Raw genomic sequence first — 114,528 nt, forward strand, 5'->3', positions numbered from 1 at the left:
TTTCACGCGGATTGCGCGTCGCTTACGCAGCAAAGGCCCCGGCATGATTCGATACAGCTTCATCCTGCTCAGTTTTTGCACAGCGCTGATTGCTTGCGCAGGCGCTTCAGCGCAGGAACGTCGCCCCATCGCGTGGGATGGTCTTGGCAAGGATCCGAACCGTCCTCACGTCGCGAAGCGGCGCGTGGCAAATCCCGTGCCCCCGGCACCGGATCCCAATCAGGAGCGGGAACGCGTGCTCGGCACCTTGCAGCCCTATTCCCAGGCGTGGTGGGTGGTCCATGACGAAATACAGGCGGAGAACGACAGACGGCTCGGCACCAAGCTCCTGATCTGCCCTCGCTGCGTGGAGTCGTCGCCGCCGAGCGAGAACGTCACCGGATCAATCCGGTGAGAGAACAAGCGGCCGATTGGTGCGTGACGTAAGGAATCCATGCGTGTCCCCTCTCCCGCAGCATTGGAGAGAGGGGATCGCAACTCAACGGATCGTAGGCGCGATCGCGCCCGTCACATCCCCTCCGCCGGGCAGTTCACCATCCAGGGAATGCCGAACTTGTCGACGCACATGCCAAAGCCCTTGGCCCAGAACGTCTTGCTGAAGGGCATGGTGACCGAGCCGCCGTCGGCGAGCGCGTTGAACTTGCGCTCGCCGTCTGCGGGATCCTTGACTGTGAGCGAGATCGAAAAGCCCTGTGGCTTGTGAAAGTGCTCGGCCGGCGCGTCGGAGGCCATCAGCACGCTGCCGTCGGGCAGCGACATCCGTGCATGCATGATCATCTTCTCACGGCCGGGAGCGGCCGGCACGTCCGGCGGCGCGTCCAATGACCGCATCATCGCATCGATCTTGCCGCCGAGAACCTTGGCGTAATAGTTGAACGCCGCTTCGCAAGTGTCCTGATAGAACAGATAGGGATTAAGCATCGTTTCGCTCCTCTTCGCTTGCAGTGAGGTCTATTGCTTCTCGGTGAGTTTCTTCAGGCCGGCGAGACCTGCCTCGAAATCCTTGCCGATCATGTTGTCCATGTTGACGAACACTTGCATGACCTTGGACAGGAACGGGGCCGGACCGTACATCGCCCACGTGACCAGAGTGGCATCGCCTTGCGGCACAAAGGTGAATTCGGCGGTGTTATGCCCTTCGAACGGCCGCTCGAAATCGAGCTTGATGCGGAGCTTGGAGGGCCCGTTCGCCTCCAGGATCTCCATGTGGCCCGCACCGACATTGTTGTTGCCGTCCCAGGCGTAGGTCGCCCCCTCTCCCGCCGCGGTTCCGCCGAACGTGCGCTTCATGGCGGGATCGCGCTCCTCATAGGGCGACCAGGCGGTCCAGCGATGGAAATCAGCAACCAGCGGATAGATCGCGTCGGCCGGAGCTTTCACGGAGAGACTGCGCTCGACGCGGAACGTGTCGGGCTTGGTGACGGCGAAGACGAGCACGGCCGCAATTCCGGCCGCGAGGACGATGGCGATGACGGCAATGGCTTTCAGCATGAATGACTCTCCGGGATTCGGAGCCTAGGACGTACGGGGAAGGCCTCGGCCGACAATGGAACAGAAATTCTTTGGCGCATTGCCCACCCCACGTCATGGCCGGGCCTGTCCCGGCCATCCACGTTCTTGGCGCGGAGGGAAAGACCGTGGGTACCCGGGACAAGCCCGGGCATGACGACGTGGAAGCAGACGGGCCTACTTCGCCTTCGCGCCCTGCCTGGCGCCGCCATTGGCCTTCTTCGGCTGGCTGTCCCGGATCAGGCGATCGAGATGCATGCGGATGTGGGCGGCTTCGGCCGAGGTGTTGGCGAGCGCGATGGCGCGGTCGAAGGCGACGCGGGCCTCGTCGTTGCGGCCGAGCTGCATCAGGAAGGCGCCGCGCACGCCGTAGAAATGGAAATAGTTGGAAAGCTTCGGCGCCAGCGGTTCGATAAGATCGAGCGCAGCCTGCGGCCCGCGCACCTTTGAAACCGCGACCGCGCGATTGAGCGTCACCACCGGTGACGGCTGCACCACTTCCAGAGCGCCATAGAGCAGATCGATCTGCGTCCAATCGGTCTCCTCCGGGGTCGCTGCGCGCGCATGCAGCGCGGCGATTGCGGCCTGGATCTGATAAGGACCGCTGCGGTGGTGGCGCATCGCCTTGTCGATCAGCGCGAGGCCTTCCGCGATCATGGTGCCGTTCCACAGCGAACGATCCTGATCGTCCAGCAGGATCAGCGATCCGTCCTCGGCAAAGCGCGCGGCGCTGCGGGCGTGCTGCAACAGGATCAGCGCCGTCAAGCCCATAATCTCGGGCTCGCTCGGAAACAGCCGCAGCAGCAGCCGCGCCAGCCGGATCGCCTCCTCGCACAGCGGCTTCCTGATCTCCGCAGTGTCTCCACTCGCCGAATAGCCTTCGTTGAAGATCAGGTAGATCATGGCAGCAACGCCGGCGAGCCGCTCGGAACGCTCGACCGCGCCGGGCGCCTCGAAGGGCACGCCCGCGTCGGCGACCTTTGCCTTGGCCCGTGTGATGCGCTGCTCCATCGCGGCTTCCGAGACCAGGAAGGCGCGTGCGATCTGCTTCACGGTGAGGCCTGAGACGATGCGCAACGCCAGCGCGATCTGCTGCGTCGCCGGCAGCTGAGGATGGCAGCAGATGAACATCAGCCGCAGGATGTCGTCGCGATAGTGCGACCCGTCGAGCCGCTCGGCCACCGCCCCCTCGGCATCATCGAGATCGGAGATGGCCTGGTCGTCATCCGGCAGCGGCTGCTGCTTGCGGGCGCGGCGCACCTCGTCGATCGCGACGTTGCGGCCGACCATGATCAGCCAGGCTGCGGGATCGCGCGGCGGCCCGTTCTGCGGCCATGACTTGAGCGCGCGCAGGCAGGCATTCTGAAAGGCCTCCTCTGCGGTGTCGAGATCGCGGAAATAGCGCAGCAGCGCGCCCACCGCCTGGGGTCGCGCCGAGGTCAGCGCAGTCTCGATCCAGGCGGTGTCGGCCTCGCTCACGTCAGATTTCCTCCGGGCCGGAACACACCCACGGGACGCACCTCGTAGGCGCCGCCGGGATTGGCAGAGCCCAGCTCGCGCGCGACGTCGAGCGCATCGTCGAGGTTCTTGCAGTCGACGATGTAGAAGCCGAGCAGCTGCTCCTTGGTCTCGGCATAGGGACCGTCGAGCACCAGAGGCGGGTCCTCCTTGCGCAGGGTCGCCGCCGCGGTCGTCGGCAACAGCCGCGCCACCGGTCCGAGCCGGCCCTGCCTGGTGAGCTTCTCCTGCACCACGGCGAGCTTCTTCATCACGGCCTCGTCCTGCTCCTTGGTCCAGGAGCCGACGAAATCCTCGTCGTGATAGCAAAGAATGGCGTAAAGCATGGGCGACACTTTCCTCGTCTGTTTCAAAGACGCGCCAATATGCCCCGCGCCGACATGGCTGCGGAAAAAATTTGCAAGAAAAATCCGGCAGATCGTGCCAAGGAGGGCCTTCTCAAACGGAACCGACGAGGCACTTCGAATGACCCTGGGTACACTGGCCGTCCTGATCAACAGCACGCAGCAGAACTGGCTGCCGGAGCGCTGGAAGGCCCGGTTCGAAGCGGTCTGCGGGGACCGTCGCGTGGTGCTGCTGCCGGACGCCGGGCTCGACCCGGCGGAGGTGCACTATGCCGCCGTGTGGAAGCCGGTGCCGGGCGATCTCGGCGCGTTTCCCAATCTCCGCGCGATCTTCAATCTCGGCGCCGGCGTCGACGCGCTGATGGCGGACAAGAGCCTGCCCGACGTGCCGCTGGTGCGCGTCGCCGTGCCCGATCTCACCAATCGCATGACCGAATATGTCGTGCTGCACGTGCTGATGCACCACCGCCAGGAGCTTTACCTCAGGCAATCGCAGCGCGAGAAACGCTGGGAGCCGAAATATCAATGGCCGGCGAGCGCGATCACCGTCGGCGTCATGGGATTGGGCACGCTGGGGGCCGATGCAGCCGATGTGCTGCTGCGGCTCGGCTTCCGCGTCGCCGGCTGGAGCCGCAGCCCGCGGACGATCGACGGCGTCGCGTGCTTCCACGGCACTGCGCAGATCGATGCCTTCCTGCGCACGACCGACATCCTGGTCTGCCTGCTGCCGCTGACGCCTGACACAAACGGCATCCTCAACCGCGACGTCTTCACAAAGCTCAACCGCAACAGCCCGCTCGGCGCGCCCGTGCTGATCAATGCCGGCCGCGGCGGCCTTCAGAACGAAGCCGATATCCTGGCCTGCCTCGACGACGGTACGCTGGGCGCCGCCTCGCTCGACGTCTTCGTGCAGGAGCCGCAGCCGGCGGACAGCCGCTTCTGGACCCACCCCAAGGTGGTGTTGACGCCGCACAATGCCGCCGACACCGACGCGGACGCGATCTCGGCCTATGTCGCCGAGCAGATCGGACGGTTCGAGGCCGGCGGAGCGCTGGAGAATGTGGTGGATCGGGCAAGGGGCTACTAAGCCCCTGGATTTCGCCAGCGCTGGCGCTTCAGGCTCGGTGTCTCCGCCTGCCTGCGGAGGCAGCCTACGCTTTCGCGCCGACCATCATATCGATCGCGCCCTTCACGATCGCCTCCAGCTCCTTGCGCGGAACGCGGGCGCGCGAACGGACGGCGATGGAGTGCACGGCAGCTGATGCGAGCTGCGCCAGCACGGCCGGATCGGCGCTCTCCGGCAACTCACCCTTCTCCTTGGCTCGGCGGAAGCAACCGGCAAAAGCCTTGTCGAGTTCGGTGAGTCCGTCGAGCACCATGGCGCGGATCTCGGGATCGCTCACCGCCTCGGACGCCGCCGTCACCACCGTGAAACAGCCACGCGGGCCGGCTTCGCCGGAGAGATAGATGTTCAGCGCGGAGGCGAAGATTCGCTCCAGGCGTTGGCGCAGCGGCATTTCCTCGCGAAAGATCGCGGCCATGGAGGCCCGCGCTTCCTCACGGTAGCGCTGGTAGCTCTTGATGTAGAGCTCGCGCTTGTCGCCGAAGGCGCCGTAGAGGCTCGGGCGATTCATGCCGGTGGCCTCGCTGAGATCGTCGAGCGAGGTCGCGGCAAAGCCCTGCCTTCGGAACAGGTCGAGCGCCTTGCCGAGCGCGACATCGGGCTCGTAGGCGCGCGGACGGCCGCGGCGCTTGGGCTGACCGGCAGCAGTTGGCAGCTTCGATTTTTGTACCATTCCGCAAATTAATCCTTGACCGTGGACATATTATGCAAGACAGTACAAAAATCAATCTGGCCAGGTTGAGCGAAACTTCCAGAGAATTGCCCAAGGAGGCTACAGATGGATGTCTATTTCTCACCGCTCGCCTGCTCCATGGCGACACGCGTTGCGCTCTATGAAGCCGGCGCCGAGGCGAACTATCTCGAAGTCGATCCGCCGACCAAGACCGTGCTGAGCGACGGCTCCGACTTCCGCGCCATCAATCCGATCGGCCTGGTGCCGACGCTACGTACCGACGAGGGCGTGGTGCTGACCGAGAACGCCGCGATCCTGCAATATGTCGCGGACCGTTTCCAGCAATCCGGCCTCGGCGCCGCGCAGGGCATCGACCGCACGCGCTTGCATCAATGGCTGTGCTTCATCGGCACCGAGCTGCACAAGGGTCTCTTCCTCCCCTTGCTCGACCGCAAGGCGCCGCAGGAGACGAAGGCCTATGCGCTGGAGAAGAACTTGTCGCGGCTCGACTATCTCGACAATTATCTAAAGGGACGCGAGTTCCTGCTCGACCATTTCAGCGTGGCCGACGCCTATCTCGCCACGGTCATCAACTGGACCATGGCGACGCCGCCGATCGAGCTTGCGAAATGGCCGAACGTGAAGGCCTATTACGAGCGCCTGCGGCAGCGCCCGTCGATCGCCAGGGCGATCGCGGAGGAGTTCGAGTTGTACAAGGCCGAGCTCGCGCGGAAGAAGGCCGCGGCGTAAAGCACGATGACATGAGGCTTGATCGCTGCAACGACGGAGGTGCGCTCCCTCTCCCGCTTGCGGGAGAGGTGAACAAGCCGCTGCAATCGATTCAACGAAAGCCGTTCCGGAGTGCAGCTCGACTATTTCGGCGCCTGCAGCACGATGCCATAGCGGCGGTAGATCCGGTCGATCGTGCCGTCGCTCCGCAGCCGTTCCAGGGCCCGGTCGATGGCCTCGCGCAACGCATCGTCCGGGCGGATCATGCCGACGGCGACGTTCCAGTTGAGATCGGCCACGCTCTCATCACGATCCAGGATCCGGAGTGGATTGTCCGGATGCGTCAGATTGAAATAGCCGGCCGCAGTAGGCGTCACCGCGGCGGCGTCGATCTCGCGGTTCGACACGGCCTCCAGGCTGTCGCTCTCGAAGCCGAACGTCGACAGGGGCACGCGCCGTTGGCCGATGATCATGGCGGCGATCGATCCGACCTGCACTCCCACCTTGGTCTTTTCGTTGAGACTCTTGAACGAGGTGAGCGGGCTGGATGACGGCACCGCGAGCGCGACGCCCGTGCGATAATATGGGTTCGAAATCCTCAAACGTGTTTCGCCCTGCGCCTCGCGGTCGGCGATGACGTCCAGAAGAATGTCACAGCCGGCGCTGCGCATCTGGTACTGCGTGATGATCCAGTCGAGCCTCAGCGCCACACCGAGCTCGCGGGCCATCACCTGTCCCAGCTCGACCTGAAAGCCGGGCGGCTCGCCGCTCTTGCGGGCAAAGGGAAGCGAGTTGGGATGCGCGCACAGCCCGATCACGCCGCTCGCACGGATGGCGTCCAGGGTTCGCGCCTGCGCCGGTCCCGGCAGCCCGATGGCGGCAGCGATAATGACCAGCACGATCGCCTTCATTGCACACCCTCATCTGGACGCATCGCGCGTCTGGTTCAGCCTTCGCGTGGTTTCAAGGCGCGGATGTATTTGACGATCAGGTCGATCTGCGCGTCGGTGAAAGCGCCATCGAACGCCGGCATCGCGCCCTGCTTGCCGAGCTTGATGCGATTGCGAAGGAAGTCGTCGTCGCGCGGCGAATTCATCAGTTGCGGCCCCTTGCCGGCGGCCCGGCCGCCGTCGGAGTGACAAAACCCGCAAGTCCCCGCGAACACCTGCTCGACCTCGAACGGCGCATTCTCGGGCGCAGGCGCCGCGGGTTGTGCTTGAGCAATTGCAGCGCACAGCAGCGAGGCGCCCACCGGAACTGTTCTCAAATGCAGCTTCAACACGTCCACTCCATTCCTGAAGCAGGTGGCCGTTGCGATCGGCAAGGAGCGGGCTTGCACCCGCTCCCCCAGATCGTTTGCGGCAACTATTTCAGGCTGAAGACGACGAGCGCGCCGTCGTCACGCGGCATGCTCTTGTAGACGCCGCCGAAGTTCGGCGCATACTCGTCAGCCAGCATGCCGCCGAAGCCCGCGGTCACGGCGATATATTGCTTGCCGCCGACGGAGTAGCTGACGATGCCGCCCTGGTGACCGGTGCCGTTGTTGTGCTTCCACAGCTCGGCTCCGGTTTCGGCATCATAGGCGTGAAGGACACCGCGGGAATCCGGCACAAAGACCAGATTGCCCGCCGTCGACAGCACGCTTCCAAGCGGTGGCTCGGGATAGCGGACCTCCCATTTCTTCGCTCCCGTTATGGGATCACGCGCGTCGAGATGGCCATAGATCTCGCCGCCGGGAGGAGGTGTCATCTTGAAATCGGCGCCGATATTGAGCTGGACCTGCGGCGTCGTGACCGGTGTCGTCTTCTGGATGTCCAGCGTCATGCACCATTCCTGGCCGATCTTGTAGTAGAGGCCGGTCTTCGGGCTATACGAGCCGGCGTTCCAGCTGATGCCGCCGCCGATGAACGGACACAGAGGCGGTTCAGTGACTTTCCCGACCGAGAAATCGCGGCGGCCGATCAGCGCGCCGGTCTTGGGGTCGATATCCTTGACGAAGTTGATGTTCTCGACCAGCCGCCAGACGTTCTTCACCTTCAGATTGCGGTCGTAGACGAAGACGAAGCCGCCCTTGTTCGGATGAACCACGTATTTCTGACCGTCGCGCTCAAGCATCACGAACTCGCCGACGGAGCTGTCAAAGTCCCAGGCGTCGTGCGGCAGTTCCTGATGATAGAATTTCAGCTTGCCGGTATCGATATCGAGGCCGATCACCGAAGTCGTATAAAGATTGTCGCCGGGGCGCGCACCTTGCGTCTTGTAGTCGGCGCCCGACCAATCGTAGAGCGGCGCAGGGTTCGCGGTGCCCCACAGGATGGTGTTGGTCTCGGAATCGTAGGTGCCCGGCATCCAGCCGCCGCCGCCGCCGGTGCGCCAGGACTCGTTGCCCCAGGTCTTCATGGCCTCTTCGGTGCCCGCGACCGTCAGGAATTCCCACTTCTTCTTTCCCGTCGTGGCATCGAGAGAGAAGATCGGGCCGCGGCCCGGCCATTCGCCACCTTGCGCGCCGATGATCACGCTTCCCTTCGCGTAGAGCGGCGCGCCGGTAAAGCCGACCGTGAGCTTCTGCGAGTCGATCAGCTTGGTCTCCCAGAGGACCTTTCCCGTCTTCGCATCCAGCCCGAAGACACGCCCATCCATCGTGCCGACGAAGACCTTGCCTTCGCCGAGAGCTACGCCGCGGTTGTAGGGAGAGTGGGTTTGCCGGCTGATGAGCGCCTCGTCCAGCTCCGGAAAGAACGACCAGATGACCTCGCCGCTCGCGCCGTTCAGCGCAAAGACGCGGCTGTAAGAGCCCGAATAATAAAGCACCCCGTCAGCCACGAGTGGCATGGACTGCAGACCGCGCGTCGATCGCCCGGGGATATGCATCCAGGCCACGCCGAGATTGGCGACGTTGTTCGTGTTGATCTGCGCGATCGGGCTGTAGTGGTGGGACTTGTACGAGCCGTGATAGGTGAGCCAGTCGTTCTGGCCGCCGGCCTCGATGCGGGCCGTATCCACGGCCTGGGCCGACGCCGCCGATGCTGCAAGAGTCGCAACGACGACGGCAGGCAAGGCCAAGCTGAGCCACTGCTTTCTCATTTGCACTTCCTCCCGCTCTAGCGTTTGTTGATTGCGTTTCGTGAGCGCGGCCGCGAGGGGGCATTTGCAGTTCAGTACGCGTCGATCGTCCTCCATCGGACCGAGTCGCCAACAGACATCCCCTCTCTCGGCGGATAGCGCCGAAGGAGCCACGTTCACCGGTGTGATTGCTGTTGTACTTCTGCTTGCCGCTGCAGCTTACGACGGATCACAGGGCGTGCAAACACGGAACGCGCGCAGGAGACGACTTTGACGCACGGAGCGAATTGAAACGGCAGCGGCACTGACCGTTTCGACCTCGATCTGCCAATCCCGGAGCGACGTGGCTTATCCGTAAAGCACTTTCGGCAGTATCGTGACGATGCCGGGCCACAGCGTCAGCAGCAGCACGAAGCCGATCATGATCATGAGGTACGGCATCGTCACGCGGGCGATGTAGCCGAGACCGTCGTCGGTCAGCCCCTGGATCACGAACAGGTTGAAGCCGACGGGCGGCGTGATCTGCGCCATCTCGACGGCGAGCACGAGGAAGACGCCGAACCAGACCTCGTCGAAGCCGGCGCCCTTGACGATCGGCAGCACGATCGGCAGCGTCATCACGATCATCGAGAAGCCGTCGAGAAAGCAGCCGAGAACGAGATAGAAGACGATCAGCGTCACAATCAGCATGAACGGCGACAGGCCGAGCCCCTTGACGAAGGCGGCCACCGCCTGCGGGATGCCGAGGAAGGCTGCGGCATTGCCGAGGATCGAAGCGCCGAGCACGATCAGCGCGATCATCGAGCAGGTGACGACCGAGCCGATCAGCACGTCGCGCACCACCTGCTGCGACATCGCCCCTTGCGCCCACGCCACGAGCGCCGCGCCGAGCACGCCGACGGCGGCAGCTTCCGACGGCGTCGCGAGGCCGCCATACATCGAGCCGAGCACGCAGGCGATCAGGAACAGCGCCGGGGCGAGGTCCTTCAGAGCGGCGAAGCGTTCGCTCCATGGCACCTGCGAGAGCTTGGCTTCCGTCTCAGGTACCATCGCGGGCCTGAGGCTCGTGTGCAGCATCACCCAGGCCATGAAGGTAGCAGCCAGCAAAAATCCCGGCAGCACGCCGGCCGTGAACAGCTTCAGGATCGAGACGTCGCCGAGCACGCCGTAGATAATCATGATGTTGGACGGCGGAATCAGGAAGCCGAGCGTGCCGGCGCCGGCGAGCGAGCCGATGGCGATGTCGCGGGAATAGCCGCGGCGCAGGAGCTCGTTGAGCGACATGCGGCCGATCACCTGCGTGGTCGCGGCCGACGAGCCCGAGATCGCCGCGAAGATAGTGCAGCCGATCACGTTGACATGCAGCAGGCGGCCGGGCAGCAGCCCGGCCCAGGGCGCCAGTCCCTGGAACAGCGAGCGCGACAGGCGGGTGCGAAACAAGAGCTCGCCCATCAGGATGAACAGCGGCAGCGCGAGCAGCTCCTGCGTGGTCAGGATGTTCCAGGCATATTGAGGCAGCAGCTTGTCGAGCGGGATCGAGCGGAACATCGCGAGCAGCAGCGTCGCAGTGAGCGCAAGCGTCAGGCCGATCCAGACGCCGCAGGCCAGCAGCGCAAACAAGATCGCGAACAGGGCGACGACTTCGATGGTCATGCGATCTTGGATCCGTGAGCGAGCAAAGCGATCATTCGACGGGCGAGGCCTTCATGCGATGATCCTCCAGCGGCAGGCCGAGCGCGGCCTGGACCGCGCGTGCGAGAAACTGGAGCGTGAGCAGCAGCATGCCGAAAGTGACGACGGCTTCCGGAAGCCACAGCGGGGTGTCGCTCGAGGTGGAGACCTGGCCGCGCACGAACGCGGCCCAGGCGAATTTCGCCATGGCCGAGGTCAGAAACGCCATGAAGGCGAAGCCGGCCGCCGCCGAGAAAATCTCGAGCGCGCGCTGCACCGGCACGGGTGCGTTCTTCAGGAGCAGCACGACGCGGATATGGCCGCCGACACGTAGCGTCATGGCGGCGCCGAAAGTGAAGGACGCCGCCATCAGATAGGAAGAGTATTCCCACGCGATCGAGATGCTGGGCGGAAAGAACGGCAGGAAGTTCGACAGGAAGCGGGTTGCGACCTCGCACAGCATCAGCAGCGTCAACATCAAGAGACAGAAGCCGCCGATCCAGCCGTCGAGCCGGCCGAGGCGATCGATTCCGTCGAGCAGGATGCGCAGCGGCGCCGGCGCCGCTGCATTCAGGCTCTGCGGAGCTTCGGGCGAGATGCTCACCACGACATCATCCTCAGCTACGCTTCATTTCAGCGAGATAGGCCCGCACCGGCTTGTCGGCCGCCGGCACGCGCTTGAGGAAGGCATCGAGCTGTGGCGCAGTCTTGGCCCGGATGTCCGTCATCATGGCTTGTGAAACCGGCACCACCTCCATGCCGCCTTCCTTCAGGCGGTTGAGGCTGTCGACGTCGGCCTTGAGCGAGTTGGCCCAGAAGCCCGGCTCCATCTTCGCCGCGATATCCGCAACCAGCTTCTGTTGATCGCCGGAGAGAGCCTTCCAGGAATCGAGATTGACGGTGAGCATCTGCGACGACCAGACGTGGTTGGTCGGGTAGACGTATTTCAGGAATTCCCAGAACTTGCCATCGACGCCCGACACCGACGAGGTGGAGACGCCGGCCACGGCGCCGGAAGCGAGCGCGGGAATCGTCTCGCCCCAGGGGATCATCACCGCCGCCATGCCGATCGCATTGAGCATCTCGACGGCGTTCTTGTCGGGCACGCGGATCTTGATGTTCTTCAGGCCCTCGACGTCGGCGACCTTCGCCTTCAGATGCAGATACTGCGTCGGCCACGGCACGATGTAGAGGATCTTCTGGTTGTTGCGCGCGGCGATCTTCTCATATTCGGGCCGCACATATTTGTGCAGCACCTTGAGCTCGTCCACCGAGCCGCAGAGGAAGGGAATGCTCTCGACGCCCATGAACGGCTCGTCGCCGACCTGCTGGATGTTGAGGACGTCGGCGAGCGGAACCAGGCCGTCGCGCACGGCGCGCAAGTGCTCGGGGCCCTTGAAGCCGAGCTGACCACCCGCCTTCACGGTGATGTTGACCGAGCCGCCGCTCTGCTTCTTCACCTCCTCGGCGAAGGCAAAGGCGTTCTGGGTGTGGAAATTGCCGTCAGGCCACACCGTCGACATGTCCCAGCTTACCGTCGCCGCCCGCGCGCGGGTGGAGATGTGGCCGGCGGCGAGCAGCGTCGCTGCGCCCGCGGTGAAGTTCCGTCGCGTGATCATTGCACCCCTCCGTTTGCTACGCGCATGACGCCTGAGGCGTCACCGCGAGTACCCGTAAACTGCGACCGCCTTGTCGGCGGACACGAGTCCGCTTTCGACGTCGTCATTGATCGCCGTGCGCTCGCGCTTGGCGGGATCGCCGATGCCCGCGCCGCCCGGTGTCAGCACCACCAACCGGTCTTCCGGCGGCACCTGTTGAAAGCCCTTCCCCCGCAGCTTCTTTCCGGACTTGAGACCGACATAGCCGGCCTCGCCGTCCCGGCCGCCATCACGGCCGCGCGGCGGATGATCGATGCGGTCGAACGCAGCGAGAATGTCGAACGGCGCATCGACGCCGCTGCCGACTTCGATGATCTGGCCGAGGCCGCCGCGGGTGCGCCCTGCCCCGCCGGAATCCGGACGCAGCTCCTTGCGCCAGAAGATCAGAGGCGTCTGCGTCTCCGCAATCTCGACGGGGGTGCCGCGCACGCCGCTTGGGTAAGCGGTCGCCGACAGGCCGTCCTTGCCGAAGCGCGCGCCTGTGCCGCCATTGGACGTCACCGCCATGGAGAACCCGTAATTGCCGCCGACGCCGCTTCGCGTCTGCCCGCGGACGTTGAGATTCCACAGGCACGAGGTGCCTTCCGCAGGCACGCGTTCGGGAATGATCTGGCGCAGGCAGCCGAACACGACGTCGGGCAGCATCTGGCCGATGATGTGGCGCGAGGCGACCGGCGCCGGCTTCGGCGCATTGAGAATCGCGCCAGGGGGAGCCGACACCGTCAACGGCGAAAGCGAGCCGGCATTGTTCGGGATCTGCGAGGCGACGACGCAGCCGAGACCGAACACGGTGTAGGCGGTGGTGTAGGACAAGGGCACGTTGATGCCGAACTTCGAGGCGGCGGAGGTGCCGTCGAAATCGACGTGTATGCCTTGGTCCGAGATAGTGAGGGTCGCAGCCAGCGTCACCGGCGCGTCATAGCCGTCGACCACCATGGTATTGCGCCAGCTGCCCTTCGGCAGCTTGGCGATCTCGGCGAGCACGGCCTCGCGCGAGCGGTCGCAGATGTAATCGCCGAGCTCGTTCAGCGTGTCGATGCCGAACTCGGTCATCATCTCGACCAGGCGCTCGCAGCCGACGTCGTTGCAGCCGGCGAGCGAATAGGTGTCGCCCTCGGTATCGATCGGCAGCCGCGTATTGGTGCGGATCATCGCCATCAGCGTCTCGTTGACGACGCCCTGGTCGATCAGCTTCAGCATAGGGATGTAGAGCCCCTCCATGAACACGTCGGTGGCGTCGGGCCCGAAGCCGATGCCGCCGATATCCATGAGGTGGCTGGTGCAGGAGAACAGCGCCACCGGCTTGCCATCCTTGAAGCACGGCGTGGTGACGACGAAGTCGTTGAGATGGCCGGTGCCCATCCAGGGATCGTTGGTGATGTAGGCGTCGCCTTCCTTCATCGTCTCGATCGGGAAGTGAGCGATGAAATGCTTGACCGATTCCGCCATCGAGTTGACGTGGCCGGGCGTGCCCGTCACCGCCTGCGCCAGCATGCGCCCCTCGAGGTCGAACACGCCGGCCGAGAGGTCGCCGCATTCGCGCACGATCGGGCTGAACGCGGTGCGGAGCAGCACCTGCGCCTGCTCCTCGACCACGGCGATCAGCCGGTGCCACATGATCTGAAGGTCGATCAGGCTCGCGCCATTTGCCTTGCTCATGATCAGGCCGCCTTCCGTTCCATGACGATGCTGCCGGCACCGTCGATATGGGCATCAAAACTGTTGGAGACGAAGGTCGAGGTTTCGTCCTCCGCGATCACGGCGGGACCCGCAATCGTCGCGCCCGGCGCCATGTCCTCGCGGCGATAGAGCGGGATCTCGATTACTTCGCCCGCGCGGCCGTCGAAGAACTTGCGGCTGCCGGACGCCTTGGCCGCAGGCATGCGTGCGACGGAAGCGACGGTGGGCGGATTGCGCGCCTCGGTGGTGGCGAGCACCGACCAGCTCAACACCTCGATGGCAGCCCCCGGGATCGGCCGTTCGAACATCGCGGAATAATCCGCCTCGAACTTCTGGCGCAGACCGGCGAGATCGGCGGTCGCCAGCCGCCGGTTCGGCAGCTCGACCGATATCTCGTGGCCCTGGCCGACATAGCGCATGAAGGCGGCGCGGCGCTCCCGCACCGGCGCACCGGCTGCACCGGGCTCCACCAGCGCACGCGCTTCGGTCACCATCTCCTGCAAGAGGTCAGAGACGGCCTCGGTGTCGAAGTCATCGAGCCGGACATGACGGCTGCGCACCAGTTCATAGGCAATGGGCGCCGCCAGGAAGCCGACGGCAGAGCCGACACCGGCATTCGACGGCACGATCACGCGCGAGACGCCGATCTTCTCGGCGACGCGGGCCGCATGCAGCGGCGCGGCACCGCCGAAAGCGATCAGCGTGTGCTGGCCGATAATCTCCCCGCGCTCGACGGCATGCACGCGCGCCGCGCTCGCCATGTTCTCGCAGACGACTTCGTGGACAGCATAGGCCGCGGTTTCCGCGGACAGGCCAAGCGGCTCGCCGACGTCCCGCAGCAGCGCCTGCTTCGAAAGCTCCGGGTCGAGCTTGATCGTGCCGGCCGCAAACGCATCTGGATCGATCATGCCGAGTGCGACGTCCGCATCCGTCACGGCCGGGCGCTGACCGCCGCGGCCATAGCAGGCGGGCCCCGGCTCCGAGGAGGCGCTCTCGGGACCGACCGTGACGCGCTTCATCGCGTCGACATGCGCGATCGAACCGCCGCCGGCGCCGATCTCGACCATCTCGATGACGGGAATGCGCACCGGCAGGCCGGAGCCCTTGAGGAATCGCGCGGCGCGATCGACCTCGAACACGCGCGAGGTCTCGGGCTGATACTTTTCGATCAGGCAGATTTTCGCGGTGGTGCCGCCCATGTCGAAGGAGAGCACCTTGCTCTCGCCGAGACGCGCCGCGATCTGGGCCGCGAAGATCGCGCCGCCGGCGGGACCGGATTCGACGAGGCGCACCGGAAAGCGTCGCGCCGTCTCGATCGAGGTCACGCCTCCGCCGGAGGTCACGAGATAAATGGCGCCGCGAAACTGCTCGACCTGCAAGGCATCGGCCATGCGGGCAAGATAGCCATCGATCAGCGGCTGCACGTAGGCGTTGGCGACCGCAGTGGATGTGCGCTCATATTCCCGGATCTCGGGACACACTGCCGACGACACAGTCACGGAAATGCCGGGCATTTCATCACTGATGATCGCGGCCGCGCGGCGCTCATGCTCGGAATTGGCATAAGAGTGCAGGAACGCGATTGCGACGCTCTCGACCTTCAGCTCACGCAATCTCTGCGCGAGTGCGCGCACCGAAGCTTCGTCGAGCGGGAGACGAACGGCACCGTGGGCGTCGATGCGCTCGGGCACCGTGAAGCGCAGGCTGCGCGGCGCCAGCGGCTTCGGCTTGTCGATGCCGAGGTCATATTGGTCGTAACGGCTTTCGGTGCCGATATCGAGCACGTCGCGGAAGCCCTCGGTCGCGATCAACGCGGTCTTGGCCCCGCGGCGCTCGATGATGGCATTGGTCGCGAGCGTCGTGCCATGAATGAAGACGTCGATGTCGCTGATATGCGCACGTGCATCGGCAAGAATGAGGCGCATGCCGTCCAGCACGGCCTGCTCGGGGCGCTGCGGAGTGGTCAGCACCTTGCGGGTTTTGCGATCCTGCCCCACGTCCAGCACGATGTCGGTGAACGTGCCACCGATATCAACGGCAAGCCGCACCTCGGCTCCCTCAAGCATTCCAAATTCTCCGTGCTGGTCGTCAGGACTGGGGACAAAAGCGCAGCAATTTCCATGCCATGGACGACGAGATGCATGCCGCGCCCGGCTATTCTGCTTGGCACCTATGCAATAGGCAAGGCGTGTGCGCCGCCTGCATGATCAGAGCAGGAATGCAAGCGCCGTCTCGCAGCGCTCCTCGACCTTGAGCGTCAGGAGATCGTCGGCGCGGGTGCGGCCGAGGTTGACCGCCGCGATCGGAATATTGCGGCGCGCCGCAGCCTGGACGAAGCGGAAGCCGGAATAGACCATGAGCGAGGAGCCGACGATCAGCATGGCGTCGGCTTGCGCCAGATGATCCTGCGCGGTGGCGACGATGTCACGCGGGACGTTCTCACCGAAGAACACGACGTCGGGCTTGAGGATGCCGCCGCAGGCTTCGCATGGCGGCACTTCGAAGGAGGAAAAATCCTCGTGCTCCAGATCGGCGTCGCCGTCGGGTGCATCCGCGGCATCGAGCGTCAGCCACGCCGCATTGGCGCGGCCAAGATCGTGCTGAAACTCGTCGCGCGGCGTCTTGCGGCCGCAGCCCATGCAGCGGACCAGATCGAGCCGGCCGTGCAGGTCGATGACCTGACGGTGGCCGGCCGACTGATGCAGCCGATCGACGTTCTGGGTCAGCAGCATCCCGCACCTGCCGTTCGCCTCGAGCCGGGCCAGCGCATGATGCGCATCGTTCGGCCTCGCCAGGCCGAACCGCCGCCAGCCGATCAGGCTGCGCGCCCAATAGCGCCGGCGCGTCTGCTCGTCCGACATGAAGGCCTGGAAGTTGACCGGCTGGGTCCGCTTCCAGTTGCCCAGGCTGTCGCGGTAATCGGGAATGCCTGAATTGGTGCTGCAGCCGGCGCCGGTCAGCACGAACAGACGTTCGTGCCGGCCGACGAAATCCTGGAGCGGAGAGTTTGACATGGCACCAGATGTAGGTCGCGAGACCGGCCTTTTCCAGATCACTGTCGGCGGGACGGACGCCCTGCGATGGACGATGGGTGAGATTTGTCCTGGTCTGCCGTGTGGGCAGCTTGCTGCAGCGTCCGCCGAAACTCATCGCGCTTTTCGTGCACCGAGGCTATCGCATGTCCGACCGCGACCCCGAGGCCGACCAGCGCGGCTTCTGAAAGCTGCAGGCTTGCCTCGATGGTTTCCGGCACCGCGTCGGTTGCGCCGATTGCATAGAGGTGACGGGCGTGATCAGCGTCGCGCGCACGTGAGACGATCAACACATCCGGCCGCACCGCACGGGTCCGCCCGACGACGGCATCGATCGCCGTTCGCGACTGAATCGTGATGATCACACCGGTCGTCTGCATCAGGCCGCAAGCTTCGAGAAAGCCCGGTTCTGTCGCGTCGCCAAAGAAGACCTTATGGCCGTCGCGGCGGTCGCGCGCCACGCCGATCGGATCGTGATCAACCGCGATGTAGTCTACGCCATGGGAGGTAAGCAGCGAGCAGACCACTTTTCCAACACGGCCATAGCCGACCACGATGGCCTGTGTTCGGTCACTTGGCGGCTGAACCGTCAGTTCGGGATCGAGGATGCGCTCGTCAGCCAGCTTGGCGGCCAGTCGTCGTCCGAGCGCGCCCAAGAGCGGCGTCAGCGCCATCGTCACGGCGGTGATGGCGACGACGAAGCTCGACACGCGAGGCTCGATCAGGCCGGCGGCCGCCGCCATGCCGATGCTGACGAATGCGAACTCGCCCACGGGCCCCAGCAGGAAGCCGATCTCGATCGCCGCCGGCCATGAGAGCCTGAAGAGGCGGCCCAGAATGATCAGCACGATCGCCTTGCCGGCGAGAATGCCGATAACGGCAGCCAACAGCCAACCGGGCTCGCGCATGAACACGCGGAAGTCGATGGCCATGCCGACGGTGAAGAAGAAGATGCCAAGAAGCAGGCCCTTGAACGGCTCGACGGTGGCCTCGATGGCTTTTCCATACTCCGTTTCCGCCAGCATCAGTCCTGCAACGAATGCCCCGAGCGCCATCGACAGGCCGGCTTGGTGTGCGGCAAGCCCTGCGCCGACGATGACGAACAGGGTCGCCGCAACAAACAACTCGGTCGAATGGGTTCCCGCAACCATCTGGAACAGCGGACGCATCAGCAGCCGTCCGATCAGAATGAGAAAAGCGACCGCCACGACCGCCTTCAGGATCGCAGTGGAGATGTGCGTCACGACCGAGCCACCGCCGCCTGCACCGAGTACCGAGACGAACACGAGAATGGGGACCACGGCGAGGTCCTGGGCCAGCAAGACCGAGAAGCTGGCGCGCCCGGCTGTGGTCGCAAGTCGCCTCTCGGCGGAGAGAAGCTCGAGCACGATGGCCGTCGAGGACAGCGCAAGGCTCGCGCCAATGATGACGGAAGTATCGGAGCTCTGCCCACAGAGGAGCGCCGCGCCAAATATCATGGCGGACGTCGCCAGCACTTGCAGGCCGCCAAGCCCGAACACCAGCCGCCGCATCGTGACGAGCCGCCGGAAAGACAGCTCGAGCCCGATCAGGAATAGCAGAAACACGATGCCGAGATTGGCGATGCCCGCGACATTCTGCGCGTCCGTCACCGTGAACCAGTACAGGAACGGGAGATTCTGAACGAGCGAACCAAGCCCGAGCGGACCGAGAATGGCGCCGGCGCCGAGATAGCCCAGCACGGGGTTGATGCCCCAGCGGCGCACGATCGGCACCACCACGCCGGCGGTGCCGAGAACCACGAGCGCGTCGCTATAGGCATTGATGTTGATGGTTGTGGTCACGAGCCCGTCTTGTGTCGGCGCTTGCCAATAACGGCCGCGTCGTCCACGGTCGATAGCACACGGCGCCGCAGCCCCCAACCCATCCTGATTCTTCCGCGGGCACTGGCGGCCGCCGATGCGCGCGGTCCAAGGCTGACGTTCAGCTTGCCCAGTTCTCACGGAATTCGGGGAATAGCGTCAGGCCCCCGCAGGCATAGATCGTCTGCCCCGTGATGTAGCTCGCATCCTCCGAGGCGAGGAAGGCGAACACGGCGGCGATCTCTTCCGGCGTGCCGACGCGGCCCAGCGGAATATGGCTGGTGACGACGCCGCGCTTTTCGGGATCGCCGGTCCAGGCCGCATTGATCGGCGTGTCGATCGCGCCCGGCCCCACCGCGTTGACGCGGATGCCCCGGCCGGCAAATTCCAGCGCCAGCGTGCGCGTCAGATTGGCCATGCCTCCCTTGCTGATCGAATAAGCGAGATAGCCTGGCTTTGGAATGATCTGGTGGACGCTCGAACAATTGATGATGCTGCCGCCTCCGCCGCGTGCGACGAAGTGAGCGAGCGCCTTCTGCGCGCAGAGCACCGCGCCATTGAGATTGACGTCGATGATGCGCCGATAGGTTTCGATGTCGAGCGCCTCGCTCGGCGATTCCTTCTGGAAGCCGGCGTTGTTGACAAGACAATCGAGACGTTTCCAGCGAGAAAGGATCGTCTCGAACATCGCAGCAATGTCCTGCTCATCGCCGACATTGGCCTTGACGATGCAATGATCGGGCTCGCCGTGGCCGCGCGAGCGCGAAGCTGCCCGTGCGAGTGCGAGCGTCTCCTCCGCCCGCTCCACGTTCTCGAAATAGTTGATGGCGACGGTTGCGCCTTCCTGGGCGAGCCGGACGGCGACGGCGCGGCCGATGCCTTGCGATGCACCGGTCACCAGGGCGTACTGACCGACGAGGCGCGAAGGAAATGAGGTCGAACGTTCGGTTTGCGGCATGTGTTCTCTCCAGATGCGTCATCATGGATGGAACCGGCGTTTTGTTCCACCCGGTTGTGCATACGCCGCACGCATCCCTGGACACGGCGTGGCCGGCAGTTGGGTGGAATCGATCGGCATGCCGAGGCGAGGCCGTTCACCAGGCACCCGAGACATCCGCCGATCGCACCGAGGATGACCGGCAGGCGGCGCTGCATGCCTGGGCTGCGGCAAGCACTCCGATCATCGGAACGGTCGCGAGCCCGCCTCATCGAGAGCCTGCCGCCGTCGGCCGTCACCGGCGCCGTGGTGGCTGCGATCGACAACAAGCGCGCTTGTGGCTCCGCGATTGATCTTCGTGCAAACAGACAAAAATGTGATTGTCGCTTCGGCGGCGGCCATCACATGATGCAAGTCATGCATGATTCAGATCATGCATGATCAATGCGTTCCGGGGCACACTCCATGACACAAATCGCGATCCAGCCAGCCATTCACCGCCGGCACCAGCCCTGGTACAAGATCCTCTACGTCCAGGTGCTGATCGCGATCGCGCTCGGCGTGCTCATCGGCTATTTCTATCCTGATCTCGGCAAGGCCCTGAAGCCGCTCGGCGACGGCTTCATCGCGCTGATCAAGATGATGATCGCGCCGGTGATCTTCTGCACCGTGGTGCACGGCATCTCCTCGATGGGCGATCTCAAGCGCGTCGGCCGGGTCGGGCTGAAGTCGCTGATCTATTTCGAGACGGTCTCGACCGTCGCGCTCGCGGTCGGACTGCTGGTTGGGGAGATTCTCCAGCCCGGGCATGGCTTCAACATCGATCCCGCAACGATCGACCCGAAATCGGTCGCGACCTACGTCACCAAGGCCAAGGAAGAGGGCATCGTCGCCCATCTGATGGCGATCATCCCCGACAGCTATCTGGGCGCGATCGCGCGCGGCGACCTCCTGCAGGTGCTGCTGATCTCGATCCTCTCCGGCTTCGCCATCGCCTTCCTCGGCAAGGCCGGCGAGCCCATTGCGGACGCGATCGACAAGGCCGCGAAGATGTTCTTCGGCATCATCCGCATCATCGTGCGCGTCGCGCCGATCGGCGCCTTCGGCGCGATGGCGTTCACCGTCGGCGCCTACGGCCTCGGCTCGCTGCTCAACCTCGCGGCGCTGATCGGGACGTTCTATCTCACCAGCATCCTGTTCGTGCTGGTCGTGCTAGGTGCGATCGCTCGCCTCGCCGGCTTCTCGATCCTGCGCTTCATCGCCTACATCAAGGACGAGCTGCTGATCGTGCTCGGCACGTCCTCCTCCGAGACGGTGCTGCCGCAGATGATCCAGAAGATGGAGCATCTCGGCGCCTCGCGCTCGGTGGTCGGCCTCGTCATTCCGACGGGGTACAGCTTCAATCTCGACGGCACCAACATCTACATGACGCTGGCGACGTTGTTCCTGGCGCAGGCAACCAACACGCATCTGACCATCTGGCAGGAGCTCGGCATTCTGGGCATCGCCATGATCACCTCGAAGGGCGCCTCGGGCGTCACCGGTGCCGGCTTCATCACGCTCGCGGCAACGCTCTCGATCGTACCCGACATTCCGATCCAGTCGATCGCGATCCTGGTCGGCATCGACAAGTTCATGAGCGAGTGCCGCGCGCTGACCAATCTGATCGGCAATGGCGTCGCCTGCGTCGTCATCAGCATCTCCGAAGGCGAGCTCGACCGTGACGCCCTGCACGAGACCATGGCCCATCCGCTGGAGATGGGCGAGGCGCTGGAGCCGGGCGGAGGCGGGTAGATCGAAGTCAGGCGAAGTTCAATTTCTGACGCGGCAGTTTCCCGGAGTGGAAAACCGGGGGATAAGCGTCACAACAGCGGCACTGCGATCACGGTTACTCATTTTTCCACCCGACGCGCTGGGGGCAGGGCGTCGAGTATTTTGTTACTCGAACGATGAGCCTGTGGACTCACGTCCGCCGGCAAGATCGAGCTGCCGCGTGATCCCGACTGCCTGCAGGAATGCCTCGTCATGACAGACGACAAGCAGCGCGCCGTCATAGGCCCTCAGGCCGGCCTCGACGGCTTCGATGGACTCGACATCCAGATGGTTGGTCGGCTCGTCGAGAATGAGCAGGGACGGTGGGGTCAGCCCGCCAAGCACACAGGCAAGGCCTGCACGAAACAACTGCCCGCCGCTCAGGCTTCCGACGATCTGCAAGGCAGCATCGGCGCGAAACATGAACCGCGCCAGCGCGGCATGGCATTCATTCGCTCCCGCCTTCGGATTGAGACGCCCAAAATTGTCCAGGATGGAGGTCGCGGGATCGAGCAGGCTGACCTTCTGATCAAACAGCGCGAAGTCCGGCCTGACCCGCACGGTGCCGGAGAGCGGGCGCAGCTCGCCCGCGATCAATTTCAGCAGCGTCGTCTTGCCGGAGCCGTTCGGTCCGACCAGCGCGACGCGCTCCGGTCCGACGATCGTGAGCGATAGATCGCGGAAGACCGGCCGCTCCGGCCGATAGCCTGCACTGACGCCGTCGAGCCAGAGCACCTCCCTGCCCGCCGGCAGGCCGGTCGCGGGCAACCCGACCGACAATGGCTGAACAATCTCGATACGCCGGCGCGCCGTATCCGCAGCATCGATGGCCTCTGCGCGCCGCCGCTCGGCGATTTGCGCGTTCTTGCCGCCGCTGTCCTCGCTGCGATCCTTGCGTGCTCCGGCCAGGATGCGCGGCATGTCGCCCTTGGCGCGCTTCTTCCTGCCGCCGCTGTCCCTGCGCGCTTTTCTTTCCGCGGCCTCTTGCGTCTTGCCGTCAATCTCGAACAGGCGCCTTTCGGCATGGGCGAGATCATGCCTGACAGCGGCGAGTTCAACGGCCTTCTGCTCGCGATACCGACTCCAATTGCCACCGTATCGCATGGCTCCCAACGACGTCAGCTCGACGATCGCATCCATGGTCTCCAGCAAGCCCCGGTCGTGGCTGACGACGATCGCCCCGCCACGCCAGGTGGCGAGCAGATCAGTCACCGCCTTGCGTCCGTCCCGGTCGAGATTGTTGGTGGGCTCGTCCAGGAGCAGGAAGTCGGGCGCGGCGAAGATCAGTGCGGCGAGTCGAAGCCGCGTGATCTGGCCGCCGGACAGGCGAGACAGCTCCGTGTCGGGAGACGGATCGAACCCGAGGCGGGCCAGCGCGGCCTCGAGCCGCGTCTCGAGCGTCCAGTCAATCGCAGCGATCTCATCGGCTGAGGCATCGCCTCGCTCTGCAAGGCGAAGCAGCTCCAGCGCCTGCCGCACGCCGAACAGGTCGGCGACGGTCCCGCCGGCAAGCACCTGCACATCCTGGCGCAACAAGCCGATGGTGCCGCTGATCAGAACGCGCCCTGATTGGGGCACATGTTCCCCCAGGATCGACGCAAGCAGCGTCGTCTTCCCGACGCCGTTGCGGCCGACCAGACCGGTACGCTCGGCCGCGAATGTCAGATCGATGTTGGAGAGAAGAGAGCGGCCGTCAGGCGTGGACAGCGACAGGTTCGACAGAATGATCGAGGCAGGCATGGAATTCCCCGTGAGCAAGGCAGGTGGGCTTTGCGGTCGGGGTCATATCCATGGCGGCACGTATCCTGATTGAGGAGTTTTCCAAGTAGTCCCATCGAAGGGCAAGATCAAGGCGGGGCGCGCGGAGGACGACAGCGCGGGAGGCGCCGTCGTCCTCCGTCGTCGTGCGCCATCAACCCTTCAAAGCGGTCACCACCACCTCGATCAGCGCGCCGCCGCCGAGATCGGCGACGCCGACGGTAGCGCGGGTCGGGAGATTGTCGCCGAAGAACTCGGTCCAGGCCGCATCCATCTCGTTCTTCTTGGAGAGATCGGTGACGAAGATCGAGGCGCTGACGACACGAGACTTGTCGGTGCCGGCCTCCTTCAGATAGCCCGCGATCTTGCCCAGGATGTTGCGGGTCTGCTCGCCCATCGAGACCGAGGTGTCATCGGCAATGGTGCCACCGAGGAAGACGAAGCCATTGGCCTCGACGGCGCGGTGCATGATGGGCGTGCGAATGCTGCGGTTGATGCTCATGATGTCCTCTTTTTCTAGAGCGTTGAAGGATGGAAGCGGTCGATGCCGAGATCGCTGACGCGGGTCTGGCTGCCGCCATTGACGATCAGCTCCGCCATCACGGCGCCGGCGCCGGGGCCGAGCTGAAAGCCGTGCAGCGAGAAGCCGAACTGGTGATAGAGACCCTTGTGTCGGCTACTCGGGCCGAACACGGGCAGATCGTCTTTCATCTTCGCCTCGATGCCGGCCCACGCGCGGACGATGGTGGCGCTGCGCATCACCGGGAACAGCTCGAACACGGTCTGTGCGCTGGTCGCGAGGCTCTTCCAGTCCAGCACCGTCTCGTTGCGGTCCTGGTCCGGCGTCGCCAGATGACCGCCGCCGATCAGCACGGTGCCGTTCTTGAATTGCTTGAAAGAGAGTTTGCGCCCGCGCAGGATCACGACGGGATCGATGAAGTGCGGCACGCGCGAGGTGATCATCAGCATCGGCGCGACCGTCTCGACCGGAACCGGCTCACCGAGCGCGGCGGCGATCCTGCCGGCCCAGGCGCCCGCGGCGTTGACGAGCACCGGCGCAGCATAGGTGTCCGTGCCGACGTCGACGTGCCAGAGCCCGTCGTTGTAGCGGATGTTGCCGGCGGCCACGCCCTCGCGCACGGTCGCGCCGAGCTGCTCCGCCTTGCGGCGGAATGCCGTCGTCGCCTGCGCCGGATTGGCGGCTCCGTCCCGGCGCGAGACCACGCCGCCGGGACAGGTCTCGGCGACGGCCGGCACGAGGCGCCGCAGTTCAGTCGCGTCGATCAGCTCTTCATGGGTAAAGCCGAGCGCGTTGAGCTCGGCGACACGCGCGCGGCAGATCGCGAGCTCCTCCTCGTCTTCCGCGACCAATACCTGGCCGTGGCTCTCGAAGCTGCAATCGTCGTCGAGGAGACCTGAAATCTTCTCCCAGATCCCCATCGAGCGGATCGAGAGCGGGATTTCGGGGACATGCCGTGCGAGCTGACGGACTCCGCCGGCATTGACACCCGAGGCATGGCGGCCGGCGTAGTCCTTCTCGATCAGCACCGGCTTCAAGCCGGCGAGGCACAGATGCAGCGCGGTCGAACATCCGTGGATGCCGCCGCCGACGACGATTGCATCCACGTTCTTGGTCATCCGCGCACCACGGCCTTGATGTCGGCTTCGCTCTTGGGAACGGCGGCGAGCTCGGCGAGCGTGATCGGCTTCACCGGCGCACGCAGCCGGTAATAGCCGATCTCCTGCGGGGACTTGCCGCGCGCCTGCGCCATCAGCTCGGTGACCGTGAGGCCGCAAAGCCGGCCCTGGCACGGACCCATGCCGGTGCGGCGATAGGACTTGAGCTGGTTCGGGCCGGTCGCGCCGATTGCGACGGAATCGAGAACGTCCTTGGCCGTCACCTCTTCGCAGCGGCAGACGATGGTATCGCCCGAGGGAATACGGAACTGCCGCGCGGGACGAAACAGCGTGTCGAGGAAGACGCGGCCGCGCTCGGCCCTGGCGAGATCGGAACGGAGCGTTGCCATTGCGGGAAGCTTCGCAGCGGCCGCGGGCGCCAGTGCTTCCACTGCCGCGCGCGCCGCGATGCGGCCGCGGACCACGGCTGCATTCGCACCGCCGATGCCGGCGCCATCGCCCGCGATTGCAATTCCGGCCACCGACGAATTGCCGCTCGCATCGAGCACCGGCGACCAACACAATTGCAGATCGTCCCAGCGATGCTCGATTCCTGCTGCCATCGCCAGATTGACGTTGGGCACGACGCCCTGATGCAACAGCAACAGATCCGCCGGGATGGTCTCGCGCTTGCCGCCCGCGACATAGCTCACGCTCGCTAGCTGGCCATCACCGGAGGCCGCAAGCTCGGTGACACCCGAGACGACCTGCACCTTCGCCTTGACCTCGCGCATCATCGACAGGCCCTTGGCAAAATAGGGCGAAGTCAGGAAGGCAAAGGCATGAGGCAGCGCCGCGAAATAATTGCCGCGCTTGGTGGTGTCGAGAATGCGGTCGATACGGCCGCCGAGGCGGAGAATCTGCGCGGCGAGCAGCCAGAGCAGCGGCCCCTGCCCCGCGATCACCGTGCGTCCATCAGGCACCAGCGCCGATGATTTCAGCATGGTCTGCGCCGCACCCGCGGTCATCACGCCCGGCAGCGTCCAGCCGGGAATCGGGAACGGCCGCTCCAGCGCGCCAGTTGCGAGGATCACGCGCTTCGCCTTGACGAAGGCGGATGCGCCGCCGATCGAGACGGCAATCTCGAGATTGCGGTCGAGGCTCCAGACCGTCGCACGATGGATGATTTCGGCGCCGCTCGCATGCAGCGCCTGCACGAGATCGGCACCGACCCAATAATCGGCGCCGAGCTGATTGCGCTCGGTGACCGGCGTCGAGGAAATCGCGCGGAACACCTGGCCGCCGGGACCGACATTCTCGTCGAGCAGCAGCGTCGACAGGCCAGCCTCGGCGGCTGTCGCGGCAGCAGCCAGACCCGCAGGCCCGGCGCCGATCACCACCACGTCATAGGCTTCGCGCTTGGGAGCCACAGTCATTTTCCGATCTCCCGCTTGCCCTTCTGGATTTCGACCTGCATGCCCTCCGCGACAGGCACCAGGCAACCCTGCCGGTTGCCGACGCCATCGATGGTGACGAGGCAGTCGAAGCACACGCCCATCATGCAATAAGGCAGACGCGGCGCGCCGCTCACTGCGGTGGAACGCCGTGCGTCAACGCCGGAGGCCAAGAGCGCGGCAGAGACGGTGTCACCCTGGCGCGCTGCGACGGCGACGCCGTCGACGAAGATCTGCACTTGCGGACGCTTGTCCTGTTCGGATCGCCTGAACATAGGGATGCCCCTTGGCTCCTTCCTGAAATCTCTAATAGCCGCTGTTGTTGGCTGCGCCCGCGTCACCAAAGCGGCTGGCCGAGAACGCGCCGACCAGCTCCGGCTCGAGCGCGCCTTGCGCCACCATGCGCGCGATCTCGAAGGCATGGTTGGAGGCGAGCGTCACGCCGGAATGGCAGCAGGCCACGAACGCGCCGGGATGCGTCTCCGACTGGTCGTAGATCGGAAAGCCGTCCTGCGGCATGACGCGGATGCCGGCCCAGCTTCTGACCACGTTGAGCCGCGACAGATGCGGAAACATCCGCTGTGCGCGGTCCGTCATCACGGCGCTGATCGAATGCTTGAGCGCGCGATCGTCGAGCTCGTCCTCCTTGCTGTCGCCGATCATCACCGTACCCTCGTCGGTCTGGCGGATCGTCGTCAGCGGATGCGGCAGGAATGGCATGGTGCGCTCGGTCACCACGATCTGGCCGCGGGTCGGGCCCATCGGCGCGTAGAGGCCGACCATTGGCGCCAGCGTCTGGTTGGCATTGCCGGCGGCCAGCACGATCTTGGCGGCGCGCAGCTCGCCCTTCGGCGTCGTCAGGCGAAACTCGCCGCCGCTTTTGCTGATCGACGAGACCGGCCGCTCCGGAAAATAATCGATGCCGAATGCCCTGAAGCCGGTGTGAAACGCGCGGAAGGTGCGCAGCGAGTTGACGTGGCCGTCGAGCGGACAATAGCTGCCGCCGGAGACTTCGGGGCCAATCAGCGGCAGCGACTTCTTCACCTCGGATGCGGGAAGCATCTCCATCTTGTAGTCGGCCGCGCCAGCCTGGTTGTGCATGCGCTTGACGAGCTCGGTACGCTGGCCGAATTCGTCCTCGCCGAGCGTGAGATGAAAGCCACCGTTCTGCTGCAGGGCGACGTCGAGGCCGGTCTGTTGCTTCAGTTCGGACGCAAGCCGGCCCCAAGCCTGCGACGCCTGCACGGTCCACACCGTATAGGCCGGCATGCCGAGCCCTTTGCTCTGGACCCAAACCAGCGCAAAGTTCGCGCGCGAGGCGCGCTTGGTGATGTCGCCTTCGTCGAGCACGGCGACCTTCTTGCCGAGCCGGCCGAGGCCCCAGGCAATGGCTGAGCCGAGCAGTCCGCCGCCGACGACGGCGACGTCGTAATCCGTTCGCATAGGTTCTCCTATCGTCCCGTATCGCCCTTGCCGGCGAGCACGCGGTCGAGCCCGTAGAAGCGGTCGAGCAGAATGAGGGCGGTCATGGTAACAGCGATCACGCAGGCCGAGACCGACGTCACCAGCGGATCGATGTTGTCCTGGATATAAAGGAACATGCGCACCGGCAACGTCTCGGTGCCGGGTGCCGCGAGGAAGACGGTCATGGTGAGATCGTCGAAGGACTGGATGAAGGCGAGCGCCCAGCCGCTGATGACGCCGGGCAGGATCAGCGGCAGCGTCACGCGGCGGAACAATGTCCAACCGCCGGCGCCGAGCGAGACCGCGGCCATCTCGACGGTGCGGTCCATGCCGGTTGCCGCCGCCAGAGTGAGCCGCAGCGCGAACGGAAACACGATGATGACATGCGCGATGATCAGCGCGGCGAAGCTGCCGCCCAGCCCGACCGACGTGAAGAAGCGCAGGAAGGCAATGCCGAGCACCACATGCGGGATCATCAGCGGCGACAGGAACAGCGCCGCCAGCGCATCACGGCCGCGGAAGCGATAGCGCGCGATCGCGAGCGCCGCCGGCACCGCGAACAGAAGCGCGACGAAGGACGAGAGCGCGCCCAGCCCAAGGCTGACCCAGAAGGCATGGATGAATTCGGGATAGTTCGCGATCGTCCTGAACCAGCGCAGCGAGAAGCCGTTGGTCGGCAGCGAGAGGAAGCCTTCCGGCGTGAAGGCGACGAGGCAGACCACCAGGATCGGCGCCACCATGACGATGACGAAGATGGCATGGAAGGTCAGCGCCAGCGGGCCGTTCCGTCTCATCGGAACACCTCCGCGTAACGGCGCTCGATCAACGCGTTGCTGCCGACGACGATCAGCACCAGCGCGACCAGCAGCAGCGTCGCGACGGCGGCGCCGAGCGGCCAGTTCAATGTGTTGAGGAACTCGTCATAGGCGAGCGTCGCGGCGACCTTGAGCCGTCGGCCGCCGATGATCGCCGGCGTCGCGAAGGCGCTGGCCGAGAGCGAGAACACGATGATGGCCCCCGACAGCACGCCCGGCATGATCTGCGGCATGATGATGCGACGGATGATCGTCGTTGGGCCGGCGCCCAGCGACATCGCGGCGTTCTCGATCTGCGGATCGAGGCGCTGCAGCGCGGCCCACACCGACAGCACCATGAACGGCATCATCACGTGCGCAAGCGCGATGATCATTCCCGTTTCGGTGAACATGAAGGGGATGGGGGAGCGCATGACCCCGAGCGACATCAGAAGCTTGTTGACGAGGCCGTTGTTGCCGCCGAACAGCAGCGCCCAGCCGAGTGTGCGCGCGACGACGGAGATCAAGAGCGGCCCGAGAATGACGAGCAGGAAAAAGCTCTTCCAGCGGCCGCTCATGCGGTTGAGGATGTACGCTTCGGGCGCACCCAGCAAGGCCGTGAGCAGCGTGGTCAGGATCGCGACGCGAAACGTCCGCCAGAACATTTCTGCATAGTAGGGATCGGTCGCGATCTCGTGCCAGTTCTTGAGGATGAAGACCGGCTCGATGCCCTTGTACTGGCCCCAATCGTGGAACGACAGCATCACCGTCGTCGCCAGCGGAATCAGCAGCACGCCGACGAACAACATCAAGGCCGGCGCCGTCAGCGCCCAGGGCGCACGGGCGTTTCGTTCATCGGCGGCCATGCTCATACGGAGGCTCCGCCGCGCACGCTCATGTCCTCCGGCCGCCACGTGAGACGTACTGCCTCGCCTTCGGCTGGCTGCGGCTTGCCATCGTTCTGACGGATCACGATGGCCGGACCACATTCGCTATCGCACTGAAACAGCCAGTGATTCCCCTGAAAGATGCGCGTGACAATCTTGGCGCTGAGCCCCGTATCAGCAAAGCCGATTCGTTCGGGGCGAACACTCACTGTCACGGGACCGCCCAGCCCGGCCGGTGCCGGCGCGCGCCAGGAGCCTGCCACCAACTGGGTAGGCGATACGACCCGGTCGATCATCCCGGGAAAATCATTTGTCTTGCCCAGGAACTGCGAGACGAAAGCCGAAGCGGGCTTCTCATATGTCTCTTGCGGCGTGCCGATCTGCTCGATCTTGCCCTGGCTCATCACCACGATGCGGTCGGACAGCGACATCGCCTCGTTCTGGTCGTGCGTGACCAGGATCGTGGTGGTGCCGATGGTGCGCTGGATCTGGCGCAGCTCGATCTGCATCTCCTCGCGCAATTTTGCGTCGAGATTCGACAGCGGCTCGTCGAGCAGCAGCACGCTCGGCTTGATCACCAGCGCGCGTGCCAGCGCCACGCGCTGTTGCTGGCCGCCGGACATGCGGCGCGGATGGCGGTCCTCGTAGCCGGCGAGCCCCACCATTGCCAGCGCGGCCCGAACGCGCTCGGCCCGCTCGCCTCGTGGCACGTTGCGCATCTTGAGGCCGAAGGCGACATTCTCCGCCGCGGTCATGTGGGGAAACAGCGCGTAGCTCTGGAACACGATGCCGAGGCCGCGCTTGGCCGGATGGATCGCGGTGAGGTCCTTGCCCTCCAGGCGGATCGCGCCGCGCGTGGGATCGAGGAAGCCCGCGATCATCTGCAATGTCGTGGTCTTGCCGCAGCCGGACGGGCCGAGGAAGGAGATGAACTCCCCCTTCCCCACCGACAGGCTGAAGTCGTCGACCACAGTCTGCGCGCCGAACTGCTTTGCGACCCGATCGAGCTCGAGATAGGCCATGACGCTGTCTCCGCCGCGACCGATCAGCGCTCGACCTCGCGATTCCAGCGCTTGGTCCACTCCTCGCGCTTCTCGTTGATGACGGTCCAGTCCGGATTGTAGAGCTTGGCCGCGCGCTCGCCGATCGGCGCCATCTTGCCGAGCTCCGGCGGGATCACCAGCGATTTCAGCACCGGACCGTAGCCATAGTCCTTCAGCATCACGAGCTGGATTTTTGGATCGAGCAGCATCTTGACGAAGCTCACAGCGAGTGGCGAGGCATTCGGCTTGGCGATCGGACACGCCGTCGTCAGCAGCGTCGCCGCACCTTCCTTCGGATAGACGAAGTCGACGGGAAAGCCGGTGTTGGCAAAACTCTGCACGCGGCCGGTGCCCCATACCGCGATCACGGCCTGGCCGGACTGGAACAGCTCGGTCATCTTGCCCGGCGACGGCTCATAGGCCAGCACGTTGGGATTGATCTGCTCCTTGAAGATCTTGAAGCCCGAGTCGACGTTGGTCTCACCGCCGCCATTCATCTTCGCCAGCATCACCAGCGCTTCGAGACCATAGGTGTTGTTGATCGGCGGGATCACGAGCTGTTTTGCGTATTTCGTGTCCTTCAGGTCGTTCCACGAAGTCGGCGGCGCCCAGCCTTTCTCCTTGAACACCTTGGTGTTGTACATCAGGCCGGTCGCGACGATGCCGATCGCGACGGCGCGATCGTCCTTGAAGCGCGCGGTGTCGTAGAGATCGGCCGGCAGTCCGTCGAGCTTGCCGCAGAAGCCGAGCTGGATGGCCTGGTACATCGGGCCGTCATCGACGATGGCGACGTCGATCTGCTGGTTGCCCTTCTGCGCCTGAAGCTTGGCCAGCGTGTCGGTGGAGTTGCCGGCGACGTACTCGACCTTGACGCCGTTCTCCTTCTCGAAGGCCGGGATCACCTCGTCGCGGATCGTCTTTTCGAACGAGCCGCCGTAGCCGGCGACGTAGAGGGTCTTTTGCTGGGCCGAGGCGACCGACGGGGCGGCAACGAGCGCCGCGATGCTGACCGCTGTCAGAAGGCGAAGAGTCTTCATATGGACCGATCTCCAATACCGGAATGAGGTGACGTGCCGACAAATCTCGGCCGAAGCGCCTTCCGCATTTCCTTCCGCGCAAATCCCTCTCCGATCAGGGCTCCGGCCCCTGTGCGGCGGGTTTTGGCGCGATTTGGAGGTTTGACCCCCTCCAATCTGCCGAAAAAGCGGGCTGTCTCCAGCTCTGATGAAAAAGATCGCAACCTATACTTCCATCGTCCAATGAATAATGGCACCCTCTGCATGCCAAAATGTTATGATTGGATTCTGGTATGGCGCGGATCAATTCGCGGCAGGTGGAGGCCTTCCGGGCCACGATGCTGACCGGCAGCGTCACCGAGGCGGCAAAATTGATGGTGGTGACACAACCAGCGGTCAGCCGGCTGCTGCGTGACTTCCAGGCGCTGCTCAAGATGGAGCTGTTCGAACGACGGGGCACCGGCCTGGTCCCGACCGCGGCGGCGATGGCGCTCTATACCGAGGTCGAGCGCTCCTTCGTCGGTCTCGAGCGCATCACCGCGGCTGCCGAAGAAATCCGCGGCCGGCGCACCGGTTCGCTTAGGATCGCCGCACTGCCGGCGCTGGCGAACGGCTATCTGCCGCGGCTCGCGGGGCATTTCTTGATGGAGCGCCCCAACCTCAACCTTGCCTTCTTCGGCGTGATCTCGCCGATCGTGGTCGACTGGGTGTTGAACAACCAGTGCGACATCGGCTTTGCCGAGGTGCCGATCGCGCATTCCGGCCTGCCGAGCCAGCGGCTGCCGGGACTGGCGCGCGTCGCGGTGCTGCCGACCGGTCATCGCCTCGCGGAGAAGGAAGTGCTGGAGCCGCGCGATTTCGAGGGCGAGACCTTCATCTCGCTGTCGGCGGGATCGTCGAGCCGGCATCTCGTCGACCAGGTCTTCCACCGCCACGATGTCCGCCGCGTGCTCAGGGTCGAGACCACGCTGTCGGAGATCATGTGCGGTATGGTGTCGTCGGGACTCGGTGTGTCGATCTGCGATCCCTTCACCGCGCAGGAGTTTGCAACGCGCGGTGTCGTCGTGAGACGTTTCCTGCCGCGCATCGACTTCGAATTCTCGGCGGTCTTTCCGGCACAGCGCAGTCCGTCCCCGGTGGCGCTGGATCTGGTCGAAACCATGCGCAAGGCGCTGGTTGAATTCGAGGATCAGGACTTGGGTTTGAACAGTGCAGCCACAGGCTCGCTGCAACCTCTCCCGCGTGCGGGAGAGGTCGGCGCGTAGCGTCGGGAGAGGGAGCGCACCGTCGTCGTAGCGCCAGCAGCGCTCAGCCGCTGAACGCGGCCTGCGCTTCCGGCAGGTCCCAGATCTTGCCGATCGCGGCGGTGCCGGCCGCGATGATCGCCGCCTCATCCGAGCCGAGATAGCGGCCGGCATCGATCAGCACACGACCGTCGACCATGACCTGATCGATATTGGCGCGGTTGGCGAGCGCGATCAGCGCACGGCGGGGATCGAACAGCGGCTGCAGATGCGGATGGCTGAGATCGACAACGGTGAGATCGGCGGTGGCGCCCGGCTCGATGCGGCCGAGATCCGGACGCTTGATGACATCGGCGGCCACCGCCGTGTTCGCCTCGATCAACTCGGGTGAGTTCGCGACGTCGGGACGCGCCGAAGTGATCTTGGAGATCAGCGATGCCGCATTGAGCTCGCCGAGCAGGTCCATGTTGTAGCCGTCGGTGCCGACCACGGTGCGCACGCCGTGCTCGGCGAAGCGGCTGAAGGCCGCGGTGATGCCGGCGCGCGCGAAGACGCGCGGGCAGTTCAGCACGGTCATGCCGCGCGCGGCCATCAGCTTGAGGTCGTCGTCGCTGCTGAACATGCAATGTGCCGCCATGAGGTCGGACGCCAGCAGGCCGAGCCAGTCCAGATATTGCGCGGGCGTGCGGCCGCCATAGCGCTTGCCGATGGTCTCGACCTCGGCCCGGCTCTGCGCCATGTGCGTCGTGATGGGCACCCCGAGCTCGCGCGCCCGGGTGGCGCATGCTTTCAGCAGATCAGGACCGCAGGTGTCTGTGGCGTGCGGGCTCATCGCAAGGCTGATGCGGCCGTCGCCGCGATTGTGCCAACGTTGATAGAGCGCATTCCACGTCGCCATGTCCGTGGCGCCGTCATCGCCTGAATACTGCACCACGCCGTCCGGGCCGGCCTTGGCGTCCGATGTCGAGAACAGATAGGGCGCACCGTAGAACCGGATGCCCATCTCCTCCGCCGCGTCGAACATTTCCGGAATCGAATTGCGGAACGGCTCCATCACGGTGGTGGCGCCTCCCTTCAGGAGTTGGAGAATGCCGAGCCGCGCCACGGCGAGCCGCTCTTCCGCTGACAAGATCTCGGCGCCGCGTTTGGTCAGCGGCAGCAGCACCGTGTAGACGATGCTCTGGTTGTTGCGGCGGCCATTGCCGTCTTCGGTGTGGCTGCGCGCGACCGCCTCGGAGAAGCAGTGATTGTGCAGGTTCAGGAGGCCCGGCAGCACGAACCGGCCGGGACGATCGTAGACCTGGTCAGCGCTGGGCTTGTCGCGCGTAATTGCCGCGATCCTCCTGCCCTCGACCAGGACCCAATGGTCGCGCAGCACGTCCTGCGCGCCGTCCTTCCGTGACAGCACATAGCTGCCGAAAATTGCCGTGGTGCTCATGCGGGACGCACGTTCCAGAAGACGGCGGTGCCGTCGAGAATGCCGGTGATGGCCTTGCGATAGGCGGTCGGCTGTTTATACAGCCCGATCGGAATATACGGGATTTCCTCGAACGCGACCGCCTGGATCGCGCGGCAGATGCGCTGCTGCTCGGCGAGCTCGGACGCCGCCAGCCACTGGCTGCGCAACGGCCCCATCTTCTCGCTCGCGTACCAGCCGGCGACCTTGCCTTCGCCCCGGATGTTGGTGTTGCCGGCCGGGTTGAGCCAGTCGATGCCCTGCCAATTGCCGACCGCCGCGCTCCAGCCGCCCTGCCCGATCGGATCCTTCTTGAGCTGGCGCTGCAACACGACGGCGAAATCGAGCCCGGCATATTCGACATTCATGCCGGCCTTGCGCAAGCTATCGACCGCGATCTCGCCGAGTGGCTTCTGCGCCAGCGAATTGGTGGGAACCAGCACCACGATTTTCTCGCCATTGTAGCCGGCGGCCTTGAGATCGGCCTTGACCTTGGCGTAGTCGCGCGGGCCGCGGAAGACGTCGAGGCCGACGTCGCTCGCCATCGGCGTGCCGGGCGCGAAATAGCCGATCGGCGAAACCTGAAAGGCGGGATCGACGCCGGCAACCGCGGTCATGAACGCGGACTGATCGATCGCGCCCAGCAGCGCGCGGCGGATGGCGGGATTGTCAAACGGCGGCTGCAGGTGATTGAGACGCAGCATGCAGGCGTAGCCGCGGGGATCGAGGATACGCGTCTCGATGTCGCCTGCAGCCCTGATCACCGGCAACAGATCATGCGGCGTGGTCTCCTGCCAATCCTGCTCGCCGGTCTGGAGCGCGGCGACACCGGTGCCGGCATCGGGCGTGGTGGTCCAGACCACGCGGTCGTAGTGCACGATCTTCGGTCCGGCGGTCCAATCCGGCTTGCCGTCGGTGCGCGGCTGGTAGCGCTCGAACCTGGCATAGGCGTTGCGCGCGCCCTGCACGCGCTCCTCGGCGAGATAGCGGAACGGGCCGCTGCCGATCACCTCGGTCAGCGGTTTGAACGGGTCCTGGCTCGCCAGCCGCTCCGGCATCATGAAGCAGGCATTGATCGCGGCCTTGCCCAGCGCCTGCGGCAGCAGCGGGAACGGACGCTTGAGGCGAAAACGGATGGTGCGATCGTCGGCAGCCAGCAGTTCGGCCGTCGCCTCCAACAACTCGCCGCCAAAGCCGTCTCGCGCCGCCCAGCGGCGGATGCTGGCGACGCAGTCGCGCGCGAGCACGCGCTCGCCGTCGTGCCAGAACAGGCCGCCGCGAAGCGTAAGGTCCCATTGCAGCCCGTCAGCGGAGATGACGTGGCCCGACAGCATTTGCGGCGAGACTTGCAGGGAAGCGCTCATGCCGTAGAGCGTGTCGTAGACCATGAAGCCGTGGTTTCGCGACACCTGCGCGGTCGAGTAGATGGGATCGACGAAAGCGAGATCGATCACGGGGATGAAGCGCAGCGTGGACTGAGATTCAGCGCGGACGATGCCCGGCAGCGACAGCGCCGGCAGCGCTGCGCCAGCCTTGAGGAGCGAGCGGCGGGAGATGGGCATTAGCGGTTACCGGCCTCGTGGCGCAGGAAGTTTTCCGCGATCTTCTCGCCGGTGGTGATCCAGACATCCGGGCACGATTTTGCGTAGGTCAGGAACTCGCGCAGCAGGCGCAGCCGCATCGGGCGGCCGCTGCATTGCGGATGCAGCACCGTCGTCACCATCGCGCCCCAGTCGCGCACCTCGTCGAGCTCGTCCTTCCACATCGAGAGCACGTGCTCCTTCGGGAAGATCGAGCGCGGGCTGAAACGGGCGGAGAGGCCGTGCATCCAGTCGTCATAGCTCGCGGTCACCGGCAGCTCGATCGTGCCGGGCTTGCCGTCGGCGAGACGATGGCGATAGGGCCTGACGTCGTCACGGAACGAGGACGTATAGACGATGCCGTGGCGCACCAGTGCGACGCGCAGCTCCTCCGTGAACTCGCCGTAGGGCGCGCGATAACCGGTCGGCTTGACGCCGAGCCGGCGCTTCAGCGCCTCGAAGCCGCGCTCCAGCTCCTCCTCGATCCAGGGATCGCCGGGATCCGGCAGCAGATGGTGATAGCCGTGATGGCCGATCTCGTGACCGGCCTTGAGGATGGACTCCGCCATCGCCGGATGCGCGTCGACCGACCACCCCGTGACGAAGAACGTCGCCTTGAGATCGAGCTGGTCGAGCAGCTCCAGCAGCTTCGGCGTGCCGACGCGCGCCTCATAGCCGCCATAGCTCATGGTGATCAGCCGCTGTGCGTGACCTGCATCCTTGCTGGTCCAGGCGCTCTCGGCGTCCACGTCGAACGACAGGAACATCGCGGATGTATACGGCTTCGGCCAGGGATATTCGGGCGCGGGATCCGCGGTGTTGGCCGGAACGAGCGGAATGCTCTGAAGTGCCTTACTGTCCAGCATTGATGGTGGCCTTCTCGATTGCGTTGTCAGTCAGTTTCCATTTGGCGAGCAAGGTCTTGTAGGTGCCGTCAGCGATCAGCGCGTCGACCGCCTCCAGCATGGCCTGCTGCAATGCCTTCTCCTTCACCGGCAGAGCAATGCCGGTGAATTGCTGCGCGATGGGCTCGCCCACCGTCGCGTAGTTGCCGGGCTCGAGGTCCATGATGTAGGGCAGCGTCTCGTTGCCCTGGGCAGCGGCGTCGATGCGGCCCTGCCTGAGCTGGGTGCGCGCATCGGCCGAACCGTCGGTGCCGACGAACTGGATCGGATTGCCGCCGCAATTCTTCTCGCTCCAGGCCGCGATCTGCGCCGGAAACATGGTGCGGCGGCTGGCGCCGACCTTCTTGCCGCAGAGCGCCACCGCATCCTTGAATTCGGCCTTGCGCGACGCCTGCACGAAGAACTGCGGGCCGCTTCGCAAGTAATCGACGAAGGACGCGACCTCGTGCCGGCTGGCATAGTCCGTGAAGCCGGACAGGATGGCATCCACCCGCCCGGTCGAGATCGACGGCATGAATTCGGCAAAGCTCGTCTCCTGCCATTCGATCTTGACGCCGAGCTTGCGGCCGATGGCTTCGCCGAGATCGATGTCGAAGCCGGACAGGGCGTTGGTGGCGGGATCGCGAAACTCCATCGGCGGATAGTTCGGCACCAGCGCGACCTTGAGGCTGCCGCGCTTGGCGATCTCCGCCGGCAATTCAGCCGCCATCGCCGACGCATGCATGGCACCCAGGAACGCCGTCGCAACCAAAAGTCTCTTCATCACCAAGCCCCCATGTTCAGATCACAGCCGAAAGAAATGCCCTGGTGCGCTCCTCGCGCGGTGCGCCCAATACGTCGGACGCACGCCCCTGCTCGACGATCGCGCCCTGGTCCATGTAGACGACGCGGTCGGCGACCTCGCGGGCGAAGCCGAGCTCGTGCGTCACCACCATCATGGTCATGCCGCTTCGCGCCAGCTCCTTCATCACCGCGAGCACCTCGCCGACGAGTTCGGGATCGAGCGCGCTGGTCGGCTCGTCGAACAGCATCAGCATCGGCTTCATGGCGAGCGCCCGCGCGATCGCGACGCGCTGCTGCTGGCCGCCGGAGAGCTGGGCGGGATATGAATCCGCCTTGGCCGCCAGCCCGACGCGGCGAAGCAGATCGAGCGCCTCGGCGCGCACCTCATCGGCTTTACGCCCCTGAACCTGGGTCGGACCCTCGGTGATGTTCTCCAGCGCGGTCTTGTGCGGAAACAAATTGAAGCGCTGGAACACCATGCCGGTCTTCAGCCGCTGCCGGCCGATCTCACGCTCGGTGAGTCGACGCAGCCGTCCGCCCTGCTCGCGCACGCCCAGCAGCTCGCCCTCGAGCCAGATGCCGCCGGCATCGATCGTGGCAAGCTGGTTGATGCAGCGGAGCAGCGTCGTCTTGCCGGAGCCGGAGGCGCCGATCAGGCACATCACCTCGCCGGGCCAGACGTCGAGCGAGACCTTCTTGAGAGCCTGAAACTCTCCAAAACTCTTGCTGACGGAGCGGATCGCGACGAGGGGCTTTGTCATCGTGCCAGCCGCAATGTGCCGCGCGCAAAACGACGTTCGAGCAGCATCTGGAGCGGGGTCAGGATCGAGACCACGAGCAGGTACCAGAGACCGGCGACGATCAGGAGCTCGATCACGCGTGAGTTGGCGTAGTAGATGTTCTCGGCGTTGTGCAGCAGCTCGGGATACTGGATCACGCTGGCAAGCGACGTCGCCTTCACCATTCCGATGAACTCGTTGCCGAGCGGCGGGATCACCACGCGCATCGCCTGCGGCAGCACGATCCGCCGCAGCGCGCGCAGCCGCCCCATGCCGATCGCCTGCGCCGCCTCATATTGCCCGATATCGACCGACAGCATGCCGGCGCGCATCACTTCGGAGGTGTAGGCGCCCTGGTTGATGCCGAGCCCAAGCAAGGCGGCGAGGAATGGCGTCATGACGTCGACGGCGCGTGCGGACCACAGGCCGGGGATGCCGATGGTCGGGAACACCAGCGCGAGATTGAACCACAGCAGCAATTGCAGGATCAGCGGGGTGCCGCGAAACAGCCAGGTGTAGCCGGCCGCGACTGTCTTCAGCACCGGGTTGGGTGACAGCCGCATGATCGCAACGACGATGCCGAGCACGATGCCGAGCGCCATCGCCAGCACCGCCATCACCATGGTGTTGACGATGCCTTCGAGAATGACCTTTGCTGTCAGAAAGCGGCCGACATAGGACCATTCGATCTGGCCGGCCGCGAACGCGCGCGCAATCGCCGCCAGCACGAGGATGATCAGGGCCGCGCTCAGCCAGCGAAACCAGTGCGGCTCGCGCGCGATCTGCATTCCCGACAGATCGGGAAATCCGTCCGCGAGTGCCGGAGCCGGCTTCATTGCGGCGCCGCGTTCAGCATGGGCTGGGCGACAGCGTTGGCGCCAAGACCCCATTTGTCGAGAATGGCCTTGTAGGTGCCGTCGGCGATCATCGCCGCGAGCTTCTCCGTCACGACCTCGCGCAGGGCTGCATCGTCCTTGCGGAACATGATGCCCTGGTAGCCCTTGGCGAAGGGCTCGCCGACCACGCGGTATTTCCCGGGCTCCTGCGTCTGCGCGTAAGGCAGCGTCTCGCTGCCCTGCACGGCGGCGTCGATGCGGCCCTGCTTGAGCTGGTTGCGGACGTCGATCGAGTTCTCGCCCGGAACATATTGGATCGCCGGCTTGCCGGCCGGCTCGCAATTCTGCTTGTTCCATTTCTCGATCTCGACCGGGAAGCTGGTGCTGCGGGTGGTGCCGACCTTCTTGCCGCAGAGATCGGTCGCATCCTTGGCCCCGCTCTCCGCCATCACGAAGAACTGCGGGCCGGTTGCGAGGTAGTCGACGAAATCGGCAGTCTCGCGCCGCGAGGCGCGATCGGAGATGCCGGAGATGATGAAATCGGCGCGCTTGGTCTGGAGCGAGGGGATCAGCTCGGCGAACGGCGTCTCGCTCCAGACGATCTTCAGCCCGCCAAGCCGCTTGGCGAGCTCTTTAGCGAGATCGATATCGAGCCCGACCAGCTCGTTGGTTGCGGGATCGCGATATTCCATCGGCGCGTAGGTGGAATTGACCGTGAGCTTCAGCGTGCCGGCCTGCTTGATCTCCGCCGGAAGCTCGGCCGCCTGCGCCGACGTCACGGCAGCCAACGCTGCGAAGGCAAGCAAATGCGGGAGGCGTGTCATGTCAGCTCCTTTGCCAACGGTGCGATCGGTCGTTCGAAATCAATCTGCGTCGAGAACGGCCGGCTCGATGACGCCGGCGCGCTCGGTGATCACCCTGTACTGCTCGGGCCGCCGGTGGGCGGCGAAATTGAACATCTTGTCCTTGCCCTGGCGGCAGAGGTCGAGGTCGATGTCGGCGACGATCACCTCGTCCGCGAGCGTCTGGGCCTGCGCGACGATGCGGCCGTTGGGATCGACGATGCACGAGCCGCCGATCAGCCCGGAGCCGTCCTCCTCGCCCGCCTTGGCCACCGAGATCGCCCAGGTCGCGTTCATGTAGGCGTTGGCCTGCGTCACCAGCGTCGAGTGGAAGGTGCGCAAGGCGCCGTCTTCGGTGGCGCCACCGTTTGGATCATAGGCCGCCGAATTGTAGCCGATGCAGACGAGTTCGACGCCCTGCAGGCCGAGCACGCGCCAGGATTCCGGCCAGCGCCGATCGTTGCAGATCATCATGCCCATGATGGCATGGGCCCAGGACGAGCCGGCGCGGAAGGCGGGAAAGCCGAGGTCGCCATATTCGAAGTAGCGCTTCTCGAGCTGCTGGTAGCGCGCGCCCGGACGCGGCTCGACCGACCCGGGAAGATGCACCTTGCGGTAACGGCCGAGAATCTCACCGTCGCGATCGACCAGGATAGAGCAGTTGTAGCGCCGGCCGTCCGGCGTCTTCTCGGCATAGCCGACATAGAAGCCGACGCGGAGCGCACGCGCCCGATCGAACAGCCTTGCCACCGCCGGATTCGGCATGCTGCGCTCGAAATACTGGTCGAGAGCCTCGCCTTCGAGCAGCCAGCGCGGGAAGAAGGTGGTGAAGGCAAGCTCGGGAAACACCACGAGGCTCGCACCGCGGCCGGCCGCCTCCTCCAGCATGTCGAGCATCCGCGACAGCGTATGCTCGCGCGTATCGGCTTTTTGCGTCGGCCCCATCTGAGCGGCGGCGGCGCGAAGGACACGAACCAAGTTTGCCTCCAATCTGTGCGCGGTGCTGCCTCAATGGGCGAATGAACCCTTTGATACGACGCGCAAATCCGCTGCCATTACGGTTGAGCGGGGCTGCAAAATCAATTCGCTTTGCTATGATGTTTTGGCCCTGAGTATAATCGGCAGTGATATGAACCTGCGTCAGCTCGAGATTCTGCGTGCGGTCATCCGCCACCGCACCACGGTTGCGGCGGCGGACGAGCTGGCGCTGTCGCAGCCCGCGGTGAGCAACGCGCTGAAGACGATGGAGGCGCAGGCCGGTTTCGCGCTGTTCGAGCGCGTCAACAACCGGCTGTTTCCGACCGCCGAAGCCATGGCGCTCTACAAGGAGAGCGAAGCGATCTTCGCGCTGCACGCCAAGCTCGAGAACCGCGTACGCGATCTGCGCGAGAACCGATCCGGGCATCTCGCCATCGTGGCGACCCCGCCGCTCGCCTACAGCATCATCCCTTCCGCGCTGTCAGGCTTCCTGCGCCGTCGCCCGGAGACGCGCATGTTCTTCGATGTGCGCCGCTACGAGGGCATCATCGAGGGTGTGCTGAGCCGCGTCGCCGAGCTCGGCTTCGCGCTCGGACTGACGCATCATCCAGGGATCGCGCATGAGGTGGTGCATACCGGCGAGATGGTGTGCGTGCTGCCGCCGCAGCATCCGCTCGCGGAACGGCCGGTGATCTCGGCCGCTGATCTCTCCGGCCTGCCCTTCATCGGGCTCGAGCGCGGCACGCGGCTTGGCGAAGCCGTGCGCGACAGCTTTGCCCGCGCCGGTGCGCCGTTCCGGCCGACGGTCGAGGTGCGCTACTGCAACACGGCCTGCGTGCTCGCGGCCGCCGGCGTCGGCGCTGCGGTGGTCGATCCGTTCTCGCCGCGGCAGAACGGCGGCAGCGGCCTCGTCGTCCGTCCATTCACGCCGACGACGCAGGCGGTCGCCTATATGCTGTGGTCGGAAGCCGAGCCGCTGTCGCGTCTGGCCAAGGCCTTTCTCAGCGAGGTCCGCAAGGAGAGCGCGCTGCTCGAGCGCACAGCGCCGCACCAGCAACATGGTGCAGAAGGCGACTGAGCTTGCGATCACACGCGCAACCTTCTACCCGAGGCGCACATGGCACGCATCACCATCATCGAGACTGGGCTGGTTCCTCCAGAGCATCGCGAGCGCCACGGCTCGTTTCCGGACATGTTCGCGCGCATGATCCGAACCGAGGACCCCACGGCGACGGTCGAGGTCGTCAGCATCCCGAAGGGCGATGCGCTCCCCGACCCGCGCAAGCTTGAGGCCGTCCTGATCACCGGCGCCGCTGCCGGCGTCTATGACGAACTCGACTGGATGGCGCCGCTGGAGGATTTCGTGCGCCAAGCCTACACCAACAAGACACCGATGGTCGGTGTCTGCTTCGGCCATCAGCTGATCGCGCAGGCGCTTGGCGGCACCGTGCGCAAGTCGGAGAAGGGCTGGGGCATCGGCCGGCACGTCTATCAGGTGCTGCCGGAGAACGGCGTGGTCGACGGCGACGCGGTCGCGATCGCCGCCTCGCATCAGGACCAGGTGATCGATCCGCCGGACGATGCGCTGACGATTCTGTCGTCCGACTTCACCCCGCATGCCGGCCTGCTCTATGCCAACGGTGTGACGCTGACAGTCCAGCCGCATCCGGAATTCGACGTAGCGTTCGCGCAAGTGTGCTGCGACCTGCGCGAAGGGAAAGCGCCGGATGACGTCGTCGCCACAGCGCGGGCGTCGCTGGCGCAGCCATTGGACAATGCGAAGCTGGGCGGAGCGATTACAAGGTTCTTGGCGAGGCGCTGATTTCACCTCGCCCCGCTTGCAGCAAGGCAATCGCATATGGATTTCACGAGGGAGCGCGGGCTTGCTCCGCCTCCCCCGCTTGCGGGAGAGGCGGACGCGCTCGCAGAGCGCGCCGGGTGAGGGTTCTCACCACTCGGGGACAGCCGCCGCATTTCTCGACAATCCCGATGCGGAGGCAGCCCCCTCCCCAACCCTCCCCCGCAAGTGGGAGAGGGAGCCGAATTCCGATGCCGTCCCATCCTGCCACCATATTCGATTGGCTTGCCGCTTGCGGGGAGAGGGTCAGGAAGTAGCTCAGAACGGCTCGCTTCCCAGCCCCGGCGCATCGGCCGGCCGCGGGCCCGGCGCCGCCCAGTGAAACCGGCGATCCTTCTCCGCGATCGCGACGTCGTTGATCGAGGCCTCGCGCCGCTTCATCAGGCCGTGCTCATCGAACTCCCACTGCTCGTTGCCGTAGGAGCGATACCACTGGCCGCCGGCATCGTGCCATTCGTACTGGAAGCGCACCGCGATGCGGTTGCCATCGAAGGCCCAGAGGTCCTTGATCAGCCGGTAGTCCAGTTCCTTCTCCCACTTGCGGGTGAGGAACGCGACGATGGCCTCGCGGCCCTGAAAGACTTCGGAACGATTGCGCCAGCGGCTGTCCTCGGTATAGGCGAGCGACACGCGGACCGGATCGCGTGAATTCCAGGCGTCCTCGGCCATGCGGGCCTTTTGCGCAGCGGTCTCGCGGGTGAAGGGTGGAAGCGGCGGGCGCGACATGATGGCCTCATCGGTTGATCGGGCCGAGAATTTATCGCCCCGATTGGCGGAGTCGATAGGCCGCCACAAATCAGGCGATCACTTATCGGGCGATCACGAAATCAGATCGGCCTTCATCAGCGTGCGTATCGACTTCGGAATCGGCTGGGCGCGACCGCCGCTGATGAAGGCAACGCGGACCTCGGCCTTCACCAGCACATCGTGGCCGCGCCGCACCTCCTGCGCCAGCATGATGGACGCACCCTTCACCGCGACCGGCCAGGTCACGACGTCGAGCACGTCGTCCATTCGCGCAGGCCTGAGAAAATCCAGATGCATCGAGCGGACGACGAAGGCAAAGCCTGCGCCCTCCGTCTCGACCTGCTCGAACAGCGCCTGCTGCTCGGCGCCCATCAGCCTCAGATGATTGGTGCGTCCGCGCTCCATGTAGCGCAGATAGTTGGCGTGATAGACGATCCCCGAGAAATCCGTGTCCTCGTAATAGACGCGGACCTGCATGTGGTGGCGGCCGTCGCGGATCTCGCCGTCCAGATGGGCAGTCACGTCGTGAGCCTCTTCGCTTGTCGCTGTCGGCCCGTTTTGCGCAAAAACCGCGGTCCGCGCAAGCGTGTTACGACACAACCGGCGCGGTCTGCCCCAGCCTCACCTCGACGATCTCCGGCGGCACCCCGACGCGGAGCGGCATGATGCTGCAGCCGAGGCCACCGGAGATGATGACGTCGCATTTCAGCCTGACATGACCATAGGCGAGGCGGACGCCATCCTGCGGCGGCACCGCGGGGGACCAGCCGAGCAGGCGGACCTGGCCGCCATGGGTGTGGCCGGACAGTTGCAGCGCGACACGCGCCGGCACGCGCGGCGCGATGTTGGGCTCATGCGCGAGCAGGATGACGGGCGCATCGTCCGTGACCTTGGCGAGCGTCGCGCTGAGATCGTCGGCGCCGAACCGCGCCATGCCGCGAAACCGGCGCGCCGGCAGGAACGCGAGTTGATCGCCGAGTCCGGCGAGCCAGAACGGGCGGCCGTCCTTGGTGAGGCGCACGACGTCGTTCTCGTAGACGGGGATGCCGGCCGCTTCCAGCGCGCGGTGCGCGACGGTCACCCCCTGCCCGGCCCGTTGCACGAGCCTGTCATCCCAATAGTCGTGGTTGCCCATGACGGCGTGGACGCCGAGCGGCGCCTTGAGGCCGGCCAGCACGCGTGCCCATTCGCTGCACGGAATGATGCGCGTGACCTGATGCAGGCCGGCGACATAGTCGCCGAGCAGCACGATAAGGTCGGCCTTCAGCGCGTTGGTGCGGTCGACGATGGCCGCGACCCGGTCGAGCGGCATCCAGGGATCGCAGGCATGGAGGTCGGCGATGACGGCGATCTTCAGCGGAAGATCCGCCGGCCATTGCCGCGGCGTGGGATGATAGCGGGTGACGCGGAGCCGCAGCATCGGCTCGACGCCGACGCCATAGGCGGCCGTCGAGACGCCGAGGGCGGACAGACCGCCGATGGAACGGATGAGATGACGGCGCGTGATCATGGAAGCCCGTTTCAGATGCAGCTTCTCGATGCGATGCGATTGAAGCAGAATTGGGATGCGCTCGTGCAGATCGTCTGCATCCTCGTGCAGACGCCTGCACGGGCATCACCAGCGGCTCTCGCCAACCAGCGCATCCAGCCGCGTCTTCAATTCGTCCGACGCCCGGTAGTACCAGACACCGCCGAGCAGATCGCGAAAACGTTCATTGACACGCGCCTCACGCTCGATGCGGTCGATCGTGCCGGCGTTGATCACATCTTCGAGGGGACCTGCGGCCAGCAGCGACAGCAATACCGGATTGGCCTCGATCCTCAGGATCTCCAGGATCAGGTCGATCATTCGGTCGGGATCATCCTCGCGCAGGTCTCGCTCGAAATCCATGATCGCGAACAGATTGTCGTCCTGGTCGCGCTCGGATTTGGAGTATTGCTCGACCCAGGCGCGCGCGAGCCTGGCGGTCGACATGTTGGCGAAATCGAGCGGCTCGCGCGGCGTGCGCTGCGCCAGATGATCGGCCTGCCAGGCCTTGCTGTCGGCAAGTCCTGCAATACGCGACATCAAGGGGTCGTCGGGATCGACATGCACGCCACCGAGCAGCCAGCGCAACCGGTCATTGTGCCCGGCCTCGTGCTCGATGCGCGCTATCACCTCCTCGCCGTGTGCGTAGAGCAGCGACAGCAGGAATTTGTCGTTGAGCTGCATCACGGTCGGCTTGTCGGCCTCGGACTTGAGCACTTCCAGCACGAGATCGAGCGCCTGCTGCGGCCGGCGGTGCGGCAGACGATCGAAATAGAGTTTCAAGGCCCAGACGCTGCCGACCTGGTCGCGCCGGCTGACGCGTTGAAGCGCGCACCACATCGACGCCAGCTCTCCGAGCGGCATCGGGTCCAGGAACGCCTCGGTCTCATCAGGCGTCTGCAGCTGCGGCGCAGCCGCGATGACCTCGAGCAATCCAGCGTCATCCGTCAGCCCCATTCTTCCCACTCCAATCCGTGTGCGAGAGCGGCGATGCCGTGCGCCGCGCATCGGATTAGTGATGGGATTGAACCGGCGGGTTCACCGGTTGCGGCAGTCAGTCGTCCTCGGACGGCTCGGTGCCGAACAGGCCGAACTGGGCCGGATCGCGATTGGGCTCGGCGAGACCGAGATGGCGGAAGGCGTGCGACGTGAGCAGCCGGCCGCGCGGAGTGCGCTGCAGATAGCCGCACTGGATCAGATAGGGCTCGATGATGTCCTCGATCGCATCGCGCGGCTCGGACAGCGCGGCGGCCATGGTCTCGACGCCAACCGGGCCGCCGCCATAGTTCATCGCGATGGTCGAGAGATAGCGGCGATCCATCGCGTCGAGACCCGCGGCGTCGACCTCGAGCGCGCTCAGCGCATGGTCGGCGATCTTGCGGTCGATCGTGGCGGCATCGGCCGCGGAGGCGAAATCGCGGACGCGCCGCAGCAGCCGGCCTGCGATGCGGGGCGTGCCGCGGGCGCGGCGCGCGATCTCGTTGGCGCCATCCGCGCTCATGCCGACATTGAGCACGCGGGCGCCGCGGGTGACGATGCTCTCCAGCTCCTCGATCGTGTAGAAATTCAGCCGCACCGGAATGCCGAAGCGGTCGCGCAGGGGATTGGTGAGCAGCCCGGCGCGCGTGGTGGCGCCGACGAGGGTGAATTTCGACAGCTCGATCTTCACCGAGCGCGCCGCCGGTCCCTCGCCGATGATGAGGTCGAGCTGGAAGTCCTCCATCGCAGGATAAAGCACCTCTTCCACCGCGGGGCTGAGGCGATGGATCTCGTCGATGAAGAGCACGTCGCGCTCTTCGAGATTGGTGAGGAGCGCGGCGAGATCGCCGGCCTTGGCGATGACAGGCCCCGATGTGGCGCGGAAGCCAACGCCGAGCTCCTTGGCCACGATCTGCGCCAGCGTGGTCTTGCCGAGGCCGGGGGGACCGACGAACAGCACGTGATCCAGCGCCTCGCCGCGCTTGCGCGCCGCCTCGATGAAGATCGACAGATTCTTGCGCGCCTGCTGCTGGCCGACGAAATCGGACAGCGACTGCGGACGCAGCGCGGTGTCGCCGACGTCGTCGCTGCGGCGCTCGGGCGAGACCATGCGGGAGGCCTTGGGATCGCTCACTCAGCGAACTCCTCGTAGAGTGGGCAAAGGCGCCCTAGGCGCCGTGCCCACCATGTCTCCGATCATTCGAAAGATGGTGGGCACGCTTCCGCCTTCGCTCTTTGAGCTACGGCGGACAAGTCGCTTTGCCCACCCTATGAGATCGGCCGTTGCCGCGCTCACTTTGCCAGTTCCTTCAGACCAAGACGGATGAGCTGCGCGGTCTCGGCATTCTCGCCCGCGCTCCGCGAGGCCGACGCGATCGCCGCGGCCGCCTGCGGCTGGCCATAACCGAGATTGACCAGCGCCGAAATCGCATCGGCAACGGGGCGCGGCGCGCGCTGGTCGTCGACGGCACCGGCGAGATGCACCACGGCCGGGTCGACATTGGCGAAGGCCGGCGCCTTGTCCTTCAACTCGGTGACGATGCGCTCGGCGACCTTCGGGCCGACGCCCGGCGTGCGCGCCACCGCCGCCTTGTCGCGCAACGCAATCGCATTGGCGAGGTCGGAAGGCTGTAGCGTGCCGAGCACGGCGAGTGCGACCTTGGCGCCCACGCCCTGCACGGTCTGGAGCAGGCGAAACCATTCGCGCTCCTGGTCGGTGCGGAAGCCGAACAGTTTTATCTGGTCCTCGCGGACGTAAGTCTCGATCGATAGCACCGCGGCCTCACCCGGCGATGGCAGATGCTGCAGCGTGCGCGAGGAGCAATGCACCTGGTAGCCGACGCCGCCGACGTCGAGGATGACGAAATCCTCGCCGTAGGAATCGATCAGGCCCTTGAGCTTGCCGATCATAGCTGCGCACCCATCGCTTGAAGGACGCACGGCAATGACTCACCGTTCCCTCCCCCCTTGTGGGGGAGGGTCAGGGAGGGGGGTACCACACGGAGATTCTCTCGAAGGCGCGAGCGCGGCGTGCGCCGCTCACCAACGACCGCGGCACCACCGCTGCGGCTACCCCTCTCCCCAACTCTCCCCCACAAGGGGGGAGGGAGCGCACCGCCGATGCCGCTCATCTGTGCCTCGCGACGCGCATCATATCCCCACCACCTTCAGCCGCAGCGCGGTGCTCTGGCGATGATGCGCGTGGGTGATGGCGATGGCGAGCGCGTCGGCGGCGTCCGCGGACGGCGGCTCGGCTTTGGGCAGCAGGATCTTCAGCATCATCGCGATCTGTTGCTTGTCGGCATGACCGGCGCCGACCACCGTCTTCTTGACCTGGTTCGGCGCGTATTCGGCGACAGAGATGCCGAACATTGCGGGCGCCAGCATGGCGACGCCGCGGGCCTGGCCGAGTTTCAGCGTGGCAACGCCGTCCTTGTTGACGAAGGTCTGCTCGACCGCAGCTTCCATCGGCTGGTGGTTGGAGAGAACGGCCGCGAGCCCCTCATGGATCGCGAGCAGGCGGCTCGACAGCGGCAAATCGTCCGGCGGCTCCACCGAGCCGCAGGCGACGTAGATCAGCCGGTTGCCCTCGGCCTCGATCACGCCCCAGCCGGTGCGGCGCAGGCCGGGGTCGATGCCGATGATGCGGACGGGGCCACGAATCGGGAGCGCAGTCATGGGCCAGTGATAGCGGCTGGCCGGACTGAGGGAAACAGAAACAGAACGGAAGTAACAGGGGAAAGGCGGTCTCGCGCCCCGGGCGCGGCGCAAAGCGGAGCGGCGCTGAACCGGCCCATTTTGCCAGCGATGCCCAGAGAACGATGGATCCCGGCTCGGAGCAGCAGCGTTTCACGCTGCAGCGCGTCCGGGACACGAGACCGGCGTCAGCCGCCCATCTTCGCCATCAGCGCGTCCGATATCTCGAAATTGGCGTAGACCTGCTGCACGTCGTCGTGCTCGTTGAGCAGGTCCATCAGCTTGAGCAGCTTCTCGCCGGTCTCGTCGTCGACGGCGACCGTGTTCTGTGGCTTCCAGATCAGCGCGGCCTTGCGCGGCTCGCCGAACTTGGCTTCCAGCGCCTTGGCGACGTCGCGGTAGCCTTCGGTCGAGGCGTAGATCTCGTGGCCGCTCTCGCCGGACACCACGTCGTCGGCGCCGGCCTCGATCGCCGCATCCAGCATGGCGTCGTCGGAGGCGACGCTGCGGTCATATTCGATGACGCCGGTGCGGTCGAACATGAAGGACACCGAGCCGGTTTCGCCGAGATTGCCGCCGGATTTGGTGAAGAAGGAGCGGATGTCGGAAGCGGCGCGGTTGCGGTTGTCGGTCAGCGCCTCGACGATGACGGCGACGCCGCCGGGGCCGTAGCCCTCGTAGCGGATCTCGTCATAGTTCTCGCCCTCGCTGCCGAGCGCCTTCTTGATGGCGCGCTCGATATTGTCCTTCGGCATGTTCTCCTGGCGCGCGGCGATCACGGCGGCGCGCAGGCGCGGGTTCATGGCGGGGTCGGGCGTGCCGAGCTTGGCGGCGACAGTGATTTCCCGCGCCAGCTTGCCGAACAGTTTCGACTTCTGGGCATCCTGCCGCCCCTTGCGGTGCATGATGTTCTTGAATTGGGAATGTCCGGCCATGCGTGATCTCGTTAAGGAATCGTGCGCCAAGGTGAGCGTGGGAAGCGCGGCCTTATAGGCCGCCAACCCACCGGAATGAAAGAGGCTCTACGACTTTAAGGTAATACCGTACTCGCCCGTGCCTAGAGGTCAGGCACCGTTAACCCTGATTTCATTCCGGGTTGCGAAAATAGCGCCCGACCGTTCTCCGACAAGAGAGGCCCGATGGCGTTCGGATTATTTCGGAAGCGTCTGCCGGACCAGACTGCGCCTGCGAAAGCCCTGGAGGCTCCGCAGCCGGCGGCCGATTCCGCGCACGCCCCGGCCGCCGAAAGTGATTCGGCCCGGGAAATCCTGGAACTGCTGGAACTCGAGCTCGGCGCGATGATCCGCCAGCTCGAGCGCGCCGCCAATTCCGTGGCCGGAGGCGCCGAGGCGACCGCCGCGACGCTTGCCGCCATTCGCGACCGCACCGATGCCCTGACCGGCCGGACCAACGCGGCGCAGTCGACCGCCTCCACCTTCGCCCATGCCGCCGACAAGTTCACCCAGTCCGCGCAAGGAATCGGCGCGCAGGTCCGCAATGCCGGCAAGCTCGCCGACGAGGCCAGCGCCGCGGCGCAGGAAGCCCGCGCCAATGTCGAGCGCCTGCGCGAATCCTCCGCGGCCATCGGCAATGTCGTCAATCTGATCGCACAGATCGCGCGGCAGACGACGCTGCTCGCGCTCAACTCCACCATCGAGGCCGCACGCGCCGGCGATGCGGGCAGAGGCTTTGCGGTCGTCGCGACCGAGGTCAAGGCGCTGGCGGTGCAGACGCAAGGGGCGACGGAAGAGATCACAAGGAAGATCGACGCGCTCCAGCGCGACGCCGCCGGCTCTGCCGATGCCGTGCACCGCATTTCGCAGGCGATCGAGGCGATCCGCCCTGTCTTCGACACCGTCAACGGCGCGGTCGCCGAGCAGAACGCCACGACCAGTGAAGTTTCCGGAAATGCCGCCAGCGCTTCGGAGTTCATCATCTCGGTCGGCGATAGCGCGGCCGAGATCGATGCCGCGACCAAGGCGGCGGAGACCCATGGCAAGAGCGTCGCCAGCGCCGGCAAGGCCGTCACCACTTTTGCTCAAAAGCTGAAATCGCGCTGCGCCGTGCTGCTCGGCCAGAGCGAGCACGCCGACCGCCGCAAGACCGAGCGGCTGCCCTGCCATCTCAGGTTCGAGACCCCGCGCGGGGTGATGCCGGTCTATGAAATCGCGATGGACGGCGTTCTGATCGGCGGCCCGGATGCAGGCAGGCTCGCACCGCAAGCGATGATCGAAGGCACACTCGAAGACATCGGCGCCTGCCGCCTGCGCGTGGTCGAGCAGTCCAAGGCCGGCGCCCGCGCGCAATTCGTTGGTGCAAGCGCCGCGCTCAGCGACAAGGTCGAGGACAAGCTCTGGTCGATCCATGAGGAGAACACGGAGCTGGTCACCCGTGCCATGGAGGCCGGCAATGCGCTGACGAAGATATTCGAGCAGGCGGTTGCGCGCGGCGAGGTCAGGATGGAGGACCTGTTCGACACGGACTACGTGGAAATTGCAGGGACCAATCCGCAGCAATTCCGCACGAGATATCTCGACTGGGCCGACCGCGCCCTGCCGCCGTTCCAGGAAGCCTTCCTGGCGAGGGAACCGCGGATGGCATTCTGCGCCATGGTCGACCGCAACGGCTTCCTGCCGGTGCACAACAAGATCTATTCGCATCCGCAGCGACCGGGCGACGTCGCCTGGAACACGGCCAACAGCCGCAACCGGCGGATGTTCAACGATCCGGCGGGGCTCGCTGCCGCGCGCAACCTGCGCTCGTACCTGGTCCAGAGCTATGCGCGGGACATGGGCAACGGCAACACGGTGATGATGCGCGAGATCGACGTCCCGATCCGCGTGCAGGGCCGTCACTGGGGCGGATTCCGCACCGCCTACAAACTGTAGTGCACGCTCAGGCAAGACGCCGGCGGCGAATCATCCTCTAAGTCGCAAATTGGAATGGGAATACCGCGGAGGGCCGGCGAACGGCTCTGACTGGAGGAAGCCCAAGACATGTCCGCCGCACAACTTGCAGTATTGGACACCGGATCGAACCGGACGCTCGCCGAGCGGCTGATCGACCAGCTCGCCGACCGCATCGGCGGCCTCGGCGTGGAGCTCGCCGACATCGCCGGCAACGTCCAGGACGTCGCAAACCGCGTCGCGAGCCAGTCGGAACGCTTCCACCACCTGCAGAGGACGGCCGAGACGATGGTCTCGGCCAACCACGACATCGCCAACGCATCGCAGGCCGTGCAAACGACGACGTCCGCGGCAGTCGGCGAGATCGCGCAATCGCGCAGCGCCGTCGACACCGCGGTCAGCCATATCTCCGAGCTGGTCGCAGCCGTGGAGCGGATCGAGGCGCGCCTGAGCGCCGTCGGCTCGGCACTGGCGCAGGTGGCGAAGGTCTCCGGCTCGATCGAGGCGATCGCGAAGCAGACCAATCTGCTGGCGCTGAACGCAACCATCGAAGCGGCGCGCGCCGGCAACGCCGGCCGCGGCTTCGCGGTGGTCGCGAGCGAGGTCAAGAACCTCGCGGAAGCCACTCGCCAGGCCACGCATGAGATCTCCGACACCGTGCGCGATCTCGACGGCCAGATCGAAGGCCTGATCGGCGAGAGCAGCGACGCTTCGCAGCGCGCCAAGACCGCCGGCGAAGGCGCGCAAGCGATCTCCGGCATCATCTCACGGGTGCAGCAGGGCTTCGCCTCCGTGGAGGCGGAGATCGGCAGCGTCACGCGCGCGGCGACCTCCAATCTCGGACATTGCGACACCGTCATCAGCGAGCTCAACGAGCTCGCCAAGGGCGTCGACCTCTCCTCGCGCGACCTCAAGAACGCCGACGAGCGGGTGGCGAAGCTGCTCGACGCCTCCGAAGGCCTGATCGCGCTGATCGCCGACAGCGGCGTGGAGACGTCGGATGCGCCGCTGATCCGTGTCGTCGTCGACACCGCGAAGCGGATTTCGGCCGAGTTCGAGGCCGCGATCGACCGCGGCGAGATCACGCTCGACCAGCTCATGGACGAGACCTACCGCGAGATATCAGGCACCGATCCGAAGCAGTACCTCACCGACTACGTCGCGTTCACCGACCGCGTGCTGCCCGCGATCCAGGACCCGATCCAGAAATCCGATCCCCGCATCGTGTTCTGCGTCGCCTGGGCGAGGGGCGGCTATCTGCCGACGCACAATCCGAACTACCGACTGCCGCAAGGCAAGGACCCGGTCTGGAACAACGCCAATTGCCGCAACCGCCGCCTGTTCACCGACCGCACGGTGAAGAAGGTCGCAAGCAACACGAAGCCGTTCCTGCTGCAGACCTATCGCCGCGACATGGGCGGCGGGCAGTTCGTGCTGATGAAGGACCTGTCCTCGCCGATCATGATTCGCGGCAGGCACTGGGGCGCGTTCCGGATGGGTTTTCGGCAGGGCTGACGGTTCTCGCGACCGCGCTCCGGCCTCGCCAAAATAAAAAGCTCGAAAACAACCCCATGCACAGTAGCCGGGGCGCGCGGAATCAATGGCTTGCGCCGGCGGGCCTCGGCGCGCTTTGACTCGTCGGGCAAAACAGGCGTATGATGCTATTATTCCGAAATCCCCCCTCCTTCTCCCCTTGTGGGAGAAGGTGGCGCGTAGCGCCGGATGAGGGGTCTGTCTCCGCGGGTAGAACTGCTCGAGAATGAGAGAGGGTCATACGTGGATAGAGACCCCTCACCCCAACGTGCCCGTGTCTACCGACGTCGCGGCCCTCTCCCACAAGGGGAGAGGGCACAACAACAAGCCGTCGCGATTGATCCCGTCGGACGTGCTGCCGTCCCCGACTTTCCCAATCGCACGAGTTTCGTCTTCGCATGATTTTGCGGATTTGCACGATCATCTGCGGCGGCCGATGTCGCGCGCGATGAAAATGGGTCAAAACATGACGATTATCATATCAATTGGCCCAAAACCTTGGCAGCGATCGCCGCACAAATTCGTGAATGTCATGGCCTCACGCCTCGTCCGCGCAAATATGCATTGCCGGAAATTTCGACGCTTCATCGTTTCGCATCGATATGATTATGGTCGCGCAAAATTCGTCGACGGGATCGCGGCACGCGATCGCCGAGCAAGGGAATGCATATGGCAACTGTTCTCACCATCAATGGCGAAACGAAATCCTTCGACGCGCCACCTGACATGCCGCTGCTGTGGGTGCTGCGCGACATCCTCGGCATGACCGGCACAAAGTTCGGCTGCGGCATCGCGCAATGCGGCGCCTGCACGGTGCATGTCGACGGCAAGGCGGTGCGCTCCTGCGTGCTGCCGGTGAGCGCGGTCGAGAATCGCACTGTGACCACGATCGAAGCCGTCGGCAGCACGCCTGCGGGCGCGAAGGTGCAGAAGGCCTGGCTCGAGGCCGAAGTCATCCAGTGCGGCTACTGCCAGTCCGGCCAGATCATGGCGGCTGCGGCGCTGCTGGCGACCACGCCAAATCCCGACGATTCCGACATCGACGCCGCGATGGCCGGCAACATCTGCCGCTGCGGCACCTATGTGCGCATCCGCGAGGCCATCAAGCAGGCCGCCAACGGCCGCCAGTCCTGAGGTTCGCCATGAACGCACATCACAGCATCTCCCGCCGCGCAGCTCTGACCGGCGGTCTCGCCACCGGGTTCCTGCTCGCCTTCCACCTGCCGCTGCGCGCCGCCGTCAACGAGCCGGTGCAGCCGCGCGATACGACCGACGGCAAGTTCGCGCCCAACGCGTTCATCCGGATCGACACGGACGGCGTGACCACGCTGGTGATGCCGCAAGTCGAGATGGGGCAGGGAATCTACACGGCGATCTCGATGATCCTGGCCGAGGAGCTCGACGCAGACTGGTCAAAGGTCCAGTTGCTGCACGCGCCGGCCAACGAGAAGCTCTACGGCAATCCGATCTTCGTCATCCAGGCCACCGGAGGCTCCACGTCGGTCCGCGCATTCTGGAAGCCGTTGCGCGAAGCCGGTGCCGGCGCACGCGCCATGCTCGTGCAGGCCGCGGCTGCGCAATGGGATGTCGACCCAGCCAGTTGCACGACATCGAAGGGGGAGGTGACCCACAAGGCGAGCGGTCGGACCGTCTCCTATGGTGCGCTGGCCGCCGCAGCAGCAGGTCAGACGCCGCCCAAAACCCCTGTACTCAAGGACCCCAAGGATTTCGTCTATATCGGCCAGCCCTTCAAGCGGCTCGACACCCCCGACAAGGTCAATGGCAAGGCCGTTTACGGTATCGACGCCATCGTTCCGAATATGAAGTTCGCGACGTTGGCGCAGTGCCCGGTGTTCGGCGGCAAGGTCGGCAAGGTCGATGACCGCGCCGCCAGGAAGATTCCGGGTGTGCGGCAGATCGTCGTGCTCGACGATCTCGTCGCCGTCATTGGCGATCACATGTGGGCTGCGAAGAAAGGCCTCGATGCGCTTGTGATCGAGTGGAACGAGGGACCGAACGCGACGATCAATTCGAAGGCGATCTGGGACGATTTGCGCGCCGCCAGCCAAAAGGATGGCGTCGTCGCCAAATCGACCGGCGACATCGGCAAGGGCCTCGCCGCCGGCGAGAGGTTCGAAGCGTCGTTCGAATTGCCGTTCCTCGCCCACGCCACCATGGAGCCGCTGAACGCCACGGTGCACTGCAAGCCCGATTCCTGCGAGATCTGGACCGGAACGCAGATCATGGCGCGCGTGCAATCGGAAGCAGCGAAGGCGGCTGGGCTTCCGGTCGAAAAGGTGACCGTCAACCAGCACCTGCTGGGCGGTGGTTTCGGCCGCAAGCTTGAGCCCGACATGGTGGTCGCCGCCGTTCGCATCGCCAAGGAGGTCGACGGGCCGGTGAAAGTCGTGTGGACCCGCGAGGAAGACATCCAGCACGATGTCTACCGACCCGTTTATCGCGACACGATCGCAGCGAGCCTGTCCGGCGGCAAAATCGTCGGCTGGAAATACAAGATCGCGGGTGCGGCGATCCTGGCACGCTGGCTGCCGCCGGCCTTCCAGAAGGGCATCGACATCGACGCAATCGATAGCGCTACCGACGTGCCCTACGACATCCCGAACTTCCACGTCGAATATGTCAGGGCCGAACCGCCGGCGATCCCGACCGGGTTCTGGCGCGGGGTCGGTCCGAACAACAACGTGTTCGCGGTCGAATGCTTCATCGACGAACTGGCGCGCAAGGCGGGCAAGGACCCGGTCGAGTTTCGCCGTGGCATGCTGGCCAATCAGCCGCGCTTCCTGTCGGTCCTCAACCTCGCCGCGGAGAAAGCCAATTGGGGTCAACCCTTGCCGCCGCGCGTCGGGCGCGGCGTGTGCCTGCAGCCGTCCTTCGGGAGCTTCATCGCAACGGTCGTGGAAGCGGAGGTTGACGAGCAAGGCGAGGTCAATCTGCGGCGCGCGACTTCGGTGGTCGACACCGGCATCGCCGTCAACCCTGACACGATCGTGGCTCAGGTCGAGGGCGGATTGATCTTCGGTCTGACCGCTGCGCTCTACGGCGAGATCACCATCGAGAACGGACGGGTCCAGCAGTCCAACTTCAACGACTACCGGATGCTGCGGATCAACCAGGCGCCCAAGATCGAGGTTCACGTCGTCAAGAGCGGCGAGGCGCCCGGCGGGATCGGCGAGACCGGCACGACGGCCGGGCCGCCGGCGCTGCGCAACGCGATTTACGCCGCAACCGGCGTGGCGCTGCGGCGCCTGCCGATCGATCGGAAACTGCTGGCTGCGGGGAAGAAGGCATGAGCGGCAAGATGCGTATCTTCGCAGGTATCGTCGTCATCGCCATCGTCGCGGCGGCGCTCGGCGTCTTCATCATCCGCGGGCCCGGCCCGCTCGACTTCGCGGGCGGCACGAAAGTGGCGCTGGCGGACTACCGCGCGGGCAAGCCGACCGGCGTGCCGGCGAAGCTCGAGAAGGCCGGCATCGTCGAGCGCGGCGAATATCTCACCAAGGCCGCCGACTGCATGGTCTGCCACACCAAGCCCGGCGAGAAGGAATATTCCGGCGGGCTCGCCTTCAAGCTGCCGTTCGGCACGCTCTATTCCACCAACATCACGCCGGACAAGGACACCGGCATCGGCAATTACAGCGACCAGGACTTTTTGAACGCGGTCCAGCACGGCAAGCGCCGGGACGGCGCGCGGCTGTATCCGGCGATGCCCTACACGTCCTACACGTTCATGACGGACGAGGACGTTCTGGCGGTGAAGGCCTATCTGTTCAGCCTGCCGGCGGTGCGCGCCAAGGCACCGGACAACACGCTGTCGTTCCCGTTCAACCAGCGCTGGGCGATGACGTTCTGGTCGGCCGTGTTCAATCCGGACACGCGCTTTGCGCCTGACACCTCGAAGAGCCCGGAGTGGAACAGAGGCGCGTATCTCGCCGAGGCGCTGGCGCATTGCGGCGAGTGCCACACCCCGCGCAATCTCGGCTTCGCGCTGGACAACCGCAGGAAGTTCGCCGGCGCCATCACGGCGGGGTGGCGCGCTTTCAACATCTCCTCCGACAAGGCGACAGGTCTCGGCAACTGGAGCGACCAGGATCTGATCTCGTACCTGTCGCTCGGCCATGCGCCGGGTCATGGCTCGGCCTCGGGTCCGATGGGTGAAGCGGTCGACAACAGCTTGAGCAAGCTCGCCCCCGAAGACATCAGCAGCATCGTTGCTTACCTGCGCAGCGTGCCGCCGCAGCCCTCGCCCAACCTGCCCGCCACTACGGCGCCGGTCGCTCCCGCCTCGCACCGCGACGGCGTCACGGCGGATGCCCGCGGCAAGCAGGTGTTCGCCAGCGCCTGCGCCAGCTGTCACGGCTGGAGCGGTGAGAGCCCGGTCTCGCCGATGGCGACGCTGACCGGCACCTGGGCCGTCAACGACCCCGCCGCCACCAACGTCGCGCAGATCGTGCTCTCGGGCACCAAGCGCCACACGCCTGACGGTGCGCTGTCGATGCCGGCGTTCGGCCATGCCTATACCGACGACGAGATCGCGGCGGTGGCGAACTATGTCACGGCGCGGTTTGGGGCGAAGGGCTCGAAGCTGACTGCGAAGGACGTGGCGGAGTTGCGGGGGCAGACGGCGGAGTAGCGCTTCTCTTACCCTCCCCTGGAGGGGGAGGGTCGGCTCACATTGAGCGCAGCGAAGATGTGAGACGGGGTGGGGTGACGGTCTCTCCGCATTGAACACTGCCCGTGGGGAGACATCACCCCACCCCGCTCGCGCTACGCGCGATCGACCCTCCCCCTCCAGGGAGGGTGGCAGCGATGTTTGCCGCGCTGCCGTTCAGCTCAACCAGAATCTTGGCGTGGCCGGCTCCAGCCTTCCACCCACGCGCACCGGCGCAATCTTCAGCGCGAGTCCCGTCGCGTCATCCGTCTCCACCGCGACGCCGCTGAGCGTTGCCGCGCCTGCGGCCGGCTCGAAGCGGCCCGACGGAATCCCCGTGGTGAACCGGCGCAGCGGTTCTTCCTTCTGCATGCCGATGATGGAGTCGTAATCGCCGGTCATGCCGGCGTCGGTCATGTAGGCGGTGCCGCCTGCGAGGATCTGGTGGTCGGCGGTCGGCACATGGGTGTGCGTGCCGACGACGAGGCTGGCGCGGCCGTCGCAGAAGAAGCCGATGCCCTGCTTCTCGCTGCTCGCCTCGCAATGGAAATCGACGACGATGGCGTCGGCGGCAACGCCGAGCGGGCACGCACCGAGCTCGCGCTCGAGCGCCGCGAAGGGATCGTCGAACGGGGTCATGAAGACGCGGCCCAAAGCGTTGACGACGAGGGCATGCTTGCCGTTCTTGGTCTCGACCAGCGCCGCACCGCGGCCGGGCGTGCCGCGCGGATAGTTCGCCGGACGCACCAGGCGATCGGCGCGCTCGATGAACACCAGCGCCTCGCGCTGGTCCCAGGAGTGATTGCCGAGCGTCACCGCATCGGCGCCGGCCTCGAGAAACTCCTGGTAGATCGCTTCCGTGATGCCGAAGCCGCCGGCGGAATTCTCGCCGTTGACGACGACGAAATCGAGCGACCAGTCCTTGACCATGCCGGGCAGATATTCGGCGATGGCCTCGCGCCCGCTACGGCCGACGACATCACCCACGAACAGAATGCGCAACTTCAGAACTCCGGAAATCGAACACGTCCGATTCCGTTAGCACATAATCCAGCGCGACGTCGTGGGATAGTGCCGGAACCGCCTCGATCTCCTGCGCCGCAAAGGCAAGCCCGATGCCGATGATGTGCTTGGTCTTGCGCAAATGCGCGAAGGTGAAATCGTAATGCCCCGCGCCATAGCCGATGCGATGGCCGAGACGGTCGAAGGCCGCAAGCGGTGTCAGCATGATGTCCGGGATCACTTCGCTTGCGGCCGGCGACGGCTCGGGAATGCCGAGCGGGCCGAGCATCAGGCGGTCGTTCGGATGGAAGATGCGGAAGATGAGCGACTGGCCACGCGCGGTGACGCAAGGCAGCGCCAGCTTCGCGCCCTGCTCGGCGAGCTTCCGCATCAACGGCATCGGATCGATCTCGTTGCGGATCGGCGAATAGCCGGAGACGATGCTGCCGGGCAGCAGCTCGAACGGCAACCCGCGCCTGGCGAGCTTTGCGGCCGCAGCCATGCGCTTCTTGTCGCTCAGCGCGTCGCGCCTGGCGAGGGCCTTGGCACGGAGCTCGGCTTTGGAGTTGGGCATGCGCTTTGGTCCCCCACGTCATCACCCGCGAAAGCGGGTGATCCAGTATTCCAGAGGCGGTGGTGCAAGAACCTCGACGCCGCGGCGTACTGGATGCCCCGCCCCCGTGCGCAATTGCGCACCAGGCGGGGCATGACACCGAACCTTGAGTTGAACCGCAAGCGTGTCGGGGACGCAATTCGACAGACACGAAGAAAACAGTACGAAGCCGCGAACGCCGTTGAAGCACTCGATCCCGGAGTTCCCTACGAAAGTAGGTGGGCACCATATGTCCGGGCCCACGGGCCCGGCCAGGGACAGTTCCCTAAAGGATCGATAAGGCCCCGGGGATATATGGCTCCTGACGCACGTCGCAGCCTCGCTTGGGCAATGTAACAACGATAGTGAGGAAGTGCCAGTGCGGCGAGGGTGTCGCTTCCGCGGCCATCTCGGTGCCACCCTCCCCTGGAGGGGGAGGGTCGCTCGCGCGTAGCGCGAGCGGGGTGGGGTGATCTCTCCACACGGACACTGTTGGAAGGTGGAGAGACCGTCACCCCACCCCGCTACGCATTTCGCTTCGCTGCATGCGTAGCGACCCTCCCCCTCCAGGGGAGGGTACGCGCGGGGACACATCGAGCAAACCAGCTGCGATCCGTGGATCGCTACCCGATCGCGATCCCGCCTCCGACCGTGCGGTTCAGGACCTGGGTCGACTTCTCGATGCGTTCGGCTGCGGCATTCAGCGCATTCACCACCGCGGTCTGCGTCATCCGGGCGCGCTCGACGGCGGCGTTGCGGAAGTCCCGGAGCTCGACTAGCTCCTGCTCCATGTTGCGGATGCGGTTGCCGGCGTCGATCAACTCGTCGCAGACGGTGAGCGCGGCCATCACGGTGAGGCGCGCATCGCCGATCTCGCCGAATTTTCCGCGCAGCGACTGGATGCGTGTCTCCAGGCTCTCGGCGAGCTTGAGCAGCCGCACCTCCTGGCCCTCCTCGCAGGCCATGCGGTATTGCCGGCCGTTGATGGTGACGTTGATGTGGCTCATCCGTCCTCTCCGGTATCGAGCACCGAGCGTATCGTGACGATTGCGGAATCCAGCCGGTCGGAAATCTCGCGATTGGTGCGCTCGAGCTTGCGCGCCTTCACCAGCGCGCCATCGAGCTCGTCGGCGAGTCGCGAGCGATCAGCGCCGAGCGCCTGGATCCGCGCCGCGAGTTCGTTCTCGTCGCGGTCGGCATCGCGTCGCCGCTCGACCGCGCTTTCGAGTGCGTCGAGCGCCGCCGTGAGCCTGCGGGTCGCAATCTCGATCTCGACGGCGGATGATTCCGTCATGGCGGAGCTATTGGACACGCGATCGTTCATGCAGTCAGCGGCGGAACCTGGCGGCCTTTGCCCAGTGGCCTTTCCCTGGAGCTTGCCGTCCGGCAAAAGACTCGGTTCGGCAAGCGGTTAGAAGCAGAAATTTACGTGGCAAGCTAGCCCAGCGCAACGCCGCCGCAAAACTATGCACCGATCAATCGGGACGCGGTTGCGATCGATCGATTCCTTCCGGCGCGATCCCGGCGGAAAACTGATCTCGACCGGCAACTTTTACGGCCAAACCGGCGTTTGACCGCCTTGGACTCCCGGAACCGAGGTGCTATCCCAGCGCCAACCTTCAGTGGCCGCCAGGCTTCTCCCCGCGCGGGCAACCATCGCCAAGCGCCTCATTTCAGACGGATTTCAGACATGACGCAGGTCGATCACACCCGTATGGCCAACGCGATCCGCGGCCTTTCGATGGACGCTGTCGAGAAGGCGAAATCGGGCCATCCCGGCCTGCCGATGGGTGCCGCCGACATCGCCACGGTGCTGTTCACCCAGTTCCTGAAATTCGATGCCTCAGCGCCCGCCTGGCCGGACCGCGACCGCTTCGTGCTCTCGGCCGGCCACGGCTCGATGCTGCTCTATTCGCTGCTGTACCTGACCGGCAATGCCGAGATGACGCTGGACCAGATCAAGCAGTTCCGCCAGGTCGACTCGCTCACCCCCGGGCACCCCGAGAATTTCCGCACCAAGGGCATCGAGACCACCACCGGCCCGCTCGGCCAGGGCATCTCGACCGCGGTCGGCATGGCGCTGGCCGAGAAGATGCTGGCCGCCGAGTTCGGCAAGAAGATCGTCGACCACCACACCTATGTGCTCGCCTCCGACGGCGACCTGATGGAGGGCGTGTCGCAGGAAGCGATCGCGATGGCCGGGCACTGGAAGCTCAACAAGCTGATCGTGCTCTACGACGACAACGGCATCTCGATCGACGGCCCGACCTCGATCTCCGATTCCGTCGACCAGGTGAAGCGCTTCAAGTCGGCGGGCTGGGCCGCCGAGAAGATCGACGGCCACGACCAGGCCGCCATCGCCGCCGCCATCACCCGCGCGCAAAAATCCAACAAGCCGACGCTGATCGCCTGCCGCACCACCATCGGCTTCGGCGCGCCGCACAAGCAAGGCACCTCGAAGGTGCATGGCGAGGCGCTAGGGGCCGACGAGCTCAAGGCCGCCAAGGAAAATCTCGGCATCTCGCTCGAGCCGTTCTCGGTGCCCGACGACGTGCTGAAGGCGTGGCGCGCGGCCGGCAGCCGCGGCGCATCAGTGCGCCAGGAATGGGAAGCACGGCTCGGCGAGCTCGGCAGCCGCAAGCGCGCCGAGTTCGAGCGCCGCCTGCGCCATGAGCGTCCCGCCTCGCTGGCAAAGGCCGTGCGCGCGTACAAAAAGGAGCTGCTGGAGAAGCCGATGACGGCGGCGACCCGCAAATCCTCCGAAGCCGTGATCGAAGTCATCGCCGCCGCGATGCCGATGGAATTCCTCGCAGGCTCCGCCGATCTCACCGGCTCCAACAACAACAAGGCCAAGTCGGCGACCGCGTTCTCGGCCAAGACGCCGAAGGGCCGCTTCATCCATTACGGCATCCGCGAGCACGGCATGTGCGCCGCGATGAACGGCATCTTCCTGCACGGCGGCTTCGCGCCGAACGGCGCGACCTTCCTGGTGTTCACCGACTACGCACGCCCCGCGATGCGCCTCGCCGCGCTGATGGGCACCGGCGTCGTCTATGTGATGACGCACGACTCCATCGGCCTCGGCGAAGACGGGCCGACGCATCAGCCGGTCGAGCATCTCGCCGCGCTTCGCGCCATTCCCAACATGCGCGTGTTCCGCCCCTGCGATTCGATCGAGGTCGCAGAGTGCTGGGAGCTCGCGCTCAACCGCGTCGACGGTCCGACCGTGCTGGCGCTGACGCGGCAGAACCTGCCGCAGCTGCGGACCACCGCACCGAACGACAATCCCTGCGCGGCCGGCGCCTATGAGCTGGTCGCGGCCCAGGGCGAAGCCAAGGCGACGCTGTTCGCCTCCGGCTCCGAGGTCGAGATCGCGGTCGCGGCCCAGAAGCAGCTGGCGGAACGCGGCGTCGCGTCACGCGTTGTCTCCGTTCCCTCGCTCGAGCTGTTGCTAGCGCAACCAGAGGCCAAGCGTGCCGCAATCATCGGCAATGCGCCGGTCAAGATTGCGATCGAGGCCGCCGTGCGCTGGGGCTGGGACGCCGTGATCGGCCAGGACGGCGAATTCATCGGCATGCATTCCTTCGGCGAAAGCGGTCCCGCCAAGGAGCTTTACAAGCACTTCGGGATTACCGCCGAGGCCGCGATTAACGCTGTGCTGAAGCGCATTTCCTGAGAGTTGAGCTTGCCCCAAAAAAGGACTACCTAGTCTTCCATATGATCAAGCACCGCCCGGCCGAACCGGGCGCCCGCCCCTAAAAAAACCCTCGCAGGCGCACGAAAGCGCGTTGTGCGGGATGACAACGGTCATTGAAGGAGACGAAACATGGCAGTCCGCGTCGGAATCAACGGTTTTGGCCGCATCGGCCGCAACGTCCTGCGGGCTATCGCCGAGTCAGGCCGCAAGGACATCGAGGTCGTGGGCATCAACGATCTCGGCCCGGTCGAGACCAACGCCCATCTGCTCCGTTTCGACAGCGTCCATGGCCGCTTCCCCGGCACCGTCACCGTCGATGGCGACTCGATCAACCTCGGCGGCGGCAAGATCAAGGTGACCGCCGAGCGCGATCCCGCGAAGCTGCCGTGGAAGGATCTCGGCGTCGACATCGCGCTGGAATGCACCGGCATCTTCACCTCGAAGGACAAGGCCTCCGCGCATCTGACCGCCGGCGCCAAGCGCGTGCTGGTGTCCGCGCCGGCCGACGGCGCCGATGCCACCATCGTCTACGGCGTCAACCACGACACCCTGACCAAGGATCACTTGGTCGTCTCCAACGGCTCCTGCACGACGAACTGCCTCGCGCCCGTCGCCAAGGTGCTGAACGATCTCGTCGGCATCGAGACCGGCTTCATGACCACGATCCACGCCTATACCGGCGACCAGCCGACGCTGGACACGCTGCACAAGGATCTCTACCGCGGCCGCGCCGCTGCGATGTCGATGATCCCGACCTCGACCGGCGCCGCGAAAGCGATCGGCCTCGTGCTGCCCGAGCTGAAGGGCAAGCTCGACGGCGTCGCGATCCGCGTGCCGACCCCGAACGTCTCGGTGGTCGACCTCAAGATCGTCGCCAAGCGCGCCACCGACGCCAAGGAGATCAACGCGGCGATGAAGCGCGCCAGCGAGCAGCAGCTCAAGGGCATCCTCGGCTACACCAGTGCGCCGAACGTCTCGATCGACTTCAACCACGATCCGCACTCCTCGACCTTCCACGAGGACCAGACCAAGGTGCAGAACGGCACGCTGGTGCGCGTGATGTCCTGGTACGACAACGAGTGGGGCTTCTCGAACCGCATGGCGGACACCGCCGTCGCGATGGCGAAGGTGATCTGAGCAAGGTCTCGTGTCCCGGGCGCGGTGCAGCGCCTAAGCGCTGCTCCGCAGAACCGGGACCCATTCAACCGCGGGACTCGCCGTCATGTGGGTCCCGGTTCTGCAGCGCACCGCTCCGCGCTGCGCAACGCCCGGGACAAGAGAGCCGAACATGACCAACAAATTCCGCACCCTCGACGACGTCGACGTGAACGGCAAGCGCGTGCTGCTGCGCGTCGACCTCAACGTGCCCATGGAGAACGGGCGCGTCACCGACGCGACGCGGCTCGAGCGCGTGGCGCCGACCATCACCGAGCTCGCCGACAAGGGCGGCAAGGTCATCCTGCTCGCGCATTTCGGCCGGCCGAAGGGGCGCGATGCCAAGGAGTCGCTCAAGCCCGTCGCCGAGGCACTGTCGAAGGTGGTGAAGAAGCCGGTCGCCTTCGCCGACGACTGCATCGGCGAGCCCGCGGCCAAGGCCGTGGCCGGCTTGAAGGACGGCGACATCCTCTGTCTCGAAAACACCCGCTTCCACAAGGAAGAGGAGAAGAACGATCCCGCCTTCGTCGCGGAGCTCGCCAAGCTCGGCGACATCTGGGTCAATGACGCGTTCTCGGCGGCGCACCGCGCCCACGCCTCGACCGAAGGCCTCGGCCACAAGCTGCCGGCCTATGCCGGCCGCACCATGCAGGCCGAGCTCGATGCGCTGGAGAAGGCGCTGGGGTCCCCGACCAAGCCGGTGATCGCGATCATCGGCGGCGCCAAGGTCTCGACCAAGATCGACCTGCTCGAAAATCTCGTGACCAAGGTCGACGCGCTCGTGATCGGTGGCGGCATGGCCAACACCTTCCTCCACGCCCAGGGCGTCGCGATCGGCAAGTCGCTGGCCGAGAAGGACCTCGCGCCGACTGCGCTGCGCATCATGGAGAAAGCGGACGCCGCCAACTGCGCCATCATCCTCCCCGTGGATGCGACCGTCGCCTATCATTTCGCGGCCAACGCGCCGTCGCATGCCTATGGGCTCGATGCGATCCCGGCCGACGGCATGATCCTCGACGTCGGCCCGCAATCGGTCGCGCGCGTCCACGCCGCGATCGACGATGCGGCAACCCTGGTCTGGAACGGACCGCTGGGCGCCTTCGAGATGCAGCCGTTCGACCGCGGCACGGTCGCGGCCGCCAAGCATGCGGCCGAGCGCACCAAGGCGAAGAAGCTGGTCTCGATCGCGGGCGGCGGCGACACTGTCGCGGCGCTCAACCAGGCCCATGTGGCCGGCGACTTCACCTATGTCTCGACCGCCGGTGGCGCATTCCTTGAATGGATGGAAGGCAAGCCCCTGCCCGGCGTTGAAGTTCTGCGCATCAAGTAAGCAAGCGGCCTTGCAGGCCCCAACGGGAGAAAGACACAGATGGCTCGGATCACGTTACGTCAACTGCTCGACCACGCGGCGGAGAACGATTACGGCGTACCGGCCTTCAACATCAACAACATGGAGCAGGCGCTGGCGATCATGGACGCGGCCAACCAGGTCGACGCACCCGTGATCATCCAGGCCTCGCGCGGCGCCCGCTCCTACGCCAACGACGTCATGCTCAAGCACATGATGGACGCGGTGACCGAGATCTATCCGCACATTCCGGTGTGCGTGCATCTGGACCACGGCAACGAGCCGGCGACCTGCATGACCGCGATCCAGGCCGGCTTCACCTCGGTCATGATGGACGGCTCGCTCAAGGCCGACGGCAAGACCCCCGGCGACTGGGGCTACAATGTCGGCGTCACCAAGACCGTGACCGACATGGCCCATCTCGGCGGCATTTCCGTCGAGGGTGAACTCGGCGTGCTCGGCTCGCTCGAAACCGGCATGGGCGACAAGGAAGACGGCCACGGCGCCGAGGGCAAGCTCAGCCACGACCAGCTCCTGACCAATCCGGACGAGGCCGTGAAGTTCGTCCAGGAGACCAAGGTCGACGCACTCGCGATCGCGATGGGGACGTCGCACGGTGCCTACAAATTTACCCGCAAGCCCGACGGCGACATCCTCGCCATGAACGTGATCGAGGAGATCCACCGCAAGCTGCCGAACACCCATCTCGTCATGCACGGCTCCTCGTCGGTGCCGCAGGATCTCCAGGACATCATCAACGCCTATGGCGGCAAGATGAAGCCGACCTGGGGCGTGCCTGTCGCCGAGATCCAGCGCGGCATCAAGAACGGCGTGCGCAAGATCAACATCGACACCGACAACCGCATGGCGATGACCGGCCAGATCCGCAAGGTTCTCAAGGACAATCCGGAAGAGTTCGATCCGCGCAAATATTTGAAGCCGGCGATGGAAGCGATGACCAAGCTGTGCAAGCAGCGGCTTCAGGAGTTCAATACCGCCGGCCAGGCCTCCAAGATCAAGAAGGTGCTGACCACCGCCGAGATGGCCAAGCGCTACGCCAAGGGCGAGCTCGACCCCCGCGTCGCGTAAGCGATCGCCAAGGTGGCGATCGCGGTGGCCGGTACGCCCTGCCCTTTCGCCGCTTGCTGCGGGGTCGTCGCACCCGAACATTTGCGAAAGGTCGTCATGCCCGGGCTTGTCCCGGGCATCCATGTTCTTGGTGCCGCGGGGCAAGGCGTGGATGGCCGGGACAAGCCCGGCCATGACGGTGTGGAAGCTTCCGCGCCCCGAGGCTCTGCCTGCCGCGGGCGGAAGAGGTAAACAACCGCCTCCCCCTTTACCCTGCGACGAACGTTAACTCGGCAATTGCCCGAGAACGGTCTATTTTTGCGGGCAAGGGCAGAATCGATTTGGGAGGACCTCTCGATGAATCTGACTGAGCTCAACAGGATCGCCACCGCCATGGTCGTATCAGGCAAGGGCATCCTTGCCGCCGACGAATCCTCCGGCACCATCAAGAAGCGCTTCGACGCCATCGGCGTGGAATCGACGGAAGAGAACCGCCGCGACTATCGCGAGATGCTGTTTCGCGCCAAGGACGCCATGAGCCAGTACATCTCCGGCGTGATCCTCTATGACGAGACGATCTGGCAGGATGCCAAGGACGGCACGCCGCTGGTCAGGCTGATCGAGCAGAGCGGCGCCATCCCAGGGATCAAGGTCGACGAGGGCACGCAGGCCCTGCCGATGTGTCCGGGTGAAACAGTCACGGTCGGGCTCGACAGGCTCGCCGAGCGGCTGAAGAAATATTACGAGCGCGGCGCGCGTTTCGCCAAATGGCGTGCGGTGATCGACATCGGCAACGGCATTCCCTCGATGACCGCGATCAGCGTCAACGCCCACGCGCTGGCGCGCTACGCCGCGCTGTGCCAGGCCGCCCAGATCGTGCCGATCGTCGAGCCGGAAGTGCTGATGGACGGCGACCACGACATCGACCGCTGCTATGAGGTGACGCAACGCGTCCTCAACAAGACGTTCCAGGAGTTGCGCGTGCAGCGCGTTGCGCTCGAAGGCATGGTGCTGAAGCCGAACATGGCAATCTCAGGCAAGAAGTGTCCGAAGCAGGCCTCGGTCGAAGAGGTCGCGGAGAAGACGATCCGGCTGCTCAAGGCCTGCGTGCCCGCAGCGGTGCCCGGCATCGCTTTCCTCTCCGGCGGCCAGTCCGACGAGGAGGCGACCGCGCATCTCAATGCCATGCACAAACTCGGCCCGCTGCCCTGGGGCCTGACCTTCTCCTACGGCCGCGCGCTCCAGGCCGCGCCGCAGAAGGCCTGGTCCGGGAGGCCTGAGAACGTCGCGGCCGGACAGCGCGCCTTCAGCCATCGCGCGCGGATGAACGGCCTTGCCTCCAAGGGCGAATGGCAAAGCAGCCTGGAACAGAAGGCAGCCTAGATCTTGTCGAACAAACCGCCTCCGCCGCGCCCGGCGCCGCGTCTCTATCTCGCGACGCCTATTGTCGAGGACCCTGCGGGGCTCGTCGCCGATTTGCCGGGCCTGCTCGCTTCGGCCGATGTCGCGGCCGTGCTGCTGCGGCTGAAGGAGACCGACCAGCGCACCATGATCTCTCGCGTCAAGGCGTTGGCACCGCCGGTGCAGAAGGCAGGCGCAGCCCTCCTCGTCGACGGCCATCCTGACATCGTCGCGCGCGGCGGCGCCGACGGCGCGCACCTCACCGGCCTTGCCGCGCTGGAAGAGGCGGCGCCCTCGCTCAAGCCCGATCGCATCGCCGGCGTCGGCGGGCTTGCCACGCGCCACGATTCCATGAGCGCGGGCGAGATGGGCGCCGACTATGTGCTGTTCGGCGAGCCCGACGAGAAAGGCCAGCGCCCGTCATCCCAGGCCATCGCCGAACGGCTGGACTGGTGGGCCGAGCTGTTCGAGCCGCCCTGCGTCGGCTTTGCCACGTCGCTGGAAGAGGCCCACGATTTCGCCGCCAGCGGCGCCGATTTCGTGCTGGTCGGCGACTTCATCTGGGCCGATCCGCGCGGACCCAAGGCCGCGCTGGTCGAGGCCGACGCTGCGATCAAGAAGGCCCATGCGACGGCACCGGCGAGCCAGGATCCTGCGGGTCAGGAGCACGGCCAGCGCCCGACATGAAGCTTCCGCACATCACCATGCTGGCCGCGCTGCTGCTCACGGCGCCCGCGGCCGCGCAGCTCCAGATCACGCCGCCGGCCGCAACGCCGGGCGCTCCCGCCGAAAAACAGAAGCCCAGGCCGCACACGATCACCAAGAAGAAGGAAGCCGCTCCCGCGCCGAAACCTTCGGCCTCCCCCAAGCCGTCCCCCTCGCCCAAGCCGGCCGCGACCGTGATCCCCGCGCCGCCGACCGACGATCCCAACGTCGATCTTGTCTACGGCGCCTACCAGCGCGGCCAGTACAAGACGGCGTTCGACCTCGCCACCACCCGTGCACAAGCCGGCGATCCCAAGGCGATGACCATGCTCGGCGAGCTCTATTCCAACGCCATGGGCATCCGGCGCGACTACGCCAAGGCGGCCGAATGGTACAAGCGCGCCGCCGATTCCGGCGATCGCGAGGCGATGTTCGCGCTCGCCATGCTGCGCATGTCGGGCCGCGGCGGCCCGGTCGACAAGGGCGAGGCGGTCAAGCTGATGGCCTCTGCCGCCAAGCTCGGCGAGCCCAAGGCCGCCTATAACCTCGCCTTGCTCTATCTGGACGGCCAGACCCTGCCGCAGGACGTCAAGCGCTCGGCGGAGCTCCTGCGCCAGGCCGCCGATGCAGGCCTGCCCGAGGCGCAATACGCGCTCGCGACCTTCTACAAGGAAGGCACCGGTGTGCCGAAGGACCCGGAACGCGCGGTGCGGCTGCTCCAGGCCGCCTCGCTCGCCGACAATGTCGACGCCGAGGTCGAATATGCGATCGCGATGTTCAACGGCACCGGCACGCCGAAGAACCAGCCGGCGGCCGTCGCGTTGCTCCGCAAGGCGTCCCGCCAGGGCAGCGCGATCGCGCAGAACCGGCTGGCATGGGTGCTGATCAACGGCGTGGGTACACCCATGGACAAGGTCGAGGGCTTCAAATGGCACCTGGTGGCCAAAACGGCCGGCAAGGGCGACCCCGATCTCGACAAGCAATTATACGATCTGCCGGCCGAGGAGCGGGCCAAGGCGGAGGCCGCCGCCAAGAAATGGCTCGGGACCAAATGACTTGACGCAATGACTTGACGCAAGCGCCCTCGCAGGGCACCCAATCCCTCAAACAGGCGCGACGTTCCGTCACTGCCCCTGATCCCCGCCCCCGATCAAGTCCAGAGCTCATGCTGTATTCCGCCACTATCAACGTCATGGTCAAGGCCGCGCGCCGCGCCGGCCGCAGCCTCAAGCGCGATCTCGGCGAGATCGAGCATCTCCAGGTCTCGCTGAAGGGGCCGGCGAATTTCGTCTCGCTCGCCGACAAGCGCGCCGAGGAGATCCTCTACCAGGACCTCGCCAAGGCAAGGCCCGGCTATGGCTTCATCGGCGAAGAGGGCGGCACCCGCGAAGGCACCGACAAGAGCCACACCTGGATCGTCGATCCGCTCGACGGCACCACCAATTTCCTGCACGGCATCCCGCAATTCGCGATCTCGATCGGCCTCGCGCGTGAGGGCATGATCATCGCCGGCGTGATCTACAACCCCGCCAATGACGAGCTCTACATCGCCGAGCGCGGCAAGGGCGCCTTCCTCAACGACCAGCGCCTGCGCGTGGCCGGCCGCCGTCAGCTCAACGAATGCGTGGTGGCCTGCGGCCTGCCCCATATCGGCCGCGGCGACCACGAGGAATTCCGCCGCGAGATGACCGCGATCCAGAATCGCGTCGCCGGCCTGCGCCGCTTCGGCGCCGCTTCGCTCGACCTCGCCTTCGTCGCCGCCGGCCGCCTCGACGGCTATTGGGAGCGCGACCTGCAGCCGTGGGACATCGCTGCCGGCCAGATCATGGTGCGCGAGGCGGGCGGCACGGTGAGCGACATCGACACCCCGGGCGATGCGCTGGTCACCGGGCACGTCGTGTGCGGCAACGAGTTCGTGCACGGGGAATTGGTGAAGATTCTGCGGAAGGCGGCGTAAGGCGGGAGCTCGCGCTCCACACTCCGCCGTCATCCCGGGACGCGCCACTGAGCGCGAGCCCGGAATCCATTCATCGACTGTGATTGCGGCCCGATAGGTAGTTCGCGCTACGCGCGCTGCGGAATGACGGAAAGAACCGTCAGTGCCCGGTATGCGCCCGCGCCGGCGGGCCGTAGGCCTCATGGTCCTTCGCCGCCGCCGGCTCCCGGTCCCCGCCCAGCACGCGCTGCACCGAGACGAAGAACACCGGCACCATCAGGAGCGCCAGGATCACCACCGCGATCATGCCGCCCATCACGATGCTGCCCAGCGCCTGCTGGCTGGCGCCGCCGGCACCATGCGCGATCGCCATCGGCAGCACGCCGCAGATGAAGGCGAGGCCGGTCATCAGGATCGGGCGGAAGCGCAGGCGGCAGGCCTCGATGGTGGCTTCCACCAGCGGCTTGCCTTCCTTGCGCAGATCCTTCGCGAACTCGATGATCAGGATCGCGTCCTTCGCGGCGAGGCCGATGATGGTGATCAGGCCGACGGTGAAGTAGACGTCGTTGGGCAGGCCGCGCAGCATGGCGGCGACGACGGCGCCGACGATACCGAGCGGCACGGTCAGCAGCACCGCGAGCGGAATGGTCCAGCTTTCGTACAGCGCGGCCAGACACAGGAACACCACGAATACCGAGAGCGCCAGCAGGAACGGCGCCTGCGAGCCCGAGAGTTTTTCCTGAAGCGATTGTCCGGTCCATTCATAGCCGAAGCCGCGCGGCAGTCTGTCGGCAAGCTGCTCCATCTCGGCGATCGCATCGCCCGAGGTGAAGCCGGGCCTGGCTTCGCCGGAGATGCGCACCGCCGGATAATAGTTGAAGCCGGCGATCTGCGTCGGACCGCGGGCCCATTCCACCGTGGCAAAGGACGAGAACGGCACCAGCTGGCCGCGGCTGTTCTTGACGTTGTAGTTGAGGATGTCCTCGGTCCGCATGCGGTCGCGTGCGTCGGCCTGCACGACGACGCGCTGCATGCGGCCGCGGTTCGGGAAGTCGTTGATATAGTTCGAGCCGAGATTGGTCGAGATCGTGTTGTTGATGTCCTCGAAGGTGACGCCGAAGGCGCCGGCCTTCTCGCGGTCGATCATGAGATTGACCACGCCTGCCTCGGGCAGGCCTTCGATGTAGACCTTCTGGAGCACCGGGCTCGCATTGGCCGCCGCGATCAGCTGGTCGGCCGCGCGCATCAAGGCCGCATAACCCTTCTGGCCGCGGTCCTGAAGGCGGAACGAGAAGCCGGAGGAGTTGCCGAGATTGTCGATCGGCGGCGGCTGCAGCGCCGAGATCTTGGCGTCGCGGATCGACGAGAGGTCGCGGTTGATGTCGTTGACGATCGCAGCGGCGGAATCCATGGGCCCGCGCTCCGACCAGTCCTTCAGCGTGATGAAGGCCTGCGCGGTGTTCATGCCCTGGCCGGAGAAGCTGAAGCCCGTGAGGAAGGTGACATCTTTGACCCCCGGCCGTGCGGCGAGGTATTTTTCGACCTTCTCGATCACGGCCTCGGTGCGGGCGTAGGACGAATCCGATGGCGTCTGCACGTCGGTGGTGACGAAGCCCTGGTCGTCGACGGGCAGGAAGCCGCCGGGCAGGCTGACGAAGGCCCAGGACAGGCCGACCAGCAGCGCGGCATAGACCAGCATCAGGCGCCCGGTGCGCTTCAGCGAGAAGCCGACCGTACCCGCGTAGCGGAACCGCGCGGCCTCCAGCATGCGGTTGAACCAGCCGAACACGAAATTGCTGGAATGACCGTGCCCCTTGGCGATGGGCTTGAGCAGGGTCGCACACAGCGCCGGCGTCAGCGACAGCGCGAGGAAGGCGGAGAAGCCGATCGCGGCGACCATGGTGACGGAGAACTGGCGATAGATGATGCCGACCGAGCCCGGGAAGAACGCCATCGGCACGAACACCGCCATCAGCACCAGGGTGATGCCGATGATGGCGCCGGTGATCTGCGACATCGCCTTGCGCGTGGCTTCCTTCGGCGGCAGGCCTTCCTCGGCCATGATGCGTTCGACGTTCTCGACCACGACGATGGCGTCGTCGACGAGGATGCCGACCGCAAGCACCATGCCGAACATCGAGAGCATGTTGATGGAGTAGCCGGCGAGCAGCAGCGTGGAACAGGCGCCCAACAGCGCCACCGGCACCACGATGGTCGGAATGATGGTGTAGCGGATGTTCTGCAGGAACAGGAACATCACGACGAACACCAGCACCACGGCTTCGACCAGCGTCGTCAGCACCTTCTTGATCGAGGCCTCGACCACGGGCGTGATGTTGTAGGGGATCTCGTAGGTGATGTTGGCCGGGAAGAAGCGCGACAGCTCCTTCATCTTCGCTTCGACCGCGCTCGCGGTCGCCAGCGCATTGCCGGTCGGCGACATCAGCACCGACAGACCCGCGGTCGGCTTGCCGTTGAGGCGCGTGTTGAACTGGTAGCTGAGCCCGCCGACCTCGACGCGCGCGACATCGCGCAGGCGTACGGTCGAGCCGTCGGCATTGGCGCGCAGGATGATGGCGCCGAATTCGTCCGGCGAGGAGAGTTGCCCCTTGACCAGCACCAGCGTCGAGGTGCGTTGGCTGGACGTCGAGGGTTCGGCACCGATGCTGCCGGAGGCCACCTGCGCGTTCTGCGCGGCGATGGCCTTGTTGACGTCATCGGCGGTCAACCCATAGCCGACGAGCTTGGCCGGATCGACCCAGACGCGCAAGCTGCGCTCGGTCGAATAGAGCGTGGCGCGGCCGACGCCGGGAATGCGGCGGATCTCACCCAGCACGTTTCGGATCATGAAGTCGCCGAGGCCGACCTCATCCAGGCTGCCGTCGGTCGAGCTCAGCGTGATGATCTGAAGCACCGCGCTGGAGGCTTCCTCGATCAGGATGCCCTGCTGCATCACCGCGCGCGGCAGGCGCGCCTCGACGCGCTTGATGCGGTTCTGGACTTCCACCGAGGCGTCGTTGGTATCGGTGCCGGGCTGGAAATTGGCGATGATCTCGACCTGGCCGAGCGAGTCGCTGGTTGATTCGAAATTGAGAATGCCGGAGGCGCCGTTGAGCTCCTCCTCGATCAGCCGCGTGACGCTGTTGTAAAGGTTTTCGGGCGACGCACCGGGATAACTGGTCGAGATCGAGATCGAGGGCGGCGCGATGATCGGATACTGCGCGATCGGCAGCAGCGGCACCGCGATCGCGCCGATCAAGCAGATGAACAGCGCGACCACCCAGGCGAAGATCGGCCTGTCGATGAAAAAGCTCGGCATAGCGCGTTACCGCGTGAGCTGCTGGGCGTGCCGGTTGTCCGCGGTCGCTTCCACTTCCGACCAGGATTGCGGCTTGACCTTGTCGCCGGCCGCGAACTTCTGGAAACCTTCGACCACGACTTTGTCACCGGCCTTCAGGCCCTCGGTGACGAACCAAAGTCCGTCCTGCACCGATCCCGTGCGCACCGGCTGGACCGCGATGTGGTTGTCGTCCTTGACGACGAACACCTCGCTGCCGCCGCCGCCATTGCGCTGGACCGCCTGCTGCGGCACCGCGATCGCGTCGGAATCGAGACCCTGGTCGATTCGGACCCGGACATACATGCCCGGCAGCAGTTCGCGCCTGGGATTGGGGAACTCGCCGCGCAACGTCACCTGCCCGGTGTGGGCGTCGACCTTGGCGTCGGAGAACAGCAGCTTGCCGTCGAGTGAATAGATAGTGTTGTCGTCGAGCACCAGGCGCACCTTGGCGGCATCGGCGGCGATGCGATCGAGGTCGCCGGTCTCGAAGGCACGGCGGAGCTGGTTGAGTTCATTCACCGACTGGGTGAAGTCGGCATAGATCGGATCGAGCTGCTGGATGGTGGCGAGATTGGTCTCGTTCTGCACGGCGAGCGCGCCCTCGCTCACCAGCGCCGCACCGACCACGCCGTCGATCGGCGCACGCACGGTGGCATAGTCGAGATTGAGCTTTGCCCGCGCCAGCTCCGCCTTGCGGCCCTCGACCTCGGCATGGGCCTGGCGTTCGGCCGCGATCGCCTTCTCGTTCTCGGCTTCCGGGGCAGCGCGATCCTTGGTGAGGGTGGCGATGCGATGCGCCTGCTGTTTGGCCTGCATCAACGCCGCGTCGGCCTTGGCAAGCGCGGCTTCGTTGGCCATCACCTCGACCTCGAACGGACGCGGATCGATACGGTAGAGCGGATCGCCCGCCTTCACCTCGCTGCCCTGGCGGAACAGACGCTGGACCACGATGCCGGACACGCGCGGCCGCACGTCGGAGACACGCGTCGGCGCGATGCGGCCCGGCAGTTCGCGCACCACGGCGCGCGGCTGCGGCTTGACGACGACGACGCTCACGTCAGGGGCGACCGGCTGGGCGGCGGATACGGCGGAGCTGGATTCGTCGCAAGCACCAAGGAGCGGCGCAAGGGCCGCGAGCATCAATGCAACGCATGCCGATCGCGCGCGAAGTCCTGACATGAAATATGGTGCCCCGATGTTGTTGATACTGCTCACGCTCCGTGGGCCCGTGCTGGACTCCTTTCGCGCGCCGATGGCCTCAAAATAGAATGGACTTGCTGCGACGCAACGCGTGTTGCGGGCGGCTCATTGTCACACGGCCTAACCCGTTGACTTCAGCTGCCTTTTAGCGAGTCACCTGATTGTGAATCCAGTTCCACCGCCGCGTGCTGCGACCGAACACCGCAATCATTCGGCGGCTTTCATCCGATAATGGCTGATTCCCCATTCGGTTCCACCGGCGTAGCCGAACAGGCCGGATGTTGCGAGGAGGAACCAGCGCCAGCGACGCATCCAAAGAGCAGTCTCCTCGCCATAGACCCTGCGCAAGGACGCCTCGATGGGGCCGCGATGCGCATCGAAATTGGCGAGCCAGTCGTTGGCAGTGCGCTGGTAATGCGTGCCGCTCCAGCACCATTCCTTCTCGATCGCAAAGATATCGTCGAATTGCCTGACGAGGTGATGGCTCGGCATCAGCCCGCCCGTGAAGACGTGCTGCGCGATCCAGTCGTTGCGATCGAGCCGGTTGAACAGCTGCGAGCCCGAGCGATGGGTGGCGACCTGCATGAAGAACCGCCCCTCCGACGCCAGCCATGACCGCACCCGTGTCATCAGCTTGCGCCAGTTCGTTATCTGCCCGAACATCTCGACCGAGACGATGCGGTCGAACTGGCCTTCGGGCGCGAACACGTTCATGTCCGCGGTGACCCCGCGCAGGTTCAGGAGTCCGCGGAGCCGCGCCTTCTCCTCGACATGGGCGCGCTGCGCCTGCGAGCCCGACACCACCGTCACCTTTGCATGCGGAAACTGCCGCGCCATCCACAGCGACAGCGAGCCCCAGCCGCAACCGAGCTCGAGGATGGTCTGGCCATCGGCAAGACCGGCATGCTCGACGGTCTGGCGCAGCGCCTCCTCCTCCGCCTCCTGCAAGGTGCTCGCGTCGGTCTTGTAGAAGCAGGAGGAGAATTTGCGGTTGGGGCCGAGCATTTCGGCGAAGAAGGAAGCAGGCGCCTCGTCATGCCGGGTCCCCGCGCCCTCGGCAATCGGCCGCAGCATCATCCGCCCGGCGAAGGCGGCGTCATCGGCGGCGCCCAGCGCGGACAGGCGACTCGCCGTGCGGGAGCACAAGCGCTGGATCGCGGCACGGATGACCACGTCCGGCAGCGGCACGTGCTCGGCACTTCCGATGATCGCGGAAACGACGCTCATGCACCTCCCGAATGGCGAGCTTCTGCATATACCTGTTCATCAAAGCGCCGCTTCGGGCCCCGGTTCCCCAAGCTGTCCCCGAAATTGGCGCATCCGGCGCTTTTTTTGGGCGGGCGCTGTGCCATAGTGCGCACCGCAAGCAAGCTTACGTAACGGATGATACCGGCCATGCCGTCTGGCACTTCCCGCTCCACCTTGGATATCGAGTACACGAAACTGTCCTCGCCCAGCGTCTTCCTGGTGCGGATGCTGGTCTTCCTGGTGCTGTGCACGCTGGTTGGCGTGGTGCTCTACAAGCAGATCATCCAGGCTTTCTTCGCCAATCCCGGGCTCAATGCCCTGATCGGGGCGGTGCTGTTCATCGGCATCGTGCTGGCCTTCCGCCAGGTCATCCGGCTCTATCCCGAAGTCTCCTGGGTCAACAATTTCCGCATCGCCGACCCCGGCCTGGCGCCGGCCCGGCACCCGAAGCTGCTGGCGCCGATGGCGGCGATCCTCGGCGGCGAGCGCTCCGGGCGGATGACCATCACCCAGACCACGATGCGGCATCTGCTCGATTCCATCGCGACGCGCCTCGACGAGGCCCGCGACATCTCGCGCTACATGACCGGCCTCCTGGTCTTCCTCGGCCTGCTCGGCACCTTCTGGGGCCTGATCGAGACGGTCGGCTCGGTCGGCAAGGTGATCGACGGGCTCAAGGTCGGCGGCGATGCCGGCTCGCTGTTCGACACGCTCAAGGAGGGCCTCGCCGCCCCGCTCGGCGGCATGGGGATCTCGTTCTCCAGCTCGCTGTTCGGCCTCGCCGGCTCCCTGATCCTCGGCTTCCTCGACCTGCAATCGAGCCAGGCGCAGAACCGCTTCTACACGGACCTCGAAGACTGGCTCGCCACTACCGTGCGCGAATATGGCAACGGCGAAGCGCCGCCCGTCGCGGCAGGCAGCGGGGTCGCCAGCGGCGAGCTCCAGGCCGCGGTCGAACGGCTGCGCACCGTGTTCGAGGAAGGCAGCGCCAGCCGCGGCACAACGGCGGCGATGGCGAGCCTTGCCGAGGCGATCCAGGCGCTGGTGTCGCACATGCGCACCGAGCAACAGATGATCCGCGAATGGGCCGACGGCCAGGGCGAGCAGAACCGCGAGATCCGGCGCCTGCTGGAGCGCATCGCGCGTCAGCCGGAGAAGAGCTGAGGACGGGGGACGGAGGTTTCGTGCCCCGGACGCGATGCAGCACGAAGTGATGCATCGCCGAGCCGGGGCCCAGAATCTTCTACCTGACGCTGGGTCCCGGCTCAGCGGCGCATCGCCAAGGCGCTGCACCGCGTCCGGGACACGAGAGAAACGGAGAGACGTAAATGGCTCTAGCGCGCGGCCGCCGCAGCGAAGGCGCCTTCAACTACTGGCCCGGCTTCGTCGACGCGCTGTCGACGCTGGTGCTGTCGATCGTGTTCCTGCTGTCGGTGTTTCTGGTCGTGCAGTTCTTCCTGTCGCAGGAGGTCACCGGCAAGGACAAGGCGCTGGAGCAGCTCAACGCCAAGATCGCCCAGCTCAACGAGCTGCTGTCGCTGGAAAAGCTCGGCAAGCTCAGCCTCGACGACCAGGTCTCGCAATTGAAGGCGGGCCTCGCCTCGGCCGAAGGCGAGCGCGACCGCATCAAGGGTCTCTATGACGGCCTTGCCGCCGCCGGCAACGACGCGCAAGGCAAGACCGCCGAACTCGGCAAGGCGCTGGACTCGGAGAAGGCCGTCTCGGCGCGGGCCCTGGCGCAGATCGAGGTGCTGAACCAGCAGATCAGCGCGCTGCGCCGGCAATTGGCGGCGCTGGAAGAGGCGCTGGATGCATCCGAGAAGCGCGACAAGGAATCGCAGAATCGCATCGCCGATCTGGGCTCTCGCCTGAACGTCGCCCTGGCGCAGCGCGTGCAGGAATTGTCGCGCTACCGCTCCGAATTCTTCGGCCGCCTGCGTGCCATCCTCGGCAACCGCCCCGACATCCGCATCGTCGGCGACCGCTTCGTGTTCCAGTCCGAAGTGTTCTTCGATACCGGCCAGGCGACGCTGCTGCCCGAGGGCCGCGCCGAGCTCGACACGCTGGCGACTGCGCTGATCGAGCTCGACAAGAAGATCCCGAGCGAGATCCCCTGGGTGCTGCGCGTCGACGGCCATACCGACGTGCGTCCGGTCAACGGCCCGAACTTCAAGTCGAACTGGGACCTGTCCGCGGCCCGCTCGATCTCGGTGGTGCAATATCTGATCTCGCTCGGCGTGCCCGCCCAGCGCCTCGTCGCGGCCGGCTTCGGCGAATTCCAGCCGCTCGATCCAGGGAATACCGAGGAGGCCTACAAGCGCAACCGCCGCATCGAGCTGAAGCTGACGGAGCGGTAGTGGTGAGGGACACACGATGCTCACCTCAACGTCATGGCCGGGCTTGTCCCGGCCATCCACGATCTTTGGCCCGCCGCACTAGAAAGGCGTGGATGCCCGGGACAAGCCCGGGCATGACGACCTTCGTAAAATGAGCGCGCTCCACCTTCGCCCCTACCGCCCCGAGGACGAGGCCGCTGCGATCGAGCTCTGGCATCGCACCTGGCAGCAGGCCTATCCGCAGATCGACTTCGCGGGCCGGCTGGAATGGTGGCGCGAGCGCTGGCGCAAGGACCTGGTGCCGAAGGCCTCGATCGTGGTGGCGGAGCAGGACGGTGCGCTGACCGGTTTCGTCACGATCGATGGCGAAGGCTATCTCGACCAGCTCGTGGTCGACCCGGAGCACTGGGGCTCGGATGCAGCGCGGCTGCTGGTGGATGAGGCCAAGCGTCTCTCGCCGGGAGGAATCACGCTGCTCGTCAACAAGGACAATGCCCGCGCCATCCGCTTCTACGAGCGCAACGGCTTTGCCCATGCCGGCGACGACGTGAACCCGACCTCGGGCCGGCCGGTGCTGAAGATGGTGTGGCAGGCGTGATCGCCAAAGGCAAACTGAGCTGTCATCACCCGCCTAGTGCGCAATTGCGCACAGGGGCGGGTGATCCAGTATTCCAGAGACAGCAGTGATTGAACCGAGACGCCGCGGCGTATTGGATCGCCAGCCTTCGCGGGCGACGACACTGTGGGTGAGGCGGCGATCGCAGCGCTTCACGTCGATCGCGCTGCGCCCTCACGCCCCCTCGAACTGCAACCGCGCCAGCCTCGCATAGAGTCCGTTCGCCGCCACGAGTTCGGCATGCGTGCCCTGCTCGACGATCCGGCCCTGGTCCATCACCAGGATGCGGTCGCAGGACAGCACGGTGGCGAGGCGATGGGCGATGACGAGCGTGGTGCGGTGGCGCATCAACTCTTCCAGCGCGGTCTGCACCAGCGTCTCGCTCTCGGCGTCGAGCGCGGAGGTCGCTTCATCGAGCAGCAAGAGCGGCGCATCGCGCAGGATGGCGCGCGCGATCGCGATGCGCTGGCGCTGGCCGCCGGAAAGCGTCACGCCGCGCTCGCCGAGCGCCGTCTCGAAACCTTCGGGCAGGCGGCGGATGAACTCGGCGGCATGCGCAAGCTCGGCGGCACGCTCGACCTCGGCATCGGTCGCATCGGGCCGGCCGAAGCGGATGTTCTCGCGGGCGGTCGCGGCGAACACCACCGAGTCCTGCGGCACCAGCGCGATGCGGGCGCGGAAATCGCGCGGGTCGGCGGATCTGACCGGCACGCCGTCGAGCGAGATCGTCCCGCTGCGCGGGTCGTAGAAGCGCAGCAGAAGATGAAAGATCGTGCTCTTGCCGGCGCCGGAGGGACCGACGATAGCGACCTTCTCGCCGGGGCGCACCGTGAACGACACCGCGTCGAGCACCTTGACGTCGGACCGCGCCGGATAGGCGAAGCTGACCTGATCGAAACCGACCTCGCCGCGCGCCGGCACCGGCAGCGCCCGCGGCGCCGCGGGCGCGGTGATCTCGGGCCTCACATGCAGGATCTCGAACAGGCGCTCGGCCGCGCCCGACGCCGCCGAGACCTCGCCCCAGACCTCGCTGAGCTGGCCGAGGCCCGCCGCCGCGAACACGGCATAGAGCACGAACTGGCCGAGCCGGCCCGGCGTGATCGCGCCACTCAGCACGTCGTGCGAGCCGATCCAGAGGATGGCGACCACGCTTGCGAACACGATGAAGATGATGATGGCCGTGAGCACGGCGCGGGCCTGGGTCGAGGTTCGCGCGGCCTCATAGGCCTGTTCGACCTCGCCGCCGAAACGCTTCTCGGCAAATTGCTCGCTGGTATAGGCCTGCACGGTGCGGATCGCGCCGACCAGCTCGCCGGCATAGGCCGAGGCTTCGGCGAGCGTATCCTGTGCATTGCGCGACAGGCGCCGCACCCAGCGCCCGAAGGCCACCAGCGGCAGCACGATCAAGGGAATGGCCAGCAGCACGAAGCCGGACAGTTTCGGGCTCGTGATCACCATCATCGCCGCGGCGCCCAGGAACATCATCAGGTTGCGCAGCGCGATCGAGACCGAGGCGCCGACGGCCGATTTGAGCTGGGTGGTGTCGGCGGTGAGCCGCGAGATCAATTCGCCGCTGCGGGCGGAATCGAAGAAGGCGGGCGAGAGCGAGAGCAGATGGGCGAAGACGTCGCGCCTGAGGTCGGCGACGATGCGTTCGCCGATCGTCATCACGAGGTAGTAGCGCGCCGCGCTCGCGAGCGCGAGCACGCCCACCACCGCGAGCATCACCGAGAAGTAGCTGTTGATCAGCTCGATGCCCTCAGGCGTCAGGCCGAAATCGATCATCCTGCGCACCGCGATCGGCACCAGCAGCGTCGTCAGCGCGGCGACCGTGAGCGCGACGAAGGCCAGCGCCGCCCGGCCGCGATAGCGGCTCACATAGGGCGCGAGAGCAAGCAGCGGCCGCAGCTTGGCACGCCCCTTGGCGGGCTCTTCGATCAGCTCGGCCTCGATCGACGGGATGTCCGCGGCGTTCATTGCGGGCCGATTGATATGCTGGTCATCAAGCCGTTCCACTGCGCTCATGATATCCGACCTATTGCATTGGTTTGCTCCCAATAGGCCGGTGTAGGGGTAGTGGCAAATCCGGGAAGTCCCTTAGGGGCAAACCCGGCTCGACGGCCCGACATGGCTTGTTTTGCAAGGTTTCGTGCGGTATAGAGCCGCCCAAATCCGTCATTCGCTAGCCACCCAAGAAGGCGCCGGAGCGCCGAGGAATTGCCATGAAAGCCGAAATTCATCCGGATTATCATACGATTAAGGTCGTCATGACCGACGGAACCGAGTACCTGACCCGCTCGACCTGGGGCAAGGAAGGCGACACGCTGAACCTCGACATCGACCCGAAGTCGCATCCGGCCTGGACCGGCGGCTCCACGCAGATCATGGACCGCGGCGGCCGCGTTTCGCGCTTCCAGAAGAAGTTTTCGGGCTTTCTCAAAAAGGATTGAGCCGGCCGCAAGGCTGGAGACGAAAACGCCCCCGGCAGACCGGGGGCGTTTTTGTTTTCTATCGCGCTGTCATTCCGGGGCGGCTCGCAGAGCCGAACCCGGAATCTCGAGATTCCGGGTTCGATGCTGACGCATCGCCCCGGAATGACGATGAACAACCCTACCGCTCGAACGCCGCCTTCAGCGCGTTGAGGTGCGGCACCAGCGGGTTGCCGATCGCCACGTGCTCGGCCGGCGGGGTGTGGATCGTGCTGTCGAGGCGGCGCACGCGGGTCTGCAGGCTCATCGAGCGATGGATCAGCTCCTGGAGCTGCGCGGGCAGCTTCTCGATGGTGTCGGCGGGACCGGGATCGGCGGCGGTGAGCTTGACCTTGGTCTTCTCGCGGTTGGCCTGGCTCAGCGTCATCTCGCCCTCCTTCACCGCGCGGTGCAGCAGCAGCCAGGACGCAAGCTGCATCAGGCGCGTGGTGAGGCGCATGCTCTCGGTCGCATAGGTGAGGCTGACGGCGCGATCGAGTGCCTTGGCCTCGACGCGGCCGGCGCCGTCGAGATAGGCGGCGGTCTCTTCGACGAGGTCCATGCCTTCACGGAACAGAACGCCGAACGCCGCAGAATTGGTGAACCGCTCGCTGAGCTGAACGAGAGCGCCTTCGGCCTGCAAACGTTCCATGGTTAACGCCCCTTACGCAACTGTCTGACTGTCCGGCTTGGCGCCGGCTTATGATGAACAAATCATTGCGCGGGCGGAGCGCGGAGTCCAGTGACAAGCGCGGATATGGTTTCCGCGGGTCATTCCTCGCAAATGCAACTGAGGGGATATTCCTGTTTCGACACATCTTCTCGACGCGAAGCTGCATCCGCTGCGCTTTGCGCAAAAAAAGAGCCGCCGGAGACCGGCGGCTTTGAAAGTTGATAACAGGGAGGCGTCAAACAGAGTGGACAGGAGCCACTCGGTGTCCAAACGAGGACAGTTCCAGTCATAAACCCGAAAGCTTAATCGACCGTAAACGAGCTAATTTTTTGAGAGTTCGTTAGCCATGTCGGCCAGCGGCCGAGTGGGTGCGGAACAATTTCGAAAGTCGTGCACCGGTCTGATCAGGCGCCAGACATGTTGCGCAGCTGGCGCAACACATTCCGCTGTCGTCCCGGACAAGCGTAAGCGCCGATAAGGGACCCATAGCCCCAGGCGGATGTGGTGACGGGGACTCGGAGTTGCCGGCTTTGCGCGACGACTTCGCCCTGTGGGTATGGGTCCGGGATCGGCGCTTACGCTTGTCCGGGACGACAGTCGTTGTGTGGCGGCTACTTCTTGAAAAAGTGATCCGCCGCATCGCGCGAGGCGCGCTTCCTGGTGGCGGCTTCCTCCAGTCGTACGATCTCGGACTTGAGCAGCGCGACGCGCTCGGTCAGTTCCTCGACCGACAACAATGAGAGATCCTGGCCGATCTCGTGCGTGATCTTCCTGCGCGGGCGGTCGTCGTCTTCCATGGCCATGGCGTGCCTCCCAAGCGGTCCTGAAGTACGCGATCTGGCGTTCTCCATCCCGAAATGCTATCGATTTGTACAAGGAGAAATGTGCAGTGACTTTCGCGAGCGCGCAATATCTGAAGCGAATGCCCCGGCCCGACCGCAAGGAAGCTGACCGGACGGGATAGAGCGCGCGCACGCGCGTGAGGCATGAGCCGACCCCAAGCCCTTCCGATCATGCGGGAGGGCTTTTGATTTTCCGGTTTGACTTCTTCCGGGTCGGCATCCCCAAACGCGAAAGACGCAGCCATGACCAAAATTCTCATCACCAGCGCCCTTCCCTATGTGAACGGCGTCAAGCATCTCGGCAATCTCGTCGGGTCGCTCCTGCCAGCCGATGTCCATGCCCGTTTTAGACGACAGATCGGCGACGAGGTGCTCTTCGTCTGTGCCACGGACGAGCACGGCACGCCGGCCGAGCTCGGCGCCGTTCGCGCCGGACAGGACATCCAGACTTTCTGCAGCACGCAGCACGCAATCCAGGCCGACATCTACCGCCGCTTCGGCCTGTCATTCGACCATTTCGGCCGGACCAGCTCGCTGGAGAATCGCACCCTGACGCAGCACTTCTATCGCAGGCTCGAAGATGGCGGACTGATCGAGGAACGCGCGTTGCAACAGGTCTGGTCCCCCGTGGACGGCCGTTTCCTGCCAGACCGCTACGTGCTCGGCACTTGCCCGCATTGTGGCGACCCATCCGCGCGCGGCGATCAATGCGACCACTGCGGCACCCTGCTCGATCCGCCCGAACTGATCGATCCGCGATCTGCGCTGTCGGGCGACCGCGCGCTGGAGATCCGCGAAAGCCGCCATCTGTTCCTACGACAGTCGCAGCTTGTCGCAGCCTTGAGCGCGTGGATCGATAGCCGATCCGGCTGGCCTGCCTTCGTGGTGTCAACCGCGAAGAGCTGGCTCACGGCGGATTTGCGCGATCGCTGCATTACGCGCGATCTGATCTGGGGCATTCCGGTTCCGCGCCACGGATTCGAGAACAAGGTCTTCTACGTCTGGTTCGACGCGCCAATCGGTTACATCGCAGCCACACAGGAATGGGCCGCCGCCGCGCCAGGCCGAGACTGGCGAAAGTGGTGGTGGCAGGCCGATGACGTCCGTTACATCCAGTTCCTCGGCAAGGACAACATCCCATTCCATGCTGTCAGCTTCCCGGCAACGCTGATCGGCTCGAACGAGCCGTGGAAAACCGTCGATATCATCAAGGGATTCCACTGGCTGAATTACGAAGGCGGCAAGTTCTCGACCAGCCGCAATCGGGGCATCTTCACAGATCAGGCCCTGGAAGAACTGCCGGCCGATCTCTGGCGCTGGTGGCTGATCGCCAACGCGCCTGAAAGCGCCGACACCGATTTCAGTGTCGCGAAGTTCGTCGCCGACGTGAACAAGGATCTTGCCGACATCTTCGGCAACCTCGTCAATCGCATCGTCAGCTTCGCTCATCGGGCCTTCGACGGCCAAATTCCAGAAGGCGGTGCGCCTGGCGCGGCCGAATACCTGCTCGCACGCGAACTGGAGCAACGTATCGCGACGCTACGACGGCATCACGAGGCGCTCGAGTTTCGTGCGGCGGCGGCGGCAACTCGCGCGATCTGGGATGTCGCGAATGCTTACCTGCAGCACGCCGCGCCATGGACAGCCAGCAAGTCCGATCCGATTCGCGCAGCGCTCGTGACACGAACAGGCCTTAATCTGATCAGCGTCTGCGCCGTACTGGCTTGGAGTATCATACCCAGCCTGTCTGAAAATGTGCTGCGCGCCTTCGGCCGCATTGACGCTGTTCCAAGCTGGCCCGTTGGCCCACTCGCGGGCCTGCTCGATGGCGGCGCCGGCACGGCCGTCGCTCCGATCCGTCCACTGGTCGATAAAATCCCTCCCGAGAAAGGACGGAATCTGGCAGCGCGGTTCGAACCTTAATGTCGTTTCACTTTGGCGGAAAAGGCGATATGCCATCCGCCGATCCCATGCACTCAAGGACACATCATGGACAAGCTGCCCGCGCAAATGACCGTGATCGCCATCTCCAAACCCGGCGGACCGGAGGTGCTGGTGCCGGAACAACGCCCCGTTCCGCAGCCCGGTCCGGACGAGATCCTGGTCAAGGTCGAAGCCGCGGGCGTGAACCGGCCTGACGTCGCGCAGCGCTCCGGCGCCTATCCGCCGCCGCCCGGCGCCAGCGACTTGCCGGGCCTCGAGATTGCGGGCGAGGTGGTCGCGGTCGGCAGCAATGCCAGGCGACACAAGGTTGGCGACAAGGTGATGTCGCTGGTCGCCGGCGGCGGCTATGCGCAGTACTGCATTGCCCAGGATGCCCAGGCGATGAGCGTGCCGCCGGCCTTGTCGATCAAGGAAGCCGGCGCGCTGCCGGAAACCTTGATGACGGTCTGGCACAACGTGTTCGAGCGCGGCGGCCTCAAGGCCGGCGAGACGCTGCTGATCCATGGCGGCTCCTCCGGCATCGGCACCATGGCGATCCAGCTTGCGAAGGCATTCGGCGCCAAGGTGTTCGTCACCGTGGGATCGCAGGACAAGATCGATGCCTGCCTCAAGCTGGGCGCCGACCGCGCCATCAATTACAAGACCGAAGACTTCGTCGCCGTGGTCAAGGCCGAGACCAACAACATTGGCGTCAACCTGATCCTGGACATGGTTGCCGGCGACTATGTCGACCGCAACTATGATGCCGCGGCGGTCGACGGCCGCATCGTCCAGATCGCCACCCTCAACGGCCCCAAGGTCAGCGTCAACATCGCCAAGGTGATGGTCAAGCGCCTGACCCACACCGGCTCGACACTGCGCCCCCGTACTAATGCGGACAAGGCGGCGATGGTGACCGCAATCGAGGCGAAAGTGATGCCGCTTCTGCGCGAAGGCCGCATCAAGCCGGTCATGGACAGCGCTTTCCCGCTGGAAAAGGCGGCGGATGCCCACCGGCGCATGGAAACCAGCGCACATATTGGCAAAATTGTGTTGGAGGCCTAGGCCGCCGGCCCACAGGCCAGGCTGGAAACCCTTTGATTTTCCTCGCTTTCGTGGCATCTATCGCGACGCGCCGAACCACTTCGGTCCGGTTTGAATCGCCTTCTAGATTCGCCTTGCACTCAGAGTTTGCGTCGAACGCGGAGAACTGACCTTGCGTCTGATCAGGTGCCTCGCGCCCATCGCGCTGGGCCTCATGATTCTTGTCGCCGCGTATCCCGCGCGCGCGCTGGACGCCGTCAGCGTCCGCAGCGACGCGCCCGCGATCGACCTCACCGGCGTGCTCGAGCATCAGCGCAGCGATGCCGATCGCATCCAGGTCTCCACCGCACCCGGCACCGACGGCATCGTCCGCCGCATCGAGGTGCGCGCTCGCGAAGGCGGGCAGAACTGGGTGGTGTTCGCGCTCGCCAACAACACCGACGACCAGCTCGACCGCCTGATCGTCGCCCCGCATTATCGCATCGTCTCCTCGGGGCTGCTGTGGCCCGACCTCGGCCTGTCGCGCATCGCGACCATCACGCCCTCGATCGGCGACCGGCCCGAGCGCCAGGAAAGCGCCACCGCCGACGTGTTCCGCATCACGCTCGACCCCGGTGCCGTCGTCACCTTCGTCGCGGAGTTGCGCACCGACAAGCTGCCGCAGCTCTATCTGTGGGAACCGGAATCCTACAAGGACAAGGTCAATTCCTTCACGCTCTACCAGGGCATCGTGATCGGCATTTCCGGCCTGCTCGCGCTGGTGCTGACCATCCTGTTCGTCGTCAAGGGTAGCATCATGTTCCCGGCCGCAGCAGCGCTGGCCTGGGCGGTGCTGGTCTATATCGGCGTCGATTTCGGCTTCTGGGGCAAGGTGCTCGACATGTCGAACAACGCCGAGCGCATCTGGCGCGCGGCGGGCGAGGCCATCCTTGCGGCCACGCTGCTGGTGTTCCTGTTCGCGTACCTCAATCTCAGCCGCTGGCACGTGCGCTATTCCCACATCACGATCGGCTGGCTCGCCTTCCTCGGCTCGCTCGTCGCGCTGGCCTTGTTCGATCCGGCGGTGGCCTCGGGCATCGCCCGCATTTCGCTGGTGCTGATCGCCTTCGCCGGCTTTGCGCTGATCGTCTATCTCTCCACACACGGCTTCGACCGCGCGGTGCTGTTGATCCCGACCTGGTTCCTGCTGGTGGTCTGGGTGGTCGCGGCCGGCATGACCGTCGCGGGTTCCGTCACCAACGACATCGTCGGCCCGGCCCTGCTCGGCGGCCTTGTGCTGATCGTGATGTTGATCGGATTCACGGTGATGCAGCACGCCTTCGCCGGCGGCGGCGCCACCACCGGCATCGTCTCCGACATCGAGCGGCGGGCGCTGGCGCTCGCCGGCTCCGGCGATCTGATCTGGGATTGGGACGTGTCCGCCGACAAGGTGTTCACCAGCCCGGAAACCGAAGCCCTGCTCGGACTCAAGCGCGGCACGCTGGAAGGCCCCGCGGCGTCCTGGTTAGAGGTGCTGCATCCGCTCGACCAGGACCGTTTCCGCGCCGCGCTCGACAGCGTGCTCGACCAGCGCCGCGGCCGGTTGGTGCAGGATTTCCGCCTGCGCACGCCGGACGGACATTTCATGTGGTTCGCGCTGAAGGCCCGCCCGGTGGTCGGCTCCGACGGCGAGGTCTCGCGCGTCGTCGGCACGCTCACCGACGTCACCGAGCTCCGCAACGCCGAGGAACGCCTGCTGCACGATTCCGTGCACGACAACCTCACCGGCCTGCCCAACCGCAAGCTGTTCATGGACCGGCTGGGTGCTGTCGCCAACTTCGCCAAGACCATGCCGACGCTGCGGCCGACGCTGATGGTGATCGATCTCGACCGCTTCAAGCAGGTCAACGATTCCGTCGGCATCGCGGTCGGCGATTCCATCCTGCTCACCCTCGCCCGCCGCCTCACCCGCATCCTGAAGCCGCAGGACACGCTGGCGCGGCTCGCCGGCGACCAGTTCGGCCTGATCCTGCTGTCCGAACAGGACCCGGCGCGCATCACCGCCTTCGCCGAGACCATCCGCAAGACCATCCGCGCGCCGATCGCCTTCAACGACCGCGAGATCTTCCTGACGGCCTCGATCGGGCTGGCGCTCTCGGATCCGCAAACGCAATTGACGGACGAGATCATCAAGGACGCCGAGCTGGCGATGTACCATTCCAAGCGCATCGGCGGCGACCGCATCGACGTCTACAAGCCCGCCATGCGTGCGCGGAAGACGGACCGGCTGACGCTGGAGAGCGAATTGCGCCGCGCCATCGAGCGGCAGGAGATCACCATCCTTTATCAGCCGATCGTGCGGCTGGAGGATCGTTCGATCGCCGGCTTCGAAGCCCTGGCGCGCTGGGATCACCCGAAGCTCGGCCGCATGGCGCCGTCGGAATTCATCACCATCGCCGAAGAGACCGGGCTGATCGTCGACCTCGGCATGTTCGTGCTCGACCAGACTGCAAAGCAGCTCTCGGTGTGGCAGCGCGCGATGCGCTCGCGCGACCCGATCTTCGCCTCCGTCAACGTCTCCTCACGGCAGTTGCTGCGCCACGATCTCATCCACGACATCCGCACGGTGCTGTCGCGCTCCTCGGTGGCGCGCGGCACGCTGAAGCTGGAGCTGACGGAATCGCTGGTGATGGAGAATCCGGAGCACGCGGCGCAGATGCTGACGCGGATCCGCGAGCTCGGCACCGGGCTCTCGCTCGACGATTTCGGCACCGGCCATTCTTCGCTGGCCTATCTCCAGCGTTTCCCGTTCGACACCATCAAGATCGACCAGTCCTTCGTTCGCACCACCAGCCGCGGCACCCGCCCGGTGATCCTGAAGTCGATCATCGCGCTCGCGCACGATCTCGGCATGGACGTGGTGGCTGAGGGCGCCGAGACCGATTCCGACGCGGTCGAACTCTACCAGATGGGCTGCGAATACGCGCAAGGCTTCGCCTTCGGCGAGCCGATGGACGCCGACGCGGCGATGCGCCTGCTGACGGAAGTGCGGCTGGAAGCGGCGAGCTAGATTCTCTTCTTCCCTTCTCCCCTTGTGGGAGAAGGTGGCGCGAAGCGCCGGATGAGGGGTTCTGTCCGCGTATTCAGATGTGAGAGGTTCGCTCGCGGAGAGAGACCCCACACCCGTCTCGCCGCTACGCGGCGAGCCACCCTCTCCCACAAGGGGAGAGGGGAAGAGCGCGCCCCATAAACATCATCGCCGCCTATCGTTCTTCCGCTTTGTAAACCGCACGCTCGCACCGTCCGGCATCCGCGTCGCCACGAACCCAGCGGCGAGGCAGGCTTCGCGTTGCGGCATCTGGATGTCGGGGCTGCGCAGGCTGTCCCACCAGGAGGCACGATGGGCCGCGCGCGGCAGCGCGGCGCCGATGATCTCCTCGATCTGCTCGAAGCTCAGCACGAACTCCTCCTGCTTCTGCCGCATCAGATAGTCGCGCAACGCGTCGTAGTCGTTCACAAGCGTCCTCTCGTCCGAAGTCCCGTCCGATCTGCCAAAAACCGTTCGACCCATACACCGATTCTTAACTCATTGCGGTGGCGCCGTCCTGCCTTAAACACTACGCAAGCTTTCGGGCGCATCCACTGGTAGCGGGAGCGAGCGATGCCCTTTGGATGGCGCGGAATCACGGCCCGGCGGCCGTGGCGGATTTCGGCGAAGCTGCTGATCATCTCGTCCGTAGTGACGGTGATCGGCTTCTCGGCCGTCTGCGTCAATGTGATGCTGGACATGCGCCGCGGCGAGGAGGCGCTCGCTCGCCAGACGCTGGAGAACCTCGCAACCACCATCGAGTCCGACATCGGCCGCAACATCGAGATCTACGACCTGTCGCTGAAGGCGGTCGCCAGCAACATGCTGCTGCCCGAGCTCGCAACGGTCTCCAAGACGATCCGCCACCTGATCCTGTTCGACCACGCGACGACGGCCCGGCATTTCGGCGCCATCCAGGTATTCGATGCCGAGGGCCGGCTGATCATCGACGCTTCCACGCTCGATCCCGTCGCCGAGAACCGGAGCGAGGAGGACTATTTCACGGTCCACCGCGACAATCCCGGAGCCGGGCTCTTCATCAGCCGCCCGATGCTGTTCCGCGGCGCCTATTCCATCGTGCTGAGTCGGCGCATCAGCGATACCGACGGCGGCTTCCTCGGCGTCGTCGCCGGCTCGATCCGCTTCAGCTATTTCCACGAATTGTTCGAGCGGCTGAACCTGGACCCTGAAGACACCATCACCGTGCTCAAGCGCGACCGCACCATCATGATGCGGCGGCCGTTCGATCTCGACATCATCGGCACGAACCTGAACGACCGCCGAAGCTGGAAGGCCGACAGTCTCCCGGCCGGTGCCTCCTATTCCGGACAGGGCCCGGTCGATCCGACGCCGCGGCTCTATGTCCGCAGCGGCGACAGCGGACCGCTGTTCGTGGTGGCGGGCAAGCCCCTGGCCGCAGTGTTCGCACTCTGGCAGAGGGAGGCGTTCCGCATCGGCGCCGTGGTGCTGGCACTCGCGCTGTTCGTGCTGGGATCGACGCTCGTGCTCGCGCGCGAGATCGGACGGCGCGCCGAGGCCGAACGCAAGCTCGAGGAGATGGCGACGACGGATGCGCTCACGGGGCTGAGGAACCGCCGCAAGTTCGATTCCGTCATCGACGTCGAATGGCGACGCGCCATGCGCCAGAAGGCGCCGCTCGCGCTCCTCATGATCGATGCCGATCATTTCAAGGCCTACAACGACACGTTCGGCCATCAGGCGGGCGACCAGGTGCTGGTCGGCATCGCCATCTGCATTTCAGATTCCGTGAGCCGCGCCGGCGACTGCGCCGCGCGCTACGGCGGCGAGGAATTCGCCGTATTGCTGCCGAACACCTCGGCCGACGACGCCTTCAAGGTCGCCGAGAAGATCCGCCTCAAGGTGCAGGGCTGGTCCGACGATCAGGCGGCCTCGACGGTCTCCTGCGGCATCGCCAGCCTCGTGCCCACGGCCGGCATGGACTGGCCGGTCCTGGTCGCCGCCGCCGACAAGGCGCTCTATGCCGCAAAGGCTGCCGGGCGAAACCAGTCGGTGGTCGCCAACGTTCCGAAGCTGTCGCGGGTGGCGTGAGGCTTGGTCATCGCCATTACGGTGACGCGCGCTACACGACAGGGACGACAGCGGAGTTTGTAGCTACTCCTGCCCCAGATACTTCTTCATCTCGGCGATCAGCCCGTCGCGCAGTTCCGGGCGCTTCATGCCGTAGGCGATGTTGGCGCGCAGGAAGCCGGGCTTGGAGCCGCAATCATGGCGCTCGCCCTCGAACTCGACGCCGTAGAATTTCTGCGTCTTGGCGAGCCCGATCATGGCGTCGGTGAGCTGGATCTCGCCACCGGCGCCGCGCTCCTGGGTCTCCAGGATCTTGAATATCTCCGGCTGGAGGATGTAGCGGCCGGTGATCGAGAGATTGGAGGGCGCCGTGCCCTTGGCCGGCTTCTCGACCATGCCGTCGACCTCGAACATCTTGCCGTTGCGCTTGCCGACGCCGCAGATGCCGTATTGGTGGGTCAGGTGATCGGGCACCGCCTCGACCGCAATCAGATTGGATTTCTCGCCAAGCGAGGATGCCATCTCGATCATCTGCTTCAGGCAGCCGGGCGTGTTGAGCACGAGCTCGTCGGGCAGCACCACGGCAAACGGCTCGTTGCCGACGATGTCGCGCGCGCACCAGACGGCGTGGCCGAGGCCGAGCGGCGCCTGCTGCCGTGTGAAGCTGACGGCGCCGGCTTCCGGCTGGTTCTGCGCCAGGATGTCCTGCTCGGCCTTCTTGCCACGCGCGGCCAGCGTCGTGTCGAGCTCGAACATGCGGTCGAAATGATCCTCGATGACACCTTTGTTGCGGCCGGTGACGAAGATGAAGTGCTCGATGCCGGCTTCCTTCGCCTCGTCATAGACGTACTGGATCAGCGGCTTGTCGACGATGGTCAGCATTTCCTTCGGCATCGCCTTGGTGGCAGGCAGGACGCGGGTGCCGAGGCCGGCGACGGGGAATACAGCTTTGCGAATTCTCATGTGATTGATCGAATACCTGGGGGCACATGTGACGGGAGCAATGGCTTCTTGCTAGCTTGTTTGCAGCCGCCAACAAAGGCGGATGTGGGGCCTCGCCCGGTCAGAGTTAAGAAAAAGGCCGTCACCAAAATTTCACCTTTGTTAAGCTATTGGCAACGCTAACCGGGCCTCCTGTGGCGAATTTTTCAGACCGACGGGTGGGACATGATGCAAACGATGGCAGGGCTGGCAAAACGGGCGGGATTTCTGACCGGCGCAGCGATGGTCGCTGCCGCTTCGCTGCTGCCGGCCTGCGCGCACGCCCAGGCGCAGAACGGCCTGTCCAACCTGCTCGGCGGCATCTTCTCGGGCGCCAATCCGGCACCTTCGCAAGCACCTCCCGGCCCCGGCGGCGCTCAACCTTGGAGCGGCGAGGACGGCGCCTCGGGCCATCCGTTGATGACGGCCGCCGCGATCCGCGAGGCCGCCGGCAATTTCAGCAATTGCGTCGCCGCGATGTGGCCCGATGCCGCACGGCGCGGCATCACGCAGGAGAATTTCCAGCGTTTCACGGCCGGGCTCTCACCCGACCTGCGCATCATGGACCTCATGGATTCGCAGCCGGAGTTCACCAAGTCGATCTGGGACTATCTCGACATCCTGGTGAACGACAACCGCCTCGCCAAGGGCCGCGAAATTCTCGTCAAGTACAAGGCGCAGTTCGACGCCACCGAACGGGCCACCGGCGTCGACCGCTACATCATCGCCTCGATCTGGGGCATCGAGTCCAATTACTCGACGCAGATGGGCGACCGCAGCGTGCTGCAATCGACCGCGACGCTCGCCTGCATCGGCCGCCGCCAGGCCTATTTCAAGGACGAGTTCCTCTCCGCGCTGGAGATCCTCAACCGCGGCGATCTCAGGCCTGAACAGCTGCGCGGCTCCTGGGCCGGCGCCTTCGGCCCGACCCAGTTCATGCCGACCGCCTTCAAGCGCTTCGCGGTCGATGGCGACGGCGACGGCAGGCGCGACGTCGTCGACAATCCCACCGACCTGATCGCCTCCACCGCCAACAACCTGAAGAAGGACGGCTGGCAGTCCGGCCAGACCTGGGGCTACGAGGTCATGGTGCCCCAGGGCTTCAACTACATGCTGGCCGACCGCGCCAAGGCGATGACGATCGCGCAATGGGAGAAGCTTGGGCTGAAGCGGGCGACGGGGCAGCCCTTCCCGCACCCGGCGGAGAAAGCCTATCTGCTGGCACCGGCCGGCGCGCAGGGACCGGGCTTCCTGATGCTGCAGAACTACCGCGTCATCATGAGGTACAACCCGGCCGAGGCCTATGCGCTGGCGATCGGCCATTTCGCCGACCGCCTGCGTGGAGGGCAGCCCTTCGTGCAACCCTGGCCGCGCCAGGAGCGGGAGCTGGCGCGCACCGAGCGGCTGGAACTGCAGCAGCTGCTGGCCCAGCGCGGCTTCTACAAGGGGACCCCGGACGGCCAGTTCGGCGGCCAGACACGGGAAGCCCTGCGCAACTTCCAGGCCTCGATCGGCGTCCCCGCCGACGGATTCGCCTCATCGGACGTGCTGGACCGGCTGCGCGGGCGGTAAAATGGCGCCGAAAGTAACCCTGAGGCGGGTTTTCGACAGGTGGCCTTGACGCCGGCGGCCGTTCCCCGGCCTATGGAGAAGAATCTGCAAGAGAATCTGCCCGTTTGCGGCCTGATTCCGTTATTATATCGAGCTGCTTCCAATCCCCTCGCGCGCGCCCGAGATCGCATGTCGAAGAAGTCCCTGTTCAAGGTGCTGACCGAGACCGGCCCGTTGATCGCGCTGGGGACGGCGCTTGCGATCCTGGTCTCGGTCGCAGGACCTGCCTCGGCGCAGTTCTTCAACTTCCCCGGTTTCGGCGGCCCGCCGCAGCGCGCGGCTCCGCCACCACGGGGCGGCGGCGGAGGCGGCGGATGGTTCGGCGGCGACTTCTTCGCACCGTACCCGCCGCAACAGCCGCAGGCGCCGCGTCAGGATTTTTCGCGCGCGCCGGCGCCGGCGAAACGCGACACCATTCCTGAGAAGAACGTGCTGGTGATCGGCGATGCCATGGCCGACTGGCTCGCTTACGGCCTGGAAGACGCCTACAGCGAGCAGCCCGACATGGGCGTGATCCGCAAGCACAAGACCACGTCGGGCCTCATCAAGTATCAGCCGAAGGGTGAGCCCGCGGACTGGGCGGCGGCGGCCAGGGGCATTCTCGAGACCGAGAAGCCCGACGTGATCGTCGTCATGCTCGGCCTCAACGACCGCTCCGCGATCCGCGAGCCCGTCGCCGACAAGGCGGCCACGGACAAGGACAAGGACAAGGACAAGAAGAACGACAAAGGGGCGCGCGCCAAGCCGCCAGCAAAGCCGGGCGAGACCAAGCCCGGCGACACCGCCGCCGCCAAGCCGGACGACAAGCCTGCCGATGCCGATCTGCCGCAGGACGATGCCGACAATGCCGATACGCCCGCGGCCGCGCCGGAGAAGACTGCGCGCAACCCGAACGGCCTCTACGAATTCCGCGACGACCGCTGGGTCGAGCTCTACGGCAAGAAGATCGAGGAGCTCGCCAACATCCTCAAGGCCAAGGGCGTGCCGGTGCTCTGGGTCGGCCTGCCCGCAGTTCGCGGAACGAAGGGCACCGCTGACACGCTGTTCCTGGATTCGCTGTACCGTGAGGGCGCGGCCAAGGCCGGCATCACCTATGTCGACGTGTGGGACGGCTTCGTCGACGAAGCCGGCCGCTTCCTCCAGAAGGGCCCGGACTTCGAAGGCCAGATCCGTCAGCTCCGCAGCTCCGACGGCGTCTATTTCACCAAGGCCGGCGCGCGCAAGCTCGCGCATTATGTCGAGCGCGAGATCACGCGCCTGCTTGCGGGACGCTCCGGCCCGATCGCGCTGCCGAGCGAGCCTGCCACCCCCGATACCAGCGCCGAGCCGGGCAAGCCCGCGCCGCGGCCGCTGGCGGGGCCGATCGTGCCGCTGGTTGCAGCCTCGATTTCGACCGATCAATTGCTGGGCGGGCCGGGCACGCGTCCAGCCGCCGTCGATGCGCTCGCAGCCAAGACCATGGTGAAGGGTGAACCGCTGGCGGCACCGGCCGGCCGCGCCGACGATTATGCCTGGCCGCGCCGGGAAGTCGGCCGTGAGCAGGCCAAGGGCGATACGCCGATGGCCGCAACGACGCCCGACGGCGGCACGGCTCAGGCGGCGCCGGGAGCGGCCGCGGTGATCGCGCCGCCGAAGCTCGCGCCGAAGAAGCCGCAGGTCCCGCCGCAGCAGCCGGCCCAGGCGACGCCGGCTGGCCGGGATTTCTTCGGCTTCGGCTTCGGCTTCGGCTCTCCGCAACCGCGCCAATGGACGCCGGCCCCGGGGCCGCGCAATCCGAATTCCAATCCAGGGATTCCGCGCCCGCCTGCCAATGTCGGGCGCGCGGCGGAGATGTTCCGGTAATCTGCCTTGCTGATTGAGATGTCGTTCCGGGGCGCACGCGGCGCGAGCCCCGGAACGACGTGGTATTGGCTCGGCCTTAGTAGCGCCAACGCGGCGGCGGGCGGCGCGCGGGTCGCGACATTAGGAGCGCGAGCGCGAAGCCGATGCCGCCGGCGACCAGCAGCGCGCCAAGCGGGTTGTCCTGCACCTTCTGCGCGATCGCCTTCGAGCCGTCGCGGAAGGTCTCGCCGCTGTTCTCGTAGGCGTCCTTGGCATAGCCCGCGGCGGTGTCCGTGGCGTCACGCACCGCATCCTTGGCCTGGCCGTAGAGATTCTGCACCGTGCCTGCAGCTTCCCGCGCCTTGCCCGACGCCTGCGTCTTCGCATCGCCTGCGATGTCTCCGATCGCGCCTTCCGCGCGGCCGGCATATTCCTTGGCCGATCCGACAATCCGATCCGTATCCATGTTGCTCCTCCTCGGGGGGTCAGCCCAAGTAACCGATCAGGAGCAGTGCAGTTCCACGGGATCAGAGAATGAGACCGCCATCGACCACCAGCGTCTGGCCGATGATGTAGGACGACAGCGGCGAGGCCAGGAACAGCGCCGCGCCCGCCATGTCGGCCGGCGTGCCCAATCGCCGCAGCGGGATGCGCGCGAGCGCGCCTTCGAGCCGCTTCGGATTGTCGGTCGTCACCTTCGTCATCTTGGTGTCGACAAGCCCCGGCGCGATGCCGTTGACGCGGATGCCGTCCTCGGCCCAGGCCTCGCCCAGCGTCCGCGTCAATCCGACCGCGCCGGTCTTCGACGCATTGTAGGCGGGATTGCCCATGGTGGAATGATAGGCCGCGGTCGAGGATACGATGATCAGCGAGCCCTTTGAATCCCGCAACATGGAATGGAAGCGCGTCGCGCAGGCCATCAGGCTCATCAGGTTGACCTCGACCACCTTGCGAAAGCCGGCCATCTCGAACTCGCCGCGGCGATAGAGCACCGCGCCCTGCGCGAGCACGAGCACATCGAGCCTGTCGAAGGACGGCTTGAACGCCTCGATCGCTCCGGCATTGCCGACGTCGAGCTGGGCATAAGCGAGCCCCGTGAGATCGGAGCCTTCCTCGATGGAATATTCCGCAGGCCGAGCACGCGTGCCGCAAACCGCGACATGCGCGCCTCTCGTGCGAAAAGCCTGCGCGATGCCGTTGCCGATGCCGCTGGAACCGCCGACCACCAGCACCTGCTTGCCCGAGAAATCGAGTTCGTTCGCCATCGCGGCCTCCCCTTTCGTCTTGCTTGTTTGACCTGTCTGCGGATCGATGCCAGCCTTGTCAATCACAACAAGAACAAGCACAGCCGCGAGGAAAACAGCATGTCCGACTCCAGGGAGCTCAGCCGGTCCGTGAAGGGCCTCACGGTTCTCGTCACCGGCGCGGCCAGCGGCATGGGACGCGCGACGGCGCGCGTGTTCGCCGCCGAGGGGGCCAACGTCGCCGTCACGGATTTCGACGAGCAGGGCGCGCATGCTGTCGCCAGGGAGATTGCGGCGAGCGGTGGCTCAGCAAGGGCGTGGAAGCTCGACGTCGCCGACGGCGGCGAGATCAAGCGCGTGGTCGGCGATGTCGCCGCGCATTTCGGGGCAATCGACATCGTCGTCAACAATGCCGGCATCTCCGTGCGTGTCGCCATCGACGACGAGGCCTATGAGGACGCCTGGGCCCGGGGCATCGCCGTGATGCTGACGGCGCATCCGCGCATCATCCGTGCTGCGCTGCCGCACTTGCGCAAGTCGAAGAGCCCGCGCATCGTCAACATCGCCTCGACCGAAGCGCTCGGGGCCACCGCATTGCACAGCCCGTATTCGGCAGCCAAGGGCGGCGTTGCGAGCCTCACCCGCTCGCTGGCGGTGGAGCTCGGCCGCGAGGGCATCACCGTCAACTGCATCTGCCCCGGCCCGATCCGCACCGCCATCACCGACCGCATCTCCGAGGAGCACAAGACCATCTACGCCAAGCGCCGCACCGCACTCGGCCGCTATGGCGATCCTGAAGAGGTCGCGCATATGACGCTGAGCCTGTGCCTTCCGGCGGCATCGTTCCTCACCGGCGCGGTGATCCCGGTCGATGGCGGGCTGATGGCGCGCAACGCGTGAGAGCCATGCGCTCGAAGCGTTGACAACGACTGACGCGGGAGTAGCTTTTTCGTCAACAGAGCGGAGGTAACCGCTCGCGACCCGCGGGAGAGAACGTCATGACGATCGCCATCCGGCAGCTTCAGAAGCATTTTGTCGGCGAAGTTTCCGGCCTCGACTTGCGAAAGCCGCTCACACCGGATGAAGCGCGCCAGGTCGAGGCGGCCATGGACAAATATGCGGTGCTGGTTTTCCACGACCAGGACATCAACGACGAGCAGCAGATGGCTTTCGCGCTGAATTTCGGCCAGCGCGAGGACGCGCGCGGCGGCACCGTGACCAAGGAGAAGGACTACCGGCTGCAATCCGGCCTGAACGACGTCTCAAATCTCGGCAAGGACGGCAAGCCGCTGGCGAAGGACAGCCGCGCGCATCTGTTCAATCTCGGCAACTGCCTCTGGCACTCCGACAGCTCGTTCCGTCCCATCCCGGCAAAATTCTCGCTTTTGTCGGCGCGCGTGGTGAACCCGAAGGGCGGCAACACCGAATTCGCCGACATGCGCGCGGCCTATGACGCACTCGACGACGAGACCAAGACGGAGATCGAGGACCTCGTCTGCGAGCACTCGCTGATGTATTCGCGGGGATCGCTCGGCTTCACCGAATACACCGACGAGGAGAAGGAGATGTTCAAGCCGGTGCTGCAACGGCTGGTGCGGACCCATCCCGTCCATCGCCGCAAGTCGCTGTATCTCTCATCGCATGCCGGCAAGGTCGTCGGCATGAGCGTGCCCGAGGGCCGCTTGCTGCTGCGCGACCTGAACGAGCATGCGACGCAGCCGGAATTCGTCTACGTGCATAAATGGAAGCTGCATGACCTCGTGATGTGGGACAACCGCCAGACCATGCACCGCGTCCGCCGCTACGACCAGTCCCAGCCCCGCGACATGCGCCGCGCGACGGTGGCGGGAACCGAGCCGACGGTGCAGCAGCAGGCGGCAGAATAGCGAGGCACAGCGCTGCTCAGCAACCGGTGTCGTCGCCCGGCTTGATCGGGCGATCCAGTATTCCGGAGACGGCCGCGATCGAACCGAGAGGCTGCGGCGTACTGACTCGCCCGGTCAACCCGGGCGACGACAGGGATAGGTGAGACGAATACAGCGAAGCACTAACGCTACGCGTGCCCTGCCTCGTTCGAGAGCATGCCGGGATCGATGCCGATCTTCTGCAAAGCGCGGTTGTACTTGTCGTCGACGTCGTCGCCGAAGATCAGATCCGCATCCGCATCGCAATGCAGCCAGCCGTTGCTCTGGATCTCCGTCTCGAGCTGTCCCGGCGCCCAGCCGGCATAGCCGAGCGCGAGGATGGCGTGCTTAGGGCCGGAGCCGTTGGCGATCGCGCGCAGGATATCGACGGTCGCGGTGAGGCAGACGCCATCATCGATCCGCAGCGTCGCATTCTCGATGTAGAAGTCGCTGGAATGCAGAACGAAGCCGCGGCCGGTGTCGACCGGTCCGCCCCGCAGCACCTTCATGCTTTCGGCATTCTCCGGCAGCTTGATGTGCTCGCCCTTCCTGATGATGCCGAGCTGCTGCAACAGCTCGGGGAAGTCGATGCTGCCGGCGGGGTGGTTCACGATGATGCCCATCGCTCCCTCGGCCGAATGGGCGCAGAGATAGATCACCGACCGCTCGAAGCGGGAATCGCCCATCACGGGCATCGCAATCAGGAGCCGGCCGTCGAGATAACCGGCCGAATTGGGCAGTGCGGGGCCCGAGCTGCGGGTGCCTTCGCCCGTCCTCTTGCCTGTGGGAGCCATCGGTGAAGCACTCCGGTTTCAATTCCTATCCTGATGTCGGGCCGGTCCGCTGTCAAATCAAGGCTTGCACGGGCTTGATTCAGGTGCACCATCACAAGCAATTCAATGGTTTGGCCGGGAGCCACCCTGTAAAGACGTACCATGCTCACAAGAGTTCCCCTGCGTGCGGCGATTGGCGTCGCGACAACCCTGCTTGCGTCGTCGTTGGCCATCGCCGCCCGTGCCGATGACGCGTCGCCGTGGCAGCGCGACGGACATTCCGCGGTGCGGCTGTTGGCGGGATCGCGCAGCGGCGCGGTCCTGCTTGGCGGTATTGCGTTCCAGCTCGAGCCCGGCTGGAAGACCTACTGGCGCACACCCGGCGATTCCGGCGTTCCACCGCGGTTCGACTTCTCGAAGTCCGAGAATGTCGAAGCAGTGACGATCATGTGGCCGGCGCCGCTGAAATTCGACGATGGCGCGGGCGGCCATTCGATCGGCTACCACAACCAGATCGTGCTGCCCTTGCGCATCGTCGCCAAGGCCGCCGACAAGCCCGTGACCTTGCGCGCCGAGATCAATTACGCGGTGTGCGAGAAGCTCTGCATTCCCGTCGAAGCCAGCGCCGAGCTCGGCTTCAACAGCGTCGCCTCGACCGAGGACGCGAACTTGCGTGCTGCGCTCGACACCGTGCCCAAGCCCGCCAATATCGGCGACCCCAATCCGCTCACCATCCGCGACGTCAAGCGTGACGGGCCCAAGAACGTGGTGGTCGACGTGGTGACGCCGGACAACCGCAACGTCAATCTGTTCGTGGAAGGGCCGACGCCCGATTGGGCGCTGCCGATTCCGACGCCGGTGCCGCACAGCCCGCCTGGGGTGATGCGGTTTTCCTTCGAGCTCGACGGGCTGCCGCCGGGCGCCAAGCCGGATGGTGCGGCGCTGAAGTTCACGCTGGTCGGGCCTGACAAGGCGTACGAGTTCAATACGAATTTGAACTAGCGTCCACCCAACCGAATCTTAACGAATGGTTGCTAGTCCCCTGGCATGCCGCTGCACGCGGGACGCCTGGGGACTGTTCGACGTGGCCGTGATGGATGCACAACCCGGAAGGACCGGACCGGCTGGGCTGATCGCGCGGCTGCGGGCCAAGCTGACGGGCGGATCGAGCGAGGCGTCGCTGACGCGGCGGCTCGCCGGCACCATCTTCGTCATCCGCGTGATCAGCGCGGGGCTCGCCTATGTCTCGCAGGTTCTGCTTGCGCGCTGGATGGGCACGTCCGACTACGGCGTCTACGTCTATGTCTGGACCTGGGTGCTGCTGCTCGGCAGCATGATGGATTTCGGCATCTCCGCCTCCGCGCAGAAGATCATCCCGGAGTACCGCACCAGCGGCGAGCAGGCGCTGCTGCGCGGCTTTCTCTCCGGCAGCCGCTGGCTGACCTTTGCCGTGTCGACGCTGGTCTCGCTCGCCCTAGCCGGCATCGTCAAGCTGCTGTCGCCGTGGATCGATCCGGCCGAGGTGCTGCCGCTCTATATCGGCTGCATGACGCTTCCTGCTTTCGTCGTCGCCAACACCCAGGACGGCATCGCGCGCTCGCATGACTGGATGCAGCTCGGCCTGATGCCGCAATTCGTCATCCGCCAGGCGCTGATCATCGGCCTCACGGCCGCGGCCTTCCTGCTCGGCTATCATCTCGGCGCGGTCGCCGCGATGGTCGCGAGCGCAGGTGCGGTGTGGATCGCGATGACCGGGCAGATGCTGGTGCTGAACCGCAAGCTCGCCGATCACATCGAGCCGGGGCCGAAGGCCTACGACATCAGGGGCTGGCTCGCCATCTCACTACCGATCCTGCTGGTCGAGAGCTTCTACCTCCTGCTCTCCTACACCGACGTGCTGGTGCTGCAGCAGTTCCGCCCCTCGGACGAGGTCGGCGTCTATTTCGCAGTGGTGAAGACATTGGCGCTGGTCTCCTTCATCCACTACGCGATGTCGGCCACGACGGCGCATCGCTTCGCGGAATACAATGCGCTCGGCGACAAGGCGCGCCTCTCGGCCTATGTGGCGCATGCCATCAACTGGACGTTCTGGCCGTCGCTGGCCGCGACCATCGTGCTGCTGGCGCTCGGCAAGCCGTTGCTGTGGCTGTTCGGGCCGCAATTCGTGGTTGGCTACGACATCATGTTCGTCGCCGCGATCGGGCTCGTGGTGCGCTCCGCGATCGGGCCGGTGGAGCGCCTGCTCAACATGCTCGGGCAGCAGAAGATCTGCGCGCTGGCCTATGCACTGGCCTTCGTGATGAACCTCGTGCTCTGCATTGCGCTGGTGCCGCGCTATGGCGGCCACGGCGCCGCGGCCGCAACCTCGATCTCGCTCAGCTTCGAGACGGTGCTGTTGTTCTCGATCGTGCGGCAGCGGCTCGGCCTGCACGTGCTGGCATTCGGCCGCCGCACGGCTTAGCCGTCGCGCCCTCAGCCGCTCTGAAATGCGACGACCGCGGCATCCGCCACCAGCAGCGCGTCGAGCATCTTGCGGCCCGACGTATCCGCCTGCATCAGCGGGTCGGACTTGAACATCGCCTTGAGATAGCTCGAGACGGCGCGGATGCGCGGCACGAACTGGAGATCGCTGTGGACGTTGATCCAGACGTCGCGCGTCGTCGACATCTTCTCGTGCAACACCGGAACCAGATCGCTGCGGCCAGCCACCGCAAAGCTCGGCAGCAGCACCAGGCCGATGCCGCCGGCCGCTGCGTTCATCTGCGCGATCATGCTGTTGGAGTGAAAGCTGACCGGCGGATTGCGGATGATGTCGTCGAGCCAGCGCACCGAATCCAGCTGGATCAGATCGTCGATGTAGGTGACGAAGCTGTGGCGCGCGAGGTCCGCGGGCCGTTCCGGCATGCCCTCGCGTGCGAGATAATCTCGGGAGCCGTAGAGGGCGAGCTGAAAGCTGCCGAGCCGCTCGGACGCCATGCCCTGTCCCGGCGGACGGAAGAAGCTCAGGAAGATATCGGCCTCGCGGCGATTGACCGAGACCGCCTGCGGCGAGGTCAGGAGCTCGACGGTGAGATCAGGATAACGTTGCCGCAGCGGCGCGAAGCGAAATGCGAGATAGAGCGAGGCAATGCCTTCCATCGTCGCGAGCCGGACGCGGCCCGCCATCCGGCTGCCGCCGCGCTGCACGTCCTGATGCATCGCAATGACGACGCTCTCGATCCGCTCGGCGTGACAGAGCAGGCGTTCGCCGGCTTCGTTGACACGCAACCCCTGCGGCGAACGCTCGAACAGCGTCGCGCCCAGCGTGCATTCGAGATGCGCGATCCGCCGGCTGATGGTGGATTGGTCGACCCGCAGACGCTTGGCCGCGCTGCCCAGGCTGCCGCCGCGGGCTGCGTGAAGAAATATCTTGAGGTCGTCCCAGTCGAGCGAGTTGAACTCCTGCATGCCCACCAGACAGCAAGCGTTGTGCCAGCGACGTACGGTGGGACGGATTGTCGCCCCCTGCAAGCCGTCTTGCAGGATTGTCTGTATCGAGGCCCCGGGGACGCCACTAGCCTGTCCTGAACCAAGGACAAAACCATGCTTCCTCGCTTCAAGGCCGCCGCGGTCCATGCTGCGCCAGTGTTTCTAGACCGCTCGGCGACCACAAAGAAGGCAATCTCGCTCATCCGTGAGGCAGCCGCCGCCGGCGCCGAGATCGTGGCATTCTCCGAGACGTTCATTCCCGCATTCCCGGTATGGGCTGCGCTGTGGGCTCCGATCGACAATCACGACCTGTTCGTCCGCATGGCGGACCAGTCCGTGATGGTCGACGGCCCCGAGATCAAGGCGATCCGCGACGAAGCGCGCGCGCTCGGCGTCGTGGTGTCGATCGGCATCAGCGAGAAGTCGCCGGCGAGCGTCGGTGCGATCTGGAATAGCAACCTCCTGATCGGCGATGACGGCGAGATCCTCAACCACCACCGCAAGCTGGTGCCGACCTTCTACGAGAAGCTGATCTGGAGCGGCGGCGACGGCGCCGGCCTGCGCGTCGTCGACACCAGGCTCGGCAAGATCGGGCAACTGATCTGCGGCGAGAACACCAACCCGTTGGCACGCTATTCGCTGATGGCGCAGGGTGAGCAGCTTCATATTTCGAGCTGGCCGCCGGTTTGGCCGACCCGCCGGCCGGCCGGTGGCGGCAACTACCACATCGCAGCAGCCACCCGGATCCGGGCGAGCGCGCATTGCTTCGAAGCAAAGGTGTTCGGCCTCGTCACCGCGGGTGTGCTCGACAAGGCGGCGCGCGACATGCTGGTGGCGCGCGACGCCTCCGCCGCCGCCGTGCTCGACGCGACACCGCGCGCGGAAACCTTCTTCCTCGATCCGACCGGGGAGCAGATCGGCGAGGCGCTGCGCGACGAGGAAGGCATCCTCTACGCCGAGATCGATCTCAACCGCTGCGTCGAGCCCAAGCAGTTTCACGACGTGGTCGGCTACTACAACCGATTCGACATTTTCGACCTCAGCGTCAACCGCCGCCGGCTCAATCCCGTGTCCTTCACCGGAAGCGCGGCGTCCCAGCCGGACACGGAGAGCGATCACATCGATGCCGGGTCGTGAGCCCGGCGCGTACCCAACCGAAATCCACCGGCCGATCCGGCGGTGATCAAACATGGAAGGTGAGTCATGAAACTCGATCGTCGTCAGATTCTGCTCGGAAGCGCCGGCGCCGCTGCCGGTCTCGTGCTTCCAGGTAGCGCCGCCTGGGCGCAGACGCCGGCCAGCATCGGCACCTTCCCGGACGGCGTCACCGCGGACTCGGTCTTCGTCGGACTGACCATTCCGCTCACCGGCGTCTTCTCCGGCGACGGCGGAGATCTCAAGCTTGGCTACGAACTGGCGATCTCGGAGATCAACGCGGGCGGCGATGCCGCGAAGAAATGGGGTCTGCAAGGCAAGGGCGTGCTCGGCCGCCAGATCCGCTACAAGGTGTCCGACACCGAGGGCAAACCCAATCTCGACGTGCAGAGCGCCACGCAATTCATCCAGCGCGACAAGGCGATCATGCTTTCAGGCTCGGTGTCGAGCGCCAGCGCAATCGCGCTGGAGGAATTGGGCTCCCGCGAAAAGGTGCTCTACATGGTGGGCATCGCCGGCTCCAACGACATTACCGGCAAGAACTGCCAGCGCTATGGCTTCCGCTCGCAGCAGAACGCCTACATGGCCGCCAAGGCGCTCGCGCCCGTCGTCGCCAAGGCGCTCGGCAAGAACATGAAGACCGCCTTCCTGGTGCCAGACTATACCTACGGCCACACGGTCTATGACAGCTTCGCGAAGTTCTCGAAGGAACAGGGCTGGCAACAGGTCGCCAAGGAAGTGGTTCCGCTCGGCACCACCGACTATTCCTCGGCGCTTCTCAACATCGCCAACAGCGGTGCGGACGTGTTCGTCAACATCGCCTTCGGCGCCGACGCGGTCGCCTCGACCAAGCAGGCCGAGCAATTCGGCGTGCTCAAGAAGATGAAGCTGGTGGTGCCGAACCTGTCCTCGTTCCAGGACAAGGAGCTCGGCGCCGAAATCATGCAGGGCGTCTATGGCAGCTGCGACTTCTGGTGGACGCTGTCGGATCGCTATCCGCTCGCGAAGGGCTTCGTCGACGCCTTCGTCGCGAAGAACAAGTATCACCCGCGCTGGGGCGCCCATATCGGCTACATGCAGACCTATCTCTGGGCGATGACGGTCGAGCGGGTGAAGAGCTTCAATCCGGTCGACGTCATCAAGGCGATGGAGGCCTCGAAGGAGCAGCCCTACGAGACCACGATCGGCAAGGTCTATTTCCGCGCCGAGGATCACCAGATGGTGCGTCCGATCCCGGTCCTGCGCGGCAAGGCGCCGGCGGCAATGAAGGGGCCCGAGGACTATTACGAGATCGTCGACATTGCCGAAGGCGAGAGCGTGATGAATCCGCCGGACCTGTTCGGCTGCAAGCTCGGCCCCTATACCTGAGCCGCCCAGATGCCAAGCTGGCCCGCCCTCGCCTCGCAGGCCTTCAATGGCCTCGCCCTCGGTTCGCTGCTGGCGCTCGTCAGCAGCGGCCTGACAATCATCCTGGGCACGCTCGGTGTCCTGAACTTCGCCCACGGCGCGCTATTCGCTGTGGGCGCCTATGCCGCCTTCGTCATGCTGCAATACACCCAGTCGTTCCTGCTCGCGATCGCGGTCGGTTGCGGCTTCATGCTGGTGCTCGGCTTCCTGCTCGAGCGCCTGATCATCCGCTTCTTCTACGGCCGGCCGCATGAAGACCAGATCCTCGTCACCTACGGCATCGGCATCGTGCTCGTGGAGTGCGTGCGCGCCGTCTTCGGCGGCAACGCGCAGCGCGTGCCGACGCCGTCATGGGGACAGGGCGCAACGCAGCTCGGCTTCCTGATCTATCCAACCTACCGCCTCCAGCTCATCGCCATCATCGCAACGCTGCTGGTCGGCCTCTATCTCGTGCTCTACAGGACTTCGATGGGTCTCGTGGTTCGCGCCGGAATCGAGAACCCCGGCATGGTCGGCATCCTCGGCATCAACCTGCGGCGCACCTTCCTGCTGGTGTTCGCGATCGGCGTCGTCGCAGTCGGCCTCGCCGGAATGCTGTATGCTCCGGTCGTCGCGGTGACGCCGGACATGGGCGCGAATTTCATGGCGCAGTCCTTCGTCGTGATCGTGCTCGGCGGCCTCGGCTCGTTCCCGGGCGCGGTGGTCGGCGGGCTGATCGCCGGCGAGATCGTCAGCCTCACCAGCGCGTTCAACTCCTCCTATTCGGAAGTGATGCTCTACGCGCTGATGGCGCTGCTCCTGGTATTGCGCCCGCAGGGCCTGTTCGGCTCGGAAGGACGGGTATGAACAGGCCGCGATCGGGCGGGCTGCGGAGCCACATTCCGGAGCTCGCGATTCTAGCCACGCTGATTGCGGCACCGGTGATGCTGCCGCATCTCGGCTTCTCCATCGACTTGCTGACGCGGGTGCTGAACTGGGGACTGATCGGGCTCGGCTTCGACATCCTGTTTGGCCTCGCCGGCCTCCTGTCGTTCGGCCAGGCCGCGTTCTACGGGGTCGGCGGCTTCGTGACGGCGTATCTGCTGGTTTCGGGCACGCTGAGCAGCGTGTGGCTGGCGCTCGCCGCCGGCACGATATCGGCCGGCGCATTCGGGCTCGTCGTCGGCTGGCTCGCGGTGCGCCGCATCGGCATCTACTTCACGATGATCACGCTGGCGTTCGGCCAGATGGCCTATTTCATCGAGAACTCGCCGCTGTCGCACTATACCGGTGGCGAGAACGGCATTCCCGGGGTGCCGGTGCCCGTGCTCGGCTTCGGCGAGCATGCCATCCGCATCGGCGCAGGCCTGCCGATGTACGTGCTGTTCGCGGTGATCTTCTTTGGTGGCTACGTGCTGGCACGCCGCATCGTCCGCTCTCCCGTGGGCGCGATCCTGCTCGCGATCAAGGAGAACACCGCGCGCGTCGCAATGCTCGGCCACAACGTGCCGGCCTACAAGCTCGCAGCCTTCGTCATCGCCGCGCTCTACGCCGGGCTTGCGGGCGGCCTGCTCGGCTCGTTCCAGAGCTACATGCCGCCGGACGCGTTCTCGCTGGAGACGTCCGGCCAGCTCGTAGTCCAGACCATCGTCGGCGGCGCCAACACCCTGATCGGACCGCTGGTCGGTGCCGCAGTCTGGCTCTGGCTGCGCGACAACCTCCAGCTCATTCCCGGCCTCACCACGCTGTGGAAGCTGGTGCTCGGCATCGCCTTCATCGCCCTGGTCGTCGGCCTGCGCCGCGGCATCTGCGGCGAGATCATCCATTGGTTGACCGAGCGCCGGACCCTTTCCGCACGTCGGGCCGCCGAGGCCGCAACCGAGGCGATCGAGGCCGGCGCGGTGAAGACCGCATCGAGCAGGGCGCGCGACACCGCCCTGCCATTGCCGTCACCCGCCACCGGCAACGGCGACATTGCCCTGGAGGCCTGCGCGCTGGCGCGGCACTATGGCGGGCTGAAAGCCGTCGACGGCGTCTCGTTCAAGGTCCGCTGCGGCTCCATTCATGCCGTGATCGGCCCGAACGGCGCCGGCAAGAGCACGCTGTTCAAGATGCTGCTGGACGAGGTCAGCCCGACCTCGGGTCATGTGCTGTTGTTCGGATCGCAGGTGACCGGCCACGGCGTCAGCCGGACCGCGCAGTTCGGCATCGCCAAGTCCAACCAGTTGAACCAGCTCTTTCCAAATCTCTCGGTGCGGAAGAATCTGCGCATCGCCGCCTTGGCGCGCCGCCGCGGACCGCTGCGGATCGACCTGCTGCGAACGGCGGACAGCCTGCCGGAGGTGGAGGCACAGATCGACGCGATCATGGCGCTGCTCGATCTTGCAGCGCGCGCCGACACGCCGGCGCACATCCTCGCCTACGGCGAGAAACGACGGCTCGAGATCGGCATGGCGTTTGCGACGAGCCCGAAGGTGCTGTTGCTCGACGAGCCCCTCGCCGGCATGAGCCCGTCCGAACGCGCCGCGACCTGCGCACTGATCCGCGACATCGCCCGGACCTGCACCGTCGTTATCGTCGAGCACGACCTCGACGCGATCTTCGGCCTCGCCGAGCGCATCACCGTGCTCTACGAAGGCCGCCTGCTCGCCGACGGCACGGCGGACGAGATCCGCGGCAACCAGCGGGTTCAGGACGCTTACCTCGGAGGGCTTCACGCACATGAGCCTGCTTGAAGTCGACCGCATCAACACGCTCTACGGCGATTCCCACGTCCTGTTCGACCTCTCGATCCGGGTCGAGGAGGGCGAGGTCGTGGCGCTGCTCGGTCGCAACGGCGCCGGCAAGACCACGACGCTGCGTTCGATCATGGGGGTGCTCGCCCCGAGGAGTGGCGAGATCCGGCTCGATGGCAAGCCGATCAGCGGCCTTGCTCCATCCGCCATCGCCAACATGGGCGTGCAGTTGGTCCCGGAGGAGCGCGCGATCTTCGGCGGCCTGACGGTAGAGGAGAATCTGCGCATCGCGGCCTTGACCGCGCCGAACGCGTGGTCTTTCGAGCGCATCTACGGTGTGTTTCCGCGCCTGAAGGAACGACGCAAATCCCTCGGACGAACGCTATCGGGCGGCGAGCAGCAGATGCTCTCGATCGCCCGCGCGCTGATCCGCGACGCCCGCATCATCCTGCTCGACGAGCCGTTCGAGGGACTGGCGCCGCTGATCGTGCGCGATCTCGTCAACGTCGCCGCCGGCCTCGCGCGCGAAGGCCGCACCATGATCGTGGTGGAGCAGAACGTCGCCGCAGCGCTGAGCTTCGCCACCCGCGTCTACGGCCTCAACAACGGCCACGTGGTGTTCGAGGGCACCTCCGCCGAGCTCACCGCCAACCCTGACCTGGCCCGGGACTTCCTCGGCGTCGGCGCGTAAGCACTGCGAACGGCTGTTTCGCAAGAGGGCACCGATTTGGGCGAAACGACTGTCTGTCGCCGCGCCAACGAAAGATACTTCTTATTTGGTCCAACGGCTTGCCCGTCAGGGAAAGTTTATTCTACGTCATATTGCCCAACCGATGAGATCGACCTAACATTCCCTGAGATGCTTGATCCACTTTACGTCGCCTCCGGATTCGCCGTCGGCCTGCTTGTCGGCATGACCGGCGTCGGCGGCGGCTCGCTGATGACGCCGCTGCTGATCCTGTTGTTCGGCGTCCACCCCTCCACCGCGGTCGGCACCGACCTGCTCTACGCCGCTGCCACCAAGACCGGCGGCAGCGTGGTGCATGGCTGGTCGCGCAGCGTGCACTGGCCGGCGGTGCTGCGGCTCGCCTGCGGCAGCATTCCTGCCAGCGCGGTGACGCTGCTGGTGCTGTGGAAGCTCGACCTCAAGAGCGATGCCGAGCGCAGCCTGGTCAATCTGGTGCTGTGCTTTGCGCTGCTGCTGACTGCGACCTCGTTGATCTTTCGCAAGTCGATCATGGACCGCTATCGAAAGCGCCTCGAGCAGGTCGACGCGCGCACCACCTTGATTGCGACCGTGATCACCGGCGTCGTGCTGGGCGTGCTGGTCTCGATCTCCTCGGTCGGCGCCGGCGCGGTCGGCGTGACCGTGCTGCTGCTGCTTTATCCGCGCCTGCCGATGGCGACCATCGTCGGCTCCGACATCGCCCACGCGGTGCCGCTGACACTGGTCGCCGGCATCGGACATTGGGCGCTCGGTGACGTCGACTGGGCCCTGATGGGCGTGCTGCTGCTGGGCTCTCTGCCCGGCATCATTGTCGGCAGCTATAGCGCGACGCGCGTGCCCGAGACGGTGCTGCGGCTGACGCTTGCCTGCGTGCTGTTCGTGGTCGCCGGCAAGATCATGTTTGCCGAGCTGAACCTGTCGTCGGCCATCGTCACGGCTCTGGCCTGGAGCCATTGAGCGGCAACTGCCGCCTCACTCTCGTAGGGCGGGCAAAGCGCAAGCGTGCCCACCACTTCTCTCAATCGCGGAAGAATGGTGGGCACGGCGCTGACGCGCCCTTGCCCACCCGACGACATCGCGTGCTTACTCCGCGGTCCAGCCGCCGTCGATCGACAGGTTGGTGCCGGTGATCTGCGCGGCATCGTCGCCGCACAGGAACAGCGCGAGCGCGGCGACCTGCTCGGAGGTGACGAACTCCTTGGTCGGCTGCGCGTCGAGCAGCACGTCGTTGATGACCTGCTCGCGTGTCAGGTTGCGCGCCTTCATCGTGTCGGGGATCTGCTTCTCGACCAGCGGCGTCCAGACGTAGCCGGGGCTGATGCAGTTGCAGGTGATCTTGTGGGTCGCAACCTCCAGCGCCACGGTCTTGGTGAGACCGGCGATGCCGTGCTTGGCCGAGACGTAGGCCGACTTGAAGGGCGAGGCCACCAGCGAATGCGCGGACGCCGTGTTGATGATGCGGCCCCACCCCTTCTTCTTCATGCCGGGGACGGCGGCACGGATGGCATGGAAGGCCGAGGAGAGGTTGATCGCGATGATCCGGTCCCACTTCTCCGGCGGAAACTCCTCGATCGGCGACACGAACTGGATGCCGGCGTTGTTGACGAGGATGTCGACCGAGCCGAACGTCTTCTCGCCGAGCGCGATCATGCCGGCGATCTCGGCGGGCTTGGTCATGTCGGCCGGCGAGTAGATCGCCTTGACCTTGAAGTCGGACTCGATCTTGGCGCGTTCCTTCTCGATGTCCTCGGCCGAGCCGAAGCCGTTGATGACGACATTGGCACCGGCGGCGGCGAAAGCGCGCGCATAGGCGAGCCCGATGCCGCTGGTCGATCCGGTCACGACGGCGTTCTTGCCTGACAGACTACCCATTCTATTCGCTCCTTTTTGCCGGGGGCGCGGTGACGTCCCCCGTGAGATCGTAGGTCACCATGGTCTCGCTGGACTGGGGCCGCTCGAGCCAGTCCCTGTGGCGCATCGACAGGTGCACGTCGCGCACGCCGGCCTCCCAATGCTCGACCATGGCGACATGCGAGAAGTCGTAATCCTTGGACGAGGATTCGTAGTTCTTGCTGCGGTAGATCAGATGCACCACCGTGACGGTGCTTTCGCGCGACACTTTCGCCAGGAATTCGACGGAAGGATCGTTCTTGAGATAGTCCGGCAATTTGCTGATCAGGTCACGCACGGCGCGTCGCGCATTGTGCAGCTGCTTGTTCTTGTCGGTGTTCATCCGCGTGCGGCTGGAATAGCGGATGTCCTTCTCGCGCTCGGCAGCTTCCAGCAGCGAGTTCGGCAGGTTCCCGCGCGCGGAGAACAAATCGACCTGGAAGATCAGCATGTCGCGTTCGACCTCGGTATCGAGCACGTAGTCGAGCGGGGTGTTGGAAGCGATGCCGCCGTCCCAGTAATGTTCGCCGTCGATGTTCACGGAAGGAAAGCCCGGCGGCAGCGCGCCGGAGGCCATGATGTGCTCGGGGCCGATGGTCTTGCCGAGCTTCTTGAACTCGTAATTGTCGAAATATTTGAAGTTGCCCGAGGTGACGCCGACCGCGCCGACCGACAGCCGCGTCTTCAGATCGTTGATGCGGTCGAAATCGACGAGACGCTCCAGCGTCTTCTTCAGCGGCGATGTGTCGTAATAGCTTTCCGCTTCGGGATGCCCCGGCGGCCAGAGTGGCGCCGGCGGAATGCGCGGCGTGAAGAAGCCGGGCACGCCGAAGGTCGCAATCAGCGCAGCGCTGGTCGAATTGAACAGCTCGCGGCTGTGGTCGCTCGTGCCGATCGGCTTCCACGGGACCGGCGCGGAGACCATCTCCCAGAACTCCTTGAGCCGCTTGACGCGCGTCTGGCCCTCATTGCCGGCGATGATGGCAGCGTTGACCGCGCCGATGGAGATGCCGGCCACCCATTCCGGCTCGAAGCCGTAGCCGCACAGCGCCTGATAGGCCCCGGCCTGATAGGAGCCGAGCGCGCCGCCGCCCTGGAGAACCAGGACGCGTTGCGCGTTCGTCGGGACTGTTGCGATTTCCGGACTATGATCGGTCATAAGGGAACAATAGCAAAAGGCGAGCTACCGTGGCGACACTCCGCCGCGGCGTCAATGCATCCCGGATCAAGTCTGGCTTATCGGGGCTCCGTCGAGGCCAGGATCATGGTCCAGAACACCTTGTATTTGGTGCCGGGAGCATAGCTCGCCGCGATGCCTAATTTTGTGACACCGCCCTTGAGCATGTTGGCACGGTGAGGCGGCGAGTCGCGCCAGCCGGAGAACGCTTCCGCCAGCGTATGATAGCCGGCCGAGATGTTCTCGACCGCCACGGTCGCGGGATAACCGCCGGCGGCCAGACGCTTGGCCAGCGGCGCGCGGACGTCGTGGTCCATCTTGTTGGCCGCCGCCATCGCGCCCGACTGGGACTCGGCGAGCCGCATCAGGTCGGGATCGATCACGACGGTGCCCAGCCCGTTGTTCTGGCGGTATTGCGAGATCATCACCGCAGCCGCCTGTGCATCGAGCTTGGAGCCCGGAACCGCCATGTCGGTGTACATGGATGGCTGCTGGACCGGTGCTTCGTTGCCGGCACAGCCGGCGAGCAGCAAAGTGATGAGAATTGCGGCCGCAGCGCGCATGAATCGAGGCCCCCAAATGAGGGGCCGTTGTTGCATATCAACCGTGGCTGAAAGGTGAATATTGAAGAAAATCTGAGCCGTCAGTCCGGGGGCGCGCGTCAGCACGAACCGGAATCTCTTGCCTCAATCTCGGGATTCCGGGTTCGATGCTCCGCATCGCCCCGGAATGACTGTGCTAGCCCCCAAATATCCGGTAACGGCGAGGCTCGAGGCCGATGGTGTCGCCGGCGCGAAGTTCCTTGTCGCGAGGGGCATCGATCTCGATGGTCTGGCCGCCCGAGAGCGTGACCTCGGCGCGCTGTACGGGGCCGAAATTGCGGACATGCCGGACCGCGCCCTCGAAGGCGCCGCTGCCGGGCGGACCGACCAGCATGTCATGTCGCCGCACGAACAGCTTTGACGCGCCAGGCGCAAGCCCGTCCGCCGCGAGGGCGAGCGGCCGGCCGTCGAGCCTCACTGCGCCGCCCTCGACCTGGACCGGCAGCTCGATGGACTCACCGATGAAGCCATGGACAAACGCGCTCGCCGGGCTCTCATAGACGTCATCGGGCGAGCCGATCTGCTCGATCCTGCCCTTGTCCATCACCACGACGCGGTTGGCGACTTCCAGCGCCTCCTCCTGGTCATGGGTGACGAAGATCGAGGTGACGTGGATTTCATGATGCAGCGAGCGCAGCCATTTGCGCAGCTCTTTCCTCACCTTGGCATCGAGCGCGCCAAACGGCTCGTCGAGCAGCAGGATGCGCGGCTCGATCGCCAGCGCGCGGGCGAGCGCGATGCGCTGGCGCTGGCCGCCGGAGAGCTGGCTCGGGTAGCGATCGGCGAGCCAATCAAGCTGTACGAGATCGAGCAGCTCCTTGACCCGGACGCGGATCGCCGCCTCGTCCTTACGGACCGCGCGCGGCTGCACGCGCAGGCCGAAGGCGACGTTCTCGAACACCGTCATGTGGCGGAACAGCGCGTAGTGCTGGAACACGAAGCCGACGTGACGCTCGCGCGCGCCTTGCGCCAGCGCGTCCTCGCCATTGATGAAGACCTCGCCGGAATCGGGCCAGTCGAGCCCGGCGACGATCCGCAGCAGCGTGGTCTTGCCGGATCCGGACGGACCGAGCAGCGCCACCAACTCGCCGCTGTCGACCTTGAGATCGACGCCGTCGAGGGCTTTGAAGCTGCCGAACGACTTGACGAGATTCCTGACTTCAATGGTCACTTGGTTCTTGTCCTTCGTCCAGATGACGTTCGAGAACGGTCTTCACGATCAGCGTGATCAGCGCCAGCATCGCCAGCAGCGAGGCGATCGCGAAGGCGGCGACGAACTGGTACTCGTTGTAGAGAATCTCGACAAGGAGCGGCATGGTGTTGGTCTCGCCGCGAATGTGGCCGGAGACGACCGAGACCGCGCCGAACTCGCCCATGGCGCGGGCGTTGCAGAGCAGGACGC

103 protein-coding genes and 1 other RNA gene (1 of these 104 cut by a window edge) are annotated in these 114,528 nt (G+C 65.4%); 40 read left to right on the plus strand and 64 right to left on the minus strand.

The window, feature by feature from the left end:
* Positions 1-43 precede the first annotated feature (43 nt).
* The gene (locus XH96_RS34845) at positions 44-394 is read left to right on the plus strand and encodes a hypothetical protein (protein ID WP_194389844.1); all 351 of its coding nucleotides are present in this window, start codon (positions 44-46) and stop codon (positions 392-394) included.
* A 113-nt stretch (positions 395-507) separates the two neighbouring features.
* On the opposite strand, the gene XH96_RS34850 is transcribed toward XH96_RS34845, so the two are convergent.
* From XH96_RS34850 to XH96_RS34865, 4 genes are all read right to left on the minus strand, one after another.
* Positions 508-921 carry a VOC family protein gene (locus XH96_RS34850; RefSeq protein ID WP_194389845.1) on the minus strand — a complete coding sequence of 138 codons (414 nt, stop codon included), beginning with the start codon at positions 919-921 and terminating at the stop codon, positions 508-510.
* Between the two features lie 30 nt (positions 922-951).
* On the minus strand, positions 952-1,491 hold the full coding sequence (locus tag XH96_RS34855; protein WP_194389846.1) for an SRPBCC family protein: 540 nt from the start codon (positions 1,489-1,491) through the stop codon (positions 952-954).
* 195 nt (positions 1,492-1,686) lie between these two features.
* A complete protein-coding gene (locus XH96_RS34860; protein ID WP_194389847.1) occupies positions 1,687-2,988 on the minus strand; it encodes an RNA polymerase sigma factor in 1,302 nt (433 codons plus the stop codon).
* Positions 2,985-3,353 (minus strand): YciI family protein, encoded by a 369-nt coding sequence (locus tag XH96_RS34865; RefSeq protein WP_194389848.1) that lies wholly within the window; start codon positions 3,351-3,353, stop codon positions 2,985-2,987. Before XH96_RS34865 ends, XH96_RS34860 begins: the two co-directional genes overlap by 4 nt.
* Before the next feature lie 139 nt (positions 3,354-3,492).
* Between XH96_RS34865 and XH96_RS34870 the strand changes: the two genes are divergently transcribed.
* Positions 3,493-4,458 (plus strand): glyoxylate/hydroxypyruvate reductase A, encoded by a 966-nt coding sequence (locus XH96_RS34870; protein ID WP_194389849.1) that lies wholly within the window; start codon positions 3,493-3,495, stop codon positions 4,456-4,458.
* Between the two features lie 64 nt (positions 4,459-4,522).
* On the opposite strand, the gene XH96_RS34875 is transcribed toward XH96_RS34870, so the two are convergent.
* Positions 4,523-5,167 (minus strand): TetR/AcrR family transcriptional regulator, encoded by a 645-nt coding sequence (locus XH96_RS34875; RefSeq protein ID WP_194389850.1) that lies wholly within the window; start codon positions 5,165-5,167, stop codon positions 4,523-4,525.
* Positions 5,168-5,272: 105 nt separating this feature from the next.
* Between XH96_RS34875 and XH96_RS34880 the strand changes: the two genes are divergently transcribed.
* Positions 5,273-5,917, plus strand: a complete 645-nt coding sequence (locus XH96_RS34880; protein WP_194389851.1) for a glutathione binding-like protein — start codon at positions 5,273-5,275, stop codon at positions 5,915-5,917.
* A gap of 122 nt (positions 5,918-6,039) precedes the next feature.
* Here the strand turns inward: XH96_RS34880 and XH96_RS34885 are convergent, their stop codons facing one another.
* From XH96_RS34885 to XH96_RS34935, 11 genes are all read right to left on the minus strand, one after another.
* Positions 6,040-6,807 carry an ABC transporter substrate-binding protein gene (locus XH96_RS34885; RefSeq protein WP_194389852.1) on the minus strand — a complete coding sequence of 256 codons (768 nt, stop codon included), beginning with the start codon at positions 6,805-6,807 and terminating at the stop codon, positions 6,040-6,042.
* A gap of 35 nt (positions 6,808-6,842) precedes the next feature.
* Positions 6,843-7,178 carry a cytochrome c gene (locus tag XH96_RS34890; RefSeq protein WP_194389853.1) on the minus strand — a complete coding sequence of 112 codons (336 nt, stop codon included), beginning with the start codon at positions 7,176-7,178 and terminating at the stop codon, positions 6,843-6,845.
* Positions 7,179-7,261: 83 nt separating this feature from the next.
* Positions 7,262-8,980 carry a PQQ-binding-like beta-propeller repeat protein gene (locus XH96_RS34895; protein ID WP_194389854.1) on the minus strand — a complete coding sequence of 573 codons (1,719 nt, stop codon included), beginning with the start codon at positions 8,978-8,980 and terminating at the stop codon, positions 7,262-7,264.
* Between the two features lie 327 nt (positions 8,981-9,307).
* Entirely contained in the window at positions 9,308-10,612 is a 1,305-nt protein-coding gene (locus tag XH96_RS34900; RefSeq protein ID WP_194389855.1) for a TRAP transporter large permease, read from the minus strand.
* 31 nt (positions 10,613-10,643) lie between these two features.
* Positions 10,644-11,237, minus strand: coding sequence for a TRAP transporter small permease subunit (locus tag XH96_RS34905; RefSeq protein ID WP_194389856.1), 594 nt, complete (start codon positions 11,235-11,237; stop codon positions 10,644-10,646).
* Positions 11,238-11,247: 10 nt separating this feature from the next.
* The gene (locus tag XH96_RS34910; RefSeq protein WP_194389857.1) at positions 11,248-12,249 is read right to left on the minus strand and encodes a TRAP transporter substrate-binding protein; all 1,002 of its coding nucleotides are present in this window, start codon (positions 12,247-12,249) and stop codon (positions 11,248-11,250) included.
* 39 nt (positions 12,250-12,288) lie between these two features.
* On the minus strand, positions 12,289-13,947 hold the full coding sequence (locus XH96_RS34915; RefSeq protein WP_194389858.1) for a hydantoinase B/oxoprolinase family protein: 1,659 nt from the start codon (positions 13,945-13,947) through the stop codon (positions 12,289-12,291).
* Between the two features lie 2 nt (positions 13,948-13,949).
* A complete protein-coding gene (locus XH96_RS34920; protein WP_194389859.1) occupies positions 13,950-16,034 on the minus strand; it encodes a hydantoinase/oxoprolinase family protein in 2,085 nt (694 codons plus the stop codon).
* Positions 16,035-16,175: 141 nt separating this feature from the next.
* Positions 16,176-16,982: an NAD-dependent protein deacetylase gene (locus tag XH96_RS34925; RefSeq protein ID WP_194389860.1), complete on the minus strand. Its 807-nt coding sequence runs from the start codon at positions 16,980-16,982 to the stop codon at positions 16,176-16,178.
* Between the two features lie 38 nt (positions 16,983-17,020).
* Positions 17,021-18,823, minus strand: coding sequence for a cation:proton antiporter (locus XH96_RS34930; RefSeq protein ID WP_194389861.1), 1,803 nt, complete (start codon positions 18,821-18,823; stop codon positions 17,021-17,023).
* A gap of 139 nt (positions 18,824-18,962) precedes the next feature.
* Entirely contained in the window at positions 18,963-19,799 is an 837-nt protein-coding gene (locus tag XH96_RS34935) for an SDR family oxidoreductase (RefSeq protein ID WP_194389862.1), read from the minus strand.
* A gap of 444 nt (positions 19,800-20,243) precedes the next feature.
* On the opposite strand from XH96_RS34935, the gene XH96_RS34940 reads away from it, so the two are divergent.
* A complete protein-coding gene (locus XH96_RS34940) occupies positions 20,244-21,572 on the plus strand; it encodes a dicarboxylate/amino acid:cation symporter (RefSeq protein ID WP_194389863.1) in 1,329 nt (442 codons plus the stop codon).
* Positions 21,573-21,716: 144 nt separating this feature from the next.
* On the opposite strand, the gene XH96_RS34945 is transcribed toward XH96_RS34940, so the two are convergent.
* The 10 genes from XH96_RS34945 to XH96_RS34990 form a co-directional block, all read right to left on the minus strand.
* Complete coding sequence (locus XH96_RS34945) at positions 21,717-23,330, minus strand: ABC-F family ATP-binding cassette domain-containing protein (protein WP_194389864.1); 1,614 nt, start codon at positions 23,328-23,330, stop codon at positions 21,717-21,719.
* A 172-nt stretch (positions 23,331-23,502) separates the two neighbouring features.
* Positions 23,503-23,850 carry a RidA family protein gene (locus XH96_RS34950; RefSeq protein WP_194389865.1) on the minus strand — a complete coding sequence of 116 codons (348 nt, stop codon included), beginning with the start codon at positions 23,848-23,850 and terminating at the stop codon, positions 23,503-23,505.
* Positions 23,851-23,864: 14 nt separating this feature from the next.
* On the minus strand, positions 23,865-24,986 hold the full coding sequence (locus tag XH96_RS34955) for an FAD-binding oxidoreductase (protein ID WP_194389866.1): 1,122 nt from the start codon (positions 24,984-24,986) through the stop codon (positions 23,865-23,867).
* Positions 24,983-26,401, minus strand: a complete 1,419-nt coding sequence (locus XH96_RS34960; protein WP_194389867.1) for an NAD(P)/FAD-dependent oxidoreductase — start codon at positions 26,399-26,401, stop codon at positions 24,983-24,985. The genes XH96_RS34955 and XH96_RS34960 overlap by 4 nt, the downstream gene beginning before the upstream one ends.
* Positions 26,398-26,694, minus strand: coding sequence for a (2Fe-2S)-binding protein (locus tag XH96_RS34965; RefSeq protein ID WP_028178984.1), 297 nt, complete (start codon positions 26,692-26,694; stop codon positions 26,398-26,400). The genes XH96_RS34960 and XH96_RS34965 overlap by 4 nt, the downstream gene beginning before the upstream one ends.
* Positions 26,695-26,725: 31 nt before the next feature.
* Entirely contained in the window at positions 26,726-27,862 is a 1,137-nt protein-coding gene (locus XH96_RS34970) for an FAD-binding oxidoreductase (protein ID WP_194389868.1), read from the minus strand.
* A gap of 8 nt (positions 27,863-27,870) precedes the next feature.
* The gene (locus tag XH96_RS34975) at positions 27,871-28,677 is read right to left on the minus strand and encodes an ABC transporter permease (protein WP_194389869.1); all 807 of its coding nucleotides are present in this window, start codon (positions 28,675-28,677) and stop codon (positions 27,871-27,873) included.
* Positions 28,674-29,549, minus strand: a complete 876-nt coding sequence (locus XH96_RS34980; protein ID WP_194389870.1) for an ABC transporter permease — start codon at positions 29,547-29,549, stop codon at positions 28,674-28,676. Before XH96_RS34980 ends, XH96_RS34975 begins: the two co-directional genes overlap by 4 nt.
* The gene (locus XH96_RS34985) at positions 29,546-30,586 is read right to left on the minus strand and encodes an ABC transporter ATP-binding protein (RefSeq protein WP_194389871.1); all 1,041 of its coding nucleotides are present in this window, start codon (positions 30,584-30,586) and stop codon (positions 29,546-29,548) included. The genes XH96_RS34980 and XH96_RS34985 overlap by 4 nt, the downstream gene beginning before the upstream one ends.
* A gap of 23 nt (positions 30,587-30,609) precedes the next feature.
* Positions 30,610-31,644, minus strand: a complete 1,035-nt coding sequence (locus XH96_RS34990) for an ABC transporter substrate-binding protein (protein WP_194389872.1) — start codon at positions 31,642-31,644, stop codon at positions 30,610-30,612.
* 272 nt (positions 31,645-31,916) lie between these two features.
* On the opposite strand from XH96_RS34990, the gene XH96_RS34995 reads away from it, so the two are divergent.
* Positions 31,917-32,888: a LysR substrate-binding domain-containing protein gene (locus XH96_RS34995; protein ID WP_246789881.1), complete on the plus strand. Its 972-nt coding sequence runs from the start codon at positions 31,917-31,919 to the stop codon at positions 32,886-32,888.
* 43 nt (positions 32,889-32,931) lie between these two features.
* Here XH96_RS34995 and XH96_RS35000 read toward each other — a convergent pair whose 3' ends face one another.
* The 8 genes from XH96_RS35000 to XH96_RS35035 are packed head-to-tail and all read right to left on the minus strand — an operon-like array spanning position 32,932 to position 40,993.
* On the minus strand, positions 32,932-34,305 hold the full coding sequence (locus XH96_RS35000) for an amidohydrolase family protein (protein WP_194389873.1): 1,374 nt from the start codon (positions 34,303-34,305) through the stop codon (positions 32,932-32,934).
* Entirely contained in the window at positions 34,302-35,885 is a 1,584-nt protein-coding gene (locus XH96_RS35005) for an ABC transporter substrate-binding protein (RefSeq protein ID WP_194389874.1), read from the minus strand. Before XH96_RS35005 ends, XH96_RS35000 begins: the two co-directional genes overlap by 4 nt.
* Positions 35,885-36,769: a polysaccharide deacetylase gene (locus tag XH96_RS35010; protein ID WP_194389875.1), complete on the minus strand. Its 885-nt coding sequence runs from the start codon at positions 36,767-36,769 to the stop codon at positions 35,885-35,887. The genes XH96_RS35005 and XH96_RS35010 overlap by 1 nt, the downstream gene beginning before the upstream one ends.
* Complete coding sequence (locus tag XH96_RS35015; RefSeq protein WP_194389876.1) at positions 36,756-37,571, minus strand: ABC transporter substrate-binding protein; 816 nt, start codon at positions 37,569-37,571, stop codon at positions 36,756-36,758. Before XH96_RS35015 ends, XH96_RS35010 begins: the two co-directional genes overlap by 14 nt.
* 16 nt (positions 37,572-37,587) lie before the next feature.
* Complete coding sequence (locus tag XH96_RS35020; RefSeq protein ID WP_194389877.1) at positions 37,588-38,352, minus strand: amino acid ABC transporter ATP-binding protein; 765 nt, start codon at positions 38,350-38,352, stop codon at positions 37,588-37,590.
* Positions 38,349-39,206, minus strand: coding sequence for an amino acid ABC transporter permease (locus XH96_RS35025; RefSeq protein ID WP_194389878.1), 858 nt, complete (start codon positions 39,204-39,206; stop codon positions 38,349-38,351). The genes XH96_RS35020 and XH96_RS35025 overlap by 4 nt, the downstream gene beginning before the upstream one ends.
* Positions 39,203-40,030 (minus strand): ABC transporter substrate-binding protein, encoded by an 828-nt coding sequence (locus XH96_RS35030; protein WP_194389879.1) that lies wholly within the window; start codon positions 40,028-40,030, stop codon positions 39,203-39,205. The genes XH96_RS35025 and XH96_RS35030 overlap by 4 nt, the downstream gene beginning before the upstream one ends.
* Before the next feature lie 39 nt (positions 40,031-40,069).
* Positions 40,070-40,993, minus strand: coding sequence for an N-carbamoyl-D-amino-acid hydrolase (locus tag XH96_RS35035; protein ID WP_028181223.1), 924 nt, complete (start codon positions 40,991-40,993; stop codon positions 40,070-40,072).
* A gap of 184 nt (positions 40,994-41,177) precedes the next feature.
* Here XH96_RS35035 and XH96_RS35040 point away from each other — a divergent pair, with 184 nt between their 5' ends.
* Together XH96_RS35040 and XH96_RS35045 are read left to right on the plus strand one after the other, a co-directional pair.
* A complete protein-coding gene (locus tag XH96_RS35040) occupies positions 41,178-42,104 on the plus strand; it encodes a LysR family transcriptional regulator (protein WP_194389880.1) in 927 nt (308 codons plus the stop codon).
* A gap of 39 nt (positions 42,105-42,143) precedes the next feature.
* Complete coding sequence (locus tag XH96_RS35045) at positions 42,144-42,848, plus strand: type 1 glutamine amidotransferase (RefSeq protein ID WP_194389881.1); 705 nt, start codon at positions 42,144-42,146, stop codon at positions 42,846-42,848.
* Positions 42,849-43,142: 294 nt separating this feature from the next.
* Here XH96_RS35045 and XH96_RS35050 read toward each other — a convergent pair whose 3' ends face one another.
* The 8 genes from XH96_RS35050 to XH96_RS35085 all read right to left on the minus strand — a co-directional run bounded on the left by XH96_RS35050 (position 43,143) and on the right by XH96_RS35085 (position 49,769).
* Positions 43,143-43,610 carry a nuclear transport factor 2 family protein gene (locus XH96_RS35050; RefSeq protein ID WP_194389882.1) on the minus strand — a complete coding sequence of 156 codons (468 nt, stop codon included), beginning with the start codon at positions 43,608-43,610 and terminating at the stop codon, positions 43,143-43,145.
* A 93-nt stretch (positions 43,611-43,703) separates the two neighbouring features.
* Entirely contained in the window at positions 43,704-44,153 is a 450-nt protein-coding gene (gene ybgC, locus XH96_RS35055; RefSeq protein WP_194389883.1) for a tol-pal system-associated acyl-CoA thioesterase, read from the minus strand.
* Between the two features lie 67 nt (positions 44,154-44,220).
* The gene (locus XH96_RS35060; protein WP_194389884.1) at positions 44,221-45,141 is read right to left on the minus strand and encodes a metallophosphoesterase; all 921 of its coding nucleotides are present in this window, start codon (positions 45,139-45,141) and stop codon (positions 44,221-44,223) included.
* A gap of 105 nt (positions 45,142-45,246) precedes the next feature.
* Complete coding sequence (locus tag XH96_RS35065) at positions 45,247-46,116, minus strand: DUF6869 domain-containing protein (protein WP_194389885.1); 870 nt, start codon at positions 46,114-46,116, stop codon at positions 45,247-45,249.
* A 97-nt stretch (positions 46,117-46,213) separates the two neighbouring features.
* On the minus strand, positions 46,214-47,248 hold the full coding sequence (gene ruvB / locus XH96_RS35070) for a Holliday junction branch migration DNA helicase RuvB (RefSeq protein WP_194394383.1): 1,035 nt from the start codon (positions 47,246-47,248) through the stop codon (positions 46,214-46,216).
* 182 nt (positions 47,249-47,430) lie between these two features.
* Positions 47,431-48,048 carry a Holliday junction branch migration protein RuvA gene (ruvA, locus tag XH96_RS35075; RefSeq protein ID WP_194389886.1) on the minus strand — a complete coding sequence of 206 codons (618 nt, stop codon included), beginning with the start codon at positions 48,046-48,048 and terminating at the stop codon, positions 47,431-47,433.
* Positions 48,049-48,288: 240 nt separating this feature from the next.
* Positions 48,289-48,816: a crossover junction endodeoxyribonuclease RuvC gene (ruvC, locus tag XH96_RS35080; RefSeq protein ID WP_194389887.1), complete on the minus strand. Its 528-nt coding sequence runs from the start codon at positions 48,814-48,816 to the stop codon at positions 48,289-48,291.
* A gap of 206 nt (positions 48,817-49,022) precedes the next feature.
* Positions 49,023-49,769, minus strand: coding sequence for a YebC/PmpR family DNA-binding transcriptional regulator (locus XH96_RS35085; protein ID WP_194389888.1), 747 nt, complete (start codon positions 49,767-49,769; stop codon positions 49,023-49,025).
* Positions 49,770-49,973: 204 nt separating this feature from the next.
* Between XH96_RS35085 and XH96_RS35090 the strand changes: the two genes are divergently transcribed.
* The 5 genes from XH96_RS35090 (at position 49,974) to XH96_RS35110 (ending at position 57,924) form a co-directional block, all read left to right on the plus strand.
* A complete protein-coding gene (locus tag XH96_RS35090; RefSeq protein WP_194389889.1) occupies positions 49,974-51,722 on the plus strand; it encodes a methyl-accepting chemotaxis protein in 1,749 nt (582 codons plus the stop codon).
* A gap of 108 nt (positions 51,723-51,830) precedes the next feature.
* A complete protein-coding gene (locus tag XH96_RS35095; RefSeq protein ID WP_194389890.1) occupies positions 51,831-53,255 on the plus strand; it encodes a methyl-accepting chemotaxis protein in 1,425 nt (474 codons plus the stop codon).
* Between the two features lie 687 nt (positions 53,256-53,942).
* Complete coding sequence (locus XH96_RS35100; protein ID WP_194389891.1) at positions 53,943-54,407, plus strand: (2Fe-2S)-binding protein; 465 nt, start codon at positions 53,943-53,945, stop codon at positions 54,405-54,407.
* A gap of 8 nt (positions 54,408-54,415) precedes the next feature.
* Positions 54,416-56,584, plus strand: a complete 2,169-nt coding sequence (locus XH96_RS35105; RefSeq protein ID WP_194389892.1) for a xanthine dehydrogenase family protein molybdopterin-binding subunit — start codon at positions 54,416-54,418, stop codon at positions 56,582-56,584.
* Positions 56,581-57,924 carry a cytochrome c gene (locus XH96_RS35110; RefSeq protein WP_194389893.1) on the plus strand — a complete coding sequence of 448 codons (1,344 nt, stop codon included), beginning with the start codon at positions 56,581-56,583 and terminating at the stop codon, positions 57,922-57,924. The genes XH96_RS35105 and XH96_RS35110 overlap by 4 nt, the downstream gene beginning before the upstream one ends.
* Before the next feature lie 195 nt (positions 57,925-58,119).
* On the opposite strand, the gene XH96_RS35115 is transcribed toward XH96_RS35110, so the two are convergent.
* From XH96_RS35115 to XH96_RS35135, 5 genes are all read right to left on the minus strand, one after another.
* Positions 58,120-58,944: a TIGR00282 family metallophosphoesterase gene (locus tag XH96_RS35115; RefSeq protein ID WP_194389894.1), complete on the minus strand. Its 825-nt coding sequence runs from the start codon at positions 58,942-58,944 to the stop codon at positions 58,120-58,122.
* Positions 58,922-59,518 carry a 5-formyltetrahydrofolate cyclo-ligase gene (locus tag XH96_RS35120; protein WP_194389895.1) on the minus strand — a complete coding sequence of 199 codons (597 nt, stop codon included), beginning with the start codon at positions 59,516-59,518 and terminating at the stop codon, positions 58,922-58,924. Before XH96_RS35120 ends, XH96_RS35115 begins: the two co-directional genes overlap by 23 nt.
* A gap of 201 nt (positions 59,519-59,719) precedes the next feature.
* Positions 59,720-59,880, minus strand: a non-coding RNA gene (gene ssrS, locus XH96_RS35125) — 6S RNA.
* Positions 59,881-60,159: 279 nt separating this feature from the next.
* Positions 60,160-60,543 (minus strand): cell division protein ZapA, encoded by a 384-nt coding sequence (locus XH96_RS35130; protein WP_194389896.1) that lies wholly within the window; start codon positions 60,541-60,543, stop codon positions 60,160-60,162.
* Positions 60,540-60,860: a DUF4164 domain-containing protein gene (locus XH96_RS35135; RefSeq protein ID WP_014439722.1), complete on the minus strand. Its 321-nt coding sequence runs from the start codon at positions 60,858-60,860 to the stop codon at positions 60,540-60,542. The genes XH96_RS35130 and XH96_RS35135 overlap by 4 nt, the downstream gene beginning before the upstream one ends.
* A gap of 366 nt (positions 60,861-61,226) precedes the next feature.
* On the opposite strand from XH96_RS35135, the gene tkt reads away from it, so the two are divergent.
* The 8 genes from tkt (at position 61,227) to XH96_RS35175 (ending at position 70,867) form a co-directional block, all read left to right on the plus strand.
* Positions 61,227-63,212 (plus strand): transketolase, encoded by a 1,986-nt coding sequence (tkt, locus tag XH96_RS35140; protein WP_194389897.1) that lies wholly within the window; start codon positions 61,227-61,229, stop codon positions 63,210-63,212.
* 150 nt (positions 63,213-63,362) lie between these two features.
* Complete coding sequence (gene gap, locus XH96_RS35145) at positions 63,363-64,370, plus strand: type I glyceraldehyde-3-phosphate dehydrogenase (RefSeq protein WP_061880918.1); 1,008 nt, start codon at positions 63,363-63,365, stop codon at positions 64,368-64,370.
* A gap of 151 nt (positions 64,371-64,521) precedes the next feature.
* On the plus strand, positions 64,522-65,718 hold the full coding sequence (gene pgk, locus XH96_RS35150) for a phosphoglycerate kinase (protein WP_194389898.1): 1,197 nt from the start codon (positions 64,522-64,524) through the stop codon (positions 65,716-65,718).
* Positions 65,719-65,757: 39 nt separating this feature from the next.
* On the plus strand, positions 65,758-66,825 hold the full coding sequence (fba, locus tag XH96_RS35155) for a class II fructose-bisphosphate aldolase (RefSeq protein ID WP_035998315.1): 1,068 nt from the start codon (positions 65,758-65,760) through the stop codon (positions 66,823-66,825).
* A 336-nt stretch (positions 66,826-67,161) separates the two neighbouring features.
* On the plus strand, positions 67,162-68,187 hold the full coding sequence (locus XH96_RS35160; protein ID WP_194389899.1) for a class I fructose-bisphosphate aldolase: 1,026 nt from the start codon (positions 67,162-67,164) through the stop codon (positions 68,185-68,187).
* Between the two features lie 3 nt (positions 68,188-68,190).
* Positions 68,191-68,892, plus strand: coding sequence for a thiamine phosphate synthase (locus XH96_RS35165; protein WP_194389900.1), 702 nt, complete (start codon positions 68,191-68,193; stop codon positions 68,890-68,892).
* Complete coding sequence (locus XH96_RS35170; protein ID WP_194389901.1) at positions 68,889-69,965, plus strand: tetratricopeptide repeat protein; 1,077 nt, start codon at positions 68,889-68,891, stop codon at positions 69,963-69,965. Before XH96_RS35165 ends, XH96_RS35170 begins: the two co-directional genes overlap by 4 nt.
* Before the next feature lie 110 nt (positions 69,966-70,075).
* Positions 70,076-70,867, plus strand: coding sequence for an inositol monophosphatase family protein (locus XH96_RS35175; protein WP_194389902.1), 792 nt, complete (start codon positions 70,076-70,078; stop codon positions 70,865-70,867).
* 139 nt (positions 70,868-71,006) lie between these two features.
* Here the strand turns inward: XH96_RS35175 and XH96_RS35180 are convergent, their stop codons facing one another.
* The 3 genes from XH96_RS35180 to XH96_RS35190 form a co-directional block, all read right to left on the minus strand.
* On the minus strand, positions 71,007-74,165 hold the full coding sequence (locus XH96_RS35180; RefSeq protein ID WP_194389903.1) for a multidrug efflux RND transporter permease subunit: 3,159 nt from the start codon (positions 74,163-74,165) through the stop codon (positions 71,007-71,009).
* Between the two features lie 6 nt (positions 74,166-74,171).
* On the minus strand, positions 74,172-75,365 hold the full coding sequence (locus tag XH96_RS35185) for an efflux RND transporter periplasmic adaptor subunit (protein WP_194389904.1): 1,194 nt from the start codon (positions 75,363-75,365) through the stop codon (positions 74,172-74,174).
* Positions 75,366-75,593: 228 nt separating this feature from the next.
* Positions 75,594-76,613 carry a cyclopropane-fatty-acyl-phospholipid synthase family protein gene (locus XH96_RS35190; protein ID WP_194389905.1) on the minus strand — a complete coding sequence of 340 codons (1,020 nt, stop codon included), beginning with the start codon at positions 76,611-76,613 and terminating at the stop codon, positions 75,594-75,596.
* A gap of 168 nt (positions 76,614-76,781) precedes the next feature.
* On the opposite strand from XH96_RS35190, the gene XH96_RS35195 reads away from it, so the two are divergent.
* From XH96_RS35195 to XH96_RS35205, 3 genes are all read left to right on the plus strand, one after another.
* Entirely contained in the window at positions 76,782-77,798 is a 1,017-nt protein-coding gene (locus XH96_RS35195) for a flagellar motor protein MotA (RefSeq protein ID WP_194389906.1), read from the plus strand.
* Positions 77,799-77,962: 164 nt separating this feature from the next.
* The gene (locus XH96_RS35200; protein WP_194389907.1) at positions 77,963-78,991 is read left to right on the plus strand and encodes a peptidoglycan -binding protein; all 1,029 of its coding nucleotides are present in this window, start codon (positions 77,963-77,965) and stop codon (positions 78,989-78,991) included.
* A 130-nt stretch (positions 78,992-79,121) separates the two neighbouring features.
* Positions 79,122-79,568 carry a GNAT family N-acetyltransferase gene (locus tag XH96_RS35205; RefSeq protein ID WP_194389908.1) on the plus strand — a complete coding sequence of 149 codons (447 nt, stop codon included), beginning with the start codon at positions 79,122-79,124 and terminating at the stop codon, positions 79,566-79,568.
* 192 nt (positions 79,569-79,760) lie between these two features.
* Here XH96_RS35205 and XH96_RS35210 read toward each other — a convergent pair whose 3' ends face one another.
* A complete protein-coding gene (locus XH96_RS35210) occupies positions 79,761-81,611 on the minus strand; it encodes an ABC transporter ATP-binding protein/permease (protein WP_194389909.1) in 1,851 nt (616 codons plus the stop codon).
* Positions 81,612-81,808: 197 nt separating this feature from the next.
* Here XH96_RS35210 and rpmE point away from each other — a divergent pair, with 197 nt between their 5' ends.
* Positions 81,809-82,036 carry a 50S ribosomal protein L31 gene (gene rpmE / locus XH96_RS35215; protein WP_028182497.1) on the plus strand — a complete coding sequence of 76 codons (228 nt, stop codon included), beginning with the start codon at positions 81,809-81,811 and terminating at the stop codon, positions 82,034-82,036.
* A gap of 160 nt (positions 82,037-82,196) precedes the next feature.
* Here the strand turns inward: rpmE and XH96_RS35220 are convergent, their stop codons facing one another.
* The gene (locus XH96_RS35220; protein ID WP_061880931.1) at positions 82,197-82,706 is read right to left on the minus strand and encodes a DUF1465 family protein; all 510 of its coding nucleotides are present in this window, start codon (positions 82,704-82,706) and stop codon (positions 82,197-82,199) included.
* 632 nt (positions 82,707-83,338) lie between these two features.
* Positions 83,339-83,530 (minus strand): DUF1192 domain-containing protein, encoded by a 192-nt coding sequence (locus tag XH96_RS35225; RefSeq protein WP_194389910.1) that lies wholly within the window; start codon positions 83,528-83,530, stop codon positions 83,339-83,341.
* 282 nt (positions 83,531-83,812) lie between these two features.
* On the opposite strand from XH96_RS35225, the gene metG reads away from it, so the two are divergent.
* The 3 genes from metG to XH96_RS35240 all read left to right on the plus strand — a co-directional run bounded on the left by metG (position 83,813) and on the right by XH96_RS35240 (position 89,585).
* Positions 83,813-85,492: a methionine--tRNA ligase gene (metG, locus tag XH96_RS35230; protein WP_194389911.1), complete on the plus strand. Its 1,680-nt coding sequence runs from the start codon at positions 83,813-83,815 to the stop codon at positions 85,490-85,492.
* Positions 85,493-85,558: 66 nt separating this feature from the next.
* On the plus strand, positions 85,559-86,557 hold the full coding sequence (locus tag XH96_RS35235) for an NAD(P)H-quinone oxidoreductase (protein WP_194389912.1): 999 nt from the start codon (positions 85,559-85,561) through the stop codon (positions 86,555-86,557).
* A 151-nt stretch (positions 86,558-86,708) separates the two neighbouring features.
* Positions 86,709-89,585: an EAL domain-containing protein gene (locus tag XH96_RS35240; protein ID WP_061880935.1), complete on the plus strand. Its 2,877-nt coding sequence runs from the start codon at positions 86,709-86,711 to the stop codon at positions 89,583-89,585.
* Between the two features lie 183 nt (positions 89,586-89,768).
* Here XH96_RS35240 and XH96_RS35245 read toward each other — a convergent pair whose 3' ends face one another.
* The gene (locus XH96_RS35245) at positions 89,769-90,032 is read right to left on the minus strand and encodes a hypothetical protein (RefSeq protein ID WP_194389913.1); all 264 of its coding nucleotides are present in this window, start codon (positions 90,030-90,032) and stop codon (positions 89,769-89,771) included.
* A gap of 144 nt (positions 90,033-90,176) precedes the next feature.
* Between XH96_RS35245 and XH96_RS35250 the strand changes: the two genes are divergently transcribed.
* The gene (locus tag XH96_RS35250) at positions 90,177-91,673 is read left to right on the plus strand and encodes a diguanylate cyclase (protein WP_194389914.1); all 1,497 of its coding nucleotides are present in this window, start codon (positions 90,177-90,179) and stop codon (positions 91,671-91,673) included.
* A gap of 63 nt (positions 91,674-91,736) precedes the next feature.
* On the opposite strand, the gene XH96_RS35255 is transcribed toward XH96_RS35250, so the two are convergent.
* Entirely contained in the window at positions 91,737-92,615 is an 879-nt protein-coding gene (locus XH96_RS35255; protein WP_194389915.1) for a UTP--glucose-1-phosphate uridylyltransferase, read from the minus strand.
* Positions 92,616-92,819: 204 nt separating this feature from the next.
* Here XH96_RS35255 and XH96_RS35260 point away from each other — a divergent pair, with 204 nt between their 5' ends.
* Complete coding sequence (locus XH96_RS35260; RefSeq protein WP_194389916.1) at positions 92,820-94,205, plus strand: lytic murein transglycosylase; 1,386 nt, start codon at positions 92,820-92,822, stop codon at positions 94,203-94,205.
* A 168-nt stretch (positions 94,206-94,373) separates the two neighbouring features.
* Positions 94,374-96,086: an SGNH family hydrolase gene (locus XH96_RS35265; RefSeq protein ID WP_194389917.1), complete on the plus strand. Its 1,713-nt coding sequence runs from the start codon at positions 94,374-94,376 to the stop codon at positions 96,084-96,086.
* A gap of 76 nt (positions 96,087-96,162) precedes the next feature.
* On the opposite strand, the gene XH96_RS35270 is transcribed toward XH96_RS35265, so the two are convergent.
* Both XH96_RS35270 and XH96_RS35275 read right to left on the minus strand, forming a co-directional pair.
* On the minus strand, positions 96,163-96,531 hold the full coding sequence (locus XH96_RS35270) for a CsbD family protein (RefSeq protein ID WP_131871924.1): 369 nt from the start codon (positions 96,529-96,531) through the stop codon (positions 96,163-96,165).
* Positions 96,532-96,592: 61 nt separating this feature from the next.
* Positions 96,593-97,330 (minus strand): SDR family NAD(P)-dependent oxidoreductase, encoded by a 738-nt coding sequence (locus tag XH96_RS35275; RefSeq protein WP_194389918.1) that lies wholly within the window; start codon positions 97,328-97,330, stop codon positions 96,593-96,595.
* Between the two features lie 99 nt (positions 97,331-97,429).
* On the opposite strand from XH96_RS35275, the gene XH96_RS35280 reads away from it, so the two are divergent.
* Positions 97,430-98,209: an SDR family NAD(P)-dependent oxidoreductase gene (locus tag XH96_RS35280; protein WP_194389919.1), complete on the plus strand. Its 780-nt coding sequence runs from the start codon at positions 97,430-97,432 to the stop codon at positions 98,207-98,209.
* 98 nt (positions 98,210-98,307) lie between these two features.
* Positions 98,308-99,195 carry a TauD/TfdA family dioxygenase gene (locus XH96_RS35285; RefSeq protein WP_194389920.1) on the plus strand — a complete coding sequence of 296 codons (888 nt, stop codon included), beginning with the start codon at positions 98,308-98,310 and terminating at the stop codon, positions 99,193-99,195.
* Between the two features lie 167 nt (positions 99,196-99,362).
* Here XH96_RS35285 and XH96_RS35290 read toward each other — a convergent pair whose 3' ends face one another.
* Positions 99,363-100,007, minus strand: a complete 645-nt coding sequence (locus XH96_RS35290; RefSeq protein WP_194389921.1) for a YqgE/AlgH family protein — start codon at positions 100,005-100,007, stop codon at positions 99,363-99,365.
* Positions 100,008-100,148: 141 nt separating this feature from the next.
* On the opposite strand from XH96_RS35290, the gene XH96_RS35295 reads away from it, so the two are divergent.
* The gene (locus tag XH96_RS35295) at positions 100,149-100,988 is read left to right on the plus strand and encodes a protein-disulfide reductase DsbD domain-containing protein (RefSeq protein WP_194389922.1); all 840 of its coding nucleotides are present in this window, start codon (positions 100,149-100,151) and stop codon (positions 100,986-100,988) included.
* A gap of 82 nt (positions 100,989-101,070) precedes the next feature.
* Positions 101,071-102,447: a flippase gene (locus tag XH96_RS35300; RefSeq protein ID WP_194394384.1), complete on the plus strand. Its 1,377-nt coding sequence runs from the start codon at positions 101,071-101,073 to the stop codon at positions 102,445-102,447.
* A gap of 11 nt (positions 102,448-102,458) precedes the next feature.
* Here XH96_RS35300 and XH96_RS35305 read toward each other — a convergent pair whose 3' ends face one another.
* Positions 102,459-103,433 carry a LysR family transcriptional regulator gene (locus tag XH96_RS35305; protein ID WP_194389923.1) on the minus strand — a complete coding sequence of 325 codons (975 nt, stop codon included), beginning with the start codon at positions 103,431-103,433 and terminating at the stop codon, positions 102,459-102,461.
* Between the two features lie 135 nt (positions 103,434-103,568).
* Here XH96_RS35305 and XH96_RS35310 point away from each other — a divergent pair, with 135 nt between their 5' ends.
* The 6 genes from XH96_RS35310 (at position 103,569) to XH96_RS35335 (ending at position 110,414) form a co-directional block, all read left to right on the plus strand.
* A complete protein-coding gene (locus tag XH96_RS35310; RefSeq protein WP_194389924.1) occupies positions 103,569-104,591 on the plus strand; it encodes a carbon-nitrogen hydrolase family protein in 1,023 nt (340 codons plus the stop codon).
* 66 nt (positions 104,592-104,657) lie between these two features.
* The gene (locus XH96_RS35315) at positions 104,658-105,977 is read left to right on the plus strand and encodes a substrate-binding protein (RefSeq protein ID WP_194389925.1); all 1,320 of its coding nucleotides are present in this window, start codon (positions 104,658-104,660) and stop codon (positions 105,975-105,977) included.
* 9 nt (positions 105,978-105,986) lie between these two features.
* Positions 105,987-106,862, plus strand: coding sequence for a branched-chain amino acid ABC transporter permease (locus XH96_RS35320; protein WP_014439677.1), 876 nt, complete (start codon positions 105,987-105,989; stop codon positions 106,860-106,862).
* Positions 106,859-108,730, plus strand: coding sequence for an ATP-binding cassette domain-containing protein (locus tag XH96_RS35325; protein ID WP_194389926.1), 1,872 nt, complete (start codon positions 106,859-106,861; stop codon positions 108,728-108,730). Before XH96_RS35320 ends, XH96_RS35325 begins: the two co-directional genes overlap by 4 nt.
* Positions 108,717-109,421 carry an ABC transporter ATP-binding protein gene (locus XH96_RS35330; RefSeq protein WP_194389927.1) on the plus strand — a complete coding sequence of 235 codons (705 nt, stop codon included), beginning with the start codon at positions 108,717-108,719 and terminating at the stop codon, positions 109,419-109,421. The genes XH96_RS35325 and XH96_RS35330 overlap by 14 nt, the downstream gene beginning before the upstream one ends.
* A 168-nt stretch (positions 109,422-109,589) precedes the next feature.
* Positions 109,590-110,414 carry a sulfite exporter TauE/SafE family protein gene (locus tag XH96_RS35335; protein ID WP_194389928.1) on the plus strand — a complete coding sequence of 275 codons (825 nt, stop codon included), beginning with the start codon at positions 109,590-109,592 and terminating at the stop codon, positions 110,412-110,414.
* A gap of 126 nt (positions 110,415-110,540) precedes the next feature.
* Here the strand turns inward: XH96_RS35335 and XH96_RS35340 are convergent, their stop codons facing one another.
* The 5 genes from XH96_RS35340 to cysW form a co-directional block, all read right to left on the minus strand.
* Entirely contained in the window at positions 110,541-111,329 is a 789-nt protein-coding gene (locus XH96_RS35340) for a 3-hydroxybutyrate dehydrogenase (protein WP_194389929.1), read from the minus strand.
* 1 nt (position 111,330) lies between these two features.
* Positions 111,331-112,506: a patatin-like phospholipase family protein gene (locus tag XH96_RS35345; protein WP_194389930.1), complete on the minus strand. Its 1,176-nt coding sequence runs from the start codon at positions 112,504-112,506 to the stop codon at positions 111,331-111,333.
* Between the two features lie 77 nt (positions 112,507-112,583).
* A complete protein-coding gene (locus XH96_RS35350) occupies positions 112,584-113,087 on the minus strand; it encodes a CAP domain-containing protein (protein ID WP_131872080.1) in 504 nt (167 codons plus the stop codon).
* 175 nt (positions 113,088-113,262) lie between these two features.
* Entirely contained in the window at positions 113,263-114,297 is a 1,035-nt protein-coding gene (locus XH96_RS35355) for a sulfate/molybdate ABC transporter ATP-binding protein (protein WP_131871936.1), read from the minus strand.
* Positions 114,287-114,528, minus strand: the 3' end of a protein-coding gene (gene cysW / locus XH96_RS35360; protein WP_194389931.1) for a sulfate ABC transporter permease subunit CysW. Its footprint extends 670 nt past the window's final position; 242 of the gene's 912 nt are visible here — the last part of the coding sequence; the start codon falls outside the window, past its right edge — the gene reads right to left on this strand; the stop codon is at positions 114,287-114,289. Before cysW ends, XH96_RS35355 begins: the two co-directional genes overlap by 11 nt.

It is taken from the genome of Bradyrhizobium sp. CCBAU 51765 (assembly GCF_015291725.1).
GTDB classification, from domain to species: Bacteria; Pseudomonadota; Alphaproteobacteria; order Rhizobiales; family Xanthobacteraceae; genus Bradyrhizobium; species Bradyrhizobium liaoningense.

Bases quoted from the DNA above. Each gene is read 5' to 3' on its own strand.
- XH96_RS34845 (WP_194389844.1), top strand. From the start codon at position 44: ATGATTCGATACAGCTTCATCCTGCTCAGTTTTTGCACAGCGCTGATT.
- XH96_RS34850 (WP_194389845.1), bottom strand. From the start codon at position 921: ATGCTTAATCCCTATCTGTTCTATCAGGACACTTGCGAAGCGGCGTTC.
- XH96_RS34855 (WP_194389846.1), bottom strand. From the start codon at position 1,491: ATGCTGAAAGCCATTGCCGTCATCGCCATCGTCCTCGCGGCCGGAATT.
- XH96_RS34865 (WP_194389848.1), bottom strand. From the start codon at position 3,353: ATGCTTTACGCCATTCTTTGCTATCACGACGAGGATTTCGTCGGCTCC.
- XH96_RS34870 (WP_194389849.1), top strand. From the start codon at position 3,493: ATGACCCTGGGTACACTGGCCGTCCTGATCAACAGCACGCAGCAGAAC.
- XH96_RS34875 (WP_194389850.1), bottom strand. From the start codon at position 5,167: ATGGTACAAAAATCGAAGCTGCCAACTGCTGCCGGTCAGCCCAAGCGC.
- XH96_RS34880 (WP_194389851.1), top strand. From the start codon at position 5,273: ATGGATGTCTATTTCTCACCGCTCGCCTGCTCCATGGCGACACGCGTT.
- XH96_RS34885 (WP_194389852.1), bottom strand. From the start codon at position 6,807: ATGAAGGCGATCGTGCTGGTCATTATCGCTGCCGCCATCGGGCTGCCG.
- XH96_RS34895 (WP_194389854.1), bottom strand. From the start codon at position 8,980: ATGAGAAAGCAGTGGCTCAGCTTGGCCTTGCCTGCCGTCGTCGTTGCG.
- XH96_RS34900 (WP_194389855.1), bottom strand. From the start codon at position 10,612: ATGACCATCGAAGTCGTCGCCCTGTTCGCGATCTTGTTTGCGCTGCTG.
- XH96_RS34910 (WP_194389857.1), bottom strand. From the start codon at position 12,249: ATGATCACGCGACGGAACTTCACCGCGGGCGCAGCGACGCTGCTCGCC.
- XH96_RS34915 (WP_194389858.1), bottom strand. From the start codon at position 13,947: ATGAGCAAGGCAAATGGCGCGAGCCTGATCGACCTTCAGATCATGTGG.
- XH96_RS34920 (WP_194389859.1), bottom strand. From the start codon at position 16,034: ATGCTTGAGGGAGCCGAGGTGCGGCTTGCCGTTGATATCGGTGGCACG.
- XH96_RS34925 (WP_194389860.1), bottom strand. From the start codon at position 16,982: ATGTCAAACTCTCCGCTCCAGGATTTCGTCGGCCGGCACGAACGTCTG.
- XH96_RS34935 (WP_194389862.1), bottom strand. From the start codon at position 19,799: ATGCCGCAAACCGAACGTTCGACCTCATTTCCTTCGCGCCTCGTCGGT.
- XH96_RS34940 (WP_194389863.1), top strand. From the start codon at position 20,244: ATGACACAAATCGCGATCCAGCCAGCCATTCACCGCCGGCACCAGCCC.
- XH96_RS34945 (WP_194389864.1), bottom strand. From the start codon at position 23,330: ATGCCTGCCTCGATCATTCTGTCGAACCTGTCGCTGTCCACGCCTGAC.
- XH96_RS34950 (WP_194389865.1), bottom strand. From the start codon at position 23,850: ATGAGCATCAACCGCAGCATTCGCACGCCCATCATGCACCGCGCCGTC.
- XH96_RS34955 (WP_194389866.1), bottom strand. From the start codon at position 24,986: ATGACCAAGAACGTGGATGCAATCGTCGTCGGCGGCGGCATCCACGGA.
- XH96_RS34960 (WP_194389867.1), bottom strand. From the start codon at position 26,401: ATGACTGTGGCTCCCAAGCGCGAAGCCTATGACGTGGTGGTGATCGGC.
- XH96_RS34965 (WP_028178984.1), bottom strand. From the start codon at position 26,694: ATGTTCAGGCGATCCGAACAGGACAAGCGTCCGCAAGTGCAGATCTTC.
- XH96_RS34970 (WP_194389868.1), bottom strand. From the start codon at position 27,862: ATGCGAACGGATTACGACGTCGCCGTCGTCGGCGGCGGACTGCTCGGC.
- XH96_RS34975 (WP_194389869.1), bottom strand. From the start codon at position 28,677: ATGAGACGGAACGGCCCGCTGGCGCTGACCTTCCATGCCATCTTCGTC.
- XH96_RS34980 (WP_194389870.1), bottom strand. From the start codon at position 29,549: ATGAGCATGGCCGCCGATGAACGAAACGCCCGTGCGCCCTGGGCGCTG.
- XH96_RS34985 (WP_194389871.1), bottom strand. From the start codon at position 30,586: ATGGCCTATCTCGAGCTCGATCGGGTCGCAAAGCAGTTCGGCGCGCAG.
- XH96_RS34990 (WP_194389872.1), bottom strand. From the start codon at position 31,644: ATGAAGACTCTTCGCCTTCTGACAGCGGTCAGCATCGCGGCGCTCGTT.
- XH96_RS34995 (WP_246789881.1), top strand. From the start codon at position 31,917: ATGGCGCGGATCAATTCGCGGCAGGTGGAGGCCTTCCGGGCCACGATG.
- XH96_RS35000 (WP_194389873.1), bottom strand. From the start codon at position 34,305: ATGAGCACCACGGCAATTTTCGGCAGCTATGTGCTGTCACGGAAGGAC.
- XH96_RS35005 (WP_194389874.1), bottom strand. From the start codon at position 35,885: ATGCCCATCTCCCGCCGCTCGCTCCTCAAGGCTGGCGCAGCGCTGCCG.
- XH96_RS35010 (WP_194389875.1), bottom strand. From the start codon at position 36,769: ATGCTGGACAGTAAGGCACTTCAGAGCATTCCGCTCGTTCCGGCCAAC.
- XH96_RS35015 (WP_194389876.1), bottom strand. From the start codon at position 37,571: ATGAAGAGACTTTTGGTTGCGACGGCGTTCCTGGGTGCCATGCATGCG.
- XH96_RS35020 (WP_194389877.1), bottom strand. From the start codon at position 38,352: ATGACAAAGCCCCTCGTCGCGATCCGCTCCGTCAGCAAGAGTTTTGGA.
- XH96_RS35025 (WP_194389878.1), bottom strand. From the start codon at position 39,206: ATGAAGCCGGCTCCGGCACTCGCGGACGGATTTCCCGATCTGTCGGGA.
- XH96_RS35030 (WP_194389879.1), bottom strand. From the start codon at position 40,030: ATGACACGCCTCCCGCATTTGCTTGCCTTCGCAGCGTTGGCTGCCGTG.
- XH96_RS35035 (WP_028181223.1), bottom strand. From the start codon at position 40,993: ATGGGGCCGACGCAAAAAGCCGATACGCGCGAGCATACGCTGTCGCGG.
- XH96_RS35040 (WP_194389880.1), top strand. From the start codon at position 41,178: ATGAACCTGCGTCAGCTCGAGATTCTGCGTGCGGTCATCCGCCACCGC.
- XH96_RS35045 (WP_194389881.1), top strand. From the start codon at position 42,144: ATGGCACGCATCACCATCATCGAGACTGGGCTGGTTCCTCCAGAGCAT.
- XH96_RS35050 (WP_194389882.1), bottom strand. From the start codon at position 43,610: ATGTCGCGCCCGCCGCTTCCACCCTTCACCCGCGAGACCGCTGCGCAA.
- XH96_RS35060 (WP_194389884.1), bottom strand. From the start codon at position 45,141: ATGATCACGCGCCGTCATCTCATCCGTTCCATCGGCGGTCTGTCCGCC.
- XH96_RS35065 (WP_194389885.1), bottom strand. From the start codon at position 46,116: ATGGGGCTGACGGATGACGCTGGATTGCTCGAGGTCATCGCGGCTGCG.
- ruvB (WP_194394383.1), bottom strand. From the start codon at position 47,248: ATGGTCTCGCCCGAGCGCCGCAGCGACGACGTCGGCGACACCGCGCTG.
- ruvA (WP_194389886.1), bottom strand. From the start codon at position 48,048: ATGATCGGCAAGCTCAAGGGCCTGATCGATTCCTACGGCGAGGATTTC.
- ruvC (WP_194389887.1), bottom strand. From the start codon at position 48,816: ATGACTGCGCTCCCGATTCGTGGCCCCGTCCGCATCATCGGCATCGAC.
- XH96_RS35085 (WP_194389888.1), bottom strand. From the start codon at position 49,769: ATGGCCGGACATTCCCAATTCAAGAACATCATGCACCGCAAGGGGCGG.
- XH96_RS35090 (WP_194389889.1), top strand. From the start codon at position 49,974: ATGGCGTTCGGATTATTTCGGAAGCGTCTGCCGGACCAGACTGCGCCT.
- XH96_RS35095 (WP_194389890.1), top strand. From the start codon at position 51,831: ATGTCCGCCGCACAACTTGCAGTATTGGACACCGGATCGAACCGGACG.
- XH96_RS35100 (WP_194389891.1), top strand. From the start codon at position 53,943: ATGGCAACTGTTCTCACCATCAATGGCGAAACGAAATCCTTCGACGCG.
- XH96_RS35105 (WP_194389892.1), top strand. From the start codon at position 54,416: ATGAACGCACATCACAGCATCTCCCGCCGCGCAGCTCTGACCGGCGGT.
- XH96_RS35110 (WP_194389893.1), top strand. From the start codon at position 56,581: ATGAGCGGCAAGATGCGTATCTTCGCAGGTATCGTCGTCATCGCCATC.
- XH96_RS35120 (WP_194389895.1), bottom strand. From the start codon at position 59,518: ATGCCCAACTCCAAAGCCGAGCTCCGTGCCAAGGCCCTCGCCAGGCGC.
- XH96_RS35130 (WP_194389896.1), bottom strand. From the start codon at position 60,543: ATGAGCCACATCAACGTCACCATCAACGGCCGGCAATACCGCATGGCC.
- XH96_RS35135 (WP_014439722.1), bottom strand. From the start codon at position 60,860: ATGAACGATCGCGTGTCCAATAGCTCCGCCATGACGGAATCATCCGCC.
- tkt (WP_194389897.1), top strand. From the start codon at position 61,227: ATGACGCAGGTCGATCACACCCGTATGGCCAACGCGATCCGCGGCCTT.
- gap (WP_061880918.1), top strand. From the start codon at position 63,363: ATGGCAGTCCGCGTCGGAATCAACGGTTTTGGCCGCATCGGCCGCAAC.
- pgk (WP_194389898.1), top strand. From the start codon at position 64,522: ATGACCAACAAATTCCGCACCCTCGACGACGTCGACGTGAACGGCAAG.
- fba (WP_035998315.1), top strand. From the start codon at position 65,758: ATGGCTCGGATCACGTTACGTCAACTGCTCGACCACGCGGCGGAGAAC.
- XH96_RS35160 (WP_194389899.1), top strand. From the start codon at position 67,162: ATGAATCTGACTGAGCTCAACAGGATCGCCACCGCCATGGTCGTATCA.
- XH96_RS35170 (WP_194389901.1), top strand. From the start codon at position 68,889: ATGAAGCTTCCGCACATCACCATGCTGGCCGCGCTGCTGCTCACGGCG.
- XH96_RS35175 (WP_194389902.1), top strand. From the start codon at position 70,076: ATGCTGTATTCCGCCACTATCAACGTCATGGTCAAGGCCGCGCGCCGC.
- XH96_RS35180 (WP_194389903.1), bottom strand. From the start codon at position 74,165: ATGCCGAGCTTTTTCATCGACAGGCCGATCTTCGCCTGGGTGGTCGCG.
- XH96_RS35185 (WP_194389904.1), bottom strand. From the start codon at position 75,365: ATGTCAGGACTTCGCGCGCGATCGGCATGCGTTGCATTGATGCTCGCG.
- XH96_RS35190 (WP_194389905.1), bottom strand. From the start codon at position 76,613: ATGAGCGTCGTTTCCGCGATCATCGGAAGTGCCGAGCACGTGCCGCTG.
- XH96_RS35195 (WP_194389906.1), top strand. From the start codon at position 76,782: ATGCCGTCTGGCACTTCCCGCTCCACCTTGGATATCGAGTACACGAAA.
- XH96_RS35200 (WP_194389907.1), top strand. From the start codon at position 77,963: ATGGCTCTAGCGCGCGGCCGCCGCAGCGAAGGCGCCTTCAACTACTGG.
- XH96_RS35205 (WP_194389908.1), top strand. From the start codon at position 79,122: ATGAGCGCGCTCCACCTTCGCCCCTACCGCCCCGAGGACGAGGCCGCT.
- XH96_RS35210 (WP_194389909.1), bottom strand. From the start codon at position 81,611: ATGAGCGCAGTGGAACGGCTTGATGACCAGCATATCAATCGGCCCGCA.
- rpmE (WP_028182497.1), top strand. From the start codon at position 81,809: ATGAAAGCCGAAATTCATCCGGATTATCATACGATTAAGGTCGTCATG.
- XH96_RS35220 (WP_061880931.1), bottom strand. From the start codon at position 82,706: ATGGAACGTTTGCAGGCCGAAGGCGCTCTCGTTCAGCTCAGCGAGCGG.
- XH96_RS35225 (WP_194389910.1), bottom strand. From the start codon at position 83,530: ATGGCCATGGAAGACGACGACCGCCCGCGCAGGAAGATCACGCACGAG.
- metG (WP_194389911.1), top strand. From the start codon at position 83,813: ATGACCAAAATTCTCATCACCAGCGCCCTTCCCTATGTGAACGGCGTC.
- XH96_RS35235 (WP_194389912.1), top strand. From the start codon at position 85,559: ATGGACAAGCTGCCCGCGCAAATGACCGTGATCGCCATCTCCAAACCC.
- XH96_RS35250 (WP_194389914.1), top strand. From the start codon at position 90,177: ATGCCCTTTGGATGGCGCGGAATCACGGCCCGGCGGCCGTGGCGGATT.
- XH96_RS35255 (WP_194389915.1), bottom strand. From the start codon at position 92,615: ATGAGAATTCGCAAAGCTGTATTCCCCGTCGCCGGCCTCGGCACCCGC.
- XH96_RS35260 (WP_194389916.1), top strand. From the start codon at position 92,820: ATGATGCAAACGATGGCAGGGCTGGCAAAACGGGCGGGATTTCTGACC.
- XH96_RS35265 (WP_194389917.1), top strand. From the start codon at position 94,374: ATGTCGAAGAAGTCCCTGTTCAAGGTGCTGACCGAGACCGGCCCGTTG.
- XH96_RS35270 (WP_131871924.1), bottom strand. From the start codon at position 96,531: ATGGATACGGATCGGATTGTCGGATCGGCCAAGGAATATGCCGGCCGC.
- XH96_RS35275 (WP_194389918.1), bottom strand. From the start codon at position 97,330: ATGGCGAACGAACTCGATTTCTCGGGCAAGCAGGTGCTGGTGGTCGGC.
- XH96_RS35280 (WP_194389919.1), top strand. From the start codon at position 97,430: ATGTCCGACTCCAGGGAGCTCAGCCGGTCCGTGAAGGGCCTCACGGTT.
- XH96_RS35285 (WP_194389920.1), top strand. From the start codon at position 98,308: ATGACGATCGCCATCCGGCAGCTTCAGAAGCATTTTGTCGGCGAAGTT.
- XH96_RS35290 (WP_194389921.1), bottom strand. From the start codon at position 100,007: ATGGCTCCCACAGGCAAGAGGACGGGCGAAGGCACCCGCAGCTCGGGC.
- XH96_RS35295 (WP_194389922.1), top strand. From the start codon at position 100,149: ATGCTCACAAGAGTTCCCCTGCGTGCGGCGATTGGCGTCGCGACAACC.
- XH96_RS35305 (WP_194389923.1), bottom strand. From the start codon at position 103,433: ATGCAGGAGTTCAACTCGCTCGACTGGGACGACCTCAAGATATTTCTT.
- XH96_RS35310 (WP_194389924.1), top strand. From the start codon at position 103,569: ATGCTTCCTCGCTTCAAGGCCGCCGCGGTCCATGCTGCGCCAGTGTTT.
- XH96_RS35315 (WP_194389925.1), top strand. From the start codon at position 104,658: ATGAAACTCGATCGTCGTCAGATTCTGCTCGGAAGCGCCGGCGCCGCT.
- XH96_RS35320 (WP_014439677.1), top strand. From the start codon at position 105,987: ATGCCAAGCTGGCCCGCCCTCGCCTCGCAGGCCTTCAATGGCCTCGCC.
- XH96_RS35325 (WP_194389926.1), top strand. From the start codon at position 106,859: ATGAACAGGCCGCGATCGGGCGGGCTGCGGAGCCACATTCCGGAGCTC.
- XH96_RS35330 (WP_194389927.1), top strand. From the start codon at position 108,717: ATGAGCCTGCTTGAAGTCGACCGCATCAACACGCTCTACGGCGATTCC.
- XH96_RS35335 (WP_194389928.1), top strand. From the start codon at position 109,590: ATGCTTGATCCACTTTACGTCGCCTCCGGATTCGCCGTCGGCCTGCTT.
- XH96_RS35340 (WP_194389929.1), bottom strand. From the start codon at position 111,329: ATGGGTAGTCTGTCAGGCAAGAACGCCGTCGTGACCGGATCGACCAGC.
- XH96_RS35345 (WP_194389930.1), bottom strand. From the start codon at position 112,506: ATGACCGATCATAGTCCGGAAATCGCAACAGTCCCGACGAACGCGCAA.
- XH96_RS35350 (WP_131872080.1), bottom strand. From the start codon at position 113,087: ATGCGCGCTGCGGCCGCAATTCTCATCACTTTGCTGCTCGCCGGCTGT.